Origin of the sequence: Kosakonia sp. S57 (assembly GCF_016516575.1) — a bacterium.
Classification (GTDB): Bacteria; Pseudomonadota; Gammaproteobacteria; order Enterobacterales; family Enterobacteriaceae; genus Kosakonia; species Kosakonia cowanii.
The window spans coordinates 1-115343 of record NZ_JACVUL010000013.1; the positions used below are offsets into that span (position 1 = coordinate 1).

At 54.8% G+C, this 115343-nt stretch carries 108 protein-coding genes, 1 tRNA gene and 1 riboswitch (1 of these 110 running past the window's edge); of the genes, 71 read left to right on the top strand and 38 right to left on the bottom strand.

The window, feature by feature from the left end:
* Positions 1–270 precede the first annotated feature (270 nt).
* Positions 271–2292, bottom strand: coding sequence for an FAD-dependent oxidoreductase (locus IAE48_RS13790; protein WP_200134729.1), 2022 nt, complete (start codon positions 2290–2292; stop codon positions 271–273).
* Positions 2293–2666: 374 nt separating this feature from the next.
* Entirely contained in the window at positions 2667–4046 is a 1380-nt protein-coding gene (ygjG, locus tag IAE48_RS13795) for a putrescine aminotransferase (protein ID WP_187291258.1), read from the bottom strand.
* Between the two features lie 430 nt (positions 4047–4476).
* Between ygjG and IAE48_RS13800 the strand changes: the two genes are divergently transcribed.
* Positions 4477–5997 carry a PAS domain-containing methyl-accepting chemotaxis protein gene (locus IAE48_RS13800; protein ID WP_200134730.1) on the top strand — a complete coding sequence of 507 codons (1521 nt, stop codon included), beginning with the start codon at positions 4477–4479 and terminating at the stop codon, positions 5995–5997.
* Positions 5998–6428: 431 nt separating this feature from the next.
* On the top strand, positions 6429–7991 hold the full coding sequence (locus tag IAE48_RS13805) for a methyl-accepting chemotaxis protein (protein WP_200134731.1): 1563 nt from the start codon (positions 6429–6431) through the stop codon (positions 7989–7991).
* Here the strand turns inward: IAE48_RS13805 and IAE48_RS13810 are convergent.
* Positions 7988–8500 (bottom strand): PadR family transcriptional regulator, encoded by a 513-nt coding sequence (locus tag IAE48_RS13810; RefSeq protein ID WP_200134732.1) that lies wholly within the window; start codon positions 8498–8500, stop codon positions 7988–7990. The genes IAE48_RS13805 and IAE48_RS13810 overlap by 4 nt on opposite strands.
* A gap of 238 nt (positions 8501–8738) precedes the next feature.
* Here IAE48_RS13810 and IAE48_RS13815 point away from each other — a divergent pair, with 238 nt between their 5' ends.
* Entirely contained in the window at positions 8739–9509 is a 771-nt protein-coding gene (locus IAE48_RS13815) for a siderophore-interacting protein (RefSeq protein WP_200134733.1), read from the top strand.
* A 29-nt stretch (positions 9510–9538) separates the two neighbouring features.
* Here IAE48_RS13815 and IAE48_RS13820 read toward each other — a convergent pair whose 3' ends face one another.
* Complete coding sequence (locus IAE48_RS13820) at positions 9539–10708, bottom strand: DNA repair protein (protein WP_042715491.1); 1170 nt, start codon at positions 10706–10708, stop codon at positions 9539–9541.
* 440 nt (positions 10709–11148) lie between these two features.
* Here IAE48_RS13820 and IAE48_RS13825 point away from each other — a divergent pair, with 440 nt between their 5' ends.
* The 6 genes from IAE48_RS13825 (at position 11149) to IAE48_RS13850 (ending at position 22078) form a co-directional block, all read left to right on the top strand.
* The gene (locus IAE48_RS13825) at positions 11149–11700 is read left to right on the top strand and encodes a serine acetyltransferase (RefSeq protein WP_232374421.1); all 552 of its coding nucleotides are present in this window, start codon (positions 11149–11151) and stop codon (positions 11698–11700) included.
* Positions 11701–12507: 807 nt separating this feature from the next.
* Positions 12508–18189, top strand: coding sequence for a DUF4011 domain-containing anti-phage protein Hhe (hhe, locus tag IAE48_RS13830; protein WP_200134734.1), 5682 nt, complete (start codon positions 12508–12510; stop codon positions 18187–18189).
* 437 nt (positions 18190–18626) lie between these two features.
* A complete protein-coding gene (locus IAE48_RS13835) occupies positions 18627–20048 on the top strand; it encodes an integrase family protein (protein WP_200134735.1) in 1422 nt (473 codons plus the stop codon).
* Complete coding sequence (locus IAE48_RS24130) at positions 20045–20770, top strand: hypothetical protein (protein ID WP_232045166.1); 726 nt, start codon at positions 20045–20047, stop codon at positions 20768–20770. The genes IAE48_RS13835 and IAE48_RS24130 overlap by 4 nt, the downstream gene beginning before the upstream one ends.
* Positions 20771–20912: 142 nt before the next feature.
* Positions 20913–21122 (top strand): helix-turn-helix domain-containing protein, encoded by a 210-nt coding sequence (locus tag IAE48_RS13845; protein ID WP_200134736.1) that lies wholly within the window; start codon positions 20913–20915, stop codon positions 21120–21122.
* 101 nt (positions 21123–21223) lie between these two features.
* Entirely contained in the window at positions 21224–22078 is an 855-nt protein-coding gene (locus IAE48_RS13850) for a phage antirepressor KilAC domain-containing protein (protein ID WP_200134737.1), read from the top strand.
* A 483-nt stretch (positions 22079–22561) separates the two neighbouring features.
* Here IAE48_RS13850 and IAE48_RS24135 read toward each other — a convergent pair whose 3' ends face one another.
* Positions 22562–22717, bottom strand: a complete 156-nt coding sequence (locus IAE48_RS24135) for a hypothetical protein (RefSeq protein ID WP_232045167.1) — start codon at positions 22715–22717, stop codon at positions 22562–22564.
* 3 nt (positions 22718–22720) lie between these two features.
* Positions 22721–22906 carry a YlcI/YnfO family protein gene (locus IAE48_RS24140; RefSeq protein ID WP_232045168.1) on the bottom strand — a complete coding sequence of 62 codons (186 nt, stop codon included), beginning with the start codon at positions 22904–22906 and terminating at the stop codon, positions 22721–22723.
* Between the two features lie 190 nt (positions 22907–23096).
* On the opposite strand from IAE48_RS24140, the gene IAE48_RS13855 reads away from it, so the two are divergent.
* The 6 genes from IAE48_RS13855 to IAE48_RS13880 are packed head-to-tail and all read left to right on the top strand — an operon-like array spanning position 23097 to position 25523.
* Positions 23097–23294 carry a host cell division inhibitor Icd-like protein gene (locus tag IAE48_RS13855; RefSeq protein ID WP_200134798.1) on the top strand — a complete coding sequence of 66 codons (198 nt, stop codon included), beginning with the start codon at positions 23097–23099 and terminating at the stop codon, positions 23292–23294.
* A complete protein-coding gene (locus tag IAE48_RS13860; RefSeq protein WP_200134738.1) occupies positions 23291–23488 on the top strand; it encodes a hypothetical protein in 198 nt (65 codons plus the stop codon). The genes IAE48_RS13855 and IAE48_RS13860 overlap by 4 nt, the downstream gene beginning before the upstream one ends.
* On the top strand, positions 23481–23792 hold the full coding sequence (locus IAE48_RS13865; protein ID WP_200134739.1) for a hypothetical protein: 312 nt from the start codon (positions 23481–23483) through the stop codon (positions 23790–23792). The genes IAE48_RS13860 and IAE48_RS13865 overlap by 8 nt, the downstream gene beginning before the upstream one ends.
* Positions 23789–24157 (top strand): hypothetical protein, encoded by a 369-nt coding sequence (locus IAE48_RS13870; RefSeq protein ID WP_200134740.1) that lies wholly within the window; start codon positions 23789–23791, stop codon positions 24155–24157. Before IAE48_RS13865 ends, IAE48_RS13870 begins: the two co-directional genes overlap by 4 nt.
* Entirely contained in the window at positions 24154–24387 is a 234-nt protein-coding gene (locus IAE48_RS13875) for a hypothetical protein (RefSeq protein ID WP_200134741.1), read from the top strand. Before IAE48_RS13870 ends, IAE48_RS13875 begins: the two co-directional genes overlap by 4 nt.
* The gene (locus IAE48_RS13880; RefSeq protein ID WP_200134742.1) at positions 24384–25523 is read left to right on the top strand and encodes a helicase RepA family protein; all 1140 of its coding nucleotides are present in this window, start codon (positions 24384–24386) and stop codon (positions 25521–25523) included. The genes IAE48_RS13875 and IAE48_RS13880 overlap by 4 nt, the downstream gene beginning before the upstream one ends.
* A gap of 235 nt (positions 25524–25758) precedes the next feature.
* Here IAE48_RS13880 and IAE48_RS13885 read toward each other — a convergent pair whose 3' ends face one another.
* A complete protein-coding gene (locus tag IAE48_RS13885; RefSeq protein WP_200134743.1) occupies positions 25759–26292 on the bottom strand; it encodes a hypothetical protein in 534 nt (177 codons plus the stop codon).
* A 243-nt stretch (positions 26293–26535) separates the two neighbouring features.
* Here IAE48_RS13885 and IAE48_RS13890 point away from each other — a divergent pair, with 243 nt between their 5' ends.
* The 11 genes from IAE48_RS13890 (at position 26536) to IAE48_RS13940 (ending at position 33693) form a co-directional block, all read left to right on the top strand.
* Positions 26536–26799 carry a hypothetical protein gene (locus IAE48_RS13890; protein ID WP_200134744.1) on the top strand — a complete coding sequence of 88 codons (264 nt, stop codon included), beginning with the start codon at positions 26536–26538 and terminating at the stop codon, positions 26797–26799.
* Complete coding sequence (locus IAE48_RS13895; protein ID WP_232045170.1) at positions 26796–27131, top strand: hypothetical protein; 336 nt, start codon at positions 26796–26798, stop codon at positions 27129–27131. The genes IAE48_RS13890 and IAE48_RS13895 overlap by 4 nt, the downstream gene beginning before the upstream one ends.
* Before the next feature lie 211 nt (positions 27132–27342).
* The gene (locus IAE48_RS13900; RefSeq protein ID WP_200134745.1) at positions 27343–28509 is read left to right on the top strand and encodes a phage major capsid protein; all 1167 of its coding nucleotides are present in this window, start codon (positions 27343–27345) and stop codon (positions 28507–28509) included.
* Between the two features lie 51 nt (positions 28510–28560).
* Entirely contained in the window at positions 28561–29121 is a 561-nt protein-coding gene (locus IAE48_RS13905; protein WP_200134746.1) for an HK97 family phage prohead protease, read from the top strand.
* Between the two features lies 1 nt (position 29122).
* Positions 29123–30349 carry a phage portal protein gene (locus IAE48_RS13910; protein WP_200134747.1) on the top strand — a complete coding sequence of 409 codons (1227 nt, stop codon included), beginning with the start codon at positions 29123–29125 and terminating at the stop codon, positions 30347–30349.
* A complete protein-coding gene (locus tag IAE48_RS13915) occupies positions 30346–30684 on the top strand; it encodes a phage head closure protein (RefSeq protein ID WP_200134748.1) in 339 nt (112 codons plus the stop codon). Before IAE48_RS13910 ends, IAE48_RS13915 begins: the two co-directional genes overlap by 4 nt.
* Entirely contained in the window at positions 30681–30974 is a 294-nt protein-coding gene (locus tag IAE48_RS13920) for a head-tail connector protein (RefSeq protein WP_200134749.1), read from the top strand. The genes IAE48_RS13915 and IAE48_RS13920 overlap by 4 nt, the downstream gene beginning before the upstream one ends.
* On the top strand, positions 30974–31417 hold the full coding sequence (locus IAE48_RS13925; protein WP_200134750.1) for an HNH endonuclease signature motif containing protein: 444 nt from the start codon (positions 30974–30976) through the stop codon (positions 31415–31417). The genes IAE48_RS13920 and IAE48_RS13925 overlap by 1 nt, the downstream gene beginning before the upstream one ends.
* Positions 31410–31562, top strand: a complete 153-nt coding sequence (locus IAE48_RS13930; RefSeq protein ID WP_200134751.1) for a hypothetical protein — start codon at positions 31410–31412, stop codon at positions 31560–31562. Before IAE48_RS13925 ends, IAE48_RS13930 begins: the two co-directional genes overlap by 8 nt.
* Positions 31563–31691: 129 nt before the next feature.
* A complete protein-coding gene (locus tag IAE48_RS13935) occupies positions 31692–32048 on the top strand; it encodes a phage terminase small subunit P27 family (protein ID WP_200134752.1) in 357 nt (118 codons plus the stop codon).
* A complete protein-coding gene (locus tag IAE48_RS13940; RefSeq protein WP_200134800.1) occupies positions 32032–33693 on the top strand; it encodes a terminase large subunit in 1662 nt (553 codons plus the stop codon). Before IAE48_RS13935 ends, IAE48_RS13940 begins: the two co-directional genes overlap by 17 nt.
* Before the next feature lie 91 nt (positions 33694–33784).
* Here the strand turns inward: IAE48_RS13940 and IAE48_RS13945 are convergent, their stop codons facing one another.
* Both IAE48_RS13945 and IAE48_RS13950 read right to left on the bottom strand, forming a co-directional pair.
* Complete coding sequence (locus IAE48_RS13945) at positions 33785–34648, bottom strand: TIR domain-containing protein (protein ID WP_200134753.1); 864 nt, start codon at positions 34646–34648, stop codon at positions 33785–33787.
* A gap of 160 nt (positions 34649–34808) precedes the next feature.
* Positions 34809–34884, bottom strand: a tRNA-Ile gene (locus IAE48_RS13950).
* Between the two features lie 126 nt (positions 34885–35010).
* On the opposite strand from IAE48_RS13950, the gene mug reads away from it, so the two are divergent.
* Positions 35011–35517 (top strand): G/U mismatch-specific DNA glycosylase, encoded by a 507-nt coding sequence (mug, locus tag IAE48_RS13955; RefSeq protein ID WP_200134754.1) that lies wholly within the window; start codon positions 35011–35013, stop codon positions 35515–35517.
* Between the two features lie 53 nt (positions 35518–35570).
* Here the strand turns inward: mug and rpoD are convergent, their stop codons facing one another.
* The 3 genes from rpoD to rpsU all read right to left on the bottom strand — a co-directional run bounded on the left by rpoD (position 35571) and on the right by rpsU (position 39702).
* Positions 35571–37415, bottom strand: a complete 1845-nt coding sequence (gene rpoD / locus IAE48_RS13960) for an RNA polymerase sigma factor RpoD (protein WP_042715572.1) — start codon at positions 37413–37415, stop codon at positions 35571–35573.
* A gap of 156 nt (positions 37416–37571) precedes the next feature.
* On the bottom strand, positions 37572–39317 hold the full coding sequence (gene dnaG / locus IAE48_RS13965; RefSeq protein ID WP_200134755.1) for a DNA primase: 1746 nt from the start codon (positions 39315–39317) through the stop codon (positions 37572–37574).
* 169 nt (positions 39318–39486) lie between these two features.
* Positions 39487–39702: a 30S ribosomal protein S21 gene (gene rpsU / locus IAE48_RS13970; RefSeq protein WP_001144069.1), complete on the bottom strand. Its 216-nt coding sequence runs from the start codon at positions 39700–39702 to the stop codon at positions 39487–39489.
* A 238-nt stretch (positions 39703–39940) separates the two neighbouring features.
* Here rpsU and tsaD point away from each other — a divergent pair, with 238 nt between their 5' ends.
* Positions 39941–40954, top strand: coding sequence for a tRNA (adenosine(37)-N6)-threonylcarbamoyltransferase complex transferase subunit TsaD (gene tsaD, locus IAE48_RS13975; protein WP_200134756.1), 1014 nt, complete (start codon positions 39941–39943; stop codon positions 40952–40954).
* A gap of 37 nt (positions 40955–40991) precedes the next feature.
* Here tsaD and plsY read toward each other — a convergent pair whose 3' ends face one another.
* Positions 40992–41609, bottom strand: coding sequence for a glycerol-3-phosphate 1-O-acyltransferase PlsY (gene plsY, locus IAE48_RS13980; protein ID WP_023480785.1), 618 nt, complete (start codon positions 41607–41609; stop codon positions 40992–40994).
* Between the two features lie 164 nt (positions 41610–41773).
* On the opposite strand from plsY, the gene folB reads away from it, so the two are divergent.
* Both folB and bacA read left to right on the top strand, forming a co-directional pair.
* Positions 41774–42142 carry a bifunctional dihydroneopterin aldolase/7,8-dihydroneopterin epimerase gene (gene folB / locus IAE48_RS13985; RefSeq protein WP_200134757.1) on the top strand — a complete coding sequence of 123 codons (369 nt, stop codon included), beginning with the start codon at positions 41774–41776 and terminating at the stop codon, positions 42140–42142.
* 106 nt (positions 42143–42248) lie between these two features.
* Complete coding sequence (bacA, locus tag IAE48_RS13990; RefSeq protein WP_023480824.1) at positions 42249–43070, top strand: undecaprenyl-diphosphate phosphatase; 822 nt, start codon at positions 42249–42251, stop codon at positions 43068–43070.
* Positions 43071–43082: 12 nt separating this feature from the next.
* Here the strand turns inward: bacA and IAE48_RS13995 are convergent, their stop codons facing one another.
* Positions 43083–44324, bottom strand: a complete 1242-nt coding sequence (locus IAE48_RS13995; RefSeq protein WP_200134758.1) for a multifunctional CCA addition/repair protein — start codon at positions 44322–44324, stop codon at positions 43083–43085.
* A 66-nt stretch (positions 44325–44390) separates the two neighbouring features.
* Positions 44391–45005 (bottom strand): TIGR04211 family SH3 domain-containing protein, encoded by a 615-nt coding sequence (locus IAE48_RS14000; protein WP_023480821.1) that lies wholly within the window; start codon positions 45003–45005, stop codon positions 44391–44393.
* A 239-nt stretch (positions 45006–45244) separates the two neighbouring features.
* On the opposite strand from IAE48_RS14000, the gene IAE48_RS14005 reads away from it, so the two are divergent.
* From IAE48_RS14005 to hldE, 3 genes are read left to right on the top strand one after another with little or no spacing between them, the layout of a single operon-like run.
* Positions 45245–46546 carry an inorganic triphosphatase gene (locus tag IAE48_RS14005; RefSeq protein WP_200134759.1) on the top strand — a complete coding sequence of 434 codons (1302 nt, stop codon included), beginning with the start codon at positions 45245–45247 and terminating at the stop codon, positions 46544–46546.
* A 16-nt stretch (positions 46547–46562) separates the two neighbouring features.
* Positions 46563–49412, top strand: coding sequence for a bifunctional [glutamate--ammonia ligase]-adenylyl-L-tyrosine phosphorylase/[glutamate--ammonia-ligase] adenylyltransferase (gene glnE, locus IAE48_RS14010; RefSeq protein WP_200134760.1), 2850 nt, complete (start codon positions 46563–46565; stop codon positions 49410–49412).
* 46 nt (positions 49413–49458) lie between these two features.
* Positions 49459–50889, top strand: a complete 1431-nt coding sequence (hldE, locus tag IAE48_RS14015) for a bifunctional D-glycero-beta-D-manno-heptose-7-phosphate kinase/D-glycero-beta-D-manno-heptose 1-phosphate adenylyltransferase HldE (RefSeq protein WP_023480735.1) — start codon at positions 49459–49461, stop codon at positions 50887–50889.
* Positions 50890–50938: 49 nt separating this feature from the next.
* Here the strand turns inward: hldE and IAE48_RS14020 are convergent, their stop codons facing one another.
* A complete protein-coding gene (locus IAE48_RS14020; protein WP_094422146.1) occupies positions 50939–51283 on the bottom strand; it encodes an accessory factor UbiK family protein in 345 nt (114 codons plus the stop codon).
* A 122-nt stretch (positions 51284–51405) separates the two neighbouring features.
* A riboswitch (FMN riboswitch) is annotated at positions 51406–51555 on the top strand.
* Positions 51556–51660: 105 nt separating this feature from the next.
* On the opposite strand from IAE48_RS14020, the gene ribB reads away from it, so the two are divergent.
* Together ribB and IAE48_RS14030 are read left to right on the top strand one after the other, a co-directional pair.
* Entirely contained in the window at positions 51661–52314 is a 654-nt protein-coding gene (ribB, locus tag IAE48_RS14025) for a 3,4-dihydroxy-2-butanone-4-phosphate synthase (protein ID WP_094422144.1), read from the top strand.
* 197 nt (positions 52315–52511) lie between these two features.
* The gene (locus IAE48_RS14030; protein ID WP_042717974.1) at positions 52512–52685 is read left to right on the top strand and encodes a hypothetical protein; all 174 of its coding nucleotides are present in this window, start codon (positions 52512–52514) and stop codon (positions 52683–52685) included.
* An 8-nt stretch (positions 52686–52693) separates the two neighbouring features.
* Here the strand turns inward: IAE48_RS14030 and zupT are convergent, their stop codons facing one another.
* Entirely contained in the window at positions 52694–53470 is a 777-nt protein-coding gene (zupT, locus tag IAE48_RS14035) for a zinc transporter ZupT (RefSeq protein WP_023481018.1), read from the bottom strand.
* A 196-nt stretch (positions 53471–53666) separates the two neighbouring features.
* On the opposite strand from zupT, the gene ygiD reads away from it, so the two are divergent.
* From ygiD to IAE48_RS14055, 4 genes are all read left to right on the top strand, one after another.
* A complete protein-coding gene (gene ygiD, locus IAE48_RS14040) occupies positions 53667–54455 on the top strand; it encodes a 4,5-DOPA dioxygenase extradiol (protein ID WP_200134761.1) in 789 nt (262 codons plus the stop codon).
* A 305-nt stretch (positions 54456–54760) separates the two neighbouring features.
* Positions 54761–55738 carry a TRAP transporter substrate-binding protein gene (locus IAE48_RS14045; RefSeq protein ID WP_139965643.1) on the top strand — a complete coding sequence of 326 codons (978 nt, stop codon included), beginning with the start codon at positions 54761–54763 and terminating at the stop codon, positions 55736–55738.
* A 53-nt stretch (positions 55739–55791) separates the two neighbouring features.
* Entirely contained in the window at positions 55792–56301 is a 510-nt protein-coding gene (locus IAE48_RS14050; protein WP_094422138.1) for a TRAP transporter small permease, read from the top strand.
* A gap of 18 nt (positions 56302–56319) precedes the next feature.
* The gene (locus IAE48_RS14055; RefSeq protein WP_023481023.1) at positions 56320–57606 is read left to right on the top strand and encodes a TRAP transporter large permease; all 1287 of its coding nucleotides are present in this window, start codon (positions 56320–56322) and stop codon (positions 57604–57606) included.
* A gap of 49 nt (positions 57607–57655) precedes the next feature.
* Here IAE48_RS14055 and IAE48_RS14060 read toward each other — a convergent pair whose 3' ends face one another.
* From IAE48_RS14060 to tolC, 3 genes are all read right to left on the bottom strand, one after another.
* Positions 57656–58816 (bottom strand): glutathionylspermidine synthase family protein, encoded by a 1161-nt coding sequence (locus IAE48_RS14060; RefSeq protein ID WP_200134762.1) that lies wholly within the window; start codon positions 58814–58816, stop codon positions 57656–57658.
* Positions 58817–58821: 5 nt separating this feature from the next.
* Entirely contained in the window at positions 58822–59502 is a 681-nt protein-coding gene (locus IAE48_RS14065) for a DUF1190 family protein (protein ID WP_054803016.1), read from the bottom strand.
* A 144-nt stretch (positions 59503–59646) separates the two neighbouring features.
* Complete coding sequence (tolC, locus tag IAE48_RS14070; RefSeq protein WP_200134763.1) at positions 59647–61086, bottom strand: outer membrane channel protein TolC; 1440 nt, start codon at positions 61084–61086, stop codon at positions 59647–59649.
* Between the two features lie 206 nt (positions 61087–61292).
* Here tolC and nudF point away from each other — a divergent pair, with 206 nt between their 5' ends.
* The 5 genes from nudF to parE are packed head-to-tail and all read left to right on the top strand — an operon-like array spanning position 61293 to position 65703.
* Positions 61293–61925, top strand: a complete 633-nt coding sequence (gene nudF / locus IAE48_RS14075) for an ADP-ribose diphosphatase (protein ID WP_023480789.1) — start codon at positions 61293–61295, stop codon at positions 61923–61925.
* Positions 61922–62344: a DUF1249 family protein gene (locus tag IAE48_RS14080; RefSeq protein ID WP_023480711.1), complete on the top strand. Its 423-nt coding sequence runs from the start codon at positions 61922–61924 to the stop codon at positions 62342–62344. The genes nudF and IAE48_RS14080 overlap by 4 nt, the downstream gene beginning before the upstream one ends.
* Positions 62345–62368: 24 nt before the next feature.
* Positions 62369–63196, top strand: a complete 828-nt coding sequence (gene cpdA / locus IAE48_RS14085) for a 3',5'-cyclic-AMP phosphodiesterase (protein WP_076769222.1) — start codon at positions 62369–62371, stop codon at positions 63194–63196.
* A complete protein-coding gene (yqiA, locus tag IAE48_RS14090) occupies positions 63196–63771 on the top strand; it encodes an esterase YqiA (RefSeq protein ID WP_023480978.1) in 576 nt (191 codons plus the stop codon). The genes cpdA and yqiA overlap by 1 nt, the downstream gene beginning before the upstream one ends.
* Positions 63772–63810: 39 nt before the next feature.
* Positions 63811–65703 (top strand): DNA topoisomerase IV subunit B, encoded by a 1893-nt coding sequence (gene parE / locus IAE48_RS14095; protein ID WP_042717986.1) that lies wholly within the window; start codon positions 63811–63813, stop codon positions 65701–65703.
* A 209-nt stretch (positions 65704–65912) separates the two neighbouring features.
* Here the strand turns inward: parE and IAE48_RS14100 are convergent, their stop codons facing one another.
* Positions 65913–66767 carry an AraC family transcriptional regulator gene (locus IAE48_RS14100; RefSeq protein ID WP_200134764.1) on the bottom strand — a complete coding sequence of 285 codons (855 nt, stop codon included), beginning with the start codon at positions 66765–66767 and terminating at the stop codon, positions 65913–65915.
* A 165-nt stretch (positions 66768–66932) separates the two neighbouring features.
* Between IAE48_RS14100 and IAE48_RS14105 the strand changes: the two genes are divergently transcribed.
* The 3 genes from IAE48_RS14105 to IAE48_RS14115 are packed head-to-tail and all read left to right on the top strand — an operon-like array spanning position 66933 to position 71301.
* The gene (locus tag IAE48_RS14105; RefSeq protein WP_200134765.1) at positions 66933–68759 is read left to right on the top strand and encodes a DUF2264 domain-containing protein; all 1827 of its coding nucleotides are present in this window, start codon (positions 66933–66935) and stop codon (positions 68757–68759) included.
* Between the two features lie 57 nt (positions 68760–68816).
* Positions 68817–70076 carry an oligosaccharide MFS transporter gene (locus IAE48_RS14110; protein ID WP_023480794.1) on the top strand — a complete coding sequence of 420 codons (1260 nt, stop codon included), beginning with the start codon at positions 68817–68819 and terminating at the stop codon, positions 70074–70076.
* Between the two features lie 37 nt (positions 70077–70113).
* The gene (locus tag IAE48_RS14115) at positions 70114–71301 is read left to right on the top strand and encodes a glycoside hydrolase family 88 protein (protein WP_200134766.1); all 1188 of its coding nucleotides are present in this window, start codon (positions 70114–70116) and stop codon (positions 71299–71301) included.
* A gap of 63 nt (positions 71302–71364) precedes the next feature.
* Here the strand turns inward: IAE48_RS14115 and IAE48_RS14120 are convergent, their stop codons facing one another.
* The 4 genes from IAE48_RS14120 to qseB form a co-directional block, all read right to left on the bottom strand.
* Positions 71365–71679, bottom strand: coding sequence for a putative quinol monooxygenase (locus IAE48_RS14120; protein ID WP_023480887.1), 315 nt, complete (start codon positions 71677–71679; stop codon positions 71365–71367).
* Between the two features lie 28 nt (positions 71680–71707).
* Positions 71708–72289: an NAD(P)H-dependent oxidoreductase gene (locus tag IAE48_RS14125; RefSeq protein ID WP_023480904.1), complete on the bottom strand. Its 582-nt coding sequence runs from the start codon at positions 72287–72289 to the stop codon at positions 71708–71710.
* A gap of 106 nt (positions 72290–72395) precedes the next feature.
* Positions 72396–73742 (bottom strand): quorum sensing histidine kinase QseC, encoded by a 1347-nt coding sequence (gene qseC, locus IAE48_RS14130; RefSeq protein ID WP_200134767.1) that lies wholly within the window; start codon positions 73740–73742, stop codon positions 72396–72398.
* Positions 73739–74398: a quorum sensing response regulator transcription factor QseB gene (gene qseB / locus IAE48_RS14135; RefSeq protein WP_042717998.1), complete on the bottom strand. Its 660-nt coding sequence runs from the start codon at positions 74396–74398 to the stop codon at positions 73739–73741. The genes qseC and qseB overlap by 4 nt, the downstream gene beginning before the upstream one ends.
* Positions 74399–74543: 145 nt before the next feature.
* On the opposite strand from qseB, the gene IAE48_RS14140 reads away from it, so the two are divergent.
* From IAE48_RS14140 to IAE48_RS14160, 5 genes are all read left to right on the top strand, one after another.
* Complete coding sequence (locus IAE48_RS14140) at positions 74544–74951, top strand: YgiW/YdeI family stress tolerance OB fold protein (RefSeq protein ID WP_054803380.1); 408 nt, start codon at positions 74544–74546, stop codon at positions 74949–74951.
* Between the two features lie 118 nt (positions 74952–75069).
* Positions 75070–77328: a DNA topoisomerase IV subunit A gene (parC, locus tag IAE48_RS14145; protein ID WP_200134768.1), complete on the top strand. Its 2259-nt coding sequence runs from the start codon at positions 75070–75072 to the stop codon at positions 77326–77328.
* A 217-nt stretch (positions 77329–77545) separates the two neighbouring features.
* Entirely contained in the window at positions 77546–78283 is a 738-nt protein-coding gene (locus tag IAE48_RS14150; RefSeq protein WP_128482093.1) for a 1-acylglycerol-3-phosphate O-acyltransferase, read from the top strand.
* A 70-nt stretch (positions 78284–78353) separates the two neighbouring features.
* The gene (gene ftsP, locus IAE48_RS14155; RefSeq protein ID WP_042718004.1) at positions 78354–79766 is read left to right on the top strand and encodes a cell division protein FtsP; all 1413 of its coding nucleotides are present in this window, start codon (positions 78354–78356) and stop codon (positions 79764–79766) included.
* Positions 79767–79887: 121 nt separating this feature from the next.
* Positions 79888–82023: a YgiQ family radical SAM protein gene (locus IAE48_RS14160; RefSeq protein WP_200134769.1), complete on the top strand. Its 2136-nt coding sequence runs from the start codon at positions 79888–79890 to the stop codon at positions 82021–82023.
* A gap of 124 nt (positions 82024–82147) precedes the next feature.
* On the opposite strand, the gene dkgA is transcribed toward IAE48_RS14160, so the two are convergent.
* Positions 82148–82975: a 2,5-didehydrogluconate reductase DkgA gene (dkgA, locus tag IAE48_RS14165; RefSeq protein WP_042718007.1), complete on the bottom strand. Its 828-nt coding sequence runs from the start codon at positions 82973–82975 to the stop codon at positions 82148–82150.
* 102 nt (positions 82976–83077) lie between these two features.
* Positions 83078–84241, bottom strand: coding sequence for an alcohol dehydrogenase (yqhD, locus tag IAE48_RS14170; protein WP_200134770.1), 1164 nt, complete (start codon positions 84239–84241; stop codon positions 83078–83080).
* Between the two features lie 194 nt (positions 84242–84435).
* On the opposite strand from yqhD, the gene IAE48_RS14175 reads away from it, so the two are divergent.
* Positions 84436–85335, top strand: coding sequence for an AraC family transcriptional regulator (locus IAE48_RS14175; protein WP_023480896.1), 900 nt, complete (start codon positions 84436–84438; stop codon positions 85333–85335).
* A 33-nt stretch (positions 85336–85368) separates the two neighbouring features.
* On the opposite strand, the gene IAE48_RS14180 is transcribed toward IAE48_RS14175, so the two are convergent.
* A complete protein-coding gene (locus IAE48_RS14180) occupies positions 85369–86028 on the bottom strand; it encodes a DedA family protein (RefSeq protein WP_042718012.1) in 660 nt (219 codons plus the stop codon).
* A gap of 117 nt (positions 86029–86145) precedes the next feature.
* Positions 86146–87333, bottom strand: a complete 1188-nt coding sequence (gene metC, locus IAE48_RS14185) for a cystathionine beta-lyase (RefSeq protein ID WP_200134771.1) — start codon at positions 87331–87333, stop codon at positions 86146–86148.
* A 240-nt stretch (positions 87334–87573) separates the two neighbouring features.
* On the opposite strand from metC, the gene exbB reads away from it, so the two are divergent.
* Both exbB and exbD read left to right on the top strand, forming a co-directional pair.
* Positions 87574–88305: a tol-pal system-associated acyl-CoA thioesterase gene (exbB, locus tag IAE48_RS14190; RefSeq protein WP_023480942.1), complete on the top strand. Its 732-nt coding sequence runs from the start codon at positions 87574–87576 to the stop codon at positions 88303–88305.
* 6 nt (positions 88306–88311) lie between these two features.
* On the top strand, positions 88312–88737 hold the full coding sequence (gene exbD, locus IAE48_RS14195) for a TonB system transport protein ExbD (protein ID WP_042718016.1): 426 nt from the start codon (positions 88312–88314) through the stop codon (positions 88735–88737).
* A 53-nt stretch (positions 88738–88790) separates the two neighbouring features.
* Here the strand turns inward: exbD and IAE48_RS14200 are convergent, their stop codons facing one another.
* The 3 genes from IAE48_RS14200 to IAE48_RS14210 all read right to left on the bottom strand — a co-directional run bounded on the left by IAE48_RS14200 (position 88791) and on the right by IAE48_RS14210 (position 90623).
* Positions 88791–89687, bottom strand: coding sequence for an SDR family oxidoreductase (locus IAE48_RS14200; protein WP_076769217.1), 897 nt, complete (start codon positions 89685–89687; stop codon positions 88791–88793).
* A gap of 92 nt (positions 89688–89779) precedes the next feature.
* Complete coding sequence (locus IAE48_RS14205) at positions 89780–90217, bottom strand: cytoplasmic protein (RefSeq protein WP_370569027.1); 438 nt, start codon at positions 90215–90217, stop codon at positions 89780–89782.
* 1 nt (position 90218) lies between these two features.
* Positions 90219–90623 (bottom strand): hypothetical protein, encoded by a 405-nt coding sequence (locus IAE48_RS14210; RefSeq protein WP_094422107.1) that lies wholly within the window; start codon positions 90621–90623, stop codon positions 90219–90221.
* Between the two features lie 102 nt (positions 90624–90725).
* On the opposite strand from IAE48_RS14210, the gene IAE48_RS14215 reads away from it, so the two are divergent.
* A complete protein-coding gene (locus IAE48_RS14215; RefSeq protein WP_200134773.1) occupies positions 90726–91232 on the top strand; it encodes an ESA_00282 family adhesion-associated protein in 507 nt (168 codons plus the stop codon).
* Positions 91233–91318: 86 nt separating this feature from the next.
* The gene (locus tag IAE48_RS14220; RefSeq protein ID WP_023480998.1) at positions 91319–91813 is read left to right on the top strand and encodes a TIGR00645 family protein; all 495 of its coding nucleotides are present in this window, start codon (positions 91319–91321) and stop codon (positions 91811–91813) included.
* 68 nt (positions 91814–91881) lie between these two features.
* On the opposite strand, the gene IAE48_RS14225 is transcribed toward IAE48_RS14220, so the two are convergent.
* Positions 91882–92922: an aldo/keto reductase gene (locus IAE48_RS14225; protein WP_200134774.1), complete on the bottom strand. Its 1041-nt coding sequence runs from the start codon at positions 92920–92922 to the stop codon at positions 91882–91884.
* Between the two features lie 830 nt (positions 92923–93752).
* On the opposite strand from IAE48_RS14225, the gene IAE48_RS14230 reads away from it, so the two are divergent.
* Positions 93753–95402, top strand: a complete 1650-nt coding sequence (locus tag IAE48_RS14230; protein WP_200134775.1) for a methyl-accepting chemotaxis protein — start codon at positions 93753–93755, stop codon at positions 95400–95402.
* Between the two features lie 17 nt (positions 95403–95419).
* Here the strand turns inward: IAE48_RS14230 and fucR are convergent, their stop codons facing one another.
* Together fucR and yghU are read right to left on the bottom strand one after the other, a co-directional pair.
* Positions 95420–96118, bottom strand: coding sequence for an L-fucose operon activator (gene fucR / locus IAE48_RS14235; RefSeq protein WP_042718075.1), 699 nt, complete (start codon positions 96116–96118; stop codon positions 95420–95422).
* 7 nt (positions 96119–96125) lie between these two features.
* On the bottom strand, positions 96126–96989 hold the full coding sequence (gene yghU, locus IAE48_RS14240; protein WP_054803388.1) for a glutathione-dependent disulfide-bond oxidoreductase: 864 nt from the start codon (positions 96987–96989) through the stop codon (positions 96126–96128).
* Between the two features lie 397 nt (positions 96990–97386).
* On the opposite strand from yghU, the gene IAE48_RS14245 reads away from it, so the two are divergent.
* Complete coding sequence (locus tag IAE48_RS14245) at positions 97387–97857, top strand: hypothetical protein (protein ID WP_200134776.1); 471 nt, start codon at positions 97387–97389, stop codon at positions 97855–97857.
* Between the two features lie 164 nt (positions 97858–98021).
* Here the strand turns inward: IAE48_RS14245 and IAE48_RS14250 are convergent, their stop codons facing one another.
* Both IAE48_RS14250 and IAE48_RS14255 read right to left on the bottom strand, forming a co-directional pair.
* Positions 98022–100211 carry a TonB-dependent siderophore receptor gene (locus IAE48_RS14250; RefSeq protein WP_200134777.1) on the bottom strand — a complete coding sequence of 730 codons (2190 nt, stop codon included), beginning with the start codon at positions 100209–100211 and terminating at the stop codon, positions 98022–98024.
* Between the two features lie 302 nt (positions 100212–100513).
* Complete coding sequence (locus IAE48_RS14255) at positions 100514–100741, bottom strand: hypothetical protein (RefSeq protein ID WP_042718032.1); 228 nt, start codon at positions 100739–100741, stop codon at positions 100514–100516.
* 534 nt (positions 100742–101275) lie between these two features.
* Between IAE48_RS14255 and IAE48_RS14260 the strand changes: the two genes are divergently transcribed.
* The 4 genes from IAE48_RS14260 to IAE48_RS14275 all read left to right on the top strand — a co-directional run bounded on the left by IAE48_RS14260 (position 101276) and on the right by IAE48_RS14275 (position 103689).
* Positions 101276–102352 carry a pectinesterase family protein gene (locus IAE48_RS14260; protein ID WP_200134778.1) on the top strand — a complete coding sequence of 359 codons (1077 nt, stop codon included), beginning with the start codon at positions 101276–101278 and terminating at the stop codon, positions 102350–102352.
* Positions 102353–102637: 285 nt separating this feature from the next.
* Positions 102638–102970 (top strand): DUF1971 domain-containing protein, encoded by a 333-nt coding sequence (locus IAE48_RS14265; protein ID WP_200134779.1) that lies wholly within the window; start codon positions 102638–102640, stop codon positions 102968–102970.
* Positions 102971–102980: 10 nt separating this feature from the next.
* A complete protein-coding gene (locus tag IAE48_RS14270; protein WP_200134780.1) occupies positions 102981–103319 on the top strand; it encodes a DUF1869 domain-containing protein in 339 nt (112 codons plus the stop codon).
* 13 nt (positions 103320–103332) lie between these two features.
* Positions 103333–103689: a DUF1971 domain-containing protein gene (locus tag IAE48_RS14275; RefSeq protein ID WP_200134781.1), complete on the top strand. Its 357-nt coding sequence runs from the start codon at positions 103333–103335 to the stop codon at positions 103687–103689.
* A 27-nt stretch (positions 103690–103716) separates the two neighbouring features.
* Here IAE48_RS14275 and IAE48_RS14280 read toward each other — a convergent pair whose 3' ends face one another.
* Entirely contained in the window at positions 103717–104589 is an 873-nt protein-coding gene (locus IAE48_RS14280) for a LysR family transcriptional regulator (RefSeq protein WP_023480780.1), read from the bottom strand.
* A 107-nt stretch (positions 104590–104696) separates the two neighbouring features.
* Here IAE48_RS14280 and budA point away from each other — a divergent pair, with 107 nt between their 5' ends.
* From budA to IAE48_RS14320, 8 genes are all read left to right on the top strand, one after another.
* On the top strand, positions 104697–105476 hold the full coding sequence (gene budA / locus IAE48_RS14285) for an acetolactate decarboxylase (RefSeq protein WP_042718039.1): 780 nt from the start codon (positions 104697–104699) through the stop codon (positions 105474–105476).
* A gap of 20 nt (positions 105477–105496) precedes the next feature.
* Positions 105497–107176, top strand: a complete 1680-nt coding sequence (gene alsS / locus IAE48_RS14290) for an acetolactate synthase AlsS (RefSeq protein WP_200134782.1) — start codon at positions 105497–105499, stop codon at positions 107174–107176.
* A 16-nt stretch (positions 107177–107192) separates the two neighbouring features.
* A complete protein-coding gene (locus IAE48_RS14295) occupies positions 107193–107963 on the top strand; it encodes a (S)-acetoin forming diacetyl reductase (protein WP_200134783.1) in 771 nt (256 codons plus the stop codon).
* A gap of 94 nt (positions 107964–108057) precedes the next feature.
* Positions 108058–108294 (top strand): hypothetical protein, encoded by a 237-nt coding sequence (locus tag IAE48_RS14300; protein ID WP_148285679.1) that lies wholly within the window; start codon positions 108058–108060, stop codon positions 108292–108294.
* Between the two features lie 432 nt (positions 108295–108726).
* On the top strand, positions 108727–110271 hold the full coding sequence (locus IAE48_RS14305) for an MFS transporter (RefSeq protein WP_200134801.1): 1545 nt from the start codon (positions 108727–108729) through the stop codon (positions 110269–110271).
* Between the two features lie 320 nt (positions 110272–110591).
* Entirely contained in the window at positions 110592–111509 is a 918-nt protein-coding gene (locus IAE48_RS14310) for a UbiA family prenyltransferase (RefSeq protein WP_200134784.1), read from the top strand.
* 17 nt (positions 111510–111526) lie between these two features.
* Positions 111527–114157, top strand: coding sequence for a phosphotransferase (locus IAE48_RS14315; protein WP_200134785.1), 2631 nt, complete (start codon positions 111527–111529; stop codon positions 114155–114157).
* Between the two features lie 11 nt (positions 114158–114168).
* On the top strand, positions 114169–115343 hold the beginning of the coding sequence (locus IAE48_RS14320; protein WP_200134786.1) for a phosphoenolpyruvate synthase. 1525 nt of this gene lie beyond the right edge of the window; the window shows 1175 of its 2700 coding nt (coding positions 1–1175); its start codon is at positions 114169–114171; its stop codon lies off the right edge, out of view.

The window sequence follows — 115343 nt, forward strand, 5'->3', positions numbered from 1 at the left end:
CGCAGCGCCATCAGGCGCTCTGCCGGATGGCGGCTTACGCCTTATCCGGCCTACAACGTCTCAAACTCCGTAGGCCTGATAAGCGCAGCGCCATCAGGCGCTCTGCCGGATGGCGGCTTACGCCTTATCCGGCCAACAACGTCTCAAACTCCGTAGGCCTGATAAGCGCAGCGCCATCAGGCCTTTGCCGGATGGCGGCTCACGCCTTATCCGGCCTACAACGTCTCAAACCCCGTAGGCCTGATAAGCGCAGCGCCATCAGGCATTTTTTTAAATGGTTAACGCCAGTTGCGTGCCCTGGGCTATCGCCCGGCGGGCATCCAGCTCCATCGCCACATCGCAGCCGCCAATCAAATGCACCGGTTTACCGGCTTCGCGCAGCGGTTCGGCCAGCTCGCGCCGCGGCTCCTGTCCGGCGCAGATCACCACATTATCCACCGCCAGCACCTGCGGCTCGCCGCCGACCAGAATATGTAAACCCTCATCGTCGATCTTCTGATAGCTCACCGCCGGGATCATCTTCACACCGCGCGACAGCAGCGTGGCGCGGTGGATCCAGCCGGTGGTTTTCCCCAGCCCATCGCCCGGCTTGCTGGCTTTGCGTTGCAGCATCACAATCTGTCGCGGGCTTTTCGGCAATTGCGGCCCTTCCGGACGCAGGCCGCCGACCTCATTCAGGCTGGTATCAATTCCCCACTCAACACAGAATTCAGCGATATTCTGGCTGGTCGACTCCCCCGGCTGGCTTAAATAGACCGCGGTATCAAAGCCGATCCCGCCGCAGCCGACGATCGCCACGCGTTCACCGACCGGCGCTTTATCGCGCAGCACGTCGAGATAGTTCAGCACCTTCGGGTGATCGATGCCGTCGATAAGCGGCATGCGCGGCTCAATGCCGCAGGCGAGGATCACCTCATCAAACAGCGTCAACATACCGGGATCGACGCGCTGATTAAGACAGAGTGCGACGCTGGTTTTGTCGATCATTCGCCGGTAGTAACGCAGGGTTTCATAAAACTCCTCTTTACCGGGGATCTGTTTGGCGACGTTAAACTGCCCACCGATCTCTGCCTGCGCATCAAACAGCGTTACGCTGTGCCCGCGCGCGGCGGCATTCACCGCAAAAGCCAGCCCGGCAGGGCCTGCGCCAACCACCGCGAGGTTTTTCTTCTGCTCTGCCGGGAAGATCGGCATCAGCGTTTCATGACAGGCGCGTGGGTTAACCAGGCAGGAGGTCACTTTGCCGTAAAAGATCTGATCCAGACACGCCTGGTTGCAGCCAATACAGGTGTTGATCTCCTCTTCCCGGCCGCTCTGCGCTTTGCTTAACAGCTCCGCGTCGGCGAGGAAAGGGCGCGCCATCGACACCATATCCGCATCGTCACGCGCAAGGATCGCCTCAGCGACCTGCGGATCGTTAATGCGGTTGGTGGTGATCAGCGGGACGTTGACTTTGCCTTTCAGCTTGCGCGTCACCCAGCTAAACGCCCCGCGCGGCACCGGCGTGGCAATGGTTGGGATCCGCGCTTCATGCCAGCCGATCCCGGTATTGATAAGCGTGGCGCCCGCCGCTTCAACGGCCTGCGCCAGCGCGATGGTTTCATCCAGCGTGCCGCCGCCCTCCACCAGATCGAGCATCGACAGACGATAAATCAGGATAAAGTTTTCCCCGACACGCTCACGGATCGCCCGCACCACCTCAAGGGGAAAACGCATCCGGCGAGCGTAATCCCCGCCCCATTCATCCTCACGCTGGTTGGTGCGCGCGGCGAGAAACTGGTTAATCAGATAACCTTCCGAACCCATCACCTCGACACCGTCGTAACCGGCCTGTTGTGCCAGATGCGCGCAGCGGGCGAAATCCTCAATCAGGCTTAGAATTTCATCATGGCTTAGTTCGTGAGGTTTGAAGCGATTGATCGGTGCCTGAATGGCGGAAGGGGCGACCAGATTGGGTTGAAAACTGTAGCGCCCGGTATGCAGGATTTGCAGCGCGATTTTGCCTCCCTCCTGATGCACCGCATCGGTAATGTGCCGATGGTGCGGCAGCTGGCTGATATCGTTCAGCACCGCGGCACCCTCCATTGTCACACCGGAAAGGGCGGGGGAGATGCCGCCCGTGACAATCAGCGCCACGCCATGGCGGGCGCGCTCGGCATAGAAGGCCGCCAGCCGCTCGGCGCCGTCCCGGCGCTCCTCCAGACCGGTGTGCATCGACCCCATCAGCACACGGTTTTTAAGCTGGGTAAAACCCAGATCCAGCGGGGCGAACAGTGACGGGTAGTGGCTCATGCTCTCTTCCAATGTAAAATTATTGTTATGTGGTCGGATGAGTTCTACTGTAGCCGCCGCGACAACAGAAGGGAAAAGCGGGAGCGAATGATTGTGATGGAATTCAAAAAAGTGCGGGCAGAGGAAATGCCGGATGGCGGCTACGCCTTATCCGGCCTACGGTGAGTGCGGTTTGTAGGCCCGATAAGCGAAGCGCCATCGGGCAGAATGCCGGATGGCGGCTGGCGCCTTATCCGGCCTACGGTGAGTGCGGTTTTTAGGCCCGATAAGCGAAGCGCCATCGGGCAAGAATGCCGGATGGCGGCTGGCGCCTTATCCGGCCTACGGTGAGTGCAGTTGTAGGCCCGATAAGCGAAGCGCCATCGGGCAGAGTGTTACACCGGCTCTACTGAAACGCGCAGCGCGGACAACGCTTCACCTGCGGCGCGCAGCACCTGTTCGCACTGCTCAATGGTGAGCGTCAACGGCGGCTCAATACGAATGGTTTTCGCATTGTTGAGCGTACCGGCCACCAGCACGTGCTGGCGGAACATCTGGCTGGCAAAATTGTACCCCGTCTCGTTATTCACAAACTCCAGCGCCATTAGCATCCCTCGCCCGCGCACATCCTGTACCAGATCGGGATACTCACGCGCCAGCGCACGGAAGCCATCCAGCAGCATGTCGCCTTTCTGCTCCGCCTGCGCCGGCAGGTTCTCTTCCAGCAGCACATTAATGGTGGCCAGCGCCGCCGCACAGGCCAGCGGATTACCGCCGAAAGTCGTGGTGTGCAGGAACGGGTTATCAAACAGCACCGAGAAGACCTCTTCGGTGGCGATAGTCGCGCCAATCGGCATCACGCCGCCGCCGAGAGCTTTGGCTAGACACATAATGTCCGGCTGCACATTTTCATGCTCGCAGGCGAACATCTTGCCGGTGCGCCCCATACCGGTTTGCACTTCGTCAAAAATAAGCAGCGCGCCAAACTCATCGCACAGCTTACGCACTGCAGGCAGATAGCCCGGCGGAGGCAGGATCACGCCCCCTTCACCCTGAATCGGCTCGAGGATCACTGCCGCAACGTCATCCCCGGTTTTTTGCCCTTCGCTTAGAGCCGTGCGCATGGCATCAATATCGCCAAACGGCACATGGTGAAAGCCCGGTAGCAGCGGCATAAAGGGTTTACGGAAGGTCGACTTCGCCGTCGCCGAGAGCGAGCCAAGAGATTTACCGTGGAACGCGCCGCTGGTGGCGATAAAGGAGAATTTCCCGCGCGGAGATTGATAGGCTTTCGCCAGTTTCAGCGCCGCTTCAACGGACTCCGTGCCGCTGTTGCTAAAGAAGCTATATTTGAGTTTGCCGGGCGCGAGCGCCGCCAGCGTTTTTGCCAGCATCGCCCGTAGCGGGTCGAGAAGCTCCTGGCTATGCAGAGGTTGTTTGGCGAGTTGGTTCTGTACGGCGGAAACGACAACTGGATTACGGTGCCCCACATTGAAAATACCAAATCCACCCAGGCAATCTAAAAACTCCACTCCCTGGGTGTCGACAAGCGTATTCAGACTGCCTGCTTGCCACTCTACGGCTCCGTAATCCCCGCCGGCAGTTACAGATTTTCGATACTCTAAAAACCCCGGGTTAACATGCTCTTTAAAGTAATCCACCACCTCTCGGTTTAAAGCTTTCATCTCCTCATGATCAAGCGTTCGCTTCTCAATGAGATTCAGGGCGTGAGCGCTGCACGCTAAAGCGGATGCGCTGGAAGGTAACCTGTTCAAAATAAGCTCCAGGAGTCGCGTATCACGTGATACTGATTAAAGTATTGCAGGGATTACGCCACTTCGGCGGCGGGCAGAGAAATCGGGATAAACGCCAGGTGAAAGCCAAATCGTACAAGATTTAATCATGCCGTCTGGGCTAAAAATAGGTTACAGCATTGTTAAAAAGCGCAAGGCGAGGGGGTGAAAAAGCCCTTTGCGCCAAAAAAGTGCGTCGAATGCATGAAAATGGGGCATAACCCGTTAGCGCAACTAAGTGTTTTCAGGCTGAAACTATTAAAATCAATATCTTAACAAACCTATCAAAATCAGGGTTTTCTGCGGATTTGCGATCTAAATCAAATTTAACAACTAAAGATAAATTCATTATCGCCGAAATAACATTCGCAATAATTTTTTCACGGCAATATAACCTGCACAGGACGCAACCATGTCTTCTCCTCTTTATGTCAGCCAGCGCAACTTCCCGCTGGACGATGACACCACGCTGATGTCCACCACTGATACGCAGAGCTACATCACTCACGCTAACGATGCGTTTATTCATGCCAGCGGCTATCACCTCAATGAGTTAAACGGCCAGCCGCACAATGTTGTGCGCCATCCAGATATGCCGAAAGCGGCATTTGCCGATATGTGGTTCACCCTGAAACAGGGCGAGCCGTGGAGCGGTATTGTGAAAAACCGCCGTAAAAATGGCGATCACTACTGGGTGCGTGCTAATGCCATTCCGATGGTGCGTAACGGCGAAGTGACCGGCTATATGTCGATCCGCACCCGCGCGACGGAGCAGGAGATCGCGGCAGTTGAGCCGCTCTACAGCGCATTAAATGAAGGGCGCAGCAAAAAGCGCCTGCATAAAGGGCTGGTGCTGGGTAAAGGCTTATTTGGGAAAGTGGCCACGCTTCCGTTGCGCTGGCGGGCGCGCAGCGTCATGACGCTGCTGTGGGTCGCGCAGCTGGCGGCGCTGTGGTTCACCGGTGCGCATCCTGTGTCGATGCTGGTCAGTACGCTGGTAACGCTGTTGGGTGCGCTGGCGTTTGAGTGGCAGATTGTTCGCCCGGTCGAAAATGTGGCAAAGCAGGCGCTGAGTGTGGCAACGGGCGATCGTAACAGCGTCGATTTCCTCAACCGCAGCGATGAAGTGGGGCTGATCCTGCGCTCGGTCGGTCAGTTGGGGCTGATGTGCCGCTGGCTGATAAACGATGTCTCTGGTCAGGTGAGCAGCGTGCTTAACGGCAGCGAAACGCTGGCGAAGGGCAACGACGATTTGAATGAGCGTACACGCCAGACGGTGGTTAACGTGCAGCAGACTGTGGCGACGATGGGCCAGATGGCCGCGTCGGTACAGAGCAACTCGGAAACGGCGTCTGCGGCAGATAAGCTCTCCAGTTCCGCCAGCAACGCCGCCGCTCACGGCGGTAAAGCGATGGAAACGGTGGTGAAAACCATGGATGAGATTGCCGACAGCACGCAGCGTATCGGCTCCATCACCGCGTTGATTAACGATATCGCTTTCCAGACTAATATCCTGGCGCTAAACGCCGCGGTTGAGGCTGCGCGGGCAGGGGAGCAGGGCAAAGGCTTCGCGGTGGTTGCCGGGGAAGTTCGTCACCTGGCAAGCCGCAGTGCAAATGCCGCGAATGATATCCGTAAACTGATTGATGCCAGCGCCAGTAAAGTGCAGTCCGGTTCCGACCAGGTTCACGCAGCGGGCCGCACGATGGACGATATTGTGGCCCAGGTTAAAGATGTCACCGCCCTGATTGCCCAGATTAGCCAGTCTACTTCTGAGCAGGCGACGGGGCTTGCGGATCTGACGCGCGCCGTGGCGGAGCTGGATGCGATTACGCAGAAAAACGCCGGGCTGGTTGAGCAGAGCGCGGAAGTGTCGTCAATGGTAAAACAGCGCGCAGGTCGGCTGCAGGACGCAGTTTCCGTATTACATTAAGAGATATTTAATTAAAAAAACCGCCGCATCTGCTGGCGGTTTTTTTATTTCTGGTAATGCGGTTTGATGTTAATAATTTATTCTTAATTGTTACTTTTTTATTAAATGATATTTTGTTAGGGCTGGATTGAATAAATTAGTTAGCTTGAAATTTAATTTCCCATTAACTCTAGTTAACTCCCATTAATATATTCATGAAATAATAAGAAAACGAAACAAATAACGATCAATGACGCTAAATTGATAGCTCATGGCTATCCAATGGTCAATTAATTTAATAAAAAAACGATCAAACTCATAAAGTTAGCAATTACGTTACCGATAACGTCTGGTGGCGACAGGGTTTCCATTCGCGCCGGGGACTTAAGCGTGCCTTCTGAATTAGGGTTCAAAGCTTTTGTCAGCAAGACATTCAAATCCACGGAGAAGATATGTTTTTACATGATGTAAAAATCGGTACGAAATTATTTCTGGCATTCGGATTCTTTATTGTATTGATGGTGGTGAGTTCCTGTTTCTCGCTTTTCAGCCTTAATCGTGCCAACAACGGTATGCAAGAAATTGTGCATGAGGATTATCCCACGACCGTAAAAGCAAACGAGCTGATTGATAATTTCCAGACGTTCGTCAGTACGCAACAATTAATGCTGCTGGATACGGACGGCAAATGGTCGGCTGATTCTCAGAAACAGCTGGCGGCGATTAGCTCGCGTATCTCTGCCTTACTGACCGATCTCTCGAAAAACTTGCGCGACGAGCAGTCGCAGCAAATCCTTGCTGAGATCCGCACCGTGCGCCAACAGTACCTCGACTCCCGTTTTCGCATCCTCGATGCGGTAAAGCGCAACGATCGCCCGGCTGCCATTCAGGAGATGATGACCAATACCATCAACGTCCAGAACGCCTATAAAGCGAAAGTGCAAGAACTGATCGCCATTCAGGATCAGCAGATGCGTGACGCGGGTGAACAGGTGCAGAATGACTTCGGCTCCAACCGCCTGCTGCTGATTGCGCTGGCGGCGATCAGTATTGCCCTTGGAAGTCTGATTGGCGTAGTGATCGCGCGAATGATCACTCGTCCGCTTCGTGAAGCAGTCACTTTTGCGGAAGCGATCGCCGATGGCGACTTAACCCGCTCCATTGACTCCCGTCATCATGATGAGACCGGAACGCTGTTGCGTGCGCTGATGGAGATGAAAAACCGCCTGGTGGAGATTGTGCATCAGGTGCAAAACGGCTCTGAAAATATCTCCAGCGCGGCGGCGCAGATTGTTGCTGGTAACCAGGATCTGGCGGCGCGCACGGAAGAGCAGGCAAGTTCCGTTGAGCAGACTGCGGCCTCCATGGAGCAGATCACGGCAACCGTGAAGAACACAGCCGATCACACCTCTGAAGCCACCACGCTGTCGGCGGATGCCGCGACGGTGGTGAAGAGCAACGGCGAGATGATGATGCAGGTCACCGAGAAGATGCGGGTTATCAACGACACCTCTAATCGCATGTCCGACATCATCAACCTGATTGATGCGATTGCCTTCCAGACCAACATCCTGGCGTTGAACGCCGCAGTTGAAGCGGCGCGTGCCGGTGAGCATGGCCGTGGTTTTGCCGTGGTGGCCGGTGAAGTGCGTCAGTTGGCGCAGAAAAGCGCCTCGTCGGCGAATGATATTCGCCATCTGATCGAGAGTTCAGCCAGCCAGACCCGTGAAGGGATGGCGCTGGTGGAGAAAGCCAGTGCGCTGATTAACGGTATGGTGACCAACGTCGAAGAGATGGATGTGATCCTGCGTGAAATCGGCCAGGCGAGCCGCGAGCAGACCGACGGCATTTCGCAGATTAACAGCGCTATCGGCCTGATTGACTCCACCACCCAGCAGAACTCAAGCCTGGTGGAAGAGTCTGTTGCGGCAGCCGCGGCACTGAACGATCAGGCGCTGCATCTGCGCGAACTGGTGAAGGTCTTCCGCCTGCGTGAAGCGCCAATGCCGGCTTAATCCAGCTGGGATATCTCCAGCGCCGCGCGGTCGATAATGCCAATTATCTGTTTAAGCTGCGCGGCGCTAAGCGCCTGCTGATTCACGCGCAAATCGAGCACGGCTTTAAAGTTCGCCAGCGCCCGCTTCATCTGTGGATCTCTGCGTAACTGATAGCCGACATTCCGTGCTTTAACCCGCTCCAGAATCTGCGCCAGCTGCTGCTGGCTCTCATCCAGCCACTGCTGACCATGGCGGGTTATCGCAATCACCCTGCGCCCATTCTCCTCATCGCTGATAGTAATCAACTGCTGATCGCGCAACAGATCGAGAGTCGGGTAGATCACGCCGGGGCTGGGCGTGTAGTTTCCCTCGGTCAGCGTTTCAATGGCTTTGATAAGCTCATAGCCGTGGCTGGCGCTGTCGCGCAGCAGATGCAGCAGCACCAGGCGTAATTCTCCGTGGCCAAAAAAGCGCTGCCGACGGCCGCCGTGGTGTTCGTTATCGTGACTGTCGTGTGAATGGCGCATCCTACTCTCCGTGTTAATCCGATATATCTAATCTATATCTAAACTCTGTCTGGTAACAGTCTGGTTTAATGTCTTATTTATATATTGTTGATAATAATGATTTTAAATAGTGATTTTGTCAGCGCGTGCTCTTGGTTGTATCTATATCTTAAAAAGATCTTGCCTTCCCCATAAACAACAATCATTATCATTTGCACAACATTTAGATATATCTATTTCACATTCAGTAGGGCCGATTATGACCACAACTTCTTCACGTTATCCGCAGCGCGTGCGTAATGAGCTGCGTTTTCGCCAGTTAACCGTTTTGCGCGTTGAGCGGGCAAGCGAGGGCTTCCAGCGCATTGTGCTTGGCGGCGAGCAGCTCGATGGCTTTAGCTCACGCGGTTTCGATGACCACACCAAAGTTTTCTTCCCGCAGGAGGGCGCTCCTTTTGTTCCACCAGAGGTAACGGATGAGGGCATTAACTGGGGCGATGGGCCGCGTCCGCTGTCGCGCGACTATACGCCACTTTTTGATGCCAGCCGCAATGAACTGACTCTCGATTTTTACATTCACGACGGCGGTGTGGCGAGCAACTGGGCGCTTCACGCACAGGCCGGAGATCTGCTGACTATCGGCGGGCCGCGCGGTTCGCTGGTGGTGCCGGAAGATTACGCCTGGCAACTCTACGTGTGCGATGAGTCCGGTATGCCGGCATTGCGCCGTCGGCTGGAGGCGATAAGCCAGCTTGCGCGGCGTCCGCAGGTGAAGGCGCTGGTAACCATCGATAATGCCGCTTATCAGGATTACCTCGCGCACCTGGAGGGCTTTGATATTGAGTATGTGATTGGGCATCAGCCGCAGAAAGTGGCGGAAAAGCTGGCGGCGGTAACTGTACCGGGTGAGGACTATTTTATCTGGCTGACCGGGGAGGGGGAGGTGGTGAAATCGCTTAAGGCGCGGTTTGAAACGGACGCTATCGATCAGCAGTGCGTTCGCGCCCAGGCTTACTGGCATAAAAAGTAATTGCGGCCCGGCAGAGCGCCGGGCGCATATCAGGCCACTTCGTCGTATTCGGCTTCGTTAACCTGCTGTTCAAGGGACTCACGGATTTCAGCCAGCGCTTTCTCCTGCTGGCGGAAATAGGTTTCACGATCGCCGAGGGAAGAGACCAGCTGCCAGGTCTCCTCTTTATCCAGCGTCATTAACTCTTCAATCAGCGTGGCGATGTGCTGCTTCACTTCCACAATGCGCTGACGCAGACGCTGGACATCGTTCAGCCTGTCGCTGGCCATTAGCGGCTCCAGCCCTTTTTGCAGGCGGCTGAGCATGGAGCGAATCGCGCTCAGATCGCCGCGTTGACGGGCCTGGTTGAGCTGCACCATCATGCTATTGGCATCGTTTTTCATCTCGCTGTCGACCAGATCGGGGTGACAGAGTTTACTCGCCTGCCGCCAGAGGCGCTTCAGCTCATGGCGCTCCTCTTCCGACATCTTCTGCTCGAAGCTAAAGCGTTTTTCCGCATCGTGCTGCTGCTCTTGATAGCTTTCGTACTCCTGACGCGCTTCGTCGCGCGCCTGGCGCGTTGGCTCCTCTTCGCGCGTCAGACCACGCTCCAGTTCCTGCGCTTCTGCCAGCAGAGAGGCGATCAGTTCGCTTTGCTGCTGGAGATGTTTGCGCGCTTCAGCCGCCTGCATCGAGTGCGGCGGCATGCTCTGCCAGCGCTGCGTGAGCGTCACTAACACGTTCACTGCTTGCGAGAGGTATTTCTGGCAGCGCAGATAATCAGCCTCGCGGCGACGTGCTTCCGCTTCCTGGCGACGCACAGCGGCTTCAGCCAGCATTTTACGCAGGCGCAGGATCTGCGACATCAGCGGCCCAAGACGGGTTAAGTAGAGATCGTTAAATTCGTCCAGTTGCTGAATGCGAGCATTGCGCTTATCGATAAGCTCGCGGAGCTGCTCCTCCAGCGCTTTGAGTTCCAGCTTGCTGGCGGAAACCTGAGGATCTTGCCAACTGACGACCGAGCGCTGGCTCTGTAGCCACGCCGTAATAGCGCGCATCGCATCGCTGTAGTTCTTCTCTTCGAGCGCGTGAACAATAAACGCTAACTCCGGGTCGGTCACTTCCGTTTTCAGCAATGGAAGCTGGCTGAGGATGATGCTGTCATCCTCCAGTTCAATGGCGTATTTGATGATTTCAAGCCGTTTTATTGGTTTGTTCATGGCGTTTCGTCAAAGCGCTTAATGAGTCTGTTAAGGGGAGTCGTTATTCATCAAATCTGGACCACGAAGGCGAAAGTCGCAATAGCCCGGCCTCATATTACATGGGCACATTTCAATGCGTTAGTCTTTCTATGAAAATTGCGCTTATGGCATTTTAATTGCGCGATAAGCGGCTAAAAATGGGAAGTCAGGCGGGTGTAGAGATGCTCCGAAGGGTGAGAGTTCCTCGCAGCGGCAGGATATCAAACAGCGGCATACAGAGGATGTACCGAACAGCGCTTTGTCGGTAATTGTTTCAAATGTTATGATTGTGAGGAAATTATGAATCCCCCGTTAGCGTTCGCGAGAGGGGCAGGAGAATCACTATCAAACTGTTAACATGCCTCTTTTTTATTTTCTCGTCTAAGGCACACGATCTGCGCGAGTTCTGGCGCATTGAGGTGATTCGCAAAGATAAATTCTCGTTTCGCCGCCTTCTCAGAGAGAAAAAGAACCGTCGCAGGAATTTTTTATTCTGGTGGCGCCTCGCCAGTGAAATGAATGAGCATGGCAACAAGCGCCAAAAGCGTGTCGCTGAATCACTCTCCAATATGATTAAAAGCAAATTCGCGGCGGATATCGATCTTGAGGCCAGAATAGGGCCCGGACTGCATATACCCCACCATACCGGCGTCGTGATCACCTACAGCGCCCGTATTGGCGCTAACTTCACTATCCGGCAAAACACCACCATTGGCGTTGTGCAGGGAATGACGGACAACGACTTTATTCGCATCGGTGATAACGTCGATATCGGCGCAAACTCATGCCTGGTGGGTTCAATCACCATTGGCGATAACGTGGTGATTGGCGCCATGTCGTTCGTGAATAAAGATATTCCATCGGACACGATTTTTATTACCCGCAAGCAATCGGTTATGACCCCGCGAGGGAATGATTTTGTCCCGATGCTGCCACGCACCAGCCATAAGAGACAAGCCAGATCTGAGTAAAAGGCGATCTCAGCTTAAAGAAGAGATTATCAGCAGCGGTATTCGCTCAATCTCAATACCGCCTCCTGAATGTCGCCCTGGCGGGTTAGAGTGGAAGGTTGTTGTACTGATGATGACTAAAACGCCGGGCGAAACCATCTATATAGCCTGAATCCCCACCCTGACTTCCGCTTTTTTCTGTGCTCTGCCAAAAGAGTTGCATCCATTTAACGTGCTCGCCTGAGCAATGACAATCGTGCGCTTCACGTAACGAAGAATATATGTCTCATTGCTTTGTAACTTTATCTCATGATTTAGCAGCGGCCTATTATTCCACTCGGACTTAATTATCATATTGAGAATAGCGCGAAGTATGATTTTAGATGAATGCCATTGAGGTTTTTCACATCAAAGATATCTCTTTCGAAGCAGAAGATAAGCGCTATTGTGGTTATTTTTTGTTCGGCTTCATGCCTGGTCAATATCTCTAATTCACTCAAACAGCTTTGTTATATGTTTTATATGATTAAGTTAAATCTGAAGCTTGTACTCTTTGTTAGCCCTTTATTGTTAAGGATTTTCTTGTATTCAGCGTCGCCCAAGGTATGATTTTGCTATCCCGACGCTTATCGGATGGGGCTTTCTGCTTGAATGAGCCTTTTCGCGGTGAGGTCTCTTTTTGAATTTAGCATCGTCAGTAATAAACATGGCTTGTCGATACATACAGAACGATCGCAAGCGGCATAACTTTTATTCCTGTCAGGTGTTGGAACCAGAAGTTTTGGTAAGTTCTGGTTATCCTTTTGCTGATGATCTACAGGGTTTGATATGGCGGAATACTCTTCTTCACTCGATGGTGAATCCAAAGAATATATTCTCAAGTCGCTTGAGGATATGCGGCGCAAATTGTTGGATTTGACCTCGCGAAACAGGTTATTAAATTTTCCAATTAATCAAAAACACTCTTCGCTGCGTATCATCAACGCGCTACCCGATCAGCTTTTTCAAATCCTCAAATCAGAACAGGTTATGCAGTTTGCTCCTGTTCCGGATCCAACCAAAGCGCAGTTGCAGCAGTTTGGTTATCTGGATAAAAACGCGCCTTCAGCCGAGGAAAAAGCGACAAAACCTATGCCCGATGCGAAAACGTGGGCGGGTAAGCTGGGCATCAATACCGACTATGAATTACCGAGCGGTGCGCAAAGTGCTATTTCCCCGGAAGATTATGAACTGGTCGTTAAAGCGCGCGATCTTATTCTCATCCACTTGAAGGAAAACGGCGGCTCTTTGGCCGGCGTCAGGAATACGGAGGCTAAATCCGGCCTTCCTGCTGAGCGTCTGGATTCGCTACTTATCCAGCTTGGCTACAAAGATATTGGTGAGTTTGAGCGCGATACGAAAGCGGGCAAGCCGTTGCGTAAGCCATTATTGCAGGAGACTGAAGCGAATAATGAAATACAGACGCTTTATTACCCGGCCGATCTGGAAGCCGTACTGCGCTCTATCCACGGTAAAGCGCAGGTAGCGATTGAAGAGACCGGGGCGGGTATTCTCTATCTGTCCCTTGGCTTTCTTGAATGGTATGAAAGTGATGATTCAGATAAGCCCCGCCTTGCTCCGCTCTTTACCGTTCCCGTAACGCTGGAGAAAGGTAAACTCGATCCACAAGCGGGCCTCTATCGCTACCACCTGCGTTATACCGGGGAAGATATTATCCCTAACCTGTCGTTGCAGGAGAAATTGCAGGCTGATTTTGGTTTTGCACTACCTGGGCTCGATGACGAGACGTTGCCGGAAACCTATTTCCAGCAAATAGAGGCGATTACCGAAACGAACAAGCCGCGCTGGAAAGTGCGCCGCTATGGGGCATTGAGCTTATTAAACTTCAGCAAGATGCTGATGTATCTCGATCTTGATCCAGAGCGCTGGCCACAGGGCGGTAAAAATTTACTGAATCATGAGGTGATCAAACGTCTTTTTACTTCGCAGACGGGAGAACATTCCGGTTCAGAAAGTTTATCCAGCGAATATCACATCGATACTCTCGATAATATTCATCAACAGTTTCCGCTTATTTTTGATGCGGATAGCTCACAACATAGCGCACTGATTGATGCGGTAAATGGCGAAAATCTGGTTATCGAAGGTCCTCCAGGCACGGGCAAATCGCAAACCATTACCAACCTGATTGCCGCGGCAATGCTGAATGGCAAGAAGGTGCTTTTCGTTGCGGAAAAGCTTGCGGCATTAGAGGTCGTTAAACACCGACTCGATAAAGCAGGGCTGGGTGATTTTTGCCTTGAGCTGCACAGCCATAAGTCGCACAAGCGTAAGGTGTTAGAAGACATCCAAAAACGGCTGCATAACCCGGCTTTGCAAAAAATGCCGGCGCAAATTGATGCCGAGATCTCTCGCTATGAAGATTTAAAGAATCAGTTAAACAGCTACGCTCAGGAAATTAATGAGAGCTGGAAGCTTACCGGGCTGACTATTCACCAAATTTTGACCGGCGCGACGCGTTATCGACGCGAGCTGGGCATCGATCCCACACTGCTACATATAGAAAACCTGTCCGGTCAAAAATTGGATCGCGTGGCGCAGTTAAGACTACGTGACCAGATCAAAGAGTTTAAAGACGTTGTCGTGGAGTTTCGTCAGCAGGTCGGTCAGCAAGCGGAGCTGTGGGAACATCCCTGGTATGGCGTTAACAACACTGATATCCAGCTTTTCGACAGTGAAAGAGTCGTTTCACTGCTTAAGGAGTGGAATGAGGCGCTAATTGCCTGGCAGCAGGCACTTGCAGGTTTTCTCACCAGGTATTCGATTACTGCTTCGCATTGTGACGAATTAAGCTGGCAAACGCAGCTGGTGGCGCTGTGCGACCAACTCCCGGAACTTCCTGCCGAAGCCGATTTCCAGGCTTATACCCGGCTTGATAGCAACAACATTGAGACTCTGAAAAGCTGGCTGAACGATTTCAGTGCCGTTCAGGCGGATTACCATCAGGTAGCAGGCGATTTAATGCCTGAAAAACTGCGTTTCCTCGAAGAGGGAAATCCAGTCCCGGACTTCCCGGATATCACCAAAATCTTTGGTCTGGATGGGGCAACAACGCTTGCGGATGTGGTTCTCCTGATTCGTGGTTTAGCGCAACTGCAAACTGCCTTTGCTGCTGACAAAGAGCATCTCTCCCCATTACTGGAATCGTTGCCATCTGCTGTTGCTGATAGATTCTCAATAACGCCTGCGGGCCTGCAGCAAATAGCCACGTTCATTCATGTCGCCTCCAAATTACCGAGCGAGTTGGTGAGATACAGACATGACAGGTTTGATGATGAAGATATTGAGCCACATATAGAAGATCTCAATCAGCGGCTGGTCTCATTGCATGCACTGCGCGATCAACTCAAGGCGCGCTTTACGCTGAATAAAGTGGCAGATGGTGAGCAGCTAAAAACGATCGAAAACATCCTGCACAACTCGGGCCTGTTTAGCTGGTTAAGCGGCTCATGGCGTGAAGCGAAAAATACGCTGATCGGTTTATCCAGCGAGCCTAATGCAAAATGGAAAACGCTGTATGACGAATTGCCGATCCTCCGCCAGTATGTGCAGGAACGCGATGAGTTTGAGGCGCGCAATTTTGAGCAGATCTTCGGCGAGCTCTATCGAGGGCTGGAGACCGATCCGAGCCAGCTCCGGCAGATTCGGGAGTGGTACAGCGAAGTGCGCAGCGTCTGGGGGATCGGCTTCGGTGCTAACGTTGCCATTGGTGGCGCTCTATTTACGCTGGATAGCCAGATACTCAAAGGAATACAGCAACTTAAGCAGCAGGGTGTCGATGCGCAGATTTCTCAACATCTTGATAAGTTAAAAAGCTACGAGGAAACCTTCGCTTCAGCGCACTTTGCCTCTGAAGGTGAGCAAAGCCTTGCGGGCGAAAAGAGTATCTTACTGCCGCTTATTGAGAAACTGACCGCTGCACTGACGCCCATTCAGCAGTGGTTCAGCACTGAGCAGCTTGCGCTGAATACGGTAAATGAAAAGATCGCCGTGTTACATCAGATACATAACCGACAGGCTCGCTTATCTGTTGATCGGTTGCCCGGCACCATTTTTTCAGCGGCGGATTCACTCCTGTTTGGCGCAGATAAAGATAATGCGCACACGCTCAAGGTCATGGGCAATACCCTTACTTTTGCAGAACAGATGGGGGAAAACGTTCAGGATGCTGATTTGGTTGCGGCCATCCAACGGTTACCCGGCGCAGATGAGTACCGCGAACTGCAACACTACCTTGGTGCTCTTCAGCAGAAGTGGCAGCTGCAAACCGACCGTCAGAGTCACTTTGCGCAGGAAACGCAGCTTAATAGCGAGCAGTGGCATCAACGGTGTGAAAATCTTCTCTCTGCATTAATCGCCTGCAACGAAGAGGCGATCGCTAAGCCCCGCTGGCTGAATGGCTGGCTTAACTTTATTCGTATCTCTCAGGATATTGAAAATAGCGGGCTGCAGCGTATTCGTGACGCAATCATGAGCCATACGCTGACTATTGAGGATATCGACACCGGTCTGGAGGTCGCTATTTTCGATCAGCTTGCCCGCGAAATCGCGACCGAACGTCCGCATCTCCTGCGGGTGTCAGGTAATAGCCGCAGCGCGATGCAAAAAACATTTCGTGACTATGACCGGGCGCTACAGCGCTTGCAGCGTGAGCGCATTGCGGCGGTTATTGCGAGCAATCCCGTTCCCCCGGGCGCGTCAGGAGGACGAAAAGCCGACTATACCGAAATGGCGCTTATCCTTAATGAGACGGGTAAGAAGATGCGTCATATTCCGATTCGCCAACTGATTAATCGCGCCGGTCGTGCTCTGCTTCAGCTGAAGCCTTGCTTTATGATGGGGCCTATGTCGGCGGCTAATTATCTTCAGCCTGGCTATATCGAGTTTGATCTTGTGGTGATGGATGAAGCCTCACAGGTTAAGCCGGAAGATGCGTTGGGCGTTATCGCGCGCGGTAAGCAAATTATCGTGGTGGGTGACCCGAAACAGCTGCCGCCAACGAGCTTCTTTGATCGCGCGGGCATTGATGATGACGACGATGACACGGCCGCAGTCAGTCAAACGGACAGTATTCTTGATGCCTCGTTACCTCTGTTCAAAATGCGCCGTTTGAGATGGCACTATCGCTCTCAACATGAGAGCCTGATTGCTTACTCGAATCGCCATTTTTATAACAGCGATTTGGTGGTTTTCCCTTCCCCGAATGCTCATGCTCCGGAGTATGGCGTTAAGTTCAGCTTCGTTAAAAATGGCCGCTTCATTAACCAGCACAATATTGAAGAAGCGCGCGTTATCGCCAGGGCTGTAGCCTTACATGCGACCAATTCGCCTGACGAATCCTTAGGCATCGTGGCGATGAACTCAAAGCAGCGTGAACAGATTGAACGCTCAATTGATGAAATATGCCGTGAAGATACGCAAGCTGAGGCCGCGATTGATCGGTTAAGAATGAAAAGCGATGCGCTGTTTATTAAAAACCTGGAGAACGTTCAGGGTGATGAACGCGACGTTATTTTTATCTCCTTCACCTATGGGCCGGGCGAGGTCGATGGCAAAGTGTACCAACGCTTTGGCCCGATCAACTCCGATGTTGGCTGGCGTCGCCTGAACGTACTCTTCACGCGTTCCAAAAAACGGATGCATGTGTTCAGCTCAATGCGCTCGGAGGATATCCAGGTAACAGAGACATCTAAGCGCGGTGTGCAGGCTCTGCGTGGCTTTTTGCACTTTGCAGAAAAGGGCAATATGGACGGGCTTGCACACCACACGGGTAAAGCACCGGACAGTGATTTCGAAGTCTCTGTTATTACAGCGCTGGAAAATGCCGGTTTCCGCTGTGAACCCCAGGTTGGCGTCGCCGGATTCTTTATTGATATTGCGGTGCGCGATCCCGGTAAGCAGGGGCGCTATTTGATGGGTATTGAGTGTGATGGTGCGACCTATCACTCTGCTAAGTCAGCGCGTGACAGAGATCGCCTGCGTCAGGATGTGCTGGAGGGCTTGGGGTGGAGAATTCGTCGTATCTGGTCCACAGACTGGTTCAGTAATCCCGATGAGATCCTGGAGCCCATCGTTCGCGAGTTAAATCGGTTGAAAACCACGGTTGCGGAAGAGGAGTACTCTGAAGAGCAAGCTATCGCACAGCTGGTTGTTGAAGGGCAAACCGCAAGTAATAATATTGCGGATTTTAGCGACCACAGTGAGCCACTCAGATTACGTCTTGAAAGATTTGCCCGTGAGGTCATTGACGTAGAGTGCCCCTATATTGCCGATGAGAGCAAGTTGCTGCGTCCTGCAATGATTGAAGCGTTGGTCGAGCATCAACCGCTTTCTCGCTCTGAGTTTGTTGAACGTATTCCGAAATACCTGCGTGAGGCAACGGAAAGCAAGATGAGTAAAACCTATCTGGACAGGGTGCTGGCGATTATTGATGGAGATGAATTCGCTTAAGCGGGTTTTTCAATGCACAACTCATCATTGATATCAGGGGGTTACGTTCTAACGTGACCCCTTTTACTTTCCAGAGAAGTAAAAGGGCAAACCATGGCAGGCTGTGATTCCGCAGGCGGGACTTGAGGGGACAAAACGGGGACAGCAAGCATAGAGAACAAAAAAGCCACCTTGTTAGAAGTGGCTTAATCGTATGATTTTAAAGCTAAAATTTGGTGGCCCCTGTTGGGTTTGAACCAACGACCAAGCGATTATTAGTTAGGATGCAAATTCTTACCTAAAAATACTTATATATAATTTTCAGTTAGTTAAGTGATATCAGTTTACTGTATAAATAACCAGAAATACTCTAAAATACTCCCTTGCGGTATCCTATAGGTATCCTAGAGCCTGCAAGCGATTCGCAGGATACCCTAATCGCTTGGTGCGGAGTATTTGTGGAAACATTCAAATTTACAAAAGCCAAACTCGAAAGCCTACCACCCGCTGATCGTGGGCAGGTCGAGTATGCTGATACCGTTGTTAATGGTCTGCGGCTTCGGGTAGGGATCAGTGGAGCTAAGAGCTTCTGTATTTCGCGTAAGCGTAATGGCAAGTTCATACGTGCTACGCTCGGCCGTTTTCCAGATCTTACTATTGATAATGCCAGGGCAAAGGCACTTGAACTCCTTGGAGACGTTGCGACAACCGGGAGGAATCCCAATGTGGTTAAGCGTGTCAACGAAAAAGCGACCGTTACGCTTGCCGATGCACTGGCTACCTACATTGAGAACCGCGACGAGAGGCTAAGTGCCGATACAGCAAAACAATATCGTTCCATTCTGCAAAATTTCTCTGGTGACTGGATTAAGCAGCCACTTTCCTCAATAAGCCGCGAGCGTGTAGAAAGCAGACATAAAGCAATCACCGATGGTACCGTGTGGTTTGGTGCTGACAAATCAACGCTACGTGCTGGAGTTGGAATAGGTAGTAAAGCGCAAGCTGATCTATGGGCGCGAGTGCTGCGGGCTATATACCGTTTCTCTCATGATCATTACCGCGACGAACATGGTAAAACCCTTCTCCCTGACCCTCCCACGATGGTGCTCAGCACGAAGCGAAAATGGCATGGAACCGTCAGGAAAACTGAGCGTATCCGCACCAATGAACTCAGCCGGTGGTTTAATGCCTTATCTTCCGTGCGTGCTATTGCTGAGTTGGCGCGAGATGATATAGCCGCAGCAGTGTGCGACGCTGTGGAAATGGCTATTTTTACCGGGCTACGTAAGTCAGAAATTTTAGAACTTAGCTGGGAGCGGGTTAATCTCGGTGGTCGCTATTTTTGGATTGATACCACCAAGAATGGTGATCCGCTTGAATTGCCTGTCACTGAAACTCTTTTAAAACTCTTCCGTCGTCGCGCCAAGATGAAAGCCAGTGATGGCGTATTAGTTTTTCCTGGCGATAAGGGCGTCATTAAAGAATACAGACATATCATTGATCGCATAAGCGCAGCTACCGTCCCTGACCCAAATCCTGATTTGCTCCAGCCTATCCCTTTCAAATGGCATGACGGCCGCCGAACGTTCGGGACCATTGCTGAGCTGGTGGGCGTGGGCAACTACATTCTGAAACGCCTGCTGAATCACCGAACGATGAGAAGCGCTGATGTTACGCAGGGCTATCTACATTTCAGCGCTGATGAGCTGATGGAGCCAGCCTCAAGAATAGAGAGAGCAATTCTTGAATATGCTGAAATGGCTGGGAAAACAAAAGATATTAATACTCAGCTAATGGCTGTTTTGGGAATTTTAAATGAAGATCAAAAAAGAAAACTAATTTTCGAGATTTCAAATGATAATAAAGGGTACAAATCATGACCAACTCAGAAGTTAATTTTAGAGCAATGATAGTTGGTGCGTACATAAACGAATTATTTGTTGATGGTACTGATTCTTTTTCTATTTCCATTTTGCGGGAGGCATTAAAAGCAGGTGATTCAGAAAGCTCCGCTCGCAGTATGGTTAATACTATAATCAGTTATTTCGAAACTTCTGATGAACCTCTTGAGGAATTTCTTGATTTCATTGGGGTGGAAAAAAACGAAGCTGTAAATGATAGTGAGTCAATTAACACCTTGCTTTATATGGATAAAAATAAAACTCCGTTTTTAAGCGATATTCCATTGTCAGGAGACGGAGTAACAATTTTGAATGCTGCGCTAGGGTTATATTTTGTTGGTATGAAAAATAATGCAAATGACCTTGTCAGAATTGGTATTAAACTGGTGATGGAGGAGGTTTTTAGAGACGAAATATCTCTCAGGGAATTTAATAATATAGCGCAAAAGGCTATTTCAGAAGCCCAAAGAGAAAAAGCTAAAAAACCTCGCAGCCCATATTACTCAGAGGTTATTGAAGTTATTAGACTTACCTGGGAAAAATACCCTTGTGGTGCTAAAACGGCACTTCTTGATGCCTTAGCTGCTCATTATCACGGCAAGGTAAGCCGTAATGCATTGGATAACTGGATAACTCTCTCTGGTCTGAGGCCCCCAAAACCAGAAAAATATACAAGGCTTGAATTAGTATTCCCCCATTAGCCGGCTATTGGGGGAGTATTGCTGGTTAGAGTGTCCTCGCATCCGGCAGTTGAGCACCTTTAACCAGTTACAGGGCTAATAAGGCATTACACAATCATAGATATTTATCACTGTTGTTAACCATTAATACACGGTGATAAATATGAAATTAGTCAATTCTCCTTTCTCATTAGAACGTCTGACCCGCGCAGAGGCCGCTGCTTATCTTGGTGTTAACTCCCAAACGTTGGCTAATTGGGCTCATACCGGAAAAGTGGGTATTCCACATCATAAGGTAGGGCGCAAGGTCATCTATATGAAGGCCGATCTCGATGGCTACTTGGCTTCAACACGCCGTGTCCAGAACTCATAAAAACATCTGGTTCATTTGTTGCGTGCCGTTGAGGTAGTAATGATGCAGGATTGCTCATGCTGTCGCGGCGGCTCTCAATATAGCGAATTTGGAGCACTGAAATGGTATCGAAAAAAATTACTGCTTTAACTGGCAGTAGCCAGACTCACCCCGAAATCAGCCAGAAAGAAATTTCCGTCAATAACTTTGCTGTGCGAATCCCTGTAGCCATGAGCAATATCGGCGGGAAAGAAATTCAGTCTGTAAGCGGGCGTAAGCTGCATACGTTTTTGGCTATTGGTCGTGACTTCACCAATTGGATTAAAGGACGTATTCAGCAATATGGTTTTGTCGAGGGGCTCGATTATGTGATTGTTGAAAATTTGACCTCGCCAAAACGGGCGAGCTCAAAATCTCGGCAGCAAATGGAACATGATTACCTGATCACTATTGATATGGGTAAAGAGCTGGCAATGGTAGAGCGTAATGAAAAAGGGCGGGAGGTGCGACGCTACTTTATCAACTGTGAACGCCAGTCAAAAAACGCCGCGAATATTCCCGAGACGTTACCGGAAGCCCTGCGCCTTGCTGCTGATCTGGCAGAAAAGGCAAGCGAACTTGAAAGCCGACTGGTGGCCGTCGCACCAAAAGTTGATTTCGCCGATCGCGTGGCTGATATCAGGAAGGGTATTTCCATTCCTAACTATGCTAAAGCTGTAGGGCTTGGCCCGATCAAACTCTTCGAGTGGATGCGACAGAAGGGGATACTCATCAATGGCGGTCAGCGCCACAACCTGCCTATGCAGCGCTATATCGACAGCGGTTACTTTGCCGTTCGCCAAGGGACATATGAAACGAATGGTGAGATAAGAGCCTCATTCACAACGATGCTCACGGGAAAAGGGGAGCAATGGCTAACGCAAAAACTGATCGCTGGTGGTGTATTGCCGGAGGTGCCGAATGCTGACGCTGAATAAAACAAAGGCAGCTTTGCCGAGCTGCCAATGTCACTACAAAGAACTTAATCAAATCCAGCATACCAGGCCTGAAGCTAGTGGTCAAAGCCTGACCGTTCCTGCAAATACAGGAGCACGTAACTTCCCCCAATGGGGTGAGTTATTGGGCATTGAAATTTCAGCCGATTCTAACGTCCTCCATTTGAGGGAGTTAGCCGCCGCCGAAATCTCAGAGTTTATTGACTTACACCGCTGGTGGAAGTTAGTGAGTAACCGTGTTGCAAATCTGCAACTCGCTATTTGCACCCAGCAGGGGTATACGCCATCGGCGCAGACCTACAAAAAATTTGTAACCTCTGCAATCTCCCCAGATTTGGGGCGACCGATTTTTAACCGAGGGCGGAATTCCGCCTTATGTAGCTTCTACGTTCGTGGAGGAAAAGTCCGCCAAAGATTGGAAAATGAGTATCTTTACGAACTCAGTTTTGAGCCGGTTAATTTAAGTCAGTTCTTAGGAGGTATAGTTGCGCATTCCACTACTTTGGCTGCATCTGGCGAGTTAGGTGCAGGGCAAAGTTTTTTATCTTCTTTTAGCCAGTTATACCCAATGGCAAGAGCACACACAATCAAGACCGCAATAATCCATTTAAGGATATGCATTTTTTACTCCTCCAATTTATCTTTTGTTCTTTTTCGCTGGCGACGTTTTATCTCGCCTTTGGCGGCAGCCACTAGGAATCCAGCGGTGCTTTCACCATCTTCCCGCAATCGTTCGATATCCTCCATTACCTCATGGGGGATTCTTACGGTGGTCATTTGTGATTTTGCGTTTTTCGCACCAGTTGCCATTACTGAGAGTCCTTGTGTTAGGTGTATTTCAGTATACGCAAAAAAAATGAGAAAAAAAGCCTTGAGGTGTATTTCACTTTGGGATAGTTTTGAAAGGAAAGGTGAAATACACCTTGGGAAAGGCGAAGCCCGGCAGTGCGCCAACACTAACCGGGCCTCTTACCACAAACCGTTATTCGAGGTAACAGTTATGGCTGACCATCAGTCTACCCAAACTCGCTCCAAATATACATGGCGTTTTCTTGCCATCAACCGCCACGACAAAAAGGCCAAACCCTGTCGCCTGTCCGTCGAAGCTGCAACCGAAAGTGAAGCCCGCAGCATTCTAGTGCCACATTTTATTCTTTCTCTGGCTGCCCGCTTGCCAGCGCCGGAGGTGTTTTCATGATCAGGAAAATTGAGGACCTCGATTTTGAAGATGAATTCCGCCGGCTGAGCGCACTTTTGACTGCCAGCGCAGAGCTGCATGGTGCAGACCCTGATGAAAATGAGCTCTCCTTCGAGCTCTTGGATAAAGCACTGTTTCGTGTTCGTGAAATTGACCAGGCCTTCCGTGATGAAGGAGGGCGTAAAAATGCGTGATATTTACCATCAGCTTGTAAAGAGTACCCCTGATTTTAAGCACTTCTCTGATCAGGATTTAGCTGAATCCAGTGATCTCTATGCTGCTGGCGCATTTGCCATCAACAGTGCGCTCACTCTGATTGGCAATCTGGCGTTCGATGCAACTAATGCGGAAGACTACTCCGATGAGGATGCTCGCCGGGATTTGGTACTTGTCAGCCATGCACTACGTCACCTTCCGAGGATGGCTCAGGCTCTGAATCAAAACAGTGATGCAGCGGACTATGTGCGCACCCAACGCGGCAAGGGGAAAAAGTCATGATCAGCAACGTCAAATTTAACGAACTGGAAAAGCGCGTTGATCTGCTGGTGAACCGCGTTCTTGAGCTGGAGCGGCATGTCCGCTCACTGACTGATAGCCAGGGCGGTGAGATCCCGCCGGGGATGACACCTGTTGCCACGCTGGCGGCCGAGTTCGGCATATCGACTAAAAAGGCCGAAGAACTGGCGAAAAACACCGGCGTTATGCTGGTCAAAATGAGAGCCGGTGGATTCATTGCACCTGATGAAAAATTCAGGGAGGCGGCACGGCTGGTGCTACGCAGCGCCAAACGTAAATACGGTTCGGCCTACTGGTTCCATCCACTGCTTGGCAAGTTCCAGATGAGCGGAGGTATCCCGCAATGACGGCTCAACTCGCAGCAGTAGAGACAGTATCTGATGCCCTGTTTACCTGTTCGTATCTGTGGGCACATGGCCGGAACTACAGCCGCACGGATGCTGATAAAGCGCTCCACCAGCACAAAGACCCGACCACCCGCTACGGCAAGCTGGCGGTGCGGTTAAAGCAGATAGTCGAAATGTCGTATGAGGATCTGGTGACGCCGGTTTTCTCGATACCGACCGTAAGCAGATGATTATTGCCCGCCGTTCTGTGCTGGTGGAGGAAATAGGCGAGGTTGAAATGAATACCTTGCTGGCAGACACGCAGCGTATTCAGCGTGCTTTTCCTGATGCCAATACTGGTGGGCGGCTTTCAAAGCTACCTCTTACCCGTGGCTCTGAGGGCTACAACGTCAGGCAGGACTATGTAATCAAACATATGCTTCCAGCTCAGTCCCTGTGCAGCATATACGGCCCCAGCGGCTCGTATAAGAGCTTCCTCGCTGTGTCGTGGGCTTGTCACATTGCCGCCGGTGCTGCCTGGTCTGGCCGGAAAGTTGAACAGGGCGCGGTGCTGTATGTAGTAGGTGAGGGTGGTGTGGGTGTGCCTCGCCGGATCAGAGCATGGGAGCAGATACACGGGCAGCAGGTGAACAATCTCTGGCTGGTGAATCGCCCGGTCTTCCCGGTGCGTGAATCCGAGGTATCAGAGGTGATTCTTGCCGCAAGGCAGATCACTGCGGAATGCGGTATACCAGTTCGCCTGGTAGTGATCGACACGCTGGCCCGCTGCTTTGGTGGCAATGATGAAAATGATGCCCGCGATATGGGGGCGTTTATCGAGGGCTGCGATGTTATCAAGCAGAGAACCGGTGCTACGGTGTTGGTGGTGCATCACTCCGGCAAGGATGAAGCTAAAGGCGCGCGTGGCTCCAGTTCTTTCCGCGCCGCGCTTGATGCCGAGTATAACGTTAAGCGCGAGGGGGAAGGCACGGCGCTGATCCTTTCCTGTACAAAGATGAAGGATGCCGAGGAGCCGGAACGCAGGGCGTATGACTTGCGCGCTGCTGAACTGTATACCGATGAAGATGGGGAAATAGTCTGCTCGCTGGTGGTTCGTGATGTGGCCAGAGATGCCAGAGAAATTGATCCTGAACTGGTGGGCGTGGAAAAGCTCAGTGATAACCACATGGCACTGTGGCAGGCCATCCGAAGCCGTATTGCCCGCAATGAACCCTGTAATCGGTCAGTCATTCGTGATGACCTAAAGGCGCTGGGAATTAACACCAAGCATTTCACTCGCTGGGTGCAGAAGCTTATCGATAACGGCCTGGTTATACAGGATGGTGATTTGTTGGCAGTGCAGTCGCTAAGGGAAGTGGGCAACTAAGTGGGGTGCTGGTGGGGAAGGTGGGGAATGTCTCTAACGTTTCCCCACATAGCGCCCATATACAGGGACGAAATGGGTAAAAGTCGTGAAACCCGCGTCATTACTGGTCAAATCGGGTATCTTTACAAATACCAGTGGGAAGTAAGTGGGGAGTATGCTAAGTGGGCCGAAAGTGGGAAACACCTCCTCCGGAATGCCAAAAGTAAGGAGGTGTATTTAGCCATTTGCCCGCGAGCTAGATCCTTTTAGCACTGATGCCAGAATTTGGTCCTGCTGGCAAACCAAAGGCACTATCAACGCCTTGGCTGGACCTTAGGTCATTGAGAATGTTTTCTGCCGAAAACCTTTGACCAATAATAGCTATTGATGCGGTTCTTGGGTTTTCTGAATGCCTGGCTCTGTATGCTTCGATTTCTCTGCCTCCTTCCGCTAGGACCCGTGCGCATAATCCTCTTACATAGAGACGATTAAATTCGCCCTCTGCTAATGTCTGCGCGGCGGTTACAGGGACGCGTGCTTGCATTAAAGCTTGGCTATTAGGTTTCCTTTTTGTGTAAAACTGTTCTAATAATCTACGGTTTTGGATTTCTCTCTCAAACCAAACGTCATCATAGTTAATTGATTGTTCGAGTAATTGTGCCCAAATCTGTTTACCATGAGCAGTTAAGAAAGAGCTTAGGTAAAAATTATCGCTCTCCTTATCCAACTGAATTTCATCAAACATGAAGCGACGAGTTTCATTATCTAAATCCAGTAAATTTAATGCCATTTCGAGCTCCCGATTTTAGAGTGTTTTTTAGACCGCATCTAAATCTACTGTTTTTTTTCTGAGCAATAGTTGGGTTAAATCAAAGTTATCAGGAAGTTGTAAATCTAATATCTTGATTGAAATAAGGTTGACCTACAATTTTTACTGATTGATTATTATACTTATGGTATCAACCACTGTAAGTTTAAAATGGTAGATAAAAACACATCGACTTGCGAACAATGAAAAACGAAGAGGTTAAATATGCCAATGAGCATCCAGGAAATTAAAGAGCACTATGACCAGTACGGCATTCATGATATGAGCCTAATGTCTGCTGGGGAATACCGACGAGCCCTCGCAGATGGAGCACTATTTTGGTCGGATCATCACGATTTTGTGCGTAGTACGCTATCGGGGGAAATGTTTGCAACTAACAGGGAACAACTTGATGCGATGATTGAACATTTAACCGAGTACCGGGACAAGATGCCTATCCCACCAGAATGGTTAAGCGAGGGAAAATGATGCCAGATTATGTCTTGATGATACGTGAAGCATTCAATGAATCTGCGAATTTCCTAACATGGTCTTTTTATTCTCTTATAACCGCTTATGTTTCGCTTGCAATGCTCGAAAGGAATAATATTAAGACAAGATTTGATAAGTTGTTTAGTAAAATTATTTTTTTAATTTCGATGATTATATTCATTCCAAATATATTCTTTATATCTAAAGTTTTTGGTGAAAAGTTGGGGCCTTTTGCAGAATTTGCTTCTTTCGTTATTTGCCTTCTTATGATGATGCTTAATTCAGTTCCGGCGCTATTAAGCTTGGTAGAAAAGAAAAAAGATTTGTAAATTATTTGTACTCAATCTTACCTATTTTTACCCCTGTGTTTGGCAGGGGTTTTCATTATATTTTTCCTATATATCTTGATAAGTGGCACTCAGACGTGAGCCGCCACTGTCCACCTGGTTTCTTCCGTTCTGCGACGGTCTCCTTTCCAGGTGGACATCCCTCCAGTTGCTGGTTTCACGTCTCAACGTTAATTGTTACGGAAACCACTCCATGAAGAAATTACTCGAATTACGCCAGCAGAAAGCCTCACTTAAAAGCCAGATGCGATCCATGCTGGAAAAAGCCGACAGCGAAAAGCGCAGCCTGAATGATGAAGAGGGTAAGCAGTTCGACGAACTCCGCTCCCGGGCTGATGCGCTTGAAGTAGAACTTACCCGCCTTGAAGCCGTTGCCGATGATCAGCGTAATCTGCCAGGAAAGTCTGTTGAAGGTAAAAGCGTGAGCAACGATGAACTGCGTCATTACATCATGACGGGTGATACCCGCTCTCTCAGTACGCTGGTTCCGGCTGAGGGCGGTTATACCGTTATCCCCGAGCTGGACAAAGAGATCATGCGCCAACTGCAGGATGAAAGCGTTATGCGCTCCATCGCCACGGTGAAAACCACCAAAACCAACGAATACCAGAAGCTGGTATCCGTGGGGGGCGCGACGGTTAAACGTGGTACAGAAGGTGAAGAGCGCACCGAAACCGCAACGCCGAAGCTTGAACGTGTTGATATCAAGTTGAATCCGATCTACGCCTACCCGAAAACCACTCAGGAGATCCTCGACTTCTCTGAAGTGGATATTCTGGGATGGCTGGCCTCGGAAGTGGCCGACACGTTCACCACTACCGAAGAAAACGATCTGGTGAATGGCGATGGCGATAAAAAATCCAGAGGTTTCCTAGCTTATCCACGCGCAGCTACCAGCGACAAAACACGCCCGTTCGGCACGCTGGAAAAGGTGGAAACCCCGGCCGTTTCCTCTGATGGCCTAATCGACCTGCTTTACAAGCTGAAAGCCAGATACCGTAAAAATGCTGTATGGGTGATGAATTCCGGCACCGCCGCCACGCTGCAAAAACTGAAAAACGGCAACGGGGATTATATCTGGCGTGATCGTCTCGTTGCTGGCTCCCCTGACACGTTGCTGGGCCGCCCGGTTCAGTATCTCGAAACCATGCCTGATGCGTTGCCTGGAAATGCATTCCTGGCCGTGGGCGACTTCAAACGCGGTTACTTCATTGTGGATCACACCACTGGTGTTCGTACCCGCCCCGATAACATCACCGAGCCCGGCTTCTACAAAGTGCATACCGATAAATACCTGGGCGGCGGCGTGGTGGACTCCAGTGCAATTAAAGTGCTTGAACTTTCCGGCTCTGGTTCCTGATCTCACGTTGAAGGGGCTCTGGCCCCTTTTTGCCCTCTGTGGAGTCCAGTAATGAAAACAATCGATTTTGAAATCCGCACGACCAATCTGAGCGCCAGCAACAAAAAGCTGGTGGGCTATGCCGTGCGCTGGAACAGCCTGTCAGAAATTATCTGGGATGAGTTCCGCGAGCAGTTCGCGCCCGGGGCGTTCAAAGACAGCCTGGCATCCGGTATTGATGTGCGCGCGTTATACGAACATAACTATACCCAGCTGCTGGGCCGTACCAAATCCGGCACGCTGGTGTTATCAGAAGATGTTACCGGGCTGCGCTTCGAGCTGGCACCACCGGATACCCAGCTTGGCAATGATGTGCTGGCGCTGGTGGAGCGAGGGGACATTTCCGGCATGAGCTTCGGTTTCCGCGCGCTAAAGGAATCCTGGGATATTGCGCAGTCGCCTTACCTGCGAACCGTCACTGCCGCTGAACTGCGGGAAATTACAGTAACATCAATGCCCGCGTACCCAGAATCAGGTGCTGAAATCGCACACCGCTCTCTTTTCTCCCAGCATCCTGAACTGCGCTATGCCGGTGATAACCGCCGACACTGGGCTGACCTGGCGGGGCTGTGATATGTGGAATATCTGGCCTTTTAGCAGCAAGGCAGAGCAGCGCAGCATGACCATCGACGAATTTATGGCCATGGCAGGGATCCCGAATACCGGATCCGGTGAATATGTGTCTGCCGGCACTGCGGAATCCCTGCCGGCAGTCATGAATGCCGTGGCGGTTATCAGCGAGGCGGTGGCAACCATGCCCTGCTATCTGTACCGGGTACGCAACGATAACGGACGCGAGGCGCGGGAATGGCTGAGCAATCATCCGGTCGATTTTTTGCTGAATGAGCAGCCTAACGACTGCCAGACACCCTACCAGTTCAAACGCACGATGATGCGCCATTGCCTGCTGAACGGTAACGCCTACGCGGTGATCCAGTGGGGCCGCGACGGTCAGCCACAATCACTGCATCCGTATGCGCCCGGTGCGGTGGTGCCCGAGCGTATCGGCGAGCATAAATACAGGTACAGCATCACTGAGCCTTTTACCGGAGCGGTGCGCACCTGCCTGCAGGAGGAAGTCCTTCACCTGCGTTACTCCACCGACGATGCTTTTCTGGGGCGTTCGCCGATCACCATCTGCCGTGAGGCGCTGGGGTTAGGTCTGGCCCAGCAGCGTCACGGTGCCAGCATCATGAAAGACGGCATGATGGCATCGGGCGTTATCACGGCTAAAGAATGGCTGGACAGTGTTAAAGGCAAGCAGGCAATGGATGCGCTGGAACGCTACAAAGGTGCCAGAAACGCCGGTAAAACGCCGATCCTTGAAGGGGGCATGGACTATAAGCAGCTTGGCATGAGCAATCAGGATGCTGAGTGGCTGGCCTCCCGGCGCTTCACCATCGAAGACATTGCCCGCATGTTCAACGTGTCGCCCATCTTCCTGCAGGAATACAGCAACAGTACCTACAGCAACTTCAGCGAGGCAAGCCGCGCTTTTCTCACCATGACGATGCGCCCCTGGCTGGCTAACTTTGAGCAGCAGATCAAATCTGCGCTGCTGGTGGCTTCACCTGTGCCGGGTATCCGATATCAGGTGGAGTTCGATTCTGCCGATCTTCTCCGCGCCACCCCTACCGAACGCTATGCAACCTATGAGCGTGGCATCAAGAACGGGATCATGAACCCCAATGAAGCCCGGGAGCGCGAGGGGATGCCGCCGCGTGATGGTGGTGATGAGTTCAGTCAGGCATGGAAACAGGAAGTGAAGATCAGCAAAGACAGCAAGGAAGGCGAAGAATGAGAGCTGGTGGCCTGAGAAACCGCATCACTATCCGTACTTTTACTTCATCAAGATCACCTTCCGGGCAGGTTATCCAGAAGTGGGAAGACGGGGAAACCATCTGGGCGGAGGTAAAGGGGATGAGCGGTCGTGAATTAATGGCGTCAGGTGCTGAGCTTGCCGAAGCGACTATCCGCGTGTGGGTGCGTTTTCGCCGCGATATCACGGCCGCCAGTCGTCTGAAAGTACTCACTGGCCCGTTTGCCGGCAGCACTCTCAATATTATCGGGCCTCCTGTACCTGATGCGGAAGGTACCCGGCTGGAAATTCTCTGCAAGACAGGAACGGAAAAATGAGAGCAGAAATCACAGTTGATGAAGCAAAACTGCATTGCCGTATTGATGATGATTACGAAGATACGTTGATACAGGCATACATCGATGCGGCGCTGGAGGTCTGCCAGAAGCATATCGGCAAGCGGTTCGATAACGGGCTGGAGTTTACGCCAGCTATCAAGATTGGCTGTCTGATGTACGTCTCTCAGCTATACGAGTATCGCACGATGATTGGTGACACCGACGCCAAGGAGATACCGATGGCTGTCTCTGCGTTGTGGTCTGCCTACCGTGATGTGGGAGTGTACTGATGCCATGGCAACCACTGCGCCGGTGCACTGCGCCGGGGTGCAATAAGCGGGTGAAGTCGGGGAAGTGTGATGAGCATCAGCGGGAAGCGTGGCGGGCTGAAGATGCCAGACGCGGCCACCGCCGTGCCCGTGGTTACTCAGCCTCATGGGAGAAATATCGCGCGCAGTTTCTGAAACGTTATCCCCTGTGTGTTGAGTGCCAGAGGCTGGGCCTATACGTCCCTGCAAAGATTGTCGATCACATCATTCCTGTCGATGGTGGCGATGACGTTCTGTTCTGGCCTGAGTGGAATCATCAGCCGTTATGCCAGACACATCATAGCCAGAAGACCACACAGCGAGACCCTATCACCAAAGCCAACCGCAAAGCGGGTATGTACTGCGAGGAGGAAGTGCGGGCAGCACAGCGTACTGACTGGATGTATGAGGCTAGCCATGAATGAGAAAGACGTGGCGAATCTGTATCAGTCACTGGCCCGGTGCCGTAATGACTTCATGCAGGCACGCACCAGACGCAATGAGCGACAGCCTGTCCAGCGCAGGAGTGAACGTGAGCGGGAGGTGATGGAGTGCTTCCGCAACCGCTGACAGGCCGCACCGCCGGGGTGGGGGGGTATTTCAGGACAAAACCCGGATTGCCCGGCACCACCCGCCCCCTCAAATTTTTACGCACGGTGATTTTTTTGATAGCAGTAAGCCTTAAGGAAACAGGAAGTTATGGCAAGACCACCCAAACCACCCGCTTACCTTGATGAAATTGCAGGGCAGCAGTGGAAGACGAAAGCGAAGCAACTGGCCGAACGCGGGGATCTGACTCCCGCCGACTGGAACAGCTTGGAGCTTTATTGCGTTAACTACTCGATGTACCGGAAAGCCGTTGAAGATATTGGCCTGCGTGGGTTTTCTGTCGAAGGTTCGCGCGGTGCAACCACCAGCAATCCGGCGCTGAAAGCGAAATCCGATGCTGAAAAAATCATGATTAAAATGTCGTCGCTGCTGGGCTTTGATCCGGTAAGCCGCCGCCGTAACCCGGTGGAAACGGAAGAGGAAGATGATCTTGACCGTCTGGGATGAGTACGCAAGCGCGATAAAAACGGGCGAAATTCCCGCCTGTAAGCGGGTGAAACAGGCCGTGGAGCGATACTTTTCAGACCTGAATGACCCTTGTTATGTGTTCGATGTGGCGACCGTGGAGCGGTTTATTGCGTTCTCCCGGCTCTGCCCTCACGTCAAAGGCCCGTTGCGCGGACAGGCTATCGAGCTGGAGCCGTGGCAGCAGTTTGCCTTTGCTAACCTGTTGGGCTTTAAAGTCAGGGAGTCAGGTCGCCGTAAGTACAGCAGCGCCTTTATCGAGGTGCCGCGCAAGAATGCCAAATCCACCGTGGCCGCTATGCTGGCTAACTGGTTTCTGGTGATGGAGAAAGGCCAGCAGGATATCTACACGGCGGCGGTTAGCCGGGATCAGGCCCGAATCGTGTTCGACGATGCCCGTCAGATGTGTTTGCTGTCAAAGCCGCTGAAAAAACGCGTCAATATTCAGGCGCATAAGGTTATTTTCCCGAAGAGCAACAGCCTTTTAAAGCCGCTGGCGGCGAAAGCGGCCACCATTGAAGGAACTAACCCCAGCTTGGCAATTGTCGATGAGTACCACCTTCACCCGGATAACGGCGTTTATTCCGCCCTTGAGCTGGGCATGGGCGCTCGTCCGGAGGCGATTTTGTTCGCCATCACTACCGCCGGTAGTAACGTTGTATCTGCCTGTAAACAGCATTATGACTACTGTTGTCAGATTCTGGCCGGGGAAGAGAGCAATGATTCGCTGTTTGTCCTGATCTACGAGCTGGACGACGAAAGCGAGGTTGAACAGCCGGAAATGTGGATCAAGGCTAACCCTAACCTGCATGTGTCCGTGGATGCGGCGAAGCTGGAATCCACCATTCAGAAAGCGCGTGGCATACCGTCGCAGTGGGTGGAGATGCTTACCAAGCGTTTCAATATCTGGTGTCAGGGTTCCACGCCGTGGATGGGGGCCGGTGCATGGGATGCCTGTAAGCTCGATTACAACGAAGAAGACCTTGCCGGAATGGAGTGTTACGCCGGGTTTGACCTGTCCTCTACCAGCGATATTACTAGTGTGAGCTACGCTTTCCCGTTCGACAGGGAGATCAGGCTCCTGACCCGTCATTATCTGCCAGAAGCACAGCTGCTTAACGTAGCCAACAAAAACCGCGCCATCTACCGCCAGTGGGTGAAAGCGGGATGGATACGCACTACCCCCGGTGACTGCATCGACTATGACCGCATCCGTGACGATATCCTGCATGATGCTGAAATCTTCAATATCCGGCTGGTGGGCTTCGATACGTGGAACGCCACGCATCTGCGCACCCAGCTACAGGGGGCGGGCCTTGATGTGGAGCCGTTCCCGCAAACTTATCTCAGGTTCAGCCCGGTAGCGAAGTCCTTTGAGGTATTCGTAAACCGCAGCGTGGTACGCCATCGCTGCGATCCGGTTCTGGCCTGGGCGATTGGTAACGTGGTGATGGAGTCTGACGCCAATGCCAACATCAAGCCCAACAAAAAAAAATCCTCTAATAAGATAGACCCGGCGGTAGCTGCGCTCATGGCGTTTGGCACCTATCAGGCCGAACATGAGGATTTTATATTTGATATTAGCGATAAATATAAAAAACGTGTTCAGGCATTTAATGGAGTTTAAAGAGTCTTTTTATTCATAAAGTTTAATGTGGTTTGTATTAGGCAATAGCGCTATTATAATAACGCTATTGTTTTTATGGCAGATTAAATTTTTATCCAAGAATGCGTCGAGAACGAACCCCTGTATTAAAATTATTTCTAGCGTTCTTATATACATATCTTAGAGGTTGAGATAAGGAGAACACTAATTCGTTCAGCATTGCATGTGCTTCATTATCCTGTATTGAGGCTACGAACTCTTCTAACTCACTGAATCTTTTCATTATATCGAGTACAGCATCATCAATTGCAGGTGCTTTTAGTTTGTTACCTAATGCATAAGTTATATAATCAGGCGGAAGAAGGGTTTCAGGCGAACGTAGTAGTTGATAATTACCGCGTGTAAGCTCAAGCAGCTCTTCAAGGATCGTTGAAAACTTCGTTAAATCGGTCTGCTTATTGCTGACTAGTTGTTTAGGCTGGGATGCTTCTACTTCATCATCAGGAATGCGATCAAGAGAGCTTTTTAAATCAGGCCACCACATTTCAAAGACTTTATTCAATCTTTCTGCTTCTAAAGCATGATCTCCACAACAAAGATTAATGGATGTCATAAGCTTAAAAATGTCTTCTTTATCATATTTTGTTGATTGATATTGAAGCAGAGGACCATTGAAATCCGATGGGTTTATTCTAAAAAGAAATGGACTAACGTTACTTTTATCAACACTTTTACCTAATGCCCCCGCTTCGAAGTTGATCCATGGAGCATGTATGTTTTGTTTTGTGAGACAGATCAAACCATAGGCAGAATGGTCTAATTCCGCAGCAATATCACTAGACCAACGAGCCCCCTTGTCAATATCTTCAGATGAGACATATGGCTGTACAGCTTGAATTACACTCGGTATCCAATCTCTAAATACTTTTGCCACCTTGTGACTTGTAGGTCCTGACCAACTAATGAATACCTTCATATTGTCCCCTCATGAGCAAAGTAGTGTTTTTTATATAGCATTTACCGCATGAGGGTGGGTAGAACCCGAAGGGAATTACTCAGTTGTACTTACACCAAGTATCCTATGGGTATCCTATAAAAAGAAAGCATGCGGCGATTCAGGCTAACTTATTGAAAAGTGGTGGCCCCTGTTGGGTTTGAACCAACGACCAAGCGATTATGAGTCGCCTGCTCTAACCACTGAGCTAAGGGGCCGTGGCGGTGAATTATAGAGTAACTTACCCTCGCAATCCAGCAGGAATCGCCCGGCTGATGTTTTTATAAACAGCGCATTTTCAATCTCTTATACTTAAGTTTATCGTTTCTAATCGGGAGTAAAGCATGATCCACGATATTCTGGCGCCGGGTCTGCGCGTCGTGTTTTGTGGCATTAATCCGGGGAAATCCTCTGCCCATACGGGATTTCATTTTGCACATCCGGGGAATCGCTTCTGGAAAGTGATTCACAAGGCCGGCTTTACCGACCAGCAGTTGCGCCCGGAGGATGAGCACCATCTGCTGGATACGCGCTGCGGCATTACCATGCTGGTGCAGCGTCCAACGGTGCAGGCGACGGAAGTCGGGCTGCATGAGCTGCGTAACGGCGGCAGGGATCTGGTACATAAAATTGAGGAGTATCAACCCGCCGCGCTGGCGGTGCTTGGCAAACAGGCGTTTGAGCAGGCTTTTAGCGTGCGCGGTGCGAAGTGGGGTAAGCAGGAGATGAGCATTGGCGTGACGCAAATCTGGGTGCTGCCCAATCCCAGCGGGCTGAACCGCGCTTCGCTGGAGAAGCTTGTAGAGGCATACCGTGAACTGGATGAGGCGCTGGCATCGCGCGGGTTGTAAATAACAGGCAAAAAAAAGCTCCCGTCGGGGAGCTTTTTTGTCTGGCGTGACGATTAATCGTCGAGGAAGCTACGCAGCACTTCAGAGCGGCTCGGGTGGCGCAGTTTGCGCAGTGCCTTCGCTTCGATCTGACGGATACGTTCGCGGGTAACGTCGAACTGTTTACCCACTTCTTCCAGCGTATGGTCGGTATTCATGTCGATACCGAAACGCATGCGCAGCACCTTCGCTTCACGAGCGGTAAGGCCAGCCAGCACATCGTGCGTTGCAGCGCGCAGGCTCTCGGTGGTCGCCGAGTCCAGCGGCAGCTCGAGGGTGGTATCCTCAATAAAATCACCCAGATGCGAATCTTCATCATCGCCAATCGGCGTTTCCATGGAGATTGGCTCTTTGGCGATTTTCAGCACTTTGCGGATCTTATCTTCCGGCATCAGCATACGCTCAGCCAGCTCTTCCGGCGTCGGCTCGCGGCCCATCTCCTGCAGCATCTGGCGAGAGATACGGTTGAGCTTGTTGATTGTCTCAATCATATGCACCGGAATACGGATGGTGCGCGCCTGATCCGCGATAGAGCGGGTGATTGCCTGACGGATCCACCAGGTTGCATAAGTCGAGAACTTGTAACCACGGCGGTATTCAAACTTATCAACCGCTTTCATCAGGCCGATGTTCCCTTCCTGAATCAGATCGAGGAACTGCAGACCACGGTTGGTATATTTCTTGGCGATAGAGATAACCAGACGCAAGTTCGCTTCAACCATCTCTTTCTTCGCACGACGCGCTTTCGCTTCGCCAATAGACATACGACGGTTGATATCTTTAACCTGCTCAATCGTCAGGCCGGTCTCTTCTTCAATCTGCTGCAGCTTCATCAGGCCGCGTTGCACTTCTTCAGTCACATCTTTCAGCTTCTCAGACCACGGTTTGTTCATGGCCAGCGCGGCGTTGAACCAGGTTTCGCTGGTTTCATTACCGGTGAAGAGGGTGATGAAGTTTTTCTTCGGCATTTTGCACTGTTCAACGCACAGCTTCATGATGATGCGTTCTTGGGTACGTACGCGATCCATCATCACGCGCATGCTGTTTACCAGGTAATCGAACTGCTTCGGCACCAGACGGAACTGCTTGAAGACTTCAGACAGCTTAAGGATCTCTTCCTGTGCGGCAGCGTGGCTGCGTCCTTTTGCTTTGATTGTGTCGCGAGCCAGCTCGTACTGCGTACGCAGTTCAGCGAATTTCTCACGCGCCAGCTCAGGGTCGATGCTGTTGTCATCATCGCTGTCGTCATCGCTGTCGTCTTCTTCTTCATCTTCATCGTCGTCCATCTCTTCGCTGGAGAGCTCAGAGCCGACGTGGGTCGCCGTTGGCGCCATATCTTCTTCGGCGTTCGGATCGACGAAACCGGTGATCAGATCGGAGAGACGAGCCTGCTCTGCTTCAACACGGTCGTACTGTTCCAGCAGGTAGGTGATAGCTTCCGGATACTCGGCAACGGAGCACTGAACCTGGTTAATCCCGTCTTCAATACGTTTGGCGATGTCGATTTCGCCTTCACGGGTCAGCAGTTCAACGGTGCCCATTTCGCGCATATACATGCGCACCGGGTCGGTAGTTCGTCCGATTTCAGACTCTACGCTGGACAGAACCTGTGCAGCGGCTTCTTCAGCATCTTCGTCTGTGTTGTTGGAGTTTTCAGCCAGCAACAGATCATCAGCATCCGGCGCTTCTTCCATCACCTGGATGCCCATGTCGTTGATCATTTGGATGATGTCTTCGATCTGATCGGAGTCGACGATATCTTCCGGCAGATGGTCATTGACCTCGGCATAGGTCAGATAGCCTTGCTCCTTACCACGGGTAACAAGAAGCTTCAGCTGTGACTGCGGGTTTTGCTCCATAAGACGGTATCCACACTTAAATTCATGAGGTTGGTGTCGGTTAGCGAAATAAACCGCCAACATTTAACGCGAGGGTGTATTTATATTTTTGCCGCTGGCCCTCGTCGCGGCTGTCGGGATCAACCCGAACGATTATCGGCACTTAAGCCGTTGAATTTATTTTTTAGCCAGCTCCTGGTTCAACTGCCAGAGCTCCCGGCGTTCTTCGCTGCTTAGACCGTGCGTGCGATCGCGAGCTATCAACTCTTCTTGTCGCCGTTCAAGCATCGAATCAAACATATGATTGAGCGCGTCGGTAAAGGTTTTTTCAGCGATGTCCTTATCTGCTATATCGTCCCACATTGACAGTTTTTCAAGGGTTGCGGCCTCATTCGTGCCGCGATAATGTTCCAGTAACTGCCCAGTTGTCAGACCAGGTTGAGACAAACAAGTGTTGACCAGTTCTGCAAATAAGCCAAGTCCGGGCAGTCTGGATTGATCAAGACCGGCCAGCGAAGGCACTTTTGGTGCAAGCTCCGGGTTCTGGATCAACAACCCTATCAGTATACGCATGGTTGTGCGTTTTAGCTGAGGGGCAGGGCGCGCCGTCGCGCTCTCCACCTGCTTTGGCATTAATCGATCGAGCTGTGCATCGTCGAAAATGCCAATCTTGTTGCCGAGGATCTGGCGTAACTGAATGCGCAGCGTCTCGCCCGGCACCTGGTTGATCAACGGCAGTGCCAGCGCGGCAAGCTGCGTTGTCCCATCCGGCGTGGTGAGATCCGCCTTCGGCAACAGGCTGTTAAACAGAAACGTGGAGAGAGGCTGAGCCTGCTCCATCCGCGCTTCGAACGCCTCTTTGCCCTCTTTACGCACCAGCGTATCCGGATCTTCGCCATCCGGCAGAAACATAAAACGCAGCTGCCGCCCGTCGCTCATATAGGGCAGCGCGGTTTCCAGCGCCCGCCATGCGGCTTCGCGGCCGGCACGGTCGCCGTCGTAACAGCAGATAACGTTTTTCGTCACCCGGAACAGCAGCTGAATATGATCCGCCGTCGTGGAAGTGCCAAGCGATGCAACGGCATAGTTAATGCCATATTGCGCCAGCGCCACCACATCCATGTAACCTTCGACCACTAACAGTCGCTGCGGTTCATCCTTATCCTGCTGCGCTTCATAGAGGCCATACAGCTGGCGACCCTTATGAAAAATATCCGTTTCCGGGGAGTTCAGGTATTTGGGCGTATCGTTGCCCAGCACGCGTCCACCAAAACCAATCACCCGGCCGCGCTTGTCGCGAATCGGAAACATCACCCGCTCGCGGAAGCGATCGTAACTGCGTCCTTGATCGTTTGTGACCAGCATGCCTGCATCGATCAGCGACTTGCGGTTTTCGCTATTGTTGCCGAAACGCTTTAAAACGTTGTCCCAACCGGGCGGCGCGTAACCAATAGCGAATCGCGTAATGACTTCACTGCTCAAACCACGCCTGGAGAGGTACTGACGAGCAGGCTCTGCGGCGGATTGGGTCAGCGATTGCTGATAAAAAGCATTCAGCCCGTCCATCAGTTGATAGAGTGTTTGCCGTTGATGGCGCTCTATCAGGCTCGGTCCGCTGCCTGCTTCGAACGGCACTTCGAGGTTGTGCATTGCCGCCAGCTCTTCGACGCTTTCGACGAACTCGAGCTTGTCGTAGTTCATTAAAAAGTCGAGGGCGTTGCCGTGCGCGCCACAACCAAAGCAGTGGTAAAACTGTTTTTCACCGTTCACGGTGAAAGAGGGGGTTTTCTCGTTATGGAATGGACAGCACGCGTGGTAGTTCTTGCCCTGCTTTTTTAGCTTTACGCGCGCGTCGATAAGATCGACGATGTCGGTACGCGCCAGCAGGTCATTGATAAAAACACGTGGGATTCGTCCAGCCATAGGCCCCGTTTTGATCTTATATAATTTTCGTTATGCTCATCAGCGGTAAGTTGCTGAAAAGGCGAAAATTATATCAGGTTATAAACGAAAATAAGCCGCGCATTCCTTTCGGAAGCACGGCCTTACAACTACAACTCGGTCTAACACAGAGGGCGCTCGCCCTCAGTAATTAGTACAGACGAGTACGGCGTGCGTTTTCGCGAGCCAGTTTCTTCGCGTGACGTTTCACAGCGGATGCTTTAGCGCGTTTACGTTCGGTAGTCGGTTTTTCATAGAACTCACGACGACGAACTTCCGCCAGAACACCTGCTTTCTCGCAGGAACGCTTGAAGCGACGCAGAGCTACGTCGAACGGCTCGTTTTCACGTACTTTAATTACCGGCATGTGCCTCTCACCTTTGATTAAATCGGTTTGCCGCTGGCGTTCACGCCAGCTTATTTCAAAATGGTGCGGAATTTTACTGCAACTGGTGCTGCTTTGTAAAGCACCGCCGCCCTTTTTGAAAGGGGACTTTTGTAAGGGTGAGGAGTATACACGAACTCAGCTGCACAAGTGAGCAAAGTTTTACATCGCCCCGCATTCGCCCTACACTGCGCGCTATTGCAAAGAGGTAAACAGAGCCATGCGCGTACTGGGTATTGAAACATCCTGCGATGAAACCGGCATCGCTATCTATGACGACCAGAAGGGTCTTCTCGCTAACCAACTCTATAGTCAGGTAAAACTGCACGCCGATTACGGCGGCGTGGTGCCGGAGCTCGCCTCCCGCGACCACGTGCGCAAAACCGTGCCGCTGATCCAGGCCGCCATAAAAGAGGCCGGATTAACGGCCAAAGAGATTGATGCAGTGGCCTATACCGCGGGTCCAGGCCTTGTCGGCGCGCTGCTGGTTGGTGCAACCATTGGTCGTTCGCTGGCCTTCGCCTGGGATGTTCCGGCGATTGCCGTACACCATATGGAAGGGCACCTGCTGGCACCGATGCTGGAAGAGAACCCGCCTGCGTTTCCGTTTGTCGCGCTGCTGGTTTCCGGCGGTCACACGCAGCTTATTAGCGTGACCGGCATCGGTCATTATGAACTGCTTGGCGAGTCTATAGATGATGCTGCCGGCGAAGCGTTCGACAAAACGGCCAAACTGCTGGGTCTTGATTACCCGGGCGGGCCGATGCTGTCGAAGATGGCGGCGCAAGGAACAGAGGGGCGCTTTGTCTTCCCGCGTCCTATGACCGACCGACCGGGGCTCGATTTCAGCTTCTCCGGCCTGAAGACCTTTGCCGCCAACACTATTCGTAATAGTGGCAATGACGATCAGACCCGGGCAGATATCGCGCGTGCCTTTGAGGATGCGGTAGTCGATACGCTGATGATTAAGTGCAAGCGCGCGCTGGATCAAACTGGTTTTACCCGGCTGGTGATGGCGGGCGGCGTCAGCGCTAACCGTACGCTGCGTGCGAAACTGGGGCAGATGATGGAAAAACGTCGCGGGGAAGTGTTCTATGCGCGCCCGGAATTCTGTACCGATAACGGGGCGATGATCGCTTATGCGGGCATGGTGCGCCTGAAAGCAGGTAATGATGTCGGGCTTGGCGTGACGGTGCGTCCGCGCTGGCCGCTGGCGGAGCTTCCTGCTGCGTAAATGACTGTTGCCCGGTGTTTTCACGCGCCGGGCAAATCTACGCTTTATCCTGCCGCTTCTTCCTTTTCAGCTTCGTCCAGATTTTGCTCTCCTGATGCCGCCATAAACGCTGAATATTGTCATGATGACGCAGCAGGATCAGGCATGAGAGCATCGCCACCGGAAAGGTGAACTGCGGTTTAAACCACCAGACATAGAATGGCGCAATCAGCGCACTGACAATTGCCCCCAGCGACGAATAGCCGCTTAACAGCACCGTCAGAAGCCAGGTACCTGCCATTACGCCCGTTAAATCCCAGCCAATCGGCGCAATCGCGCCAAACGCGGTGGCCACGCCTTTACCGCCTTTAAATTTAAAGAATACCGGCCAGATATGGCCCAGACAGGCGGCGATAGCGATAAGGCCCAGCCAGAAGGGCGTAACGCCAAGCGCATAGGCGCCCCAGACCGGCAGCATCCCTTTTAAAACATCAAAAATCAGTACCGCTGCGGCTGCGCCCTTGCCGCCAATACGTAATACGTTGGTAGCACCGGGATTACCGGAGCCACTCTCTCGCGGGTCAGGGAAACCAGCAAGGCGGCAGACCAGGATGGCGCTGGAGATTGAGCCACAAAGGTACGCAAGGAAGATCATCCCAGGCGCGATTGCACTCATAACGCTGTTCCGTTTTGAAAATGTCGTTTTATTCTCTGCATCCATGGATAATACGCATAAATTTTGCAAAGTGGTATCCGGGTTTCGTGCAAATCCTGAAAGATAACCACTCAATTAGCGGCCTGGCGGCAGTAGCCCAGACGCAGATAAGCAGGCGGAGAAAAATGGATATTGTATTTATCGAACAGCTTTCTGTGATCACCACCATTGGTGTTTACGACTGGGAACAGACCATTGAACAGCAGTTGGTGTTCGATATCGAAATGGCGTGGGATAACCGTCAGGCGGCAAAGAGTGATGATGTTCAAGACTGCCTGAGTTATGCGGATATTGCCGATACCGTCGTCGGGCATGTCGAAGGCGCGCGTTTTGCGCTGGTCGAACGCGTCGCGGAAGAGGTGGCAGATCTGCTGCTGGCGCGCTTTAGCTCCCCCTGGGTGCGCATCAAACTGAGCAAACCTGGCGCGGTAGCGCGGGCAAAAAATGTCGGCGTGATCATCGAGCGTGGCCTAAATCCGAAAAAAAGTTTTTAAATTCATCATCGTTAAACCAAACGCTAGTATTCAGGTCATAGATACGGCTTTTCGCGGCTTCTCCACTGGATGAGCCGTTTTTTATATCTTTTTAGGGGTTTATTTGATGAGCGATATGCACTCCCTGCTGGTGGCGGCCATTCTTGGTGTCGTTGAGGGGCTTACCGAGTTTCTTCCCGTCTCAAGTACGGGTCATATGATTATCGTCGGGCATCTGTTGGGCTTTGAAGGCGATACTGCAAAAACCTTCGAAGTGGTGATCCAGCTCGGCTCGATCCTCGCCGTGGTGGTAATGTTCTGGCGACGCCTTTTTGGCCTTATCGGCATCCATTTTGGCAAACCGCCGCGCCATGAAGGCACCGGCAGCGGGCGCTTGTCATTGATCCATATTCTGCTCGGGATGATCCCGGCGGTGGTAATTGGCCTGGTGTTCCACGATGCGATCAAAACACTCTTCAACCCGAAAAATGTCGCCTATGCCTTAGTGGTTGGCGGCGTGCTGCTGATCGCCGCCGAGCTGCTAAAGCCGAAAGTGCCGCGCGCGCAGGGTGTTGATGATATGACCTATCGCCAGGCGTTTTTAATTGGCTGCTTCCAGTGTCTGGCGCTGTGGCCGGGCTTCTCCCGCTCTGGTGCGACCATCTCCGGCGGTATGCTGGTGGGTGTCAGCCGTTACGCGGCTTCGGAGTTCTCATTCCTGCTGGCGGTGCCGATGATGATGGGCGCGACGGCGCTGGATCTCTATAAGAGCATCGGTTTTCTCACCACTGGCGATATCCCGATGTTCGCCGTCGGTTTTGTGACGGCGTTTATCGTCGCGCTGATCGCTATTAAAACCTTCCTGGAGCTGATTAAACACATCTCCTTTATTCCGTTTGCGATCTACCGCTTTATCGTCGCCGCAGCGGTCTACGTCGTCTTCTTCTAAGCGTTATCGCCCTCAGGCTTCGGGCTGAGGGCAGTGCTCTGCTTTCCACTGCGCAACCGCCGCAATACGTCGGCGGGTCAACTCTTCACGCACTGCCGCACCGGTAAAACCTGCTTCAATTACCGCTTTTGTCGGCACAGCACGTGCCACTTCCCAGGCCTCACGCAGTAAGCGCCCCTGCGAGTAATCAATGGCTTCAAAGCCGGTACGCCCGCGCACATCCGCTTCGCTGGTCAGCGCGATTTGCTCGACCCGCTGCGGTTTGCGCCAGGCATCAATAGAGTCGAACAGCTTGACGATGGTTTTCGGCTGCAAAACAGGGAAGTTGTGGATCAGATCGTGGTACTCGGCCACCAGCTTCGCTAAATCGCGTAGCTCATTCGGCACGCGCAGGCGCTGGCACAACCCCTCAACCAGCCGGACACCCGCCGGGCCGTGGCCGTGATGGCGTGGCCAGAGCGCAGGTGGGGTCAGCCCCTTGCCGAGATCGTGGCACAGCGTGGCGAAACGCACATCCACCTCGGGGCTCAGCATCGCTGCCATTGATACCGTCATCAGCGTGTGAATACCGGTATCAATCTCCGGGTGCCATTTCGCCGGGGCCGGAACGCCAAACAGCGCATCGATCTCCGGGAAGAGCACCTTCAGCGCGCCGCAGTCACGCAAAACCTGAAAGTAGACCTGCGGATTACGGGTGCGCAGCGCGCTCTCCGTCTCTTTCCACACTCGCTCAGGCGTCAGGTGCGCCAGCTCGCCCGCCCCGGTCATGTCGCGCATCAGCGTCATGGTTTCATCGGCAATACGGAAGCTGAGATGGGCATAACGGGCGGCGAAACGCGCCACGCGCAGCACGCGGAGCGGATCTTCATTAAACGCAGGGGAGACATGGCGCAGAATGCGCTGACGCAGATCCTGCTGACCATTAAACGGGTCGATAATTGTGCCGTTTTCATCCTGCGCCAGCGCGTTGACGGTTAAATCACGGCGCAGCAGATCCTGCTCAAGGGTGACATCGGGGGCGGCATAGCAGGTAAAACCGGTATAGCCGGAGCCGGACTTCCGCTCGGTGCGCGCCAGGGCGTACTCTTCGCGGCTTTGCGGATGGAGGAACACAGGAAAATCGCGGCCTACCTGCTGGTAGCCCGCGTCGAGCATCTCTTGCGGCGTGGCGCCGACCACTACCCAATCTCTGTCTTTGACCGGCAGACCCAACAATGTATCGCGTACTGCACCACCGACCAGATAACTCTTCACCCGCCACTCTCCTCTACACATTTGTCGTCAGATAATACGTAAGTGTAGAGAGGATGGCGAATCGGCTTAGTTCATCCAGCGATCTTTGCGTTTACGTGTCGGGATCATGTGCGGCAGTAACAGGCCGAGCAGCAGACCCGCGCCCAGCACGCCACCGCCATACATAAACCACTGCATAATGATGGTGCGCTGCTTGTCATCAAGCTGCAGGTTAGCGGCGTTGACCTTCTTCTGCGCGACGATTAGCTCATTTTTGAGCTTCTGGTTCTCATCTTTCAGACCGTTAATCACCCCGTCGCTGCGCGCCACTTTCTGCTGCATATCCGCGGTGCGCTGGTTCCAGGTGTTGTCGATATTGGTCAGTTTATCGGTCAACGTTTTCACCTGGTTTTCCAGTTCCGGCACGCGGGTGCGCAGACTTGGCTGGGTGTTAAGCTGCTTAAGCGGGATCCAGGCAGTACGGCCGCTGCTGTCACGCACCTGGCCATACTCATTATTTTGTTGCAGCAGGGCAACCTCTTCACCGGCGTTTACCGTGCCAACAAGGCGGTAATTATCGCCGGGGCCGCTGCGGACCCAGGTGCTCAATTCGTCCGAAACATACCGCTTCTCTTCAGCGTGGGTGCCGACAGAGACGCTAAGCGCGAAAAGGGTTATTCCAATCAGGCGTAAATTTGGCATCAGGCAATCATTATTTTCTTTGAATGTGAATGGTAAACAGTGGCGACAGTCTGACGACACCCGGCAGGTACCATCAATCGGAATCTTCCAGATCAAACTGCGCACTGATGCGAACATTTGCACCCGCCAGATTGCGCATTCATGGCAATTTGGCAAAAAATACTATCTACTGACAAACCGAGGGCGCGTTAGTTCGCCAAAAATTTTCACTGATGTGACATAACCATAAGTGCAAGGCCATGGCTCAGGAAATTGAATTAAAGTTTATCGTGAAGAGCGACTGCGTGGAAACGCTTCGTCAACATCTTCATACGCTGACCGACGAACATATCGCGTCCAGCCAGTTACTCAACATCTATTACGAAACGCCTGACAACTGGCTACGCAGCCATGATATGGGTCTGCGTATTCGCGGTGTGAACGGCCAATATGAGATGACGATGAAAATCGCCGGTCGCGTGATCGGCGGTTTACATCAGCGCCCGGAATACAATATTCCCCTTGATAAGGCCGAACTTGACCTTTCGCGCTTTCCCGCCGAAGTGTGGCCCGCAGGCGGCCTGCCTGAAGACCTGCAATCGCGCGCGCAGCCGCTGTTCAGCACCGATTTTTACCGCGAAAAGTGGCTGGTTAACGTCGGCGACAGCCGCATTGAGATTGGCCTCGATTTAGGCGAAGTGAAAGCGGGTGAGTTCGCCGAGCCGATTTGCGAACTGGAGCTGGAGCTGCTGAGCGGCGATGCGGCAGATATTCTCAAGCTGGCGCGCCAGCTGGCGACGCTCTCCTGCCTGCGTCAGGGCAGCCTGAGCAAAGCCGCCCGCGGGTACCAGCTCGCGCAGGGCAATGCGCCGCGCGAACTTCGCCCGACCCCCTTTTTGCAGCCCGCGCCGAAAGCGACCGTCGAGCAGGCGTTTGCCAGCGCGCTGGAACTGGCCCTCTCCCAGTGGCAGTACCATGAAGAGCTGTGGGTGCGTGGTGAAGACGCGGCACGGCCTGAAGTCCTGCGCGCGATTGCGCTGCTGCGCCACACCTTTACGCTGTTTGGCGGCATTGTGCCGCGTAAAGCGAGCGCTCACTTACGTGACCTGCTGACCCAGGCGGAAGCGACACTGACCTCCGCAGTTTCCGCTGAAACGGCGGTGTGGGATGTGCCGTCGGCGATGGCGAAATTGCTGTTAACAGAGTGGCTGGTGACTCAGGGCTGGCGCGCGTTTCTTGATGAAAAAGCGCAGGCGAAATTTGCCGACTCCTTCAAGCGCTTCGCCGATATCCACCTCTCGCGCACCGCCTCTGAACTGAAAAAGACCTTTGCTCACCACCTTGGCGACAGCTATCGCGATCAGCTGCCACGCCTGGCGCGTGATATCGACAGCACGCTGCTGCTGGCAGGTTACTACGACCGGGCGCTGGCGAACGCGTGGCTGGAGAACTGGCAGGGTCTCTACCATGCGATTGAAACGCGTCAGAAAATCGAAATTGAGCATTTCCGTAATACCGCCATTAACGAGGAGCCATTCTGGCTACACAGCGGGAAACGCTAACGTAAGGACGTTTTGAATGCAGCACGCATCCCTCTTATCGCAACAGTGGCAAACGGTGCTTTCCCGCTTGCCGGAGGCGCTGACCGCCCGGCCGCTTAGCGCGCAGGCGCAGTCAGTGCTCACGTTCAGTGATTTCGTCCAGCAGAGCCTGGCCGCTTATCCCGAGTGGCTGGCAGAGCTTGAGAGCGCGCCGCCCACCGCAGAGGAGTGGCAGCACTATGCGACGTGGCTGGATGCGCTGCTGCAAAACGTCACCGATGAAGCGTCGCTAATGCGCGCGCTGCGGCAGTTTCGCCGCCGTATCATGGTGCGTATCGCCTGGGCGCAGGCGCTGCGACTCATCAGCGATGAAGCGGTGCTGCAGCAGTTAAGCGTTTTGGCGGAAACCGTGATCGTTGCCGCGCGGGAGTGGCTCTACAGCGCCTGCTGCCGCGAATGGGGAACGCCGTGCAACGCGCAGGGCGTTCCACAGCCGATGCTGGTGCTCGGCATGGGCAAGCTCGGCGGCGGCGAACTCAACTTCTCTTCCGATATCGATCTTATCTTCGCCTGGCCGGAAAATGGCGTGACGCAAGGCGGCAGACGCGAACTCGATAACGCCCAGTTTTTCACCCGCCTTGGGCAGCGGCTAATCAAAGTGCTGGATCAGCCGACGCAGGATGGGTTTGTCTACCGCGTCGATATGCGCCTGCGGCCGTTCGGTGAGAGCGGCCCGCTGGTGCTGAGCTTTGCCGCGCTGGAGGATTATTACCAGGAGCAGGGGCGCGACTGGGAGCGCTACGCGATGGTAAAAGCGCGCATTATGGGCGATGACGAGGGCGAGCATGCCAGCGAACTGCGCGCCATGCTGCGCCCGTTTGTCTTCCGCCGCTATATCGACTTCAGCGTCATCCAGTCCCTGCGCTATATGAAAGGGATGATTGCCCGCGAGGTGCGCCGCCGGGGTTTGAAGGACAACATAAAACTCGGCGCAGGCGGCATTCGCGAAATCGAATTTATCGTGCAGGTGTTCCAGTTGATTCGCGGCGGGCGTGAACCGGCGCTGCAATCCCGCTCGCTGCTGCCGACCTTAGCGGCTATCGATCGGTTGCATCTGCTGCCGGAGGGCGATGCGGAGAAACTGCGCGCTGCCTATCTCTGGCTGCGGCGGCTGGAAAACCTGCTGCAAAGCATTAATGACGAGCAGACGCAGACGCTGCCGGGCGATGAGCTAAACCGCGCGCGCCTTTCCTGGGGCATGGGCGTCGAGAGCTGGGATGCGCTGAGCAGCCAGCTTGAGGCGCATATGGCCGCCGTGCGGCGCATCTTTAACGAGCTGATTGGCGATGATGAAGCGGAGTCCGCCGACGAGGCGCTCTCTGAACAGTGGCGCGAACTGTGGCAGGACGCGTTGCAGGAGGAGGACAGTACGCCGGGGCTTGCGCATTTAAGCGATGAGGATCGCCGCCGCGTGGTGGCGCTGATTGCCGATTTCCGCCACGAGCTTGATAAGCGCCCCATCGGCCAGCGCGGCCGCCAGGTGCTCGATCACCTGATGCCGCACCTGCTGAGCGATGTCTGCTCGCGCGCGGATGCGCCGGTGCCGTTATCGCGCCTGACGCCGCTGCTTACCGGTATCGTGACCCGCACCACCTATCTTGAGTTACTGAGTGAATTTCCCGGCGCGCTGAAACATCTTATTTCGCTCTGTGCCGCTTCACCGATGGTAGCGAGCCAGCTGGCACGCTACCCGATTCTGCTCGACGAACTGCTCGATCCCGCCACGCTCTACCAACCGACGGCGATGAACGCCTATCGCGATGAGCTGCGCCAGTATCTGCTACGTGTGCCGGAAGAGGATGAAGAGCAGCAACTGGAAGCGCTGCGCCAGTTCAAACAGGCACAGATGCTACGCGTTGCGGCGGCGGATATCGCCGGTACGCTACCGGTAATGAAAGTGAGCGATCACTTAACCTGGCTGGCAGAGGCAATTATCGATGCCGTGGTTCAGCAGGCCTGGGGACAGATGGTGAAGCGTTACGGCCAGCCTGCGCATCTGCACGATCGTGAAGGGCGCGGCTTTGCCGTGGTCGGCTACGGTAAGCTGGGCGGCTGGGAGCTGGGTTACAGCTCCGATCTCGACCTGGTCTTTTTACACGACTGTCCAATGGATGTGATGACTGACGGCGATCGCGAAATCGATGGCCGCCAGTTCTATCTGCGGCTGGCGCAGCGCATTATGCACCTCTTCAGCACACGCACCTCTTCCGGCATCCTCTATGAAGTGGATGCGCGCCTCCGTCCTTCCGGGGCGGCAGGGATGTTAGTCACCACCGCCGAGGCCTTCGCCGATTACCAGAAAAACGAAGCCTGGACCTGGGAACATCAGGCGCTGGCCCGTGCGCGCGTGGTCTACGGCGACCCGCAATTGACGGTGCAGTTCGACGCTATTCGCCGCGATATCCTGCTGACGCCGCGCGATGGCGCGACGCTGCAAACCGAAGTGCGCGAGATGCGCGAGAAGATGCGCGCCCATCTTGGCAATAAGCAGAAAGATCGCTTTGACCTGAAAACCGATGAGGGCGGCATTACCGACATCGAGTTTATCGCGCAATATCTGGTGCTGCGTTACGCCCACGACAAGCCGAAGCTGACGCGCTGGTCAGACAATGTGCGCATTCTGGAGGGGCTGGCGCAGAACGGCATTATGGAGGAGCAGGAGGCGCTGGCGCTGACCCATGCTTACACCACGCTGCGCGATGAGCTGCACCACCTGGCGCTGCAGGAGCTGCCGGGAAATGTGCCGTTCTCCTGCTTTGTTGCCGAACGAGAGCTGATCAAAACCAGCTGGGTGAAGTGGCTGGTGGAACCGTGCGCCCCGGCGTAAGTGTGATATCATCGCGCGCAAATTTTGTATCTCTCAGGAGACAGGAATGAAAGTTACGCTGCCAGAGTTTAAACAAGCCGGTGTGATGGTGGTGGGCGATGTGATGCTGGATCGTTACTGGTACGGTCCAACCAGCCGCATCTCCCCGGAAGCGCCGGTGCCGGTGGTCAAAGTCGACACCATTGAAGAGCGTCCGGGCGGCGCGGCGAACGTGGCGATGAACATTGCCTCGCTGGGTGCCTCCGCGCGCCTGGTCGGCCTGACCGGCATTGATGATGCGGCGCGCGCGCTGAGCAAAGCGCTGGCGGATGTTAACGTCAATTGCGATTTCGTTTCTGTTCCGACTCACCCAACCATCACCAAACTGCGTGTGCTGTCACGCAACCAGCAGTTGATCCGCCTCGATTTTGAAGAGGGGTTTGATGGCGTCGATCCGCAGCCAATGCATGAGCGCATCAACCAGGCGCTGGGCTCGATTGGCGCGCTGGTGCTCTCCGATTACGCCAAAGGCGCGCTCAACAGCGTTCAGCAGATGATTGCGCTGGCGCGTAAAGCCGGTGTACCGGTGCTTATCGATCCGAAAGGGACCGATTTTGAGCGCTATCGCGGCGCAACGTTGCTGACGCCGAATCTCTCCGAGTTCGAAGCGGTGGCGGGCAAATGTAAGAGTGAAGAGGAGATCGTGGAGCGCGGCATGAAAGTGATCGCCGATTACGATCTCTCGGCGCTGCTGGTGACCCGCTCCGAGCAGGGGATGACGCTGCTGCAACCGGGCAAAGCGCCGCTGCATATGCCGACCCAGGCGCAGGAAGTGTATGACGTGACGGGCGCAGGCGACACGGTGATTGGCGTGCTGGCGGCAACGCTTGCGGCGGGTAACTCACTGGAAGAGGCCTGCTTCTTTGCCAACGCTGCCGCCGGTGTGGTGGTTGGTAAACTCGGCACCTCAACCGTTTCGCCGATCGAGCTGGAGAATGCCGTGCGCGGTCGTGCGGAAACCGGCTTTGGCGTGATGAGCGAAGAGGAGCTGAAAGTGGCCGTTGCCGCCGCGCGTAAACGCGGTGAAAAAGTGGTGATGACCAACGGCGTCTTCGACATCCTCCACGCCGGGCATGTCTCTTACCTGGCGAACGCGCGCAAGCTCGGCGACCGCCTGATTGTCGCCGTCAACAGCGATGCTTCCACCAAACGCCTGAAAGGCGAGACGCGTCCGGTCAACCCGCTTGAGCAGCGCATGATTGTGCTGAGCGCGCTGGAAGCCGTGGACTGGGTGGTGTCGTTTGAAGAGGATACGCCGCAGCGTCTGATTGCCGGCGTTCTGCCGGATAAGCTGGTGAAAGGCGGGGATTATAAACCGGATCAAATTGCTGGCAGCGAAGAGGTGTGGGCGAACGGCGGTGAAGTGCTGGTGCTCAACTTCGAAGATGGCTGCTCGACGACGAATATCATCAAAAAGATCCAGAAAAACAGCCAGTAAACGGCGGTTAACTCTGTAAAGCAGAACGGGCCTTGCGGCCCGTTTTTTATTACGGCGTATCGTCCACGGGCGGGATCGCCGGTGCCGGTTTTATCTCCGTCACCTCAGAGGCGACAACAGGCGCAGCAGCCGGTTGCGCGCTGGCAGCGGTGGAACCGCGGTTTTCCAGATCGTTCAGACGCTGCTCCAGCAGCGCCAGCTTTTCGCGGGTGCGCAGCAGAACCTGCGTCTGCACATCGAACTCTTCCCGGCTGACCAAATCAAGGCGGGTTAACTGCCCCTGCAAGGCCTGGCGAATCTTCTTCTCAACGTCTTCGCCAAGCTCACGGATCCCTTTCGGCATGGATTCGTGAACCTGTCGTGCAATCTGTTCAATTTTCTTCGGATCAATCATTTTCGGTTCCCTGCTCGGATGGGCTCAGCTAATTATTGTAGTGTGATAACCGCAGGTGATAAACCAGAATTGTTTGAAGCTTATGCATTGCCCGCCGTTATCATTGGCGTTATAGTTATCGCGCTTATTCTCAGGGCGGGGCGAAATTCCCCACCGGCGGTAAATCAGCGTACGCTGAAAGCCCGCGAGCGCTTCAGACTTCGGTTTGAAGGTCAGCAGATCCGGTGTAATTCCGGGGCCGACGGTTAAAGTCCGGATGGGAGAGAGTAACGATTCTGCCGGGCAAAGGTGCCCGCTCGCGTTATTTTTGGTCGTTTAATGACACTCCTAAGACTGCCCTGATTCTGGTAACCATAATCTTATTGAGGTCTTTTACCATGAATCAGACGCTACTTTCCTCTTTTGGCACCGCTTTCGATCGCGTTGAACTGGCGCTTGCCGCCCTGCGCGAAGGGCGTGGTGTGATGGTTCTCGATGATGAGAGCCGTGAGAACGAAGGCGACATGATTTTCGCCGCCGAAACCATGACCGTTGAGCAGATGGCGCTCACTATCCGTCACGGTAGCGGCATTGTTTGTCTCTGCCTGACCGACGAGCGTCGTAAACAGCTCGACCTGCCGATGATGGTGGAGAACAACACCAGCGCCTTCGGCACCGGTTTTACCGTTACCATCGAAGCGGCACACGGCGTTACCACCGGCGTTTCCGCCGCTGACCGCCTGACAACCGTGCGTGCTGCGATTGCTGACGACGCCAAACCGTCCGACCTGCACCGTCCTGGCCACGTCTTCCCGCTGCGCGCGCAGAAGGGCGGCGTACTGACCCGCGGTGGCCACACCGAAGCGACCATCGACTTAGTATCGCTGGCGGGCTTTAAACCGGCCGGCGTGCTGTGCGAATTAACCAATGATGATGGCTCAATGGCGCGCGCGCCGGAGTGCATCGCCTTTGCGAAGCAGCACAATATGGCCGTCGTAACGATTGAAGATCTGGTGGCTTATCGTCAGGATCTGGAGCGCAAAGCCAGCTAACGGCGAGTGCTCAGCAGAGAAAATCCGATGCCAGCGGCGTCGGATTTTTTTTTGCCTGCGCCAGGTCAAAGTTTGGTGTGCTTACAGGACTTCCGCATTGCTATTAACCCCCTCTACTTATAAAGTGGTAGTCGCTGCGGCACGGACACGCCGCAGCTAACCTATTATTTTTTCGAAGGTTTATTTGCGGAGGCGCCGTGTTTATTTCCTGGTATTGGTTACTGCTCGTGGTAGTGCTGGTGGTTGGTTATGTTCACGCACTAAGACGCCGTTATAAGGCCTGCCGCCACGAGCGCGATGCCGTTTACGAGGGCTATCAGCGCGCGCAGGCGGAGCTGAAAAGATTTCAGCGCGCAGGCCAGACCAAATAGCGCAGCCGTTAACCGCCGAAGCCCATCGCCTGCAGGGCGACCAGGCTTAAGCCCATCACCGACATGCCGCACAGCACGCCGTAGCTTGGGTTGTTGTTGGGATCGATCTCCTTTGCCAGCGGCATTAACTCATCCACCGACAGCGCGACCATAATCCCCGCGACCGCCGCCATAATCGCCGCCATCACCACCGGCGAGACCAGGCTGCCGAGAATTAACCACGCCAGCACGCCGCCCAGAATCTCCGCTAAACCGGAAATACCGGCCCACATTACCGCGCTGCGTTTCGAGCCGGTCGCCGCGTAAACCGGGCCTGCGACCGCCAGTCCTTCAGGAATATTGTGTAAAGCCACGGCAAAAGCGATGCCGAAGCCCAGCTCCAGATCGTTGCTGGCGGTGACATAAGTGGCGATCCCCTCCGGGAAGTTGTGCAGGCTAATACCGAGGGTTAGCAGAATAGCGGTACGGCGGATGCCGCGCGGCAACGCTTCCTGCGAGCCCTGCATTAAATCCTGGGCATGGGCATGGGGCAGCAGGCGGTCCAGCGCGAAGTAGCCGAGCAAACCCACGACAAACATGCCGTAACCGAGCATCGGCGGCATACTTTCGGTTGCCAGCGCGGCGGGGAGCATCTCCATTAACGAGATAAGCAGCATGATCCCGGCGGCAAAGCCGAGCGAAAACGCCAGTACGCGGTTGGAAGGTTTCTGGCCGATAACGCCCAGAATGGCGCCAATAAACGTGGCGGCGCCCGCCAGGATGGTCAGAATCAACGGGACTGACATACATCGCTCCTTTATGATAATCATTCTCATTAATGTAAGTTTTCGCCCGCAGAAAAGCGAGGCAGCCACGGCACTTTTACCTATTCCTTACATTCAAAATTACTGACGATCTTCATCATGCTTATCTGAGTTCATCGCCCTGAGAAAAAGCGTAACCTGCTTTCATCATATTGGCATCTTCTGTAAGGATATCCTCATGTCTGCACCTCGTATGCCCGCGCTGTTTCTGGGGCACGGCAACCCAATGAATGCGCTGCAGGATAACGTTTATACCCGCGCCTGGGGGAAACTGGGCGATACCTTGCCGCGTCCGAAAGCGATTGTGGCGATCTCCGCGCACTGGTTTACGCGCGGCACTGGCGTAACGGCGATGGAGACACCGCGAACGATCCATGATTTCGGCGGTTTTCCGCAGGCGCTGCACGACGTGCATTACCCCGCGCCCGGTTCGCCCGCGCTGGCACAGCGGCTGGTGGATCTGCTCTCACCGCTGCCGGTGACGCTCGATCATGAAGCCTGGGGCTTCGATCATGGCTCCTGGGGCGTGCTGATCAAGATGTACCCCAATGCGGATATTCCCATGGTGCAGCTCAGTATCGACAGCACCAAACCGGCGGCGTGGCACATGGAGATGGGGCGTAAACTCGCCGCGCTGCGCGATGAGGGGGTGATGATTGTCGCCAGCGGTAACGTGGTGCACAACCTGCGCACGGCGCGCTGGCACGGTGACACCACGCCTTTTCCATGGGCCGTCGCTTTCAACGATTTTGTGAAGCAGAACCTGACGTGGCAGGGGCCGGTCGAGCAGCATCCGCTGGTCAACTACCTCGACCATGATAGCGGTTCGCTCGCCAATCCAACGCCGGAACACTTCCTGCCTCTGCTCTATGTGCTTGGCGCATGGGATGGCAACGAGCCGCTGTCGATTCCCGTTGAGGGGATGGAGATGGCTTCCATCAGCATGCTGTCGGTGCAGGTGGGGTAAAAACGATGGCGCGCAATGCGCCATTTTTTTGCGCCAGGATCGCGGAAACCGGAGAAAGATCGCAAAAAAACGCCGCTGAACCGGGGTTTTTATGAAAATAAAAAGATCTGTTCTGCAAAAATGAAACGCTGTGCTGAATTTGGTGTTTTTTTGTGAACCCCATCGTCGCGCAAATTCTCACCAGTAACTACTCTTCTGATTGTCCTGCTCTCATACCCATAACCACTCTCGACTCCCAGCCACGTGCTTTCTGCTCGCGGCAGTTTTGACTGTGCCAAAAATTAAACCTCTGGAGATCCGGCAATATGAATTCTGCACAACGTTTTCTGACTCTTTCGATCGGTTCCGCTCTGCTCTTTATGTCGCATACCGCGCTCGCACAAACGTTTCGCGCCGCCGATGTTCATCCGGCGGATTACCCCAATGTCGTGGCGGTAAAACATATGGGTGAGAAATTAAGTAAAGCTACCGATGGTCGGCTGGAAATTAAAACCTTTCCCGGCGGCGTATTAGGCGATGAGAAACAGGTGATTGAGCAGGCGCAAATCGGCGCGATCGATATCATTCGCGTCTCAATGACGCCAGTGGCGGCGATATTGCCGGAGATTAACGTTTTCACGCTGCCCTACATCTTTCGCGATGAAGATCATATGCACAAAGTTCTCGACGGCATGATTGGCCAGGAGATTGGCAACCGGCTCTCTGCGAGCAGCAAATCGCGGCTGATTTTCCTCGGCTGGATGGATGCCGGCACGCGCAACCTGATTACCAAAGCGCCAGTTACTAAAGCGGAAGATTTGAAGGGGATGAAAATCCGTGTTCAGGGCAGCCCGATTGCCCTTGATACCCTGAAAGCGATGGGGGCGAACTCAGTGGCGATGGGGGTGAGTGAAGTCTTCAGCGGCATGCAAACCGGAGTGATTGACGGCACGGAGAACAACCCGCCGACCTTTGTGGCGCACAACTATTTACCGGTAGTGAAGAACTATACCTGGAGCAAACACTTCATTATTCCTGAGCTGTTTCTCTTCTCAAAAGCCAAGTGGGACAAGCTGAAAAAAGAGGATCAGGAGCTGATCCTGAAGCTGGCGAAAGAGGCGCAGGCGGAGCAGCGCGAGCTGTGGAAAGCCTATAACGAGAAGTCGCTGCAGGCGATGAAAGCGGGTGGCGTGCAGTTCCACGACATCGACACCAAAGCTTTCTACGATGCCACGCAGTCGGTACGCGATAAGTACGGCAATGCGCACCAGGATTTGATTAAGCGTATTCAGGACGTGCAGTAAGCTGGCCGGGCAGGTTTGCCTGCCCGTTTGCGACTTCTACCGGGAAAACCGTTATGGCAGAACGCTATTCGTTGTTAATGGATATTCTCTATCGCCTCTCGATGTGGGTGGCCGGTCTGGCGCTGTTGGTGATGGTGGCGATTATCCCCGTGGGGATTTTCGCCCGCTATGTGTTGAACAGCGCGCTCTCCTGGCCGGAGCCGGTGGCGATCATCTGCATGGTGACCTTTACCTTTATCGGCGCTGCCGTGAGCTACCGTGCCGGATCGCATATCGCTGTCACCATGATGACCGACCGCTTAAGCGAACCGCTGCGTAAGGTCTGTTTCCTGCTGGCGGATCTGATGCTGATGGCTATCAGCCTCTTTATCCTCTGGTACAGCGCGACGCTGTGCGCCGAATTGTGGGAGCAGCCGGTGGCAGAGTTCCCGCTCTTTACCGCCGGAGAGAGCTATTTACCGCTGCCGATAGGCTCTGCGATCACCCTTCTGTTTATTGTCGAGAAGATGCTTTTTGGCGCGCAGTACCACCGTCCGGTGGTGATGCTCGGCTCGTCGAGCTGACTCCGGTAAGGAACCTTTATGGATGCATTTATTCTGGTCTTTACGCTCGCCATTATGCTGGCGATTGGCGTGCCGGTCGCCTATGCGGTCGGCATTAGCGCGGTACTCGGCGCATGGTATATCGATATTCCGCTGGAAGCGGTGATGATCCAGCTGACCAATGGCGTGAATAAATTCTCACTGCTGGCGATCCCCTTCTTTATCTTAGCCGGGGCGATTATGGCGGAGGGCGGCATTGCCCGTAGGCTGGTCAACTTTGCTTATATCTTTGTCGGCTTTATTCGCGGCGGCCTGTCGCTGGTTAATATCGTCGCTTCGACCTTTTTCGGTGCCATTTCGGGATCGTCGGTGGCAGATACCGCCTCGATCGGCTCGGTGATGATCCCGGAGATGGATAAAAAGGGTTACCCGCGCGATTTCGCTGCCGCTGTTACCGCCAGCGGATCGGTGCAGGCGATCCTCACGCCACCCAGCCACAACTCGGTGATCTACTCGCTGGCAACGGGCGGTACTGTCTCCATCGCGGCGCTGTTTATCGCCGGGATTTTGCCGGGCCTGCTGCTCAGTTTTACCCTGATGGTGATGTGCGTGGTCTTTGCCCACAAGCGCGGCTATCCGAAAGGGGAGCGGGTGCCGTTTCGCCAGGCGTTGAAGATCTTTGCCGATACGCTGTGGGGGCTGATGACGGTGGTGATCATCATGGGCGGCATTCTCTCCGGCATCTTCACCGCCACCGAATCAGCGGCGATCGCCTGTCTGTGGGCCTTCTTCGTCACCATGTTTATCTATCGTGACTACAAATGGTCCGAGTTGCCGAAGCTGATGTACCGCACGGTGAAAACCGTCACTATCGTGATGATCCTGATTGGCTTCGCCTCGGCCTTCGGTGCGGTAATGACCTATATGCAGTTGCCGGGCCGCATCACTGAGGCGTTTACCCAGCTCTCGGATAACAAGTATGTGATTCTGATGTGCATTAACATCATGCTGCTGCTGCTCGGCACGCTGATGGATATGGCGCCGCTGATCCTGATCCTGACGCCGGTATTGCTGCCGGTGACCAATGCGCTGGGCATCGATCCGGTGCACTTCGGTATGATCATGCTGGTCAACCTGGGGATTGGGTTGATTACGCCGCCGGTGGGATCGGTGCTGTTTGTCGCCAGCGCGGTGAGTAAACAGAAGATCGAGCAGGTGGTAAAGGCGATGCTGCCTTTCTACGCCATCCTGTTCGTGGTGTTGTTGCTGGTGACCTATATTCCGGCCATCTCACTCTTCCTGCCGAAGCTGTTTGGCGTGATGTGAGCTGGGCCTGTGAGAATAAAAAACCCGGCGCTGTTGGCCGGGTTTTTACTTATTCGACAAAGATATGCGGGTAGAAGCGGGAGAGATCCTGGGTGATCAGCGCCCGATCTTCGCGGATGCCGATACCGGCAGGCTGATCGTTAATAAGCCAGCTGCCAATCAGCGTATAGCTGTCGCCAAACTTCGGCAGCGGGTAGAACTCCTGCACGATCATCCCCTCTTCGCCGTACGGGCCCTCCACCGACTCGACGGTTTTGCCGTTCTCAACGATCGAGACGTTGGCACCTTCGCGGGAGAAGATCGGTTTCACCACATACTTCTCCATCGGCGGATGATCTTCATCGGCAAACCAGGCTGGCAGCAGATTAGGGTGATCCGGGAACATCTGCCACAGCATCGGCAGCAGCGCTTTGTTGGAGATGATGCTCTTCCAGGCCGGCTCCAGCCAGCGCACGCCGGCATCTTCCAGCTTGGTAGAGAACATTTCACGCAGCATGTATTCCCACGGATAGAGTTTGAAGAGGTTGCCGATCACCTGATCCTGCAGATCGGAAAACTGCCCCTTTTCACCGAGGCCAATATCTTCGATATAGAGAAACTCAGAGGCCAGCTCCGCTTCGGCCGCGCAATCCTGGAGATACTGTACGGTACCGCGATCTTCTACCGTGTCGCGGCAGCAGGTGAAGTGCAGCAGCTGGAAGCCGTGCTGCTCGCGCAGCTCTGCAAAGCGTGCGATGAGCTTCTCCTGCAGGCTGTTGAACTGATCGCTGCCCTGCGGCAGGTTGCCGGCGTTGAGCTGATCTTCGAGCCAGATCCACTGAAAGAAGGCCGCTTCATACAGCGAGGTCGGCGTGTCGGCATTGTTTTCCAGCAGCTTAGGCTCGCCGACGCCATCCCAGGCAAGATCGAGACGTGAATAGAGCGAAGGCTGATGCGTGGCCCACGACTGGCGCACAAAGCCCCAGGTGTGTTTTGGAATGCGGAATTTGGTCATCAGCTCATCGCTGGCAACCACCTTCTCTACCACCTGCAGGCACATCTGGTGCAGCTCGGCGGTGACATCCTCCAGTTTCTCAACCTGGGCGAGCGTCAGTTTGTAGTAGGCATCTTCACACCAGTAGGGCTCGCCATACATGGTGTGAAAATTAAAGCCGTACTCCGCTGCTTTTTCGCGCCAGTCCGGGCGCTCGCTAATGCTGATTCTTTCCATCGACGTCAGCCACCCATTGAACGGCTGGAGGTGCCGGAGGCGCTGCTGCGCTGCATGGTGTTCTGTTTGGCGACCGATTCACCAAAGCCGCCGCGGGTTACGGTGGTAGTGGTGGCCGGTTTCGGCGCCATCGCGGTTTTAGGCACCGTTGCGGTACGGCCCGGCTGCGCTGCACCGTAACCTTTACCGGAGGCGTCGGTGTATTGACCGTAAGCCGGGCTTGCCGGGTTACGCGAGCTGAAGAGCGGCTGCTGAGCAAAGCCCGCGCCGCCGCCCATTAAGCGGCCCATCATGTAACCGGCCATCAGCGGCATCCAGAAGCTGCCGCTGGACTGGTTCTGCGCCTGGTTTTCTGTGCCCGCCGCGCCTACGCCTGCCTGCGCGGGTGCCTGCTGGCACTGGCCTTCGCCAAACTCCGCCACGCAATCCTCGCGTGAGGCGTATTTCGGCGCGGTACGTTCGGCCTCTTTTAAAGCATTGTTGTACGCTGCTTTACACTCCGCGCTTTTACCCGGATTCGCCGAGGAGCAGTCGTCGGCGTTCTGGTACATGGAAACCGTTTCGTCATTTTGTTCACAGGCTGCCAGCATAAATACGGCGGAGACCGCCAGCGCGACAGGCGTTAAATGACGTGCGCTCCAGCTTTTGCGGAACGTCGCATGATTAATATTTTTTGTCCGTTTCATTGTTATCTTCCTGTGGACCCAAAGGCATGAATAAAACAATCAGGATAGAGGATGGGGGGGCGAAGTTAAAGCGAGGCGGGAAGGCCTTTACGTTGCCTTACGTAAAAACGGGGGCTGTGTGCCCCCGTGATTTATTGCAGGTGTTTAACGGGTCAGGCCGGTGCGTGCGGCGGCAGGTTGTGCACCCGCGCTGAAGTTCTCAACCTTAGCCTGCTGCTCCGGGTTCTCCGGTGCCACGCTCTCTGGCGCAGTAGAGATGGATTTGCCCAGCGCACCGTTAAGCGCAACCAGATCCTGCTCATTCAGCGTACCGAGCGCCTGCTTAATATTAAGCTGGTTAATCAGGTAGTTATAACGAGCACTTGAGAGCTGCTGCTTCGCGTTGTAGAGCGTAGTGGTGGCATCCAGCACGTCAACAATGGTGCGTGTACCGACCGAGTAGCCTGCTTCCATCGCATCAAGGGAGCTCTGCGCAGAGACCACCGCCTGTTTGTAGGCGTTGATGCTGCTGATCGAGGCGTTGACGTTATTAAAGGAGGAGCGAACGTTCTGCACTACGCTGCGGTGCGCGCTCTCCAGCTGCTCGCTGGCACCCACGAAGTTAAATTGTGCCTGTTTGACCTGAGAGTTTACCTGACCACCCTGATAGAGCGGTAGGGAGAAGCTCAGGCCGACTTTGTTCTGACCGACGTCGGAGTCGCTGAACTGCGAGTTATTACGCGTTCTGGAACCGCTGTAGGAGGAGTTCGACACGCCGGAAGAGGCAGTCAAATTCAGGGTCGGCAAGTGACCATCCTGCGCCTGGCGAATCTGCTCGCGCGCCAGATCCTGGCTCAAACGCGCCTGCAACAGCGTCAGGTTGCGGTTTTCCGCTTCTTTCAGCAGGTTGTTCACCGGCTGCGGTTTGTCGGTCTTAAAGCTCTGGACGTTCAGCGAGGCCAGTTCCGGATAGTAATTGCCGGTCACCTGGCGCAGCGTCTCTACGGCGTTATCCAGTGCGTTACGCGCCGAAACTTCGTTCGCCAGCACGGTGTCATACTGTGAGCGGGCGTTCTGCACATCGGTAATGGCGACCAGGCCAACGTTAAAGCGCTGGGTGGTTTGATCTAACTGGCGATAGATAGACTGCTTCTGCGCTTCGGTGTAGGAGAGCGTATCGATGGCGCTCAGCACGTTGAAATAGGCGGTAGCGGTGTTCAGCATCAGCGTCTGCTGGTCGGTCTGCCAGGTGACATCCTGAATCCCGGCACTTTTTTCCTGTAAAGTCAGCGCGCGCCATTTCGACATATCAAAAATGGTCTGCGTTAATTGCAGTGAACCGCTGGTCACGTTGGAATCGACGCCCTGGCTATCGCGGAAGCCGTTGGTATAGGTGTAGTCTGCCCCCAAACCAAGCTGAGGCAGTAACGGGCTACGCGCTTCATTAATCTTTTCGAAGGCGGCATCGCGGTCGGCGGCGGATTTACGCAGATCCGGGTTGCTTAAACGCGCCTGCTGATAAACCTGTAACAGGTTTTCTGCCTGGCTCATCGCACTGAAACCGGTCAGGCTCAGGCCGATAAAGAGGGGGAGCAATTTCTTCATTTGCATTCCTTGTTGTGAAGCAGTACTAGCGCTGATCTAAATTGGAAAAATAATCGCAGATTCTACCAGAAGTACGCACCGCGAAAGCTTGGCGTAACGTGCCATCGGCATAAATTTGCATCAATCTAACACATAGCGCTTGAAACACGCGTAAAACAGGCTTGAAAATCCACCGATTTATCATCACTTCATATGAGATGCCGCCAATGAATAAGCCAGACTCATCCATCGTCACTTTCACAAAAAATGATGTAGAAATTATTGCACGGGAAACACTCTACACCGGTTTTTTTTCGCTCGTTCGCTATCGTTTTCGCCATCGTCTTTTTAATGGCGGGATGAGCGGCGAAGTTCAGCGTGAAATTTTTGAACGCGGTCACGCCGCAGTCTTGCTACCCTATGACCCTGTGCGCGACGAAGTCGTGCTGATCGAACAGATTCGCATTGCAGCATTTGATACCAGCGACACGCCGTGGCTGCTGGAGATGGTTGCCGGCATGATCGAAGTGGGCGAGTCGGACGAAGAGGTCGCACGGCGTGAAGCGGATGAAGAGGCCGGTTTAGCGGTCGGACGCGTGAAAAGGATGCTGAGCTACCTGGCAAGCCCGGGCGGTACCAGCGAGCGCACTGCCGTACTGGTTGGTGAAGTGGATGCCACACAGGCCTCAGGTATTCATGGCCTTGTGGATGAAAACGAAGATATTCGTGTTCATGTGGTGAGCCGGGAACAGGCTTACCAGTGGGTAGAAGAGGGGACAATTGACAACGCAGCGTCTGTCATCGCCTTGCAATGGCTGCAGCTGCATTATGAGAGCTTACAAAACGAGTGGAAAAAATGAAGCGTTACACACCTGACTTCCCAGAAATGATGCGCCTGTGCGAAACCAATTTCGCCCAGCTGCGCCGCCTGCTACCGCGAAATGATGAGGCGGGCGAAGCGGTAAGTTATCAGGTGACCAATGCGCAGTACCGATTAACGATTGTTGAATCCACCCGCTACACTACGCTTGTGGAGATTGAACAGACCGCGCCTGCCGTCAGCTACTGGAGCCTGCCCTCAATGACAGTGCGCCTGTATCACGATGCGATGGTGGCCGAAGTGTGTTCGAGCCAGCAGATCTTTCGATTTAAAGCGCGTTATGATTACCCCAATAAAAAGTTGCATCAACGCGACGAAAAGCATCAAATTAATCAGTTTCTGGCCGACTGGCTGCGTTACTGTTTAGCACATGGAGCAATGGCGATTCCGGTTTGTTAGCGTCGTGAAACCTAAGGACACCATTTGGAAAGCCTGTTAAACCTCTCTCTGGGGAGTGAGTCCAGAGTCAGGGTATTACAAATAACCGATTCTCACCTGTTCGCCAAAAAGCATGAAACGCTGTTAGGAGTAAACACCTGGGAGAGCTATCAGGCGGTACTGAATGCGATCCGGGCTCAGCAGCGTTCGTGCGATCTGATCGTCGCCACCGGCGATTTGGCGCAGGATCATACCGCTGCGGCTTATCAGCACTTTGCTGAAGGTATCGCAAGCTTCGACGCACCCTGCGTCTGGCTGCCGGGCAATCACGATTTTCAACCTGCCATGTACAGCGCGCTGCAGGATGCGGGGATCTCCTCCGCGAAACGTGTCTTTGTCGGTGAGCAGTGGCAAATCCTGCTGCTCGACAGCCAGGTGTTTGGCGTTCCGCACGGTGAGCTAAGCGAATTTCAGCTCGACTGGCTGGAGAAAAAACTCGCCGACAGCCCGCAGCGCCATACGTTACTGCTTCTGCATCACCACCCGCTGCCGTCCGGCTGCAGCTGGCTCGATCAGCACAGCCTGCGCAACGCCGCGGAGTTGGATAACGTGCTGCAACGTTTTCCTCAGGTGCGCACGCTGCTCTGCGGGCATATCCACCAGGAACTCGATCTCGACTGGAATGGTCGCCGCCTGCTGGCGACGCCATCGACCTGCGTGCAGTTTAAGCCGCACTGCGCCAGCTTCACGCTGGATACTATCGCGCCAGGCTGGCGCTGGCTGGATCTCTACCCCGACGGAACGCTGCACACCGAAGTGTGCCGTCTGGCGGGGAGCGAATTCAGGCCCGATACCGCCTCAGAAGGCTACTGATGTCAACGCTTCTTTATCTCCATGGTTTCAACAGTTCGCCCAGCTCCGGCAAAGCGACGCAGCTGGCGCAATGGGTCGCACAGCATCATCCGCATATTGAAATGGTGGTGCCGCAGCTGCCGCCCTATCCGGCCGAAGCCGCAGAGATGCTGGAGTCGCTGGTGCTTGCACGGGGTGGAAAAACGCTCGGTATTGTCGGCTCTTCGCTCGGCGGTTATCTGGCGACCTGGCTCTCGCAATGCTTTATGCTGCCGGCGGTGGTAGTCAATCCGGCGGTACGGCCGTTTGAATTGCTGGCGGATTATCTCGGCCCTAACGAGAACCCCTACACAGGGCAGCAATATGTGCTAGAGTCTCGCCATATTTACGAGCTCAAAGTGATGCAAGTTGACCCGCTTGAGGCGCCGGATCTGATCTGGCTGCTGCAACAAACCGGGGACGAAGTGCTCGATTACCGCCAGGCGGTGGCCTATTACGATGCCTGCCGCCAGACAGTTGAAGAGGGCGGAAATCACGCCTTCACGGGCTTTGAGAAACATTTCACACAGATTATCGATTTCCTTGGGCTTGAATAAGCCGCCGGAAACGATGCGATCACTATCTACGAATACACCATGACGCAATCCTATAACGCTGATGCCATAGAGGTACTCACCGGGCTTGAGCCGGTTCGCCGCCGTCCGGGGATGTATACCGATACCACGCGCCCTAACCATCTGGGCCAGGAAGTTATTGATAACAGCGTGGATGAGGCGCTGGCGGGCCACGCGAAGCGCGTGGAGGTCATTCTTCACGCCGATCAGTCGCTGGAAGTTATCGACGACGGGCGCGGCATGCCGGTGGATATCCACCCGGAAGAGGGCGTTCCTGCCGTCGAACTGATCCTCTGCCGCCTGCACGCGGGCGGTAAATTCTCCAACAAAAACTACCAGTTCTCGGGCGGCCTGCACGGCGTCGGTATTTCGGTAGTTAACGCCCTGTCACGCCGCGTCGAAGTGACCGTCAAACGCGACGGCCAGGTCTACAGCATCGCTTTTGAGAATGGCGACAAGGTGCAGGATCTGAAAGTGATCGGCACCTGCGGTAAGCGCAATACCGGCACCAGCGTGCACTTCTGGCCCGATGAATCCTTCTTCGACAGCCCGCGCTTCTCCGTCTCCCGCCTGATGCATCTGCTGAAAGCGAAAGCGGTGCTCTGCCCGGGCGTTGAGATTGTCTTTAAAGACAATGTGAATAACGCCGAGCAGCGCTGGTGCTATCAGGATGGTCTGAACGACTACCTGAGCGAAGCGGTAAATGGCCTGCCGACGCTGCCGGAAAAACCGTTTATCGGCAACTTCTCTGCCGAAACGGAAGCGGTGGACTGGGCGCTGCTCTGGCTGCCGGAAGGCGGCGAGCTGCTGACCGAAAGCTACGTTAACCTGATCCCGACTATGCAGGGCGGTACCCACGTTAACGGCCTGCGTCAGGGCCTGCTCGATGCGATGCGTGAATTCTGCGAATACCGCAATATCCTGCCGCGCGGCGTGAAGCTCTCGGCGGAAGATATCTGGGATCGCTGCGCTTACGTGTTGTCGGTCAAAATGCAGGATCCGCAGTTTGCCGGGCAGACCAAAGAGCGTCTCTCCTCACGTCAGTGCGCGGCGTTCGTCTCCGGCGTGGTGAAGGATGCCTTCAGCCTGTGGCTGAACCAGAATATTCAGACCGCGGAAATGCTGGCGGAGATGGCGATCTCCAGCGCTCAGCGCCGCATGCGCGCTGCCAAAAAAGTGGTGCGTAAAAAGCTCACCAGCGGCCCGGCGCTGCCCGGCAAGCTGGCGGATTGCACCGCGCAGGATCTCTCGCGTACCGAACTCTTCCTGGTGGAAGGGGACTCCGCGGGCGGATCGGCGAAGCAGGCGCGCGATCGCGAGTTTCAGGCGATCATGCCGCTGAAGGGCAAGATCCTTAACACCTGGGAGGTCTCCTCCGATGAAGTGCTGGCCTCGCAGGAGGTGCATGATATTTCGGTGGCGATCGGTATCGATCCGGACAGCGAAGATCTCAGCCAGCTGCGCTACGGCAAGATCTGTATTCTGGCGGATGCGGACTCCGACGGGCTGCACATCGCCACGCTGCTCTGCGCGCTGTTTGTGAAACATTTCCGTACGCTTGTGAAAAACGGTCACGTCTACGTTGCGCTGCCGCCGCTCTACCGTATCGATCTCGGCAAAGAGGTCTATTACGCGTTAACGGAAGAGGAAAAAACCGGCGTGCTGGAGCAGCTGAAACGCAAAAAGGGCAAACCGAACGTACAGCGCTTTAAAGGGCTGGGCGAGATGAACCCGATGCAGCTGCGTGAAACCACGCTCGATCCGAATACGCGCCGCCTGGTGCAGCTCATCATCAGCGATGAAGATGACAAGCAGACCGACGCCATGATGGATATGTTGCTGGCCAAGAAGCGCTCGGAAGATCGACGCAACTGGCTGCAAGAGAAGGGCGATACGGCGGAGATCGAAGCCTAAACCCGTCACGCCCGGTGGCGCTCCGCTTACCGGGCCTTGCCAACGCTTTCAGGTTGTATGTATGCCGAAATATGCCCAACCTGGCTCGGCAATCAGCTATAACTCTTCGGGTTTTATGTAGGCCGGATAAGGCGTAAGCCGTCATCCGGCAAAACCACACATCAGCCACTATCTCTTACCGATGCCGTAGCGATATTTCGCTTCATTGCCTACTCAATCCGATGATTCTTCCTGTACTGCAACGGCGTTTCGCCGATGCCGCGTTTAAACGCGCTAATAAAATAGGTCACATCGGAAAACCCGACATCAAGGGCGATCTCGCGGATGCTGAGCGGTGTGTGAAGCAGCGAGTCGCACGCTTTGCGCAGACGCAGGGTGTTTAAATATTGATGGATCGGCTCCCCGGTCTCGTAATGAAAGCGGCGCGAGACATAACTGCGTGATTTGCCAAGATCCCCGGCGAGCCGTTGCAGGCTAAACTTCTGCCGGTAATTCTCCTGCAGCCAGAACATCACTGGCGTGGCGATCCCGCTCTGCTCTTCCGGTAATTTCTCAATATCCTCCGGCAATATACTTAGCAGATTCAGCAGCAGGCAGGCGACCTGCTCGACATTCAGGCTGCGGTTCTCCGCCAACTTCCCATAACAGCTAAACAGATGATCGATATGGGGATGGATATCGGCCGCGTCCATCACCACCGCCGCGCCGCCGCGTAAGGAGAGGCGCTGTAAACGCTGGTGATTATGCGGGAAATCGCGCAGGTGTTTGAGCACCACATGGTGATCGACATGGATAATGGTGCGGCGATAACAATCCTGCGCCTGCTCATCCACCATTACCCGGTGCAGGGTAAAAGGCGGAAAGAAAAAGAGCCTGCCGGGCCGCATGGTGTAGTGGCGATTATCAACAATCACCACGCCAAAACCCTCTTCGACGTAGAGCACTTCCAGGCACTGATGCCAGTGGTGGTAACGCACGGTATTGGCGTAAAGGCGGCTAAACGACACGATAGCGTCGTTGAGGGTAATTAGTTCCAGCCGCTCTGCCTGCAAGCCTGAAGTCATGGTGCAATCAATCTCAATTTTTACTTCCCTGTAGCCATTTATAAACCACGGTTTTAAATTTTCTCAATAACGGGTTCAGAGAAGTTACGGCGGTGTGACAGAGGTAACATTTCCCCGCGCTGTTGATTAACTATTCTTCTGCCACACATCAGGGGAGGAAAGGTTATGCAGGCGGCGCACGAGAAAAAATCAAATCCATTGTCATCCCGCGACGAGGTGGTCAGCGCGCTGACTACCATGCTCGACGCGCTGGATAAACAATTTCCGGCCGGTGCGGCGCAATTCTCCCTCGGTGCTACCAGCGCCCACTACAGCGATGAGATTGCTGAAATGGAAGGGCTCTCCCGCGCGCTATGGGGGCTGTTCCCGCTGATGGCGGGCGGCGATGCACAAACCTTCAGCGAGAAATATCTGGCGGCGATCAAGCGCGGCACCGATCCGCAGGATAGCGGCTACTGGGGCGACACCGTGGCATACGATCAGCGGCTGGTGGAGATGGCGGCCTACGGTCTCGGGCTGGCGCTGCTGGGTGATAAATTCACGCTGAACTTCAGTGCGCAGGAAACCGAAAACCTCTACCGCTGGCTTAACCAGATCACCGAAGCGGAAATGCCCGACAGCAACTGGAACTTCTTCGCCATCATGGTGCAACTGGGCTTCAAACGCGCCGGTTTGCCGTGGGATGCGCAGGCGATTGAATGCCGCTTCGCAATGATGGATGCCTACTATCTTGGCGATGGTTGGTACTCCGACGGCCCCGGCCGGCCAAAAGATTACTACATTTCGATGGCGTTTCATTTTTACGGCCTGATCTATGCCACGCTGAACGGCGAAGAGGATGCGCCGCGCGCGGCAACCATTCGCGAGCGCGCCAGCCTGTTTGCCGAGGACTTTATCTATATGTCGGCGGCAGAAGGGGAGTCAGTGCCGTTTGGCCGCAGCCTCACCTACCGCTTTGCGATGGTCGCCTTCTGGAGCGCCGTTGCCTTTGCGGACCTGCCGGTCTTTACGCCGGGCGTGGTAAAAGGCGTGATCCTGCGCCACCTGCGCTGGTGGCTTAAACAACCCATCTTCGATCGCGACGGCATTCTGACCCTCGGTTTTGCCTACCCGAACCTGGCGATGTGCGAGGATTACAACTCACCCGGCTCGCCCTACTGGGCGCTGAAGGTCTTCTTGATCCTCGCGCTGCCCGCCTCTCACCCCTTCTGGCACGCCGAAGAGCAGCCGTTACCGCGGCTCGACGCGCAGCGCGTAATTGCCCCTGCCGGGCAGCTTATCGTGCACAGCGAAGAGTCGAAGCATGTCTGGATGCTGACCGCCGGACAGCTGGAGCTGAACAACTACGTCAATACCGAAGCGAAATACACCAAATTTGCCTACTCCAGCCGCTTTGGTTTCACCATCGAGCGCGGGCGTTATGGCATCAAGCATGCCGCCTGCGACTCAATGCTGCTGCTGAGTGAAGGGGATAACTACTTTCGCGGCCGCCGCGAGTGCGACGAAGTGGTGATAAGCGAACAGGCGATCTTCTCCCGCTGGTCGCCGTGGCATGACGTGCAGATCGCCACCTGGCTCATCCCCTGCGGCGAGTGGCATCTGCGCGTTCACCGCATCGACACCGCCCGCGCGCTCACCAGTGTGGAAGGGGGCTTTGCGGTGCTGAAAGCGCCCCATCGCGCTGAGCAACACGGCAGCCTGGTGGTCGCTGACAATGGTGTGAGCGGCATTTTCAATCTGCTCGCCGATGTTCCGCGCGAGGCGGATAGCGTCGTCACACCGCCCAACAGCAGCATCATGTTTTCGCCCTGTGCCTCCATTCCGGTGCTGCGCACAGAGATTGCTGCAGGCCAGCAGTGGCTGGCGTGTGCCGTGCAGGCGGCAACCTGCGAACTGGCATTTAACCCGCTCTTACCGGAATTACTTATCAACAATAACGCGCTGGTGATCCATCAACCGGGGCAGAAAAACCGTATCGAGATTGCACTTTGATGCCCGGCGCTGGCCGGGAAATAACGCTGAACCCTACATGCTTTCGTCGAGGATAGTATGGAAAAAATCACCATAAATAATAAAACTGAATATTACAAAATCAGCACCTTTATCTTTCTCTACTTTTTTACCTGGTCGGCGAGCATTGGTTTGCTGGCGATCTGGCTGGGACAAAAAGCCAATTTAAGCGGGACGGTGATCGGCACAGTCTTTGCCGTTAACGGTATCTTCTCCGTTATTCTGAAACCGATTTATGGCTATATCCTGGATAAAATCGGCATGAGCAAATATCTGCTCTATTTTGTCGTGCTGATGTCAGCCTTAATGGCGCCATTCTTTATCTATGTCTATCAGCCGCTGTTAATGTCCAACACCCTGGTCGGGATTATTGTTGGCGCTATCTATTTAAGCTTCGCGTGGTATGCGGGTGTGGCGGCGTGCGAATCCTATACCGATCGTTACAGCCGCTTAAACGGCATGGAGTTTGGGCAGATCCGCATGTGGGGATCGCTGGGCTGGGCGGTGGCTTCTTCTTTCTCCGGCCTGCTGTTTAACCTCTCTCCGGCCTACAACTTCATCATGGGTTCTGTGGCGTCACTGATCATGCTGGCGGTGCTGCTGAGCCTGAAAGTGAATGTCCACTCCGCCCACGCGGGTGAAGTGCTGACCAAAGAGAAGATCGCGCCTGCCGACGTCTATGCGCTGCTGCGTAACCGCAAATTCTGGGCCTTCTGCCTCTATGTCGCCGGTGTCGCGTGGATGATGTTTATCGCCGAGCAGCAGTTCTCACGCTACTTCGTCACCTTCTTTGACGATGTGCATGAAGGCAATGCGGTGTTTGGTTATCTGGGCACCGTGCAGTCGGGCATGGAATTTGTCATGTATATGGTCATCCCGCTGTTTGTGAACTTTATTGGCGCCAAGCGCGGGTTATTAATTGTCGGCCTGATTGTCGGCGCGCGGTTAATTATCTCCGGGCTGTGCGAATCGCATCTGCTTATTTCGATCCTCAAACCGCTCTACGGTCTCGAAATCTGTTTGCTGCTGGTGTCGGTATTTAAATATATCGCCGAGCATTTCGATAAACGCGTTAATGCCACCATGTATCTGCTGGGCTACCAGGCGATGCTCTACGTCGGCAATGTGGTGGTCTCGTCGCCCGCCGGGATTTTGTATGACCGCATCGGCTTTGAACACACCTACATCATCATGGGCGCGATTGCGCTGACCTTTACCTTTATCTCCCTGTTTACCCTGTCTGCCTGCCAGAGCAAATGGCGGCAAGCCCGCACGTTAGATGCGAAAACGGCAGGGTAATGGCTATCCGATTATCGACCAGAGAAGGAACCGAACAATGTTAAGTAAAATCAACGAGGAAACGTTACGCCCATGCCCGGCTGCGCCCGATGCGCAGGCCTTTAAAGATGAGCTGGACTCTGCGCGTAGCCACACCCTTGAACTGATTCGCCGTCATTTAACCGAGTTCGGCGAGCAGTTCCCGGCGGAGACCTGCGTCGACGGCTTTTACCCGCTCACTGGCAACGTCGAGTGGACCACCAGCTTCTGGACCGGGCAGCTATGGCTGGCCTGGGAGATGAGCGGTGATGAGGCGTTTCGCGCGCTGGCCGAGCGCCACGTGCGCTCCTTTGGCCTGCGCATCGCCGGACGCGAAGACACCAACACGCACGATCTCGGCTTTCTATACACGCTCTCCTGTGTGGCGGCCTGGCGCTTAACCGGCAATCGCGATGCGCGCGGCTTTGGGCTACTGGCGGCCGAGGCACTGCTGGAGCGCTTTCATGAAAAAGCGCAGATCATCCAGGCGTGGGGCGATCTGACCGATCCTGCCCAGGCCGGGCGGATGATCATCGACTGCAATATGAACCTGCCGCTACTCTACTGGGCGACGGAGCAAACCGGCGACCGGCGCTTTGCCGACGCCGCCGAAGCCCACGTGCGCCAGGCGGCGCAATACCTTATCCGCGAAGATGCCTCCACCTTTCACACCTACTATATGGATGTGCAGACCGGCGCGCCGCGTTATGGCAACACCCAGCAGGGCTACGCCGATGATTCCTGCTGGTCGCGCGGCCAGGCGTGGGGTATTTACGGCTTCCTGTTGAGCTATATCTACACCGGCGATAAAGAGATGGTGGCGCTGTCAAAACGGCTGGCGAACTACTTCCTTAACCGCCTGCCGGAAGATGCGGTCTGCCACTGGGATCTGGCGCTGGTGGGCACCGAGGCGTTGCGCGACTCCTCATCGGCGGCGATTGCGGTTTGCGGCTTGCTGGAGCTGGTTAAGCAGTTGCCGGTAACCGATCCGGATCGCGCCCATTACCAGCAGTGGGCGATGCGCATTATGTCATCGCTGAGTAAGCACTATCTGGCGGGCAAGCAGGAGGCGACCAACGGTCTGCTCAAGCACTCGGTCTACCATCTGTCGAGCAATAAAGGGGTGGATGAGTGTGCAAGCTGGGGGGATTACTTCTATGTCGAAGCGCTGGCGCGTTTCTCGCTGAGCTGGAAGTTGTACTGGTAAACAAAGGGCCGGCAAGGGCCGGCCTGAGTATTCTCCCCCCGCCTGGCGGTGAGGGGAAGGCTGTTACAGACCCGATTCGAGAATACGGATATGGGTCTCGAGGACATCGCCTTTTACTGCTTCGCTCCACGCTTTCATGTGGGGCGTTTGCAGGTGCGCTTCAAGATGCGCCACGCTTTCCCAACGCTCAACCATTGTGATGGAATCCGGCGCGGTCGTCTGGAAGCTGACGCCAGCGGCGTGGTCGATCAGCGGCTCATAGCCGTGGCAGCCTGCTTCTTGCAGCACAACCGGTACAATTTTCGCGAATTCATCAAGCACGGCCTGGCGATGGTGCTGCCCCGGGCGAGTGCGGATCTCTGCTACTACTGTCAACATGGTTTACTCCTTTTAAGTCCAGCTACAGTTAAGCAAAAATCTCCGCCAGATGCTTGCGATATTCTGCAATATAACGCGGGACATCCGGCATTTTGATTACGTCATTGGCGATAAATGTCGGCAATGCGTCCATACCGAGGAACTGGTTCGCTTTATGGAACGGCAGGTAAACACCGTCAACGCCGACGCCGTGGAAGAACTGCTCTTTATCGGTAAAGGCGTCGATTGGCGCGTTCCAGGTGAGCGACAGCATGTAGGTTTTGCCCTGGATTAACCCGCCGGAGCCATACTTTTTCGCCGCATCGGAGCGGGTACGGCCATCGCTGGCATAGAGTGAACCGTGGCCTTCGGTAAAGACATCATCCATATACTTTTTCACCGTCCACGGTGCGCCCATCCACCAGCCCGGCATCTGCCAGATCACCGTGTCGGCCCACAGGAAATTCTCCACTTCCGCTTTAACGTCATACTCGCCGTCGGTACGCACGGTTTTCACCTCGTGCCCGGCATCGCGCAGGAAACTGGCCGCAACGTCGGTCAGGGTATCGTTCAGTTCGCCATTGGAGTGCGCGAATTTCTTCGCACCGTTGATAATCAGAATATTGCTCATTTTTTGTTCCCGGATAAATACGTTTGTCGGCGATTCTATCCGCATCAACGGGGCGATTAAATTGGCAATAATGGCAAAGACTTTTGCGCAATAAGCAATAATCCCGCTACCAGCGCAGAGTAACGATAAAACCGCCCTCCGGATGATTAGCAAAGGTGGCCTGCATCTGATGCAGAGCGGCAATACGCTGCACAATCGATAACCCCAGCCCGCTACCGGTCTCACTCTGCCCCGGCGGGCGATAGAAGCGCTCGCCAATCCGCGCCAGCGCCTCGTCGCTGACGCCCGGGCCATTATCCCGCACGCTCAGGCTGTTGGCTTCAACGGTGACATCCACCACGCTGCCCGGCGGGCTGTAGCGGATGGCGTTATCCAGCAGGTTGCGCACCAGCAGGCTGAGCAGCAGCGGCTGGCCCTGGCGGCGCACGCCGTGGGCATTCAGATGCAGGCGGATATCCATTCCCGCCTGCTGCGCGCTGTGGTAGGTCTCCATCACAGCCGATTGCAGCAGCGCATCCAGCTCCAGTGTCTCAACATCCTCCATATGCTCCAGCGAATCGAGGCGCGAAAGGGTTAGCAGCTGATCGACCAGCCGCGTTGCGCGATCGATCCCGAGGTGTAACTGGCTCAGCGCTCTGGCGCGCGCGGTGGGATCGTCATCAGAGAGCTGTGCGACTTCCGTCTGCACTTTCAGCGCCGCCAGCGGGCTGCGCAGCTCATGGGCGGCGTCGGAGGTAAAGCGCCGTTCGCGCAGCATCATGGTGTGCGTGCGGGCAAAGAGTTGGTTGAGCGCATCCAGCAGCGGGCGCACTTCGCCGGGCACGCCGCGGGTCTCCAGCGCATCGGCGCGATCCGGGGCGCGCGTACGCAGCGCCAGCGCCACCTTTTTCAACGGTCGCAGTTCACGGGTCAGCAGGGCGATTAACAGTAACAACATTAATGGCAGCGCCACCAGCCACGGCGTCAGCTGTGAGGTGATGATCTCCAGCGCCATCTCCTGGCGATACTCCCACTCCTGACCAACCACAATGCGGTACTCGCCGCCGGGCGCGGTCAGCCACAAAAAGCGCCACTTATCGTCATCATCGCGCAGTTGCCCATCATCAAAACCATCGCGACGCCAGGAGTAGGGGATATCGCGCCCGTTGTCGCCATCGTGCAGCAGCAGTTTGCCGTCGGTGGAGAAGATGGCGAAGGCCAGCACGTCATCATCAAGACGGCCATGCTTAATCTTCTTTTTAGTCACTTGCGGTGCGGCGCTTTGCAACTGGTCGAGCTTCATCACGCTCAGGCGTTTTGCGAACAGCATCTGCTGGGTATCAAACAGCTTGTCGAGTTTGTCGCGCGTCTGCTGCCAGGCGACGACGCTGGCGCAGAGCCACGCCGCCAGCGAGAGCAGCAAAAAGAGCAGTGTCAGACGCAGCCGCAGGCTATGGGGAAACGTAAATTTCATGCCTCTCCTAAGGTGTAGCCGATGCCGTGCACAGTGCGGATAAAGTCGCTGCCGAGCTTGCGGCGAAGATGGTGCACATGCACCTCCACCGCGTTGCTGGAGACATCGCCATCCCAGCTGTAGAGCTTCTCTTCAATCGCTTTGCGCGGCAGCACGCGCCCAACGTTACGCAGCAGGAGCTCCAGCAGGGCGAACTCTTTCGGTTTCAGCACCAGCGTCTCGTTATGAAAGGTGGCGACCAGACTTACCGGGTCGAGGGTGACCTGGCCGTGGCGCAGCAGGCTCTGCGCCTGGCCGTGGGTGCGGCGAATCAGCGCCTCCAGCCGGGCGGCCACTTCCACCAGCGCAAAGGGTTTACACAGATAGTCATCAGCACCGAGCCGCAGCCCTTCGACCCGCTGCTCGATGGCGTCGCGGGCGGTAAGGATCAGCACCGGCTCGCTGCGCTTCTGCTCACGCCAGTCGCGCAGGATGGTTAACCCATCAAGGCCCGGCAGCGTTAAGTCGAGGATCACCGCATCATAAGGGGCGGCAAACAGCGCCGCTTTGCCGAGCTTGCCGTCGGTAAACCAGTCGACGGTGAAGCCTTTTTTGCCAAGACCAGCCTTCAGACCGTCGCCAATCAGCGCATCATCTTCTATCAGCAGAATTCGCATACTCTCTCCGTGTACTCAGGCTTGCAGGCAGTTAACCCGCTCACAGCGGGCGTTGTACAGCGAAAAATAATCTTTTTATGCCTTAAGAAGTTGTTAAGAAGTGGCTGGCTTAATGGAGCCTTACCAACAAAAAGGGAGAGATAAAATGAAAAAGTTTGCTGCTATCACCGCTGTTCTCGCACTCTGCGCCGCGCCGGCATTTGCTGCTAATCAGGGCGGTTTTACCGGCCCGGGCGCGGCACAACAACAAACCACCTCTCAGCAGGGCGGCGGCTTTACTGGGCCAAACGGCAGTAAAGCGACCGTTGAGAGCGCAAAATCCCTGCGCGATGATGCGTGGGTTACGCTTAGCGGGAACATCGTTGAGCGCATCTCGGATGATACCTACTCCTTCAAAGATGCTACTGGCACCATCAATGTCGATATTGACCAGAAACGCTGGAAAGGGCTGAGCGTCGGACCGCAGGATAAGGTCGAAATCCAGGGTGAAGTGGACAAAGACTGGAACTCCGTTGAGATCGACGTAAAAGAGATCCGCAAAGTCGGTCAGTAAGCGCTGACCGCTCGTGAAAAAATCGCGCATCGCTATGACTCCTCGCCGCAGATAGGGTAGTATCTGCGGCAATATTGCCGCCGAAAAGGTGGGCGCATACGTTGAGGAATCACGATTAATGAGCGATATGGCAGAGCGCCTTGCGCTGCATGAATTTACGGAAAACGCATACCTGAACTACTCCATGTACGTCATCATGGATCGTGCGTTGCCGTTTATCGGTGATGGCCTGAAACCCGTTCAGCGTCGCATCGTCTACGCAATGTCTGAACTGGGGCTGAGCGCCAGCGCGAAGTTCAAGAAATCCGCCCGTACCGTGGGCGACGTTCTGGGTAAATACCACCCGCACGGCGACAGCGCCTGCTACGAAGCGATGGTGCTGATGGCGCAGCCCTTCTCCTATCGCTACCCGCTGGTCGACGGCCAGGGGAACTGGGGGGCACCGGACGATCCGAAATCCTTCGCCGCCATGCGTTATACCGAATCCCGCCTGTCGAAATATGCCGAGCTGCTGCTGAGCGAGCTGGGGCAGGGCACCGTTGAGTGGGTGCCGAACTTCGACGGTACGCTGCAGGAGCCGAAAATGCTGCCTGCCCGCCTGCCGAACATTTTGCTGAACGGCACCACCGGCATTGCAGTCGGTATGGCGACGGACATTCCGCCGCACAACCTGCGCGAAGTCGCCAACGCGGCGATGGAGCTGATTGACCAGCCGAAAACCACCCTCGATGAGCTGCTGGATATTGTCCAGGGGCCGGACTACCCGACCGAAGCAGAGATCATCACCTCGCGTGCTGAAATTCGCAAAATCTACCAGAACGGTCGCGGCTCGGTGCGTATGCGCGCGGTGTGGAAAAAAGAGGATGGCGCCGTGGTGATCACCGCGCTGCCGCACCAGGTCTCCGGCGCGCGCGTGCTGGAGCAGATCGCCAGCCAGATGCGCAATAAAAAATTGCCGATGGTCGATGACCTGCGAGATGAGTCGGACCACGAAAACCCGACCCGTCTGGTGGTGGTGCCGCGCTCCAACCGCGTCGATATGGATCAGGTGATGAACCACCTCTTCGCCACCACCGATCTGGAGAAGAGCTACCGCATCAACCTCAATATGATTGGCCTCGATGGTCGCCCGGCGGTGAAAAACCTGCTGGAGATCCTCACCGAATGGCTGACCTTCCGCCGCGATACGGTGCGCCGCCGCCTTAATCACCGCCTGGAGAAAGTGCTCAAGCGCCTGCATATCCTTGAAGGTTTGCTGGTGGCGTTCCTCAATATTGACGAAGTGATTGAGATTATCCGCGGCGAAGATGAGCCGAAGCCGGTGCTGATGTCGCGTTTCGGCATCAGCGAAACCCAGGCGGAAGCCATTCTTGAGTTAAAACTGCGCCATCTCGCCAAACTGGAAGAGATGAAGATCCGCGGCGAGCAGAGCGAGCTGGAAAAAGAGCGCGATCAGCTGCAGGCGATCCTCGCTTCCGAGCGCAAGATGAACACCCTGCTGAAAAAAGAACTCCAGGCCGATGCCACCGCTTTCGGCGACGATCGCCGCTCACCGCTGCACGAGCGCGAAGAGGCCAAAGCGATGAGCGAGCACGATATGCTGCCGTCAGAGCCGGTCACCATCGTGCTGTCGCAGATGGGCTGGGTGCGCAGCGCCAAAGGGCATGACATTGACGCGCAGGGGCTGAGCTACAAAGCGGGCGACAGCTGGAAAGCGTCGGCGAAGGGCAAGAGCAACCAGCCGGTGGTATTTATCGATACCACCGGGCGCAGCTATGCCGTCGACCCGATTTCGCTGCCGTCGGCGCGCGGGCAGGGCGAGCCGATCACCGGCAAGCTGACGCTGCCGCCGGGCGCGACGGTTGAGCATATGATGATGAGCAATGAAGATCAGAAGCTGCTGATGGCCTCCGATGCCGGTTACGGTTTCGTCTGTACCTTCAATGACTTAATTGCCCGTAACCGTGCCGGTAAAGCGCTGATCAACCTGCCGGAGAACGCGCGCGTGATGGCACCGATTGCCATCGAGCACGACGACGATATGCTGCTGGCGATCACCGCCGCCGGGCGCATGCTGATGTTCCCGGTCAGCGATCTGCCGCAGCTCTCGAAAGGCAAAGGCAACAAAATCATCGGCATACCTTCCGCTGAAGCGGCGAAAGGCAGCGACGCGCTGGCGCACCTCTACCTGCTGCCTCCGCAGAGCACGCTGACGCTCCACGTCGGCAAACGCAAGATCAAACTGCGTCCGGAAGAGCTGCAAAAAGTGCATGGCGAGCGCGGACGTCGCGGTACGCTGATGCGCGGTTTGCAGAAGATTGACCGCATAGAGATCGACTCGCCGACCCGTCCGGGCGCGGGCGATAGCGAAGAGTAATCTTCATCATCCTCTCCCCGCCGCGTGCGGGGAGATATTTCTTAGAAATTTCCCGTAAAGACGTTGTTTATTCGCAGATTGCGATTAACAATACGTTCTTTTTAAAGGCCGCATAACACAAGCCCGGACCGCATGGCGGTCAGCGAGGCGCAGCCAGCATCAGCGGATTTACGCTGGCGTGTATATAATGCTCAGGGTATGGGCTTCAGAGGTCGCTATGTTATTTATTTTTCGTGTCATCATCATCGTTATCTACTCCATTCTTGTCTCGATATTCGGCTCGATTTACTGCCTGTTCAGTCCAAGAAACCCAAAACATGTTGCCACCTTCGGCCATCTTTTTGGTCGCCTTGCGCCAGTGTGCGGGCTGAAAGTGGAAAGACGCCTGCCGCCGGGCGCGGATAAGTTCGGCAACGCCATCTATATCGCTAACCACCAAAACAACTACGATATGGTCACCGCCTCCAGCATTGTGCTGCCGCCGACGGTTACCGTGGGTAAAAAGAGCCTGCTGTGGATCCCCTTTTTTGGTCAACTCTACTGGCTGACCGGCAACCTGCTGATTGACCGCGATAACCGCGCCAAAGCGCACGGCACCATCGCGCAGGTGGTGAAGCAGATCCAGAAACGTAACATCTCGGTCTGGATGTTCCCGGAAGGGACGCGTAGCCGTGGTCGCGGCCTGCTGCCATTTAAAACCGGTGCATTCCACGCCGCGATTGCGGCCGGTGTGCCGATTATTCCGGTCTGCGTCTCCACCACCTCGAATAAAGTAAATCTCAACCGCCTGAAGAATGGGCTGGTGATTGTTGAAATGCTGCCGCCGGTGGATGTGACGCAGTTCGGTAAAGATCAGGTTCGCCAGTTAGCGACCCACTGCCGCGAACTGATGGCGGCAAAAATCGAAGAGCTCGATAAAGAAGTGGCAGAACGCGAAGCCGCCGGTCGGGTATAAACGTCAGTTGTGAGCAAACCCGGAGGCACCCAGCCTCTGGCGTATTAAGTCAGTGTTACTCGGAGCAAATATGTCACTCAGTCGGCGTCAGTTTCTTCAGGCTTCCGGCCTTGCGCTATGTACCAGCGCAGTGCCGCTGAGGGCGAATGCTGCCGGGCAGCAACCGCCGCTGCCCGTTCCGCCGCTGCTCGAATCGCGGCGCGGACAGCCGCTTTTTATGACGCTCCAGCGCGCGCACTGGTCCTTTGTTAAAGGCACCCGCGCGCCGGTTTCCGGCATCAACGGTCGCTATCTCGGGCCGACCATCCGCGTGTGGAATGGCGATGACGTAAAGCTGATTTACAGCAACCGGCTGACGGAAAGCGTGGCGATGACCGTGAGCGGCCTGCAGGTGCCTGGTCCGCTGATGGGCGGCGCAGCGCGCATGATGAGCGCCAGCAATGACTGGGCACCGGTGCTGCCAATTCGCCAGAGCGCCGCGACATTGTGGTATCACGCCAACACGCCAAACCGCACCGCTGAGCAGGTCTACAGCGGCCTGGCGGGGATGTGGCTGGTGGAAGATGAGATCAGCAAAGCGCTGCCGATCCCCAACCACTACGGCGTGGATGACTTTCCGATCATCATTCAGGATAAGCGGCTGGATAACTTCGGTACGCCGGAGTACAGCGAGCCGGGCAGCGGCGGCTTTGTCGGCGATACCTTGATGGTCAACGGCGCGCAAAGCCCGTTTGTCGAAGTCTCCCGCGGCTGGGTGCGCCTGCGTCTGCTCAATGCCTCCAACTCCCGACGCTATCTGCTACAGATGAGCGACGGCCGCGCCCTGCATGTTATCGCCGGCGATCAGGGCTTTCTGCCCGCGCCGGTGTCGGTCAAACAGCTCTCGCTGGCGCCCGGCGAGCGGCGCGAAGTGCTGGTCGATATGACCAACGGTGATGAAGTTTCGATTACCTGCGGCGAAGCGGCGGGGATCATGGATCGGCTGCGCGGCCTGTTTGAGCCGTCGAGCATTCTTATCTCCACGCTGGTGCTGACGTTGCGTCCTACCGGCCTGCTGCCGCTGGTGACGGATACCCTGCCGATGCGCCTGCTGCCTGCGGATCTGATGGCCGGTTCGCCGTCGCGCAGCCGGGACATGACCCTTGGTAGCGATCCGGGCATCAATGGCCAGCTGTGGGATCCACAGCGCATCGATGTGACCGCCCAGCAGGGCACCTGGGAGCGCTGGACGGTGCGCGCAGAGATGCCACAGTCGTTCCATATTGAAGGCGCAATGTTTATGCTGCGCAGCGTCAACGGCGCGCTGCCGTTCCCGGAAGATCGCGGCTGGAAAGATACCGTCTGGATCGACGGCCAGGTGGAACTGCTGGTGTGGTTTGGTCAACCTTCGTGGCCGCACTTCCCGTTCCAGTTCCAGAGCCAGACGCTGGAGATGGCCGATCGCGGCTCGGTCGGCCAGCTGCTGGTCAACCCCGCGCCGTAATTTCCTCCAACCCGGCGGCGCTCTGCCTGCCGGGTGCTGAAAAAACCTCCTTCTATTCCCCTACAAAGAGGGCGTATAATCGCCGCCCTTTGACTCCCTTTTTACCTTTTCTGGAAGCACGATGAGCGCACTCTCCCTGATCCAGCCGGATCGCGATCTTTTCTCCTGGCCGCAGTACTGGGCGGCCTGCTTCGGCCCCGCGCCTTTTCTGCCGATGTCGCGCGAAGAGATGGATAAACTCGGCTGGGACAGCTGCGACATCATCCTCGTCACCGGCGACGCCTATGTCGATCACCCGAGCTTCGGCATGGCGATCTGCGGCAGGATGCTGGAAGCGCAGGGCTTTCGCGTCGGCATCATCGCCCAGCCGGACTGGAGCAGCAAAGCGGACTTTATGCGCCTCGGCAAACCGAACCTCTTTTTCGGCGTCACCGCCGGCAATATGGATTCGATGATCAACCGCTACACCGCCGATCGTAAGCTGCGCCATGACGATGCTTATACGCCGGATAACGTGGCCGGTAAGCGCCCGGATCGCGCGACGCTGGTTTATACCCAGCGCTGTAAAGAGGCGTGGAGAGAGGTGCCGGTGATCCTCGGCGGGATCGAGGCCAGCCTGCGCCGCACCGCCCATTATGATTACTGGTCTGATACCGTGCGCCGCTCGGTGTTGGTCGATTCGAAGGCAGATATGCTGATGTTCGGCAACGGCGAGCGCCCGCTGGTGGAAGTCGCGCACCGCCTTGCCGCCGGTGAGCCGATCGGTGAGATCCGCGATGTGCGCAATACGGCGATTATGGTGAAAGAGGCGCTGCCAGGCTGGAGCGGAGTGGACTCCACCCGCCTCGACACGCCGGGGAAGATCGATCCGATCCCCCATCCATACGGCGAAGATCTGCCCTGTGCCGATAACAAACCCGTTGAGCCGCAGGCCGCGAAACGCGTTACCGTGCAGCCGCCGCGCCCGAAGCCGTGGGAAAAGACCTACGTGCTGCTCCCCTCCTACGAGAAGGTGAAAGCGGACAAAGTGCTTTATGCCCATGCGTCGCGCATTTTGCATCACGAAACTAACCCCGGCTGTGCCCGCGCGCTGCTGCAAAAGCATGGCGATCGCTATATCTGGATCAACCCGCCAGCCATTCCGCTCTCCACCGAAGAGATGGACAGCGTCTTTGCGCTGCCTTACCAGCGCGTGCCGCATCCGGCCTATGGCGAGAGCCGTATTCCAGCCTACGACATGATCCGCTTCTCGATTAACATTATGCGCGGCTGTTTCGGCGGCTGCTCCTTCTGCTCCATCACCGAGCATGAAGGGCGCATTATTCAGAGCCGCTCCGAGGATTCGATCATCAATGAGATTGAAGCGATTCGCGACACGGTGCCCGGTTTTACCGGAGTGATCTCCGATCTGGGCGGGCCGACGGCCAATATGTATATGCTGCGCTGCACCTCGCCGCGCGCCGAGCAGACCTGCCGACGCCTCTCCTGTGTCTATCCAGAGATCTGCCCGCATATGGACACCAACCATCAGCCGACCATCGATCTCTACCGGCGTGCCCGCGATCTGCGCGGCATCAAGAAGATCCTGATCGCTTCCGGCGTGCGGTACGATCTGGCGGTGGAAGATCCGCGTTATGTCAAGGAGCTGGCGACGCACCACGTTGGCGGTTATCTGAAGATAGCGCCGGAACATACTGAAGCGGGGCCGCTGTCGAAGATGATGAAGCCGGGCATGGGCAGCTATGACCGCTTTAAGCAGCTTTTCGACACCTACTCGAAGCAGGCAGGGAAAGAGCAGTATCTGATCCCCTACTTTATCTCTGCGCACCCCGGTACGCGTGATGAGGATATGGTGAACCTGGCGCTGTGGCTGAAGCGCCACCGTTTCCGTCTCGATCAGGTGCAGAACTTCTATCCGTCGCCGCTGGCGAACTCGACAACCATGTATTACACCGGCAAAAACCCGCTGTCGAAGATCGATTACAAAAGTGAAGAGGTGGTGGTGCCAAGAGGGGAGAAGCAGCGCCGCCTGCATAAAGCACTGCTGCGCTACCACGATCCGGCCAACTGGCCGCTGCTGCGCCAGGCGCTGGAAGCGATGGGGAAAAAGCACCTGATTGGTTCCCGCCGCGAGTGCCTGGTACCCGCGCCAACGATGGAAGAGATGCGCGAAGCGCGTCGCCAGAGCCGCAGCGCGCGACCGGCATTAACCAAACATACGCCGATGGCGCAGCAGAGGAAAAAAGCGACGCGCTAAGGTGGGCCGGATGACCTTGTAGGCCGGATAAGCGCCAGCGCCATCCGGCAAGGCATGGCGCTGGCATTATGCCGGATGGCGGCTTCGCCTTATCCGGCCTACTTAATTACCGGTCTGCACTCTTTTAACCGCCGAACTGATCCGGGTCTGGACCGAGGCGTTTGCCCTCATCCAGTTTGGCAATTTCGCTCAGTTCATCTTTATCGAGGCGGAAATCCCAGACGTCGAAGTTCTCAACGATGCGCGCAGGGGTGACCGATTTCGGGATCACCACCAGACCGCTGTCGAGATGCCAGCGAATAACGATCTGCGCCGGGGTTTTGCCATATTTATCCGCCAGATCGCGAATGATTTTCTGATCGAAAACGCCTTCGCCACCCTGTGCCAGCGGGCTCCAGGACTCAGTCTGGATCTTGTGCGTCGCGTTCCAGGCATGCAGCTGGCGCTGTTGCAGCAGCGGATGGAGTTCAATCTGGTTAATCACCGGAATGACGCTGGTTTCATCAATCAGCTTTTGCAGATGGTGGGTCTGGAAGTTACAGACGCCGATACTCTTAATCAGCCCCTGCTGCTGCAACTCAATCATCCCTTTCCAGGCCTCGACATAGTGATCGATTGCCGGAACCGGCCAGTGCATCAGATAGAGATCGACATAGTCGAGCTGAAGCTTCTCCAGGCTCTCTTTAAACGCTTCAGCCGGGCGTTTCTGATCGTCATTCCACAGTTTGGTGGTGATGAACAGCTCTTCACGCGGCACGCCCGCGCTGGCTAAGGCTTTACCAACACCCTCTTCGTTCTTGTAAGCCGCAGCGGTATCGATAGAGCGATAACCCACTTCCAGAGCTTTATGGATGGCGGTAACCACTTCCTCGTTGCTCGCTTTCCACACGCCAAGACCCAGTTGCGGCATCAGATTGCCGTCAGCGAGTTTAATCACCGTTGGATGTGTCATGCATTTCTCCTTTCGCTAGGCTTACCGGGACGCGCCCGGTAAGGTGGTTTGCATTAAGTGTGGTCGAAAAACCCAAAAACGAAAGCCGGGGTGGAGAAGCGCTTAGCGCGCGGCTTCGTAGATGCGGCGGCTTACATCCAGCGTAATATCCTGATGCTCGCCCAGCGCCGTCATGCCGTGCTCTTCCAGTTTAGCCAACAGCGCCGGAATGGAGCTGCCATCGAGGCCGTAGCCGGAAAGACGCGTCGGCACGCCCATACGCTCGAAGAAGTCGCGCGTGGCGGTAATTGCCGCGTCAATGCGCTCATCGTCGCTGCCTTCGGTGATATTCCACACGCGTGCGGCGTATTGCAGCAGTTTCTCGCGTTTGGTGTCGCGCTTCTCATTCCACAGCGCAGGCAGTACCACTGCCAGCGTTTGTGCGTGATCCAGCCCGTGCATCGCCGTCAGCTCATGGCCCAGCATATGGGTGGCCCAATCCTGCGGCACGCCCGCGCCAATCAGGCCATTCAGCGCCTGAGTTGCCGCCCACATGACGTTGGCACGCACGTTGTAGTTTTCCTGCTCCTGCAGCGCTTTCGGGCCATCTTCAACCAGCGTAAGCAGAATGCCTTCGGCGAAGCGATCCTGAATTTTGCCATCTACCGGATAAGTGACGTACTGCTCTACAGTATGGACAAAGGCGTCAACAACGCCATTCGCCACCTGACGCGGGGGCAGGGTGTAGGTGTAAACCGGATCGAGCACCGCAAAGACCGGCTGCACGAACGGAGAGTGGAACGCCTGCTTATCACCGGTCGCTTTACGGGAAACCACCGCCCCGGCGTTGGATTCAGATCCGGTGGCCGGCAGCGTCAGCACGGAGCCCATCGGAATGGCGCTTTTGATCTCGCTACCGCGGGTTTGCAGGATATGCCACGGATCGACGCCCTCGGCGTAGTGGGCAGCGGCAGCGATAAATTTGGTGCCATCCAGCACTGAACCACCGCCAACCGCCAGCAGGAAGGTGATCTGCTCATCGCGCACCAGCTGCACCGCTTTCATCAGCGTTTCGTAGGTCGGGTTCGGTTCGATACCGCTGAACTCGCGCACGTCCATGCCGTCCAGCGCGCTGTAAACCTGGTCAAGCACGCCGTTTTTCTTCACGCTGCCGCCGCCATAAGTGATCAGCACGCGGGCGTTGTCAGGGAGTTGCGCGCGCAGTTCAGCAATCGCGCCTTTGCCAAAAAGAATGCGGGTTGGGGTATGCAGATTAAAGTTATTCATTGCTCGTTCCCTTCTGATGAGGTGAAAAAATCTGAGGCGGCAGGCCGCCCGATGCCGATCATTGTGGGCGCGGGGCTGCGCAGGCTCAATGCACATTCCTGCCGATGTCTTGCCTGTTTCTCTATCAGGCTGGAGAAATGTCACAAAAGTTTGCACACTAGAGCCGTTGAAACTGGCCGCCGGAGTGGCAAACCATGAACCGTGAAGCGATCTGCCTGCATCTGACTGAAAAAGTTAAGAGATTGAAAAATAATGAAAATAGATTGAGCGCGCTGCTGCCGGACATCCGTCTGCTCTACGGTACGCAGCCCGGCACCCGGACGCCGGTGATGTACCAGCCGGGGATCGTGTTTCTCTTTTCCGGCCATAAAATCGGGTATATCAACGAGCGCGTCTTTCGCTATGACACCAACGAATATCTGCTGTTAACGGTGCCGCTGCCCTTTGAGTGTGAAACCTTTGCCACGCCGGAGGTGCCGCTGGCGGGTATTCGTCTTAATGTCGACATTTTGCAGTTGCAGGAGCTGCTGATGGATATCGGTGAAGATGAGCATTTTCGCCCGGAGAACGCCGCCAGCGGCATTAACTCGGCGGTGTTATCAGAGGAGATCCTCTGCGCGGCGGAGCGCCTGCTGGATGTGATGGAGCGCCCGCTGGACGCGCGCATTCTGGGCAAACAGATTATCCGCGAGATGCTCTACCATGTGCTGACCGGGCCGCGCGGCGGTGCGTTGCTGGCGCTGGTGAGCCGTCAGACCCACTTCAGCCTGATTAGCCGCGTCTTAAAGCGCATTGAGAGCCAGTACACCGAAAACCTCAGCGTCGACCAGTTAGCGGCGGAAGCAAACATGAGCGTCTCGGCGTTTCACCATAACTTCAAATCGGTGACCAGCACCTCGCCGCTGCAATACCTGAAAACCTACCGGCTGCATAAAGCGCGGATGCTGATGGTGCACGATGGCATGAAAGCGAGCGCGGCAGCGATGCGTGTCGGCTATGAGAGCCCATCGCAGTTCAGCCGCGAATTTAAGCGTTACTTCGGCGTGACGCCGGGGGAGGATTTGGCGCGCATTCGCACCATGCAGGGGGCATAACGGAGGCCCTCTTCGCGCGAAGAGGGCGGTAACTCAGGCGTTGCTGAACTTCTTCTTTAGCACCACGGTGACGGCGCCAATCAGGCCCACCACCAGCAGGAACAGCGGCAGCACCATTAAAAAGGTCATCACCTGATCTTCGTGGCGTTTCACAAATGGGATCATGCTAATGGCGTAACCAAGCGAGATCACCACGCCGACCCACAGCAGCGCGCTCAGCCAGTTGAAGAGCTGAAAGCGGCGGTTCGACAGGCCAGAGATACCTGCCATGGTTGGCAGCAGGGTGCGGATAAAGGCCAGAAAACGCCCGGCCAGCAGCGCCAGCAGGCCGTGACGGTCAAACATGCAGGTGGCGCGCTCGTGATACTTCACCGGCAGCTGCGCCAGCCAGCTTTTCACAATACGCGTATTGCCCAGCCAGCGCCCCTGAACATAGCTCAGCCAGCAGCCGAGGCTGGCGGCGGAGGTGAGGATCAGCAGCGTTGAGACAAAGTCCATGCAGCCGCGCGCAATCAGCGCCCCGGCGAGCAGCAGTAAGCTGTCGCCCGGTAAAAACGAGGCAGGAAGCAGGCCGTTCTCTAAAAAGAGCGTGGCAAACATCACGAGATAGACAACGCCGACAACGTGCGGATCGGCCAGCGCAGCAAAGTCGTGATGCCAGAGCGCAGCAATAATATCTTGAATAACAGCCATGGGCTTTCCTGTGGAACCGCGTAGAGGAGGCTATTGTACTCCACTTCGCTAAAAAGACCTCGATCCGGGGCGCAACAAAGGGAGAATAATCTTACTTTTTACCCCGTTAATCATGGTTTACACGATGCGCTGAAAGCCTGCCACTAAATCACCGATAAGATCATCAACGTTTTCTAAACCAATGTGCAATCGGATCAGCGTGCCGTCGAAGTCGACACGGCCTTCCGGGCGAATAGCGGCGATGTGCTCAGGCTGGTTGGCGAGGATCAGTGATTCAAACCCGCCCCACGAATAGGCCATGCTGAAGAGCGAGAAATTATCGAGATAGTTGGCCAACTCTTCATTGTTTAAACGCTTGTTGAGCACAAAGGAGAAGAGGCCGCTGCTGCCGCTAAAATCCCGCTTCCAGTACTCATGCCCTTTACTGCCCGGCAGCGCCGGATGATTGACCTGCGCCACCTGCGGATGCGCCGCCAGCCACCCGGCGATCTTCAGGCTGCTTTCGTGATGCTGGCGTAAACGCACCCCCAGCGTGCGCAGGCCGCGGCTGGTCATATAGGCGGTATCCGCATCCAGCATCTGCCCCATCAGATAAGCGTTTTCCCGCAACTGCTCCCAACAGCGGGCGTTTGCTACTGCGGTGCCAACCATTGCATCGGAGTGACCAATCAGGTATTTGGTGCCCGCCTGAATGGAGATATCGATATCAAAATCCAGCGCCTTAAACAGCACGCCCGCCGCCCAGGTGTTGTCGATCATAATGATCGCCTCCGGCGCGACGCTGCGCACCGCCTGCACGATGGCGGGAACATCATGCACTTCCATGGTGATGGAGCCGGGCGATTCGAGGAACACCACTCTGGTATTGGGTTGCACCAGTTGCACGATGCTTGAGCCAATCATTGGATCAAACCAGCTGGTGGTAACGCCGAGTTTAGCGAGGATTTTGGTGCTGAAATCTTGCGTCGGTTCGTAGGCGGTATTGGTCATCAATACATGATCGCCCTGTTCGACAAAGGCCAGGATGGTGTTTGCCACCGCCGCCGCGCCGCAGGGGAAGAGCGCGCAACCGGCACCGCCCTCCAGTTCGCACATCGCCTCTTGCAGCGAGAAGTGGGTCAGCGTCCCGCGCCGCCCATAAAAAAGCTCGCCGTTGGCGCGGTTGCGCGTGGCGTGTTTTTTCGCTTCCACCGTTTCGAACACCAGGGAGGAGGCGCGCTGAATCACTGTATTCACCGAACCCTGAGTATACTTTTTGCTCCGCCCGGCGTTTACCAGCGCGGTATCAAGATGTTTCGCCGTCATGTCTGCTCAACCTGTTTTTATACGTCTGGATGTCCAGACTACCATGATTGCGAAATGATGCATCAGAGGCGGTGAATTTTTCTATAAAACCAGCAGACGCGCCGGTTTACTGCGTCAACGCAAGGAAATAGCCGGTTGTGTTGTGCGCTATGTAAATACTAATGAGAACTACTATCAATTCGACGACTTTTTGCTATTATGGCGCAGTGTTTTTTGTGATTTGCGTCCCGGAGAAACAGAGTGGGTAATAATTTGATGCAGACGGATCTTTCCGTATGGGGTATGTATCAGCACGCCGATATCGTGGTGAAAATCGTGATGATCGGTCTGATTCTGGCGTCAGTCGTCACCTGGGCGCTTTTCTTCAGTAAAAGCGTTGAGATCCTCGGGCAAAAGCGCCGTCTCAAGCGTGAACAGCAGCAGTTGGCCGATGCCCGCTCGCTGGATCAGGCGACTGAGATTGCCTCGACATTCCACGCCCGCAGCCTGAGCGCGATGTTGATCAACGAAGCGCAGAATGAGCTGGAGCTCTCCGCAGGCAGCGAAGATAACGAAGGCATTAAAGAGCGCACCGGTTTCCGCCTTGAGCGACGCGTAGCGGCAACGGGCCGTCATATGGGGCGCGGCAACGGTTTCCTCGCCACCATCGGCGCAATTTCGCCCTTTATCGGTCTGTTTGGTACCGTCTGGGGCATCATGAACAGCTTTATCGGCATCGCGCAGACGCAAACCACGAACCTCGCGGTTGTCGCGCCGGGCATCGCTGAAGCGCTGCTGGCAACGGCTATTGGCCTGGTCGCCGCTATCCCGGCGGTCGTGATCTACAACATCTTTGCGCGCATGATCGGTAACTACAAAGCCAACCTCGGCGATGTTGCTGCTCAGGTGCTGCTGCTGCAAAGCCGCGATCTGGATCTGGCCGCCAGCAACGCGCAGCCGGTTCGTACCACCCAGAAATTACGCGTAGGTTGATTGGCTATGGCAATGCGTCTTAATGAAAACCTCGACGATAATGGCGAAATGCACGAAATCAACGTCACGCCGTTTATCGACGTGATGCTGGTGCTGCTGATTATCTTTATGGTGGCAGCGCCGCTTGCTACCGTTGACGTTAAGGTCAATCTGCCTGCCTCTTCCAGCCAGCCGCAGCCGCGCCCGGAAAAACCGATCTACCTCTCCGTTAAGGCAGATAACAGCATGTTTATCGGCAACGATCCGGTAACGGAAGAGACGATGATCAACCAGCTTAACGCGGTGACCGAAGGCAAAAAAGATACCACCATCTTCTTCCGCGCTGATAAGACCGTCGATTACGAGACGATGATGAAAGTGATGGACAGCCTGCACCAGGCGGGCTATCTGAAGATTGGTCTGGTAGGGGAAGAGGTCGCAAAAGCGAAGTAACCCACAAATAAGATAGAAAAAAGCTGGCCGGAGCCAGCTTTTTTTATGCCTGCTTAACTCAGGTGCTCACCACCCGTCACGCCATGCACTTCAGCGGTGACATAGCTCGACTCCTGGCTTGCCAGATAAACATAAACAGGTGCCAGCTCGGCGGGCTGACCGGCGCGTTTAAGCGGCGTCTGCTGGCCAAACTCCGGCAGTTTCTCCTGCGGCTGACCGCCGGAGATCTGCAGCGCGGTCCAGATTGGCCCCGGCGCGACACTGTTCACGCGAATGCCTTTCTCAGCGACCTGTTTCGCCAGCCCGCGGGTGTAGTTGAGAATAGCCGCTTTGGTTGAGGCGTAATCAAGCAGGTGCGTGCTTGGCTGATAAGCCTGAATCGACGAGGTAGTAATAATGCTGCCCCCGCGCGGCATCAGCGGAATCGCCTCCTGGGTGATCCAGAAGAGCGCGAAAACGTTGACCTTATAGGTATAGATAAACTGCTCGCTGCTGAGGTCTGCAATATCCTCAATCGCGGTTTGCGTACCCGCTACCAGCGTCAGCACATCCAGGCCGCCAAGCTGCTCTTTCGCTGTGTGCGGCAGGGAACGGGCAAATTCTTCATCGCTCAAATCGCCCGGGATCAGCACGGCTTTACGCCCGGCTGCTTCAATCTGCTCTTTCACCTGCTGCGCATCTTCCTCTTCGGCAGGAAGATAGTTGATAGCGACATCTGCGCCTTCGCGGGCATAGGCAATCGCCGCTGCGCGACCAATACCGGAGTCGCCGCCGGTCACTAACGCTTTACGACCTTTCAGCCGCCCGCTGCCGACATAGCTCTTTTCACCGCAATCGGGAACCGGTTCCATTTTCGCCTGCACGCCGGGGAAGGGCTGCTTCTGCTTAGGATATTCACCGGTGTAGTACTGGGTGGTCGGATCCTGGATTTTTGTCTGGTCAGTTGCCATTAAGTATCCTCCATATCGGTTGCTTAGACCTTAAGGATAGAAGTTCACGCTGACTTCGCAGGCAAATTCAGGATTTTCTTTATCGCGGAGGGTTACTTCCCTTTGCTGCTCGCTTTGGCAGGCTTTTCTTTCACCGCTACCGCCGCCGCCTGCACCGTCGAGGTGCGGTATACGCCTTCGCTCAGTTTGCGGCTCCAGCGCAGTGTCGCGCTTTCGCGGCTGACCAGGTGCTGATAGTTAGCCTCCAGTCGGCCCATGATCTTTTCGCGCAGTTCAGGGTGCTGCTCGATAATGGCGGCAATGGCTGCACCGTAAATCTCCTCTTTCACCTGCAGGGGGTAGATTTCACGACGGTTTTGCCACTTCAACCGCACCAGTGCCGCCGGGATAGAGACTAAATCCTGGGCAATGCGTTGAATCGTCTCGTTTTTACTCTGCACCAGCGCATCGATATTTTGCTTTAAGATAAATTCGTCGCTTTTGCTTTCGCTGTAATTGATATAGACGTTATTATTTTCAATTTCAGCCACGTTATTCATCCCCAAGTTTATAAAAGATTGGCTCATCTTTTTCGCGGGTAATCAGATTAAGCCAAATCTCATTACCTGCGTCGTTAATAGTTTGCGTCTTATCGGAAATTATTTTGCTCAGAGTCTGAGCATCAATCTCACCTTCGGCTTGCAAATCATTAAGTAAACGCGCAAAGGTTTCAATTTTCACGACCCGGAATAAGCGCTCTTTAATATGGCGATCGTGCTCTTCAAGCAGCATATTACGTGATTGGCCGCTGCGGCTGGCGTTGGCTAATATATTTTGCGCATGCTCAGAAAGTGGGCCAATATCCTGAGGAAAATCAGGCTCTTTTCCCTCTGGTGCTGCCCCGGTTTCAACGGCAGAAAGATGAAAGCGTGCCGGGACAAGGTTCTCGGGAAGCATTTCTATTATCCTTTACTATTTAACAGGGGAGAGAATATTAAGGGGCAGGTTCGTTGACAATATCATGAGGCAATTTTAAAATCAAAAAAAAGGAGTCTACCGATGGACAGTATTTTGTATTCTGTTATTACTTTATTGCTGCTAATGGGCGGCGTTTTATTATTGATGCATGAGTACAATAAAAAGACTCCCCTTAGTGAAATTAATGAGCAAGCACCGCAGTTAACGCCGCTGTCAAAAGAAGAGGGCGAAGATCATTTTTCGACGTTAATGAACGCGATTACCCCGGAGTGGTACTGGCGCGTTAACCATGAATATATCGATTTTTTGCAAGCAACGATTAAGCGCATGAAGATGGCGGAGATAAATAACACGCCCGGTTTATTTGAAGCGCAGCGTCGTTGCAGCGATCTCAATTCCGCCGTGTATAAGTATTACGACAACATTAAAAAACGCTGCGTCAATGGCGAAAAAGTCTCGCCGAGCGATCTGGATGTGCTCAACCTGCGCCAGTGTTTCCATGAGTTCAGCACCGAAGCTTACCCTGCGCTGGTTGTGCTGATTTGGCCGGAGAACCAGCGTCCGTGGGTTAACCCTGCCGAGGTGTAGTTAAGTCAGCCGGAGTGTTGCAAAAGGCTGACGGTGTCAGGCTATACTGAGCGCCGGTTTAGCTATCTGACGAGACACTACGGAACATGGAACGCTTTCTGGAAAACGCAATGTACGCTTCGCGCTGGTTGCTCGCCCCGGTCTACTTTGGCCTCTCTCTTGCTCTCCTGGCGCTGGCCATCAAATTCTTCCAGGAGATTATTCACGTTATCCCTAACATCTTCTCGCTGGCAGAAGCGGATCTGATCCTCACGCTGCTGTCGCTGGTGGATATGACGCTGGTCGGCGGTCTGCTGGTGATGGTGATGTTCTCCGGCTATGAAAATTTTGTTTCGCAGCTGGATATTGGCCCGCACAAAGAGAAGCTGAGCTGGCTGGGGAAAATGGATGCCACCTCGTTAAAAAACAAAGTGGCGGCGTCGATTGTCGCCATCTCGTCGATTCACCTGCTGCGCGTCTTTATGGATGCGAGGAACGTGCCGGATAACAAACTGATGTGGTACGTGATTATCCACCTGACGTTTGTGCTCTCCGCGTTTGTGATGGGCTATCTGGATCGTTTAACCCGCGGCAAGCATTGATTTTTAGTGGATCCTTGGCCGGATAAGCGCAGCGCCCTCCGGCAAACTGCGCCTCCGGCACGTCACTTCTATTTATCCGATGACGCCTGCCACAGGTTCAGCTCCCCGTCGGCCACATGCTTATCAATTTGCGCCAGCTCATCGGCGCTAAAGCTCAGGTTGTTTAACGCCTGCACATTCTCCTCCAGCTGCTCCGGGCGGCTGGCACCAATCAATACCGATGTCACCCGGCTATCTTTTAACAGCCAGCTTAACGCCATTTGCGCCATTGTCTGCCCACGGCGCTCGGCCATCTCATTAAGCAGACGCAGGCTGGCGAGATTGCTCTCGGTCAGCATCTTCTCCGTCAGGCCGCGCACTTTTTTGCCTTCGCGCTGCATGCGCGACCCTTCGGGAATACCGTTGAGATATTTGCCCGTCAGTAGACCCTGCGCCAGCGGCGTAAAGGCGATACAGCCGACGCCGTTCTCCTCAAGCGCGTCTAAAAGCCCAGTGTTGTCGACCCAGCGATTGAGGATGTTGTAGGAGGGTTGATGGATAAGCAGCGGCACTTTCCACTCGCGCAGTAGCGCGGCCATCTGCTGCGTACGCTCTGTCGAATAGGAGGAGATACCAACGTAGAGCGCTTTGCCACTCTGCACCGCCTGCGCGAGCGAGGCAGCGGTCTCCTCCATCGGTGTCTTCTCATCCACGCGGTGGGAATAGAAGATATCGACATAGTCAACGCCCAGACGCTTAAGGCTCTGATCGAGGCTGGCGAGCAGATATTTGCGCGAGCCGCCGGAGCCGTACGGGCCTGGCCACATATCGTAGCCCGCTTTGGTGGAGATAATCAGTTCATCACGGTAGGGAGCAAAATCGTCGCGCAGCAGGCGACCAAAATTCTCCTCCGCGCTGCCGGCGGGCGGGCCGTAGTTATTGGCTAAATCGAAGTGGGTTATTCCCAGATCGAACGCTTTACGCAACAGCGCGCGCTGCGCATCCAGTGCGTTGACGTGACCAAAGCTGTGCCACAAACCGAGCGACAGGGCGGGCAGTTGCAGACCGCTCTTGCCGCAGTAACGATACTGCATCTCTTCATAACGCTGAGGGTTGGCGAAGCCGGGCATGATCTCTCCTCTCGTATCTGACGGTGCCTGATGGTTTTGAAACGACGTTTCTATATTACGTGCGATCCCCTGTCAGCAAAAGCTCCGCTGAGCGGAAGGCAAACAGAGGCCACAAATAATGTTCTGAGTGAGCCTTACACTGCTGCTTAATTCTCTTCATGCGTGGCTTAAATCTACGAAAATTCCTGGAGAGCGAGGGTAAAAAGCCGCAACCCTTTTTCCTGTCAGCATCGCCAAAAGGCGGTGAAATATAAGAATAAGCGATGGTATTGCGCGTCATAAAAATGCTCTTAGCATCGCGGCGGTGAGCCCGCGTGACGGCAGGGCGCATGGTTATTAGGTTTGTACGTTGAGAGCGGCGCGTAAAGCCTTGCGGGCAGGGTTATCAAATAAGCGCCTTAAAACGCATTGTTATTAATTATTGAGAGCTTTTGTGAAGCGGCTTAAATAAATTAAATTCGTCGGGAGTTGTTTGTTTTTCGTTATTAATAATTTTATAAAATTATGGTTTTTAATATTTAAAGCAAACAAGGCTTTATTTCCATACCGATAAATTCAAAACCTGCCAGTAATCCCCTTTATTCTTGTTTTTCATTTTATGTCTTCTAAATCAATCCCTTATGTTTATTGTGTGCGCGCGTTTGCGCAACAAAAAGTTAGCAGAATAACCATTTAACAGGTGACAAAATGTGTGATAGCCATAAAAAAAGCAGGCCTCTTTTTTACATAAATATTTTAAACCGACCATACAACTTCCCAAACGCGTGCCGATAAAAGTGATAACTCTCGCCCGCAGGCGAGGGGCTACCTTCACCGCAAGGATTAAAATTATGAATATGCTTCGTAACTTCACTATACGCGCCGTGTTGCTGGTGATCCTCGGGATCTTCGGCGTGCTGTGGTCTGGCGTCGGTCTGTATAGCGTTTCTTCTTTGTCAAAAGTTGCCGACGGTAATGAAGTCGACCGCCAGCTGGTAACGCAAATGACGCTTCTGAGCCAGGGCAATGATCAATACTTTCGCTTTGTGACACGGCTGAGCCGCGTGATGGAGGCCAAAGCGGCGGGGGGAACGCCGGACATGGCACCCGCGCAGCAGGCGCTGGATAACATGGCAAAACGCCTTGCCGACTTCAAAGCCGTTTCGCCAGGGCCGATGGATCCGAAAGTCTCTGAACAGGTGATCGCTGGCTGGCAGGCGCTGCTGGAGCAGGGCGTTAACCCGCAGATGCAGCTGGCGCAGCAGGGTTCACCGGAAGCCTACCGTGCACAGGCCAATAACGTTACGCCTGGTCTGAGCCGCAACTTTGGCGTCGCGACCGAGAGCTTCAATAAAGCCGCTGGCGTGATGCTGGATGAGACCCGCGTCATGGTCGATCACCAGACCAGCACCACCCGCGCAGCGATCATCGTTGCAATGGTGCTGGGCCTGCTGATCCTGCTGTTTACGGATCGCTACCTGGTGACCATGCTGGTCAAACCGCTGAACCGTATTCGCGCGCACTTCAAACTGATGGCGCAGGGCGATCTCAGCCAGCCGCTGGAAGATATGGGGCGCAACTGCGTAGGCCAGGTGATCCCACTGCTGTTAGCGATGCAGGATAGCCTGCGTGAAGCGGTAAGCAGTATCCGCCACGGCAGTGAAAACATCTGGCGCGGCGCAACCGAGATCTCCACCGGCAATAACGACCTCTCCTCGCGTACCGAAGAGCAGGCCGCCGCGCTGGAAGAGACCGCCGCCAGCATGGAGGAGTTAACCGCCACGGTGAAACTGAACGCCGATAACGCCAGCCAGGCGAGCGAGCTGGCGGAAGTCGCCTCGGTCACCGCCAGCAAAGGCGGCGCGCTGGTGAAAGAGGTGATCACCACGATGGACGGTATCTCCGGCAGTTCGAAGAAGATTGCCGAAATCACCACCGTGATTAACAGCATCGCTTTCCAGACCAATATTCTCGCCCTTAACGCGGCGGTAGAAGCGGCGCGTGCCGGTGAACAGGGCCGTGGGTTTGCGGTGGTGGCCGGCGAAGTGCGTAACCTCGCCAGCCGCAGCGCGGGCGCGGCAAAAGAGATCGAAACCCTGATTGCCGACTCCGTCTCGCGCGTCGAGAAAGGGGCGAAGCTGGTTAACGACACCGGTACCACGATGGAAGGTATTCTGCGCGCCGTGCGTGAAGTGACCACCATCATGAAAGAGATTGCCGCCGCCTCTGCTGAGCAGAGCAAAGGGATCTCACAGGTGGGCGTCGCTATCACGCAGATGGATAACGTTACCCAGCAGAACGCCTCGCTGGTTGAGCAGGTGTCGGCTGCCGCCGCTGCGCTGGAGCGTCAGACCGAAGAGCTGCAACGTTCCGTGCAGCAGTTCCGTTTGACCAGTGAAGAGGAGCATAAACCCACCGCTGCCAAACTGGTGAAACCCGATATGAGCCGTGGCACTGCCCGCAAACCCGGCGCATCGTCCGATGAGTGGGTCGCGTTCTAATCCCGTAACAGCGCGCCTCAGGGATGGGGCGCGTCGGTGATCATCTGCGTCACCAACGAAAGGTTACCGATGCTGGCTTCGCTGGCACGGTAAAACTTGCTCTTATCAATCAGTAACAGCGACTGCTGCGCCCGGCGCAGCAGTGCCGATTTAAACGCCGCGTTATGCCGTGTGGAATCCCACATCTCACCGTTGCCATCAATCCCCTCGCAGGAAAAGATAAACAGATCGATCTCCAGCGATTTAAGCAGGCTGGCGAGTGCCGGATTGACGTAGCAGCGCTCACCGCGCGCCAGCCGACCGCCGGAGCAGATAAGCTCGCTATGCTGGCGACGGGCCATCACTTCGCATACCGGCAAACTGTTGGTAAACACCGTCAGCGGAATATCCGGAAGTTGCCGCGCCAGGTGAAAGCAGGTTGAGCTGGCATCGAGCGCCAGTGTCATGCCGGCTTCCACCCAGTTCAGCGCATGACGAGCGATATCGGCTTTATCCGCATAGTGGCTTTTTAGGCGAGCACGAAAGGGTTCGCTGCCGTCCGCCAGCGTGCGTGCGCGACCGTGTCGGCGAATGATTTTGCCCTGCATCTGCAGGGCGTTGAGATCGCGGCGAATGGTCTCCACGCTGACGGCAAGCTCAGCGGCGAGCGCCGCGGTAGTGACCGACTGCTGGCTCTTCAGAAGCTGCACAATCGCCTGCTGGCGTGCCGTCTTTATCATTCCCTTACGCGCCGCGTTTATCTTCGGTTTGCGTATCGAAGTCGCTGGCGTCGTGGCGCTCATGCAGTTGTTCATTCGCCGGGCCGAAGGTGCGGTTAACCATGCGGCCGCGCTTCACTGCCGGACGTTCAGCGATCGCTTTCGCCCAGCGCTGGACGTTTTTGTAGCTGCCCGCGTCAAGGAACTCCGCCGCATCATAGACATTGCCCAGCACCACGTTGCCGTACCATGGCCAGATCGCCATATCGGCAATGGTGTACTCATCGCCTGCGACAAACTGATGTTCCGCCAGTTGCTTATCCAGCACGTCGAGCTGACGCTTGGCCTCCATGGTGAAGCGGTTGATAGCGTATTCGATCTTCACTGGCGCATAGCTGTAGAAGTGACCAAAGCCGCCGCCGAGGAACGGCGCGGAGCCCTGCAACCAGAAGAGCCAGTTCAGCGTTTCGGTGCGTGCGGCGAGATCGCGCGGCAGGAAGTGACCAAACTTCTCTGCCAGATAGAGCAGGATATTGCCCGACTCAAACACGCGGGTCGGCGGGGTGGTACTGTGGTCGCGCAGCGCCGGGATTTTCGAGTTCGGGTTCACCTCGACGAAACCGCTGGAGAATTGATCCCCTTCACCGATGCGGATCAGCCACGCGTCATACTCCGCTTCAGAGACGCCTTTCGCCAGCAACTCTTCCAGCATAATCGTCACTTTCTGGCCGTTCGGCGTACCGAGGGAGTAGAGCTGCAACGGATGTTTGCCCGTCGGCAGCGCCTTTTCATGGGTGGCACCGGAAACCGGGCGGTTGATATTGGCAAACGCGCCGCCGCCGGATTGATCCCATGTCCACACCTTCGGGGGTTGATAGTTGTCTGACATAGCGTTTCCCTCTCTGTGATGTTTGATGTTGTCGGGCTACATGCCTTGCAGTGTAGCAGTCGCCTTTCGCGAGGATACACCACAATCCGGGCGGAAAAGAGTGGCCATTATTGTGGTTATCGGCCGCGCTATCTTTCACTGGTTGTCTGCAAAAGTTTTATTTAAATGCACTGACTTAAAATCGATTCATTATTATTTCGTCTCTTTAAGTAAAATTTCTATTGTATTAAATAAGTCATTTCTTATTTTTAAAATGTCTATAATTAAGCTACTGTTACCATTATTTCTTATTAATTTGTTTTCTCAGGCTGACGATAAACGTTATAGGGATATTTTTTTCGACTCACCCTGGAAGAGTCATCAGCTCATTATCTGTTAACTACACGCGGAGAGAATTATGCAGGAAATTCAGGCTATTCAGGCAAGCCCTCCGCTTGCCAACACACACGAGCACGCCACCCATAAAGCGGCGATGACCCCCTCTACAGAGAATGTCAAAGAGGCTCACACCTATCAGGATGAGAGCATAAAAGTGACCCTTTCCAGCAAAGCGGAGAGCCATAAAGAGAGCAAAGAGGTAAAAGCCGAAGAGCCGGTACGTCAAAAGAAAAGAGCGGAAAATCAAGAGATTGATTATGCCCTTGAGATGTCCGGTATTCCCCAATTCGGCGGGCGACTGGTCACCGTAGTAAAATATCCCGATGGGCGAACCGAAATGGTTGATGCCTTTACCGGGAGGAAAGTGACGCAGGAGCAGTTAGCGCGTGCCCAGGAGCTTGAGGCACTTAACAAAACGGCTCAGCAGAGCAAAATAAAACAGGCGCAGCAGGTTGCACCCGGCGAATCTACCCCGACGGATATGCAATAACGCTTCGCCGTTTTAATTAATATATTTTATATTCTCAGTGAGTTAATTAAGAAATAACTCAAAAAAATTATTCTATTTGGCTTAAGGTAAGGCAAGCAAGATTGATTATAAGCAGGCATTCGGCTGAGAATTACTGCCGCCTGTTTTCCAGGCGGCAGTAGATATCAGAAGAGAACCGAATAATTTACGCCAAATGTCCGACCACGTCCTTTGTAGGTATATAACCCCGGCGCGCCATAGGTTGGGCTATATAATTCCGGTGCACGTTGGCCCCAGGCGGTGGTGTACTCCTCATCCAGCAGGTTTTCCACACTAAAGCTCACTTTGCCCACCGGCAGGGCATAACTGCCGAGCATATCAATCGTGTTATAGCCATCGATGCGCTTACCGTCGGCATCGGAGAGATCGAAGGTCTGCGTGCTCTGCAGGCGCAGCGTCCAGTCGCCTGGCGCCCAGTTTATCCACGCGCTCACTTTCGACGGGCTGGCGCTGTCGATGGTTAGTTTCTCCCACTTACCGTTAACCTGCGTCTCGGATTTGATGGCGTTAAAGTTAGCGCCGGTACTCCAGTCGCTGTCGGTAAAGAAGTAATCCACCTGGCCTTCGACGCCATAAATGCGGCGCTTACCCTCATCAACAATGATAGACATGTCGCTTTTGTTGATCTTGATAGTCTTATCAGAGAGTGAATAGTAGCCTGCAATCTGCGTGCGCAGGTTATCGCCGGTGTAGCGCCATCCCAGTTCGTAGGCGTTAACTTTTACGCCATCCAGCTTCAACTCGTTCATGTTGACGCTGTTCAGCAGACGGTAGTGACCATCAACTAACTGATAGGTGCCCGCGCCGTAATACTTAGCAGGGTCAGGGATCTCAAAGCCCTGCGAGAAGTTGAACCACAACTGCTGGCGGTCGCTCAGATGACCGAGGATTCCGGCGTTAAACAGCAGATTGTTGTAATCCGTTTTCCCGCCTGGTACAGCATCAGCTGAAGTGGCTCTGCCGCTGGCAATCGCCTGCTGCTGGGAATAACCGACAAAATCGTCGATGCGGTTTTCCATGTACTGGTAACGCACGCCGCCGCTCAGGGTGATGGCGTCAATGTCGTAGCTGCTTTGCAGGAACGGCGCGATATTGGTGATGCTGTAGCCCGGATAGCGCTCAACCTTGAAGGCTTTATCGAGCTGCATTCCTCCGCTGGCGGCGGCGCTGTTCAGGTTGAAAAACTGCTGGTTGGCGTCGAAGTTTTCATGTTCAGCATCGATCCCCCAGGTCAGCGTCAGGGCATCAAGCGGTTTGCTGTTGATGGTCAGCTTGCCGCCATAAAAGTCGGTCTTCTGCTGTGAAGCACCAATGCTGGTGACCCGGCCGTTAGCGAGGGTCGGGAAGGGGTAAAACGACAGGCTCTCGTCGCGGTAGTAGATCTGCGCCACCACATCCTGGCCCCAGAAATCGGTGTTTGAGTATTGCAGATTAATCAGGTGGCGCTCGGTGCCCGGAATCCGGTCGGCATCCAGGTTGCCTTTGTTGTAGGCCGTAGCGGAGCCGGTGACTGCCGAGAAGTTTTCGCCCAGAAAGAGGCCATGTTTGCCGTCAGACTCGCTTTTATAGTACTGAGTGGTGAGTTGCAGCTGCTGGTGCTCATCAATGTTGAGCGTGCCGGTGCCCATGACGTCCAGCCGGTCAGAGTATTGCAGGCCGGTCTGGGTGTTATCGATGATCACCTCATCGCCTTTGCCGTCATACCAGCCGCCGTAGCGCTGATAAGCAACCGACAGCCGCCCGGAGGCCTTATCATTACCACCACTCACCGAGGCCGCAACGTTGTCATCATGATCGTTACGGCTGTTAAAACCGCTTTTGGTACCAGTCTGGAACTCGACTTCCGTCTCCGGCTGCCCCTTTTTAGTAACGATATTGATCAGGCCGCCGGTGCTGCCGCCGCCATAGAGCGAGGTCGCGCCGGAGATAATCTCAATGCGCGCGATATTAAAGGGATCGATCGAATCGAGCTGGCGGCTGTCGGTGCGCGATGAGTTGAGGCGCACGCCGTCGACCATCACCATCATTGAGCGCCCGCGCATATTCATGCCGTAGTTGGTGCGCCCCTGGCTGCTGACATCCATTCCCGGAATAAGCTGCGCCAGCACCTCTTTTAACTCTTTACCACCCTGAACCTGCTGCTCAATTTCAGCCTGCTCAATGACCCAGGTGGTTTGCGCCATATCGGCGACGCTGTGATTAGCGCGGCTGGCGGCCACCACCAGCGTCTCCTCTTTTGCGTCTTGTGCCGCGGCCTGCGCGGATAACATCATCAACAAACAGGGGTTAATAGCCCAAAGGTAACGATTTTTCATTCTTATAACGTTCCTGATTATGCAGGTGAAGGCGACCTTAACCGGTCGGAGTAAACACCGCTCTCAAGTTGAGAGTAATTATCAAGATGATATGAATTATCGTTACCAAGTAAACAACTTGTGTAAAAAAATTATGCCTAAGCTTGTGATTTAACTACCAATTTTAAGAGGTTGTTTCTTTGTGGAATTAATGACGTGCGCGAAGAGACCGGCGCGACCGGTAATGTCGCCCGGTATTATGTGTGCTCTAAGATTTAATTACAGGAGTAAACGCGGGGCATAAAAGCGTATTTGCAGGTTTATCAGCGCCTGTTTTTGTTATTTTTTTCTTTAAAATCCGCAATTGCCTGGTTGATGTTTTCCGTAGCGAAGGTGTCAACTTTTTCCCCGTCCAAAAAGACTTCGTAATGTCCGGAAACATATTTAAAGGTAAACATCTTATCCTGGTAGCGAAGACGTTTTTCCTTTACTGATAAGCCCCTGATGCGCATAGCGACGCGGGCCATCGTGTCTATCTTTTTATTTTTCATGATTATTTTACTTACCGTTGCAGGTTGAGTCCGCGTTCAAATATTAAAACCACGTCGGGCAATGTTAATTTTTTACCCACTCAAAGGGAAGCAAAGGTTGCCAGAAAAGCACTCCTGAGGCCAGGTAAAATAGCTTCTTATGATTTAAGGTGTTTTTAGTCAATTAATCAACCTGCTACCATATATAGCTGCCTTCAGAAACAACCTATACCAGCGGGAATAATTTCTCTTTTTTATCGTGATAATAGTTTTGATTCTCGTTTGAGTAATGGGCGTCATAAGTTTGAGTTTGGTCTCAAAACAGCGTTTTAAAATTCGCAAAGGCATTTTACTGGCCTATGCTCTCGTAAAAAAATAAAAGCATTACAGCCCGTTAAGCCGACTCTCCTTACTGACTTTGGACAGAGGCCGCTATTTGCCAGTAGCAGATCCCGATGGAACCGGCGCGCAGCGCTGGTAACGCGTCATATCTGGCAGATCTGCGCCCTGGCTGCATGAACTGCCTTTGCCCAAAAAACGACCAAGGAGAGAACAATGAAAACCCTGCACTGCTCCGCACTGCTGCTGATCTGCCTGAGCGCCAGCGCGCAGGCCGCCGAGTGGAACGCCGTGGTATCGCCAACGCCGCAGGCTGGTGAATTTTCCACGATCGGCCAGGCGCTCGACGCCGCGCCGCAAAGCGGCACGCCGTGGCGCATTCTGATTAAAGAGGGGCGCTGGCATGAGCGGCTGGTCATTGAAAAGCCCGTCACGCTGGTCGGGGAATCGATGGCGGGCACGGTGATTGAGGCCAATACCCCCGCAGGGGCGCTGGATGAGCAGGGGCAGAAGCTCGGCACCGGGCGCACCAGCACGGTAGAGATCCGCGCCAGCGGCGTGACGCTGGAGAACCTCACTATTCGTAATACTTTTGATTTCCCTGCCAATGCCGCACTGCCGGAAGGCGACGCGAAGAAGCTGAAAGATACCCAGGCGGTGGCGCTGATGGTGGCGGAAGGGGCAGACAGAGCGCGCTTTCGTCACGTTCGCCTTGAGGGTTACCAGGATACTTTTTACAGCAAGCAGGGCAGCCGCAGCTACTTCACCGACTGCGCCATCAGCGGCCACGTCGATTTTATCTTTGGCCCCGGTATCGCGGTGTTCGATCGCTGCGAAATCATTGCCCGCAACCGTGATGACACCGCACCGCCGTACGGTTATCTCACCGCGCCTGCCACCCAGGCCGGGGAGCGGTTTGGCCTGTTTATTATCAACAGTAAGCTGAGCAAAGAGCCGGGCGTGCCGGCGAAAAGCTTTGCGCTGGGCCGCCCGTGGCACCCGACCACCCAGTTTAGCGACGGGCGCTATGCCGACCCGAACGCCATTGGCCTGGCGGCGATTATCAATAGCGAGATTGATGACCATATCTACGGCTGGGACAAGATGTCCGGCAAAGATAAGCACGGCGATAAAATTTGGTTTTACCCACAGGACAGCCGTTTTTATGAGGCCAATAACCGTGGGCCAGGCGCCGGGCAGGGCGGTGAGCGCTATCAGCTCAGCGAGGCGGACGCCGCGCAGTATAACGTGGCAGCCATTTTCGACGGCTGGGAGAGCACCCTTCTGCAATAAGCGACGTTGCCCCCATTTTGGGGGCCTTTATTTAGCATTGCCGAATAAATAATTTTATTTTTTATCGATAGGTTTTCATTTTTATCGCGCTTTTGACTTTTATTAATATGATCCTTTCGGAGTATAAAAAGTAGCACGAAATAGGTTTATGGAGATTTATCTTATCAACTTTTAATGACATTTATAAAAAATAGTCGATATTTCATAAAACAGGTATATGCTATGCAACATATGCTTTTCCCCCTCCCGGCGACAACCGTTGCAGAGATAAAAAGAGGATGAAATATGCAACGCATTACCATACCCGCGAATTATGTTCACACCCGCACCACGCCTTTCTGGACAAAAGAGACCGCGCCAGCCTCCATCTGGAAACGCCATCTTGACGCCGGAACGCGTCAGGGTGTCTACCCGCGTTTAAGCGTGCAGCGCGGCGCGATCCGCTATTACGGCTATGCCGATGAGACCAGCCCGCAGCCGGTGGAAAGCCTGACCATCCACGCCGGTGAGTTCGGCGTCTTCCCGCCTGAAAAATGGCACAACATTGAGGCACTCAGTGACGACACGGTATTCAGCGTCGATTTCTATGTTGATCCCCAAATTCTGATTGAAGGTTGAGGTAGCAATTATGGATACAGAAAACAGAGGTTATTCACTCTCGGTTTCCCATCGGGAAAGCGGTAAAACAGAGCAGAAAGTTTATTTAAAGCCGATGTCGCTCTACCTGCCTGATATTTCGAACCAGGCCGTTTCTGAACTGGTTGCGAAATTAAATTTGCCTCTCGATAAAGACGGGGAATATGCGCTGACCGTCACCAATAATAATAATGGCGTCTCGGTCGATAAAGATTTTACCCGCCTCAGCGAGCTGACCGATCCCCTTATTGCCGCCGACGCGGTAAAAGATCTGATTAATATCGTCCGCGGCTATGAATCGGACGAAGAGACCAACGTGTGCGGCTGGTAACCGGAGGCTAACGATGACGCAACTTATTCCACTCCATTTTCGCCACACCCGCTCGACGCCCTTCTGGACGAAAGAGACGGTGCCGCAGGCGCTTTTGACGCACCACAACACCAGGAAGGGGGTCTATGGCCGCCTGTCGGTGATGCAGGGCGCGGTGAAATACATCGGTTTTGCCAGTGAGCATGACACCACTCCTGAGCGAGAAGTGGTGATCGAGGCAGGGCAGTTTGGCATCAGCCCGCCGGAGTACTGGCACCGGGTTGAACTGTTGACCGATGACACTTACTTCAACCTCGATTTTTTTGCCGATCCTGATGCCGCGCTTAATGGTAAAGGCATCGGTCAGGTCGTCAATACCCACCGCCGTTAACCGCTTAGCGCCCGATCTTCCGGGCGCTTAAAAGTGATCGATAAACCGCCTGACCGCCGGTGAGCGCTCGAACTTGCGCCACGCCAGCGCCACATCGGTTTTCAAGGTGTTTCCCGCCACCGAATGAAACGTCACCATCGGATGCCCAAAGCAGGCCATCGACTGCGGAATGATGGCAAAGCCGAAACCGGCCGCCACCATGCTCAGGGATGAAGAGAACTGCGAGGCCTGATGGGCGTTATCCATCTCCACACCGGCACGCAGGCAGGCGTTGTAGATCAGCTCATACAGCCCTGGCGACACCGCTTGCGGAAAGATAATCAGCGGCGTGTTCTGCAATTCGCTGAGCGCGATATCCGCCTTCGCCGACAGCGGATGGGTGCGGTGCAGGGCAATCAGCATCGGCTCCTCGTCCACCAGTTTCAGGCTAAAGGTTTTGCTGCTTTCGCAGGGCAGGCGCACAAACGCCACGTCAATCAGCCCCTCATCCAGGCCGTGGATCAGCGTCGCCATATTGTCCTCTTTCTGATAGAGCGCCACCTTCGGGTAGTCACGCTGAAACTGGCGCAGCACCGAGAAGAAGTGGGTATGGAAAGCGTTGGAGCTGGTCACGCCAAGGTTGAGCTTACCGTTAATCCCCCGGGCGATGCCCTTCGCTTTTTCCAGCGCCGCATCGCTCATGGCGAGGATATGGCAGGCATCTTCATAGAAGGCCTCGCCGGCCTCGGTGAGCGTGACGCCACGCGTCAGGCGATGGAACAGCGGGGTGCCCACTTCCTGCTCAAGTCGGCGGATCTGTTGGCTTAATGGCGGCTGCGACATACCGAGCATTTCGGCTGCCCGCGTGAAGTGTTGCGTCTGGGCAACGGCGACAAAATAACGTAAATAACGAAGTTCCATATCCAAAACATCTTAAACCCTCATGTTTTCTATATTGGAATCCCCCGCTGAAACGAGTCAATATTTAATCAGCTTTTCTAATCGTCTCTACAGTGGGGGAAAAGATGATGGGTAACGCAACTGATTGTTCTTGCGAGGAAAATCTACGAAACACAATTCGTGCTTTTTCTGAAAGCAAGCCAAACGGCGTGATATATCAAACATCGCTAATGAGTGCGCTACTTAGCGGAGTTTATGAAGGAAATACTACGATTAAGGATCTACTTAATCATGGTGATTTTGGTCTGGGTACATTTAATGAGCTTGATGGCGAATTAATTGCCTTTAACAGCGAAGTGTACCAATTACGTTCCGATGGCAGTGCCCGTGCCGCGCAGCCGGAGCAGAAAACCCCCTTTGCGGTGATGACCTGGTTTAAACCGCAATACCGGCACGTGTTTGAAGAGCCGATCAGCCGCCAGGCGCTGCATGAAGTGATTGACCGGCAGATCCCGTCCGACAACCTGTTTTGCGCCCTGCGCATCGACGGCCATTTCCGCCATGCGCACACCCGCACCGTGCCGCGCCAGACGCCGCCCTATCGCGCCATGACCGATGTGCTCGACGATCAGCCGGTGTTCCGTTTTAACGGCCGCGACGGCGTGCTGGTCGGTTTCCGCACCCCGCAATATATGCAGGGGATCAATGTGGCGGGTTACCACGAGCATTTTATTACCGACGATCGCCACGGTGGCGGTCATCTCCTCGACTACCAGCTGGATCACGGCACGCTGACCTTTGGTGAAATCCATCAACTGATGATCGATCTCCCTGCCGATGAAGCCTTCCTGAAAGCGGATCTGCACCCGGATAATCTGGACGCCGCCATCCGTTCGGTTGAGAACTAAGTGATGTAAAGGAGTAGTGTATGAGCAACGAACGCCATACCCAGATGTGGGCCCACGGTGCCGACATGGTGGTGGGGCAACTGGAAGCGCAGGGTGTCAAACATGTCTTCGGCATCCCCGGCGCGAAAATCGATAAAGTGTTTGATTCTCTTCTCGATTCCTCAATTGAACTTATTCCGGTACGCCACGAAGCGAACGCCGCGTTTATGGCGGCAGCGGTCGGGCGTATCACCGGCAAAGCGGGCGTAGCGCTGGTGACCTCAGGTCCTGGCTGCTCCAACCTGATTACCGGCATGGCGACCGCCAACAGCGAAGGTGACCCGGTGGTCGCACTCGGTGGGGCGGTGAAACGCGCCGATAAAGCCAAGCTGGTGCACCAGAGCATGGACACGGTGGCGATGTTCCAGCCGGTGACCAAATATTCCGTTGAGATCTCCTCCCCGGATGCCATCTCCGAAGTGGTTTCGAACGCCTTCCGCGCCGCCGAACAGGGCCGCCCGGGCAGTGCGTTTGTCAGCATTCCGCAGGATATCTCTGACCAGCCTGCCAGCGGCAATATTCTGCCTTCTAACGCCGTCCCGCAGTTAGGCTCCGCGCCCGACAAGATGATTGACGAAGTGGCGAAGCTGATTGCCGGGGCGAAAAATCCCGTCTTCCTGCTCGGCCTGATGGCCAGCCGGGAAGAGAATATCGCCGCGCTGCATCACCTGCTGGAGAAAACCCATATTCCGGTGACCAGCACCTACCAGGCGGCGGGCGCAGTCAACCAGGAGCACTTCACCCGCTTTGCCGGGCGTGTGGGCCTGTTCAATAACCAGGCGGGCGACCGACTGCTGCACCTGGCGGACCTGGTGATCTGTATCGGCTACAGCCCGGTGGAGTATGAGCCAGCCATGTGGAACACCGGTGATGCGAAGCTGGTACATATTGATGTGCTGCCCGCCTATGAAGAGCGCAACTACTCGCCGAGCGTTGAGCTGATTGGCGATATCGCCAGCACGCTCGATAAGCTGGCACATAAGATTGCCGAACCGCTGGTGCTCTCGCCGCGCGCGTCGGAAATCCTTATCGACCGTCGCAACCAGCGCGAACTGCTCAGCCGTAAAGGCGCGCAGCTTAATCAGTTTGCTATTCACCCGCTGCGCATTGTCCGCGCGATGCAGGATATCGTGAATAACGACGTCACCCTGACGGTGGATATGGGCAGCTTCCATATCTGGATTGCCCGCTACCTCTATAGCTTCCGCGCGCGCCAGGTGATGATCTCCAACGGCCAGCAGACGATGGGCGTTGCCCTGCCGTGGGCGATTGGCGCATGGCTGGTGAATCCGGGGCGCAAAGTGGTCTCGGTCTCCGGCGACGGCGGATTTTTACAATCCAGCATGGAGCTGGAAACCGCGGTGCGTCTCGGTGCCAATATCCTGCACATCATCTGGGTGGATAACGCCTACAACATGGTGGCGATTCAGGAAGAGAAGAAATACCAGCGCCTCTCCGGGGTCAACTTCGGTCCGGTCGATTTTAAAGCCTATGCCGAATCCTTCGGCGCGAAAGGGTTTGCCGTTGAAAGCACCGCCGCGCTCGAGCCGACGCTGCGCGCAGCGATGGATACGCAAGGCCCGGCGGTGGTCGCCATTCCGGTGGACTACAGCGATAACCCGCTGTTGATGGGCCAGCTGCACCTCAGCCAGATTCTGTAAAAACTAAGGAGTCGTTATGAAAAAAGTGGCATTTGTTACCGGTGCCGGCCAGGGTATTGGTCGCGCAATCGCTCTGCGTCTGGCAAAAGATGGTTTTGCCATCGCCGTTGCCGACTACAACAGTGAGACCGCAAAAGCGGTGGCCGACGAGATCAACGCCAGCAACGGCAGCGCGATTGCCGTCACCGTTGACGTTTCCAACCGCGAGCAGGTGTTTGCTGCGATCGAAGAGACGCGCAAAAAACTGAACGGCTTTGACGTGATCGTCAACAACGCCGGGGTTGCGCCTTCCACCCCGATTGAGTCCATCACCGAAGAGGTGATCGACAAGGTCTATAACATCAACGTGAAAGGCGTGATTTGGGGCATGCAGGCGGCGATTCAGGCCTTCAAAGCGGAAAAACACGGCGGCAAAATTATCAATGCCTGTTCACAGGCCGGTCACGTCGGCAACCCGGAACTGGCGGTTTATAGTTCAAGTAAATTCGCGGTACGCGGCTTAACCCAGACCGCCGCACGCGATCTGGCACCGCTGGGCATTACCGTTAACGGCTTCTGCCCGGGGATCGTTAAAACCCCGATGTGGGCCGAGATTGACCGTCAGGTCTCTGAAGCGGCGGGTAAACCGATCGGTTACGGTACTGAAGAGTTCGCGAAACGCATTACGCTTGGCCGCCTGTCAGAGCCGGAAGATGTCGCCGCGTGCGTCTCTTACCTTGCAAGCCCGGATTCTGACTACATGACCGGACAATCTCTGCTGATTGATGGCGGTATGGTCTTTAACTAAGTTTTACGGCTCGGACATGGCCTTGCCTCTGCCTTCGCGCAGGGGCTTTTTTTTATCTACACCTTTTGCGTTTTTCGGTAAACGAGCGAAGAAATTGTCGTTTTGGTTGCGCAGCAAAGTGCGTTTTACTGACAGCATCAACCCTCTGCTGGAGTACGTGCTGATGAAACAACGGCTGCAACAATGGCTTTCACGCCTCACCCCACCGCTGAGTGTGCCGGTAGAGGAGGGGGAGTTTGATGCCGGGCGTCATGTCGCGCTGCTTATTCCCTTTGGCCTGCTCTACGGTCTCGACTACCACCCCTCAATGTGGATTTACGATGAAAAGTGAGCGCTTCCACCTCGTCATGCGCTACAGCTACTGGAATGAACTGTGCGCGCTAACGCACGGCCCGTCAGCGGCGGGCTCTCTTCTCTTATTCATTGATGAACAGGTACACCCCCTCTTTTTCCGCACCGCTTAAGGTCATCAGTGCTGATGCACGTCAGGCGCAATAAACTCAGCGCTGCCTCGCATTTTTTGACTTTTTCATCCCCTCTACGCGTTATTTTTCCCGGCTTATAACGAAGCTCACAATTTCATCACTTCATCTTGTATGGTAGTAGACTTGAAATCATCAGCAGAGATAACGTGGGTGCCGTGAAGCATGCGTCCTCAATCTGGCTGCGCAAAACAGCGGCCAGCGGTTAACGCGATAATCCTTAGATGGGGTTTTTATGTCTCTGATAACTAAAATGATTAATCAAAATACGGGAGGGGATGATGAGTCGTAAACAGCGCAAAGTCACCATCCCTGTCAGCATAGGCTACGGCATGACGGATATTATGGGCGGCGGTGCCTTTACGGTGATCGGTGCCTGGTTGCTCTTCTACTACACCACCTTTGTTGGCCTGTCACCGCTGGAAGCCGCCTCTATTGTGGCCATTGCCCGCATCGTTGACGCCATCGTCAGCCTGTTTATGGGCAGCTTTACCGACCACTTCTATAAAAATGCCTTAGGCAAAAAGTTTGGCCGCCGTCGCTTCTTTCTGTTGATTGGCGCGCCGCTGATGCTGGTCTATATCCTGCTCTGGCTCAACGGCATGAACTTCTGGTTCTATCTCGCCGTCTATCTCGCTTTTGAGATCATCGCCGCGATGGTGCTGATCCCCTGGGAGACGCTGCCATCAGAGATGACGAAAGATTTTAACGATCGCACCAAGCTCTCAACCTGCCGCATGTTTCTTTCCGCGTCCGGCACCTTTCTCGCCACCTTTATTCCGGGCTTGCTGATTGGCTGGCTGGGCGAGAAGAATGCCGATGCGTATCTCATCAACGGCATTGTCTTCGCAGTGCTGTTTATGGTCTGCGTCTTTATCTCCTGGCGCGTCACCTGGGAGCGCGAGTTAACGCCGGAGATGCTGGCCGAGATGGAGAAAGCGGCGCAGAAGCGCAGCATGGCACAGACGCTCTCCGGCATTGGCGCGCTGTTTAAAGATTATGCCTCTACGCTCAAGATCCGCGCCTTTCGTAAACATCTGGCTATCTACCTCTTCTCCTTTACCGCGAAAGATGTCTACAACACGGTGTTCGTTTTCTTCTGCGTTTACTGCCTGAATGTCTCATCGTCACTGGCGGGGACGCTGCTGTCGATGAGCATTGTTGGCCTGCCGGTGACGCTGGCGGCAGGGGTGGCGATCATCAAATTTGGCCCCTCGCGCCTCTATGTTTTCGCCTATAGCCTGATGATGATCTGCCTGGCGGGCTTCTTCCTGGTCTATCAATTCCCGACCGAGCACAAAGTGCTGATGCTGGTGATCCTCGCCGGGGTCTATCAGGTGGGGCGCTGCGTGCTGGAGTTCACGCCGTGGAACGTCTTCCCGTTTATTCCCGATATTGACGAAATGGTGACGCGCCAGCGCCGCGAAGGGCTGTTCGCTGCGGTGATGACCTTCTCACGCAAAACCACGGTGGCCATCGCCACCTTTGCGGTGGGGCTGCTGCTGCAAAGCGGTGGTTTCGTCAAAGGCAGCCAGGTGCAGCCGCAGGAAGCGATCAACACCATTGTGATGCTGCTGTTTGTCGGCACCGTTGGTCTGCTGCTGGTGGCGCTATGGCAGGCACTGACCTTCCATCTCAATAAGCGCACGCACCGCATCTTTGTCGAAGAGCTCGATCGCCTGAAGGCGGGCGGCCTGAAGCAGAACGTGACGCCACAAGCGCGCCATATTGTTGAAGATCTCACCGGCCACGCTTACGACACCCTGTGGAGCGACGTACCGCAACCCGCGTTAAAATCTGCCACACCCACCTCCTCGCTGAGCTAACATTACCGCTCATCAAGGCCATGCTTGTCAGCGTGGCCTTTTTTATTTCCAGCTCCCAACGCAATCAAATAATTTAATCCTAAAAGCACTAAGGGAAGAATATTATTGTTTCGTCTTTTATAACGAATAAGTAATAACTTCTTAATATTATTAGAGAGCGATCACATCAGGCGGTTTTTTTAAATGAAACTGCAATGGCGGAGAATTATATTGGCTCTGCACGTACTGCTATTTTATTTATTTACGGAGTTTTCTCGTTATTAACGTAATTAACGGTGTCGATCTTTCTGTTTTCGGATAATTATTTACAGGGAGTTGCTATGACCACTATAGAAAATAGATCGCTGTTTTCACGAATGATTTTATGGGTAAATGAACGTTTTCCATTAACCAATATCCCCCTCTTTTTTATTCTCTGGTTTTTATCTTTTTCCGTCGCATTACCCGCGCAAGAGAGTAGTAGCCAGGTAAAAATTGCTCTCGGTGGCCTGCTGTCACTCTCCTTTTTTCTGCTGCTGCGCGTGCTTGATGAACATAAAGATTATGCCGATGACTGCCTTCACCACCCGCAGAGAGTGTTGCAGCAGGGCATTATCAGCCTCACTCACCTGAAGTTCCTCGGCGCGCTCTGCATGCTTGTCCAGCTGGGCGGCATCGCGCTGCTCAGCGATGGCGAGCCGCAGATATGGCTAAGCTGGGGGCTGCTGCTCTGCTGGACCTTGCTGATGTCAAAAGAGTTTTTCGTCGACGAGTGGCTTAAACAGCACTTCTCCCTCTATGCGCTCTCCCACACGCTGGTGATGCCGTTTGTTATCGGCTGGCTGGCAACCCTCGCCTCGCCTGCGGCAACGCTTAATCTGCCGCTTATTTTGCTGATGCTGCTCGCCTTCTTATGCGGTTTAAGTTTTGAAATTACCCGGAAATGTAAAGGGGCGGACGAGGATCGCGAAGAGGTCACCAGCTGGTCGCAATTATATGGTCGCCCCCGGTCGGTAGTGATGATTATCGGCCTGCTGATATTGATGGTCATCGTGCAGTATTTTCTTATTTTGTGCAAAACCGGCGCGGTATCAATCTGGTTTTATGCGGTAAGTGCTTTTATTAATTTCTTCACCATAAGCCAGTTGCTGATTTTTCTGATTAATGCCAATCAACAGAACAGAAAAAGAAATGAAGCGATGGTCGGTATGGCAATGCTGACAGGATATTTGCTGTGTATCGTTGAAATATATTTGTAGCGCAAGGGAAGGGAATAATGATGATGGAATCTTTAATTGCGGCGACAATTGTCGATATACGCCCGGCTGAGTTTACACTCTTATTTGAAAGCGAGGAGCGCTGTAATGTCTTTATCACGGACCCGCAGCGCGCGTTATCTCTCTACGATCGGGCGGTACAGCTCCCGGCGCTAAAAATCCTGCATAAAGAGCGCCAGCAGAGCGGGCAGTGGCTGGCGACATTAACCTGCCGCTCGCCGCAGGAGAATAAACAGTGCTACTGGCAGTTAAAGCTGTGCCGCCCGCGCGATGACATCCCTGAATGTGCCGCCATCTTACCCCGCCGCCATCTCTACGACTGGAGCGAGAAGGCACGGCAAACGAGGCTGGCCTGGCTGCGTCAGCACACCGGCCACGCTTTAAACCAGATCGCTACCACCCGCCTGCAGGCGGAAAAGCTGCAAAGTCATCTTGAGGGGTTTATCGGCTCGGTTGAAGTTCCCGTCGGCATTGCCGGCCCGCTGCTGATCAACGGCTGGCGCGCGAAGGGGATCTTTTACGCACCGCTGGCGACCAGCGAAGGGGCGCTGGTGGCCTCCGTTTCGCGCGGTGCCAGCGCCATCACCCACAGCGGCGGGGCGACAGTGCGCGTCATCGGTCAGCGGATGATGCGTTCGCCGCGCTTCGAATTTCCCTCAGTGCGCGACGCGCTCGCGTTCAGTGCCTGGGCCGAAGACTATTTCACCGACATCAGCGACATTGTGCGCCAGCACTCGCGTTTTGCGCGCCTCACCAGCCTGACGCCGCGCATCATCGGCAATGCCGTGCATCTGACCTTTACCTATCACACCGCCGATGCCGCCGGGCAGAATATGACCACCACCTGCACCTGGCAGGCGTGCCGCTGGATCCTCGCGCATCTTCCGCTGGCGTTAACTCCCCAGCGCTACATTCTGGAAAGCAACCTCTCCAGCGATAAGAAAAGCTCGTGGAGCAGCTTTGCGCAGGGCAGGGGAACCCAGGTTATCGCCGAGGCGACGCTCACCGCCGCCGCCTGCCGCCGCCGTCTGCGCATTGAGCCAGCGCAACTGGTCGGGGCGTTTCACGGCTTTTGTGAAGGCTCCGTCGCTGCGGGCATGACCGGGGTGAATATCAATACCGCTAATGTTATCGCGGCGATGTTTACCGCGCTCGGCCAGGATATCGCCTGTAGCCATGAATCCTCCCTCTCGCAGCTGCAAATGCGCCTCACGCCAGAGGGCAACGTCTATTGCAGCATGACGCTTCCGGCGCTGGTGATTGGCACCGTCGGCGGCGGGACCGCGCTTCCCGACCAGGCTGAGTGCCTGCAAATGCTGGGCTGCCAGGGCGCCAACGGCAGCGAAAGGCTGGCGGAGATCATCGCCTCATTTTGCCTGGCGCTCGATATCTCAACCCTCAGCGCGCTGGCGAGCGACGAATTTGCCAAATCCCATGAGCGGCTTGGTCGAACGCGGCGTAACGCCCCGCCGGGCAGGCGGGGAGGCGATCCGCTGCACCGCTGCTTTCAGCACGCCCGCTATACCGCCGCGTGGGGCGAGCAACCACCTACACGCATCACGCCGGTGTGCTGGCAGGGAAACCAGGACAGTATTTTGACGGCGTTCAGTTCGCACAGCGCGACGCTGCCCGTCGGCCTGTTTGCCTATCGACTTCAGCGTGAAGATGGCACACAGGTGGCGGCGCTACTGAAGCACAAACCACCAACCGATGCGATAGCCCAACTGCTGCACTCACTGGCGGCAGGCTGCACGCCCGAGCTTGCCGAACTGCTTACGCGCCTGCTGCCTGCCAGCGAGTTCAGCCACGCGCGCGAAAGGGAGATGGCGCTCATCACGCAAAGCGATCCCGCCTTTACCCGCCATGTGCCGACGCTCTACGGCACCTACGAAGATGGCAAGCAGAGCGTCATCATTGAGGAGCTGCTCGGGCAAGAAGTGCTGCTTAACAGCCTCTCCAGCGGCGTGCGCTGGCAGCAGCCGCAGATCGATGCCGCGCTGCGGGGCATCGCCGATATTCATGCGCTCTGGTATCGCCGCCATGACGCTTTGCAGGCCACCTTTCGCCATATCAACTCTCCCTCTGCCGACACAATTAACAGCATGGTGCCGCTGTGGCAGGCCATCGCCGCCTTCAGCCATCGCACCGCGCCACAGCTTTTCACCACATCGCTGCTGCACCACTGGCTGGACTGCGCCGAGAACAGCGCGGCGCAGTGGCGCGAACTGAAGACGCTGCCGGGAACGCTGGTGCATAACGACTTTAACCCGCGCAACATCGCGCTGCGCCGGGAGGATTCGCGGCTGTGCTGCTGGGACTGGGAGCTGGCGACGCTGCATGTTCCGCAGCGCGATCTGGCTGAGCTATTAACGTGGACGCTAGATGAGCGCGCCACGCTGCCAACGCTGTTACATCACGTGGAGTTTCACCGCAGCCAGCTGGCGACGCGGCTGCGCACCGCTATCGATACCGGGGAGTGGTATCGCGGTTTCTGCCTCGCCCTGCGCGACTTCGGCCTGCGCCGGTTGTCATTTTACCTGATGCTTCATCACGTTAAGCCACGGCCCTGGTTCCCCGCCCTTTTGCGCACCTGGGGGCATCTGGTCGGGCTGAGCCAACAACGGATCTAAAAGGAGTTACCGTGAACTATCTCTACTCTGCCGCAGAAGCGGCTACCCTCAATGAGCAGCAACTGGGCGGCAAGGCAGCCAACCTGTTGTGGCTCACTGCCCACGGCTATCCGGTACCGAACTGGTGGGTGATCCCCGCCAGCGCGATGGATGAGATGCTGCGTTGTGATGCAAAAGCCGCGCAGTTGATGGCGCAACTCTCACCACAGATGCCCGCCGATCAGATTGAAACCCTTGCCGGGAAAATCAGCGCGCGCCTCGCCCGCCTTACGCTGCCGGAACCGCTGATGCAGGCGCTCGATGCCCTTGACGACGAGATGCTGTGGGCGGTGCGATCTTCCTGCAGCGACGAAGATGCCCGCCAGGCCTCGTTCGCCGGGCAGATGGACAGCTTTCTGTTTCAGCGCGGCAAGCAGCAGCTGGTGGATGCGGTAAAAGGGGTGATGATGTCGACATGGAGCGCGCGCGCCATGGCCTACCGCCTGCGCAAAGGGCTGGCGCTAAGCGCGATCCACTGTTCGGTCATTATTCAGGAGATGGTCGAAGGCGAGGTGTCAGGCGTGCTGTTTACCGCGCACCCGGTCAGCGGGTCGCGCCGGACGATGCTTATCTCCGCCGCCTGGGGCAGCGGGGAGGGGATCGTCTCCGGGCAGTGCAGCACCGACGAATTTAGCGTGCCGCTGGAGGGCAATAGCTTCACGCAATCCCTCAGCCAGAAGAACACCGCGCTGGTCTTTGACCGCAAGCGCGGCAGCGGCACCCGCGAGGTGGAGCTTGCTGCCGACCAGGCTGCGGCATCCTCGCTGACGGCAGCGCAGATCCTCGCCCTGCGCGATATGGGCGCCGCCATCGCCCGGGCGCTGCGCGCGCCGCAGGACATTGAGTGGACGCTCAAAGATAACCATCTCTACCTGTTGCAAACCCGCCCCATCACCCATCTGCCGAAAGATAGCGGCTGCGTGAGCGAGACGCTGATTTGTGACAATGCCAATATTCAGGAGTCTTACTGCGGGGTGACGACGCCGCTCACCTTCTCCTTTGCCCGCGCCGCTTACGCCACCGTATATGAGCAGACCCTGCAACTGGTGGGCTGCTCTGCCAGGGAGCTCGACCAGCGCCGGGCCATCACCGACAATATGCTCAGCCTGGTGCGCGGGCGGGTCTACTACAACATCCAGAACTGGTA

Excerpts from the sequence above, each read along its gene's own strand:
- IAE48_RS13880 (WP_200134742.1), top strand. The coding sequence starts at position 24,384 with ATGATTATTGCCCGCCGTTCTGTGCTGGTGGAGGAAATAGGCGAGGTT.
- IAE48_RS13930 (WP_200134751.1), top strand. The coding sequence starts at position 31,410 with ATGAATGAGAAAGACGTGGCGAATCTGTATCAGTCACTGGCCCGGTGC.
- IAE48_RS24140 (WP_232045168.1), bottom strand. The coding sequence starts at position 22,906 with ATGGCAACTGGTGCGAAAAACGCAAAATCACAAATGACCACCGTAAGA.
- IAE48_RS13815 (WP_200134733.1), top strand. The coding sequence starts at position 8,739 with ATGACCACAACTTCTTCACGTTATCCGCAGCGCGTGCGTAATGAGCTG.
- IAE48_RS13885 (WP_200134743.1), bottom strand. The coding sequence starts at position 26,292 with ATGGCATTAAATTTACTGGATTTAGATAATGAAACTCGTCGCTTCATG.
- IAE48_RS14005 (WP_200134759.1), top strand. The coding sequence starts at position 45,245 with ATGGCTCAGGAAATTGAATTAAAGTTTATCGTGAAGAGCGACTGCGTG.
- IAE48_RS14225 (WP_200134774.1), bottom strand. The coding sequence starts at position 92,922 with ATGCCCGGCTTCGCCAACCCTCAGCGTTATGAAGAGATGCAGTATCGT.
- IAE48_RS13945 (WP_200134753.1), bottom strand. The coding sequence starts at position 34,648 with ATGAAGGTATTCATTAGTTGGTCAGGACCTACAAGTCACAAGGTGGCA.
- IAE48_RS13865 (WP_200134739.1), top strand. The coding sequence starts at position 23,481 with ATGCGTGATATTTACCATCAGCTTGTAAAGAGTACCCCTGATTTTAAG.
- IAE48_RS13925 (WP_200134750.1), top strand. The coding sequence starts at position 30,974 with ATGCCATGGCAACCACTGCGCCGGTGCACTGCGCCGGGGTGCAATAAG.
- dnaG (WP_200134755.1), bottom strand. The coding sequence starts at position 39,317 with ATGGCTGGACGAATCCCACGTGTTTTTATCAATGACCTGCTGGCGCGT.
- IAE48_RS14045 (WP_139965643.1), top strand. The coding sequence starts at position 54,761 with ATGAATTCTGCACAACGTTTTCTGACTCTTTCGATCGGTTCCGCTCTG.
- IAE48_RS13845 (WP_200134736.1), top strand. The coding sequence starts at position 20,913 with ATGAAATTAGTCAATTCTCCTTTCTCATTAGAACGTCTGACCCGCGCA.
- IAE48_RS13800 (WP_200134730.1), top strand. The coding sequence starts at position 4,477 with ATGTCTTCTCCTCTTTATGTCAGCCAGCGCAACTTCCCGCTGGACGAT.
- qseB (WP_042717998.1), bottom strand. The coding sequence starts at position 74,398 with ATGCGAATTCTGCTGATAGAAGATGATGCGCTGATTGGCGACGGTCTG.
- IAE48_RS13860 (WP_200134738.1), top strand. The coding sequence starts at position 23,291 with ATGATCAGGAAAATTGAGGACCTCGATTTTGAAGATGAATTCCGCCGG.
- IAE48_RS13790 (WP_200134729.1), bottom strand. The coding sequence starts at position 2,292 with ATGAGCCACTACCCGTCACTGTTCGCCCCGCTGGATCTGGGTTTTACC.
- IAE48_RS13870 (WP_200134740.1), top strand. The coding sequence starts at position 23,789 with ATGATCAGCAACGTCAAATTTAACGAACTGGAAAAGCGCGTTGATCTG.
- IAE48_RS14115 (WP_200134766.1), top strand. The coding sequence starts at position 70,114 with ATGTTAAGTAAAATCAACGAGGAAACGTTACGCCCATGCCCGGCTGCG.
- IAE48_RS13820 (WP_042715491.1), bottom strand. The coding sequence starts at position 10,708 with ATGAACAAACCAATAAAACGGCTTGAAATCATCAAATACGCCATTGAA.
- IAE48_RS13875 (WP_200134741.1), top strand. The coding sequence starts at position 24,154 with ATGACGGCTCAACTCGCAGCAGTAGAGACAGTATCTGATGCCCTGTTT.
- IAE48_RS14295 (WP_200134783.1), top strand. The coding sequence starts at position 107,193 with ATGAAAAAAGTGGCATTTGTTACCGGTGCCGGCCAGGGTATTGGTCGC.
- IAE48_RS13805 (WP_200134731.1), top strand. The coding sequence starts at position 6,429 with ATGTTTTTACATGATGTAAAAATCGGTACGAAATTATTTCTGGCATTC.
- IAE48_RS13900 (WP_200134745.1), top strand. The coding sequence starts at position 27,343 with ATGAAGAAATTACTCGAATTACGCCAGCAGAAAGCCTCACTTAAAAGC.
- bacA (WP_023480824.1), top strand. The coding sequence starts at position 42,249 with ATGAGCGATATGCACTCCCTGCTGGTGGCGGCCATTCTTGGTGTCGTT.
- IAE48_RS13855 (WP_200134798.1), top strand. The coding sequence starts at position 23,097 with ATGGCTGACCATCAGTCTACCCAAACTCGCTCCAAATATACATGGCGT.
- IAE48_RS13810 (WP_200134732.1), bottom strand. The coding sequence starts at position 8,500 with ATGCGCCATTCACACGACAGTCACGATAACGAACACCACGGCGGCCGT.
- hldE (WP_023480735.1), top strand. The coding sequence starts at position 49,459 with ATGAAAGTTACGCTGCCAGAGTTTAAACAAGCCGGTGTGATGGTGGTG.
- budA (WP_042718039.1), top strand. The coding sequence starts at position 104,697 with ATGGGTAACGCAACTGATTGTTCTTGCGAGGAAAATCTACGAAACACA.
- zupT (WP_023481018.1), bottom strand. The coding sequence starts at position 53,470 with ATGTCAGTCCCGTTGATTCTGACCATCCTGGCGGGCGCCGCCACGTTT.
- tolC (WP_200134763.1), bottom strand. The coding sequence starts at position 61,086 with ATGAAGAAATTGCTCCCCCTCTTTATCGGCCTGAGCCTGACCGGTTTC.
- IAE48_RS14180 (WP_042718012.1), bottom strand. The coding sequence starts at position 86,028 with ATGGCTGTTATTCAAGATATTATTGCTGCGCTCTGGCATCACGACTTT.
- IAE48_RS13915 (WP_200134748.1), top strand. The coding sequence starts at position 30,346 with ATGAGAGCTGGTGGCCTGAGAAACCGCATCACTATCCGTACTTTTACT.
- IAE48_RS14260 (WP_200134778.1), top strand. The coding sequence starts at position 101,276 with ATGAAAACCCTGCACTGCTCCGCACTGCTGCTGATCTGCCTGAGCGCC.
- IAE48_RS14120 (WP_023480887.1), bottom strand. The coding sequence starts at position 71,679 with ATGTTGACAGTAGTAGCAGAGATCCGCACTCGCCCGGGGCAGCACCAT.
- IAE48_RS14110 (WP_023480794.1), top strand. The coding sequence starts at position 68,817 with ATGGAAAAAATCACCATAAATAATAAAACTGAATATTACAAAATCAGC.
- mug (WP_200134754.1), top strand. The coding sequence starts at position 35,011 with ATGATCCACGATATTCTGGCGCCGGGTCTGCGCGTCGTGTTTTGTGGC.
- nudF (WP_023480789.1), top strand. The coding sequence starts at position 61,293 with ATGAATAAGCCAGACTCATCCATCGTCACTTTCACAAAAAATGATGTA.
- IAE48_RS14160 (WP_200134769.1), top strand. The coding sequence starts at position 79,888 with ATGAGCGCACTCTCCCTGATCCAGCCGGATCGCGATCTTTTCTCCTGG.
- IAE48_RS14175 (WP_023480896.1), top strand. The coding sequence starts at position 84,436 with ATGAACCGTGAAGCGATCTGCCTGCATCTGACTGAAAAAGTTAAGAGA.
- ftsP (WP_042718004.1), top strand. The coding sequence starts at position 78,354 with ATGTCACTCAGTCGGCGTCAGTTTCTTCAGGCTTCCGGCCTTGCGCTA.
- IAE48_RS13890 (WP_200134744.1), top strand. The coding sequence starts at position 26,536 with ATGCCAATGAGCATCCAGGAAATTAAAGAGCACTATGACCAGTACGGC.
- IAE48_RS24130 (WP_232045166.1), top strand. The coding sequence starts at position 20,045 with ATGACCAACTCAGAAGTTAATTTTAGAGCAATGATAGTTGGTGCGTAC.
- IAE48_RS14305 (WP_200134801.1), top strand. The coding sequence starts at position 108,727 with ATGAGTCGTAAACAGCGCAAAGTCACCATCCCTGTCAGCATAGGCTAC.
- glnE (WP_200134760.1), top strand. The coding sequence starts at position 46,563 with ATGCAGCACGCATCCCTCTTATCGCAACAGTGGCAAACGGTGCTTTCC.
- IAE48_RS14150 (WP_128482093.1), top strand. The coding sequence starts at position 77,546 with ATGTTATTTATTTTTCGTGTCATCATCATCGTTATCTACTCCATTCTT.
- IAE48_RS14020 (WP_094422146.1), bottom strand. The coding sequence starts at position 51,283 with ATGATTGATCCGAAGAAAATTGAACAGATTGCACGACAGGTTCACGAA.
- rpsU (WP_001144069.1), bottom strand. The coding sequence starts at position 39,702 with ATGCCGGTAATTAAAGTACGTGAAAACGAGCCGTTCGACGTAGCTCTG.
- IAE48_RS14050 (WP_094422138.1), top strand. The coding sequence starts at position 55,792 with ATGGCAGAACGCTATTCGTTGTTAATGGATATTCTCTATCGCCTCTCG.
- qseC (WP_200134767.1), bottom strand. The coding sequence starts at position 73,742 with ATGAAATTTACGTTTCCCCATAGCCTGCGGCTGCGTCTGACACTGCTC.
- IAE48_RS14055 (WP_023481023.1), top strand. The coding sequence starts at position 56,320 with ATGGATGCATTTATTCTGGTCTTTACGCTCGCCATTATGCTGGCGATT.
- IAE48_RS13895 (WP_232045170.1), top strand. The coding sequence starts at position 26,796 with ATGATGCCAGATTATGTCTTGATGATACGTGAAGCATTCAATGAATCT.
- dkgA (WP_042718007.1), bottom strand. The coding sequence starts at position 82,975 with ATGACACATCCAACGGTGATTAAACTCGCTGACGGCAATCTGATGCCG.
- IAE48_RS14140 (WP_054803380.1), top strand. The coding sequence starts at position 74,544 with ATGAAAAAGTTTGCTGCTATCACCGCTGTTCTCGCACTCTGCGCCGCG.
- IAE48_RS24135 (WP_232045167.1), bottom strand. The coding sequence starts at position 22,717 with ATGCATATCCTTAAATGGATTATTGCGGTCTTGATTGTGTGTGCTCTT.
- IAE48_RS14270 (WP_200134780.1), top strand. The coding sequence starts at position 102,981 with ATGGATACAGAAAACAGAGGTTATTCACTCTCGGTTTCCCATCGGGAA.
- tsaD (WP_200134756.1), top strand. The coding sequence starts at position 39,941 with ATGCGCGTACTGGGTATTGAAACATCCTGCGATGAAACCGGCATCGCT.
- ygiD (WP_200134761.1), top strand. The coding sequence starts at position 53,667 with ATGTCTGCACCTCGTATGCCCGCGCTGTTTCTGGGGCACGGCAACCCA.
- IAE48_RS14060 (WP_200134762.1), bottom strand. The coding sequence starts at position 58,816 with ATGGAAAGAATCAGCATTAGCGAGCGCCCGGACTGGCGCGAAAAAGCA.
- parE (WP_042717986.1), top strand. The coding sequence starts at position 63,811 with ATGACGCAATCCTATAACGCTGATGCCATAGAGGTACTCACCGGGCTT.
- yqiA (WP_023480978.1), top strand. The coding sequence starts at position 63,196 with ATGTCAACGCTTCTTTATCTCCATGGTTTCAACAGTTCGCCCAGCTCC.
- alsS (WP_200134782.1), top strand. The coding sequence starts at position 105,497 with ATGAGCAACGAACGCCATACCCAGATGTGGGCCCACGGTGCCGACATG.
- plsY (WP_023480785.1), bottom strand. The coding sequence starts at position 41,609 with ATGAGTGCAATCGCGCCTGGGATGATCTTCCTTGCGTACCTTTGTGGC.
- IAE48_RS14000 (WP_023480821.1), bottom strand. The coding sequence starts at position 45,005 with ATGCCAAATTTACGCCTGATTGGAATAACCCTTTTCGCGCTTAGCGTC.
- IAE48_RS14080 (WP_023480711.1), top strand. The coding sequence starts at position 61,922 with ATGAAGCGTTACACACCTGACTTCCCAGAAATGATGCGCCTGTGCGAA.
- yqhD (WP_200134770.1), bottom strand. The coding sequence starts at position 84,241 with ATGAATAACTTTAATCTGCATACCCCAACCCGCATTCTTTTTGGCAAA.
- IAE48_RS14220 (WP_023480998.1), top strand. The coding sequence starts at position 91,319 with ATGGAACGCTTTCTGGAAAACGCAATGTACGCTTCGCGCTGGTTGCTC.
- IAE48_RS14250 (WP_200134777.1), bottom strand. The coding sequence starts at position 100,211 with ATGAAAAATCGTTACCTTTGGGCTATTAACCCCTGTTTGTTGATGATG.
- IAE48_RS14245 (WP_200134776.1), top strand. The coding sequence starts at position 97,387 with ATGCAGGAAATTCAGGCTATTCAGGCAAGCCCTCCGCTTGCCAACACA.
- hhe (WP_200134734.1), top strand. The coding sequence starts at position 12,508 with ATGGCGGAATACTCTTCTTCACTCGATGGTGAATCCAAAGAATATATT.
- IAE48_RS14125 (WP_023480904.1), bottom strand. The coding sequence starts at position 72,289 with ATGAGCAATATTCTGATTATCAACGGTGCGAAGAAATTCGCGCACTCC.
- folB (WP_200134757.1), top strand. The coding sequence starts at position 41,774 with ATGGATATTGTATTTATCGAACAGCTTTCTGTGATCACCACCATTGGT.
- IAE48_RS14215 (WP_200134773.1), top strand. The coding sequence starts at position 90,726 with ATGGACAGTATTTTGTATTCTGTTATTACTTTATTGCTGCTAATGGGC.
- ribB (WP_094422144.1), top strand. The coding sequence starts at position 51,661 with ATGAATCAGACGCTACTTTCCTCTTTTGGCACCGCTTTCGATCGCGTT.
- IAE48_RS14100 (WP_200134764.1), bottom strand. The coding sequence starts at position 66,767 with ATGACTTCAGGCTTGCAGGCAGAGCGGCTGGAACTAATTACCCTCAAC.
- parC (WP_200134768.1), top strand. The coding sequence starts at position 75,070 with ATGAGCGATATGGCAGAGCGCCTTGCGCTGCATGAATTTACGGAAAAC.
- IAE48_RS14315 (WP_200134785.1), top strand. The coding sequence starts at position 111,527 with ATGATGATGGAATCTTTAATTGCGGCGACAATTGTCGATATACGCCCG.
- IAE48_RS13850 (WP_200134737.1), top strand. The coding sequence starts at position 21,224 with ATGGTATCGAAAAAAATTACTGCTTTAACTGGCAGTAGCCAGACTCAC.
- IAE48_RS14210 (WP_094422107.1), bottom strand. The coding sequence starts at position 90,623 with ATGCTTCCCGAGAACCTTGTCCCGGCACGCTTTCATCTTTCTGCCGTT.
- rpoD (WP_042715572.1), bottom strand. The coding sequence starts at position 37,415 with ATGGAGCAAAACCCGCAGTCACAGCTGAAGCTTCTTGTTACCCGTGGT.
- IAE48_RS14105 (WP_200134765.1), top strand. The coding sequence starts at position 66,933 with ATGCAGGCGGCGCACGAGAAAAAATCAAATCCATTGTCATCCCGCGAC.
- metC (WP_200134771.1), bottom strand. The coding sequence starts at position 87,333 with ATGACGGCGAAACATCTTGATACCGCGCTGGTAAACGCCGGGCGGAGC.
- IAE48_RS14275 (WP_200134781.1), top strand. The coding sequence starts at position 103,333 with ATGACGCAACTTATTCCACTCCATTTTCGCCACACCCGCTCGACGCCC.
- exbD (WP_042718016.1), top strand. The coding sequence starts at position 88,312 with ATGGCAATGCGTCTTAATGAAAACCTCGACGATAATGGCGAAATGCAC.
- IAE48_RS14255 (WP_042718032.1), bottom strand. The coding sequence starts at position 100,741 with ATGAAAAATAAAAAGATAGACACGATGGCCCGCGTCGCTATGCGCATC.
- IAE48_RS14230 (WP_200134775.1), top strand. The coding sequence starts at position 93,753 with ATGAATATGCTTCGTAACTTCACTATACGCGCCGTGTTGCTGGTGATC.
- IAE48_RS14310 (WP_200134784.1), top strand. The coding sequence starts at position 110,592 with ATGACCACTATAGAAAATAGATCGCTGTTTTCACGAATGATTTTATGG.
- IAE48_RS14200 (WP_076769217.1), bottom strand. The coding sequence starts at position 89,687 with ATGGCAACTGACCAGACAAAAATCCAGGATCCGACCACCCAGTACTAC.
- IAE48_RS13920 (WP_200134749.1), top strand. The coding sequence starts at position 30,681 with ATGAGAGCAGAAATCACAGTTGATGAAGCAAAACTGCATTGCCGTATT.
- IAE48_RS13910 (WP_200134747.1), top strand. The coding sequence starts at position 29,123 with ATGTGGAATATCTGGCCTTTTAGCAGCAAGGCAGAGCAGCGCAGCATG.
- yghU (WP_054803388.1), bottom strand. The coding sequence starts at position 96,989 with ATGTCAGACAACTATCAACCCCCGAAGGTGTGGACATGGGATCAATCC.
- IAE48_RS13935 (WP_200134752.1), top strand. The coding sequence starts at position 31,692 with ATGGCAAGACCACCCAAACCACCCGCTTACCTTGATGAAATTGCAGGG.
- IAE48_RS14280 (WP_023480780.1), bottom strand. The coding sequence starts at position 104,589 with ATGGAACTTCGTTATTTACGTTATTTTGTCGCCGTTGCCCAGACGCAA.
- IAE48_RS13905 (WP_200134746.1), top strand. The coding sequence starts at position 28,561 with ATGAAAACAATCGATTTTGAAATCCGCACGACCAATCTGAGCGCCAGC.
- IAE48_RS14265 (WP_200134779.1), top strand. The coding sequence starts at position 102,638 with ATGCAACGCATTACCATACCCGCGAATTATGTTCACACCCGCACCACG.
- IAE48_RS14065 (WP_054803016.1), bottom strand. The coding sequence starts at position 59,502 with ATGAAACGGACAAAAAATATTAATCATGCGACGTTCCGCAAAAGCTGG.